This window comes from Natronosalvus sp. KLKA75 (assembly GCF_059736265.1).
This window is the reverse complement of sequence record NZ_CM185522.1, coordinates 2,320,587-2,431,458: the sequence shown is the minus strand read 5'-3', so window position 1 is coordinate 2,431,458 and position 110,872 is coordinate 2,320,587. Positions and strand designations below refer to the sequence as shown.

Here is a 110,872-nt window from a genome sequence, read left to right as displayed (position 1 = left end):
GGAACGGGGAGCGTCGACTTCACGGGATCGATCATTTCGGGGCCAATGTCGATCGCCCAGAACGCGGAGTTGACGTACGATCGGTCGCTTTCGACCGTCGAACCGACGATCGCGATCCCACCGGAGCACCTGCCACCGAAACTCAATCATCTGACGGTCGTCGTCCACGAGGTAGCCGTCGAGAGCGAGTGACGAGTAACCGGTCGTTCGCTCGACCGCTCTCTCGCCGTTTGTTTCAGGAACGTCGCCCAGTCAGCGCTTCGCTCGCGGGTGCGAACGAAATGGTCGACCCAAGTCCCTCCTCCGTCGCCCGTTCGTACAGCATCGCCGCGGCCGCGACGGTTTCGATCCCGGTCCCTCCACTGTCGAACACCGTGATCTCGTCGTCACTCGTTCGCCCAGACGCCTCGCCAACCACGATGTCGCCCAGTTCGGCGTGAACGTGATCTTCGGCTATCGCGCCGGCCTCGAGCGCCGCGAGAAACGAGCCTGCGTCGTAGGTCGCCCGGTCCCGAAGGTCGGGAACGTAGGTGGCCCGTTCGATCGTCTCCACGTCGAGTTCGCGCTTCTTCGGGTGATACTGCCCCATCGCCGTAACGTGGGTTCCGGGCTCGAGCAGCGAGCCGTCGAAGACGGGTTCGCTCGCCGTCGTCGCGGTGATCACGACGTCGGCACCCTCGACGGCGGCGGCGCTCGAGTCGACGGCCGTGACGCTGGCGGCGAGCTTGTCGTCGAACTCGGCAGCGAACGCCTCCCGATTGGACGCCGTCGGCGAGAAGACGCGAACAGTCTCGAAATCGCGAACGGTCGCCGTCGTGTGGACCTGTCCGCGTGCCTGCGGGCCAGTGCCGATCACGGCGAGCGTGGTGGCGTCCTGGCGAGCGAGTTCGTCGACGGCGACCGCGCCGGCGGCGCCGGTCTTGAAGGGGTTCATGTGGGCGCCGTCGAGCAGGGCGATCGGTTCACCGCTGTCGGCGTCGAACAGCGGCGTGACGAACCAGGCGTCGCCCGATCCGAACCCGGCGCTGTACATGTAGCCTCCCATCGCGCCGGTTTCCGGAAGGACGGCGGAGTAGGTCGTCAGGAGCCCACCTGGGTCGGCGCGAAAGAGTTTGGTTCGGGGTTTGGCGGATGCGCCGGCGCCGCGCTGGCGGTAGCCGTCTCGAACGGCAGTAACGTAGTCTGCGGGCGAGGCGAGGCCGACCGTCTCTTCGCTGGTGAGAAACAGGACGTCGGTCATACTCCCACGAGGAGACTGAGAGATAAAAACCGCGTGGCTGGGGTTACTCGGAGTTGACTCTGGGGCGCGTGGCTGGGGCGTCCTCGACGGAATCGACGGGACCGTTGACGAACATCGCGTGACCGATGACGCCGATTGCGACGGTAGCGCTAATCGGGACCGCAGCCGTCAACGAGACGCCGACGACGGTCAGGGCAGCGGTGATACCGAGCAGTGCGACCGGGATAAGTCCGAGAACAATGTCATAATAGCCAGCCATAATCTATTACATTCTATGAGGAATAGGCATATAAGCGTTTCCCATAATTAGCCGATATTGAATTTGTCCCTGATTCAGATAGAGGGGGGATTATCCTCGTAACTTATCGAGTGGTTCCAATCGGCAAAAGTGGCCTGGGTCGAAATCCCCTCTCAAAACCGATATAGCTCAGTGCACACTCGAGCCGTGAACGGCCGGTTTTAAATCGTCGATCGCTTCGACAAACGATTTGATCCGGGTCGACCTGCACTCGAGGCCCTCGTTTCTGACCGGGGGTCACTCGAGCCAGCCCGCATTACGGAGCCCCACCGAGAGCCCGATGCGCCAGATTCCGAGCACGAGCAGCCCAATGGCGGTGATGACGACGTTGAACGCCCACAGCGCATTGCCGTCGAAGAACGGCGACGAGCGAAGAATGAGGCCGACGTTCGCCCCGCCGAGCCACGCGACGGTGGTGACCACGGCGGCGGTCTTCGTCGACGCGATCGCACGTCGAGCGTACGCGCCAGCCAGGAGGGCGACGACCGTCCAGCCGACGAGAAACGGCAAGGCGGTCTCGAGGGCGGCTCCCGGTTCGCTTGCGATCGGCAGGCCGTGCTGGCGTCGGCCGGTCATCATGATCGCCGTGATGAGGGCGAGGTCGACCGCCCCGACTAGCGCGATAGCTCGCTGTCCAGGACGATCGGTATCGAAGACGGTAGGTAGCGCTCCCATGTTCATCGGTCCGAGCGGAGCCCGTATTGGTGTCACGGTTTCTGGACCTGGCGTCGCTATCGCTGGGTTCGCTCGGTAACGCCCGTCGCTCTCGAACCGTCCGTCGTGCGATTCAGGAGATGACTACAATAATATAGTTCGAATACAAACGATGTGACAGATGGCTGTGGTCGACCAACGCCGTGAACGGTGTGATGGGTGTGGACGGGCCGTCGCGCTCGAGAACCTGACCACCGTGACGATGCCGGACGGAGAACGGCTGGCGTGCTGCCCGACGTGTGCGCCCCACGCCCGCGAGGCCGCCCGGAAACTCGAGTCGATCGACCGACCGCGCGGGACGTGCGATGGCTGCCACTCGAGCGTTTCGCGAAACGATCTCGAGGACGTCGTTTTACCCGACGGAACGGTGATCACGTGCTGTCCCGACTGTCTCGAGGAGGTTCCCGGTCACGGGGATGCGGGAAGCTCCAGGTCGGGAAGCTTTACGGCGGAAAGTTCCGAGGCGGAGGACGGCAATGGGGCCGCACCCGCCGACGAAGCGACGGAGACGACCCACCTCGCGACCCGTCGAACGCTCTGTAGCCAGTGTCACGAGTACGTCGACGAAGAGCTCTATCACGTGACGACGATCGACGGCCGGACCGAGGAGATGTGTCCGGACTGCAAGGCGCTGGCCGAGGAGAAAAGGGTCGTCAGCAGCGTCGAGATGCGCGAGTCTGAGGCGCGGGAGATCCTTCGTGTCGACGACGACGCGACGAGTCAGGAGCTTCGCGAGGCATTCTTGACCCAGATCAAACACGCCCACCCGGACAAGAAGAGCGGCAGCGAGTCGGCGTTCAAACTCGTCAAAGAGGCTTACGACCGGCTGAAGTGACTGTCACGCTGTGCGTTCGAGGCCGTCCATACGCCTGACGAACCCGATCGTCGCCGGATCGAAGGCGTAGGCGGCGTCGCAGACCTCGCAGGTGGCCTCGAGTAACTGACCGTGTTCCGAGAGTTTCCAGAGTTTCGTCTGGCCCTGCGTGATGTCAGCGTGACCGGGTGGCCACAGTCCGGAACAGTACACGGGAATCGGACGTACCAGTTGGGGACTGACAGTGCTCCGAGCGGAGAGAGTTCGCTCCGAAGCCGGCAGAGCAGGTTGAAGATCGTGAACGAGAGGTTCTCACGATCGATGGCGACTCCTTCGACGTCGGCGATGAACCCGCCGCGGAACGCCTCCTCGTCGTACAGCGGGAGAACCGGAATGCCCTTCGCGAGCGCGTAGCCGATCTCCTGGTTGACCCAGTTGCTGGTCGCCGACGCCTCAGTGAGTACGGCGACGACGACGTCGCTGTTGGCGAGTCGGCCCTCGAGTCGCTTGCGCGTTCGACCGGATTCGATCTCCTCGAGGGCGATGTGGACGCCGAACGGGAAGTTCTTGACCGTCGAGAACAGTTCCTGCACGAGGTCGAGGTCGACGGGTGCGTGGGAGACGAACACCTGCTCTCCGGTCATCAGTAGCTCTACGGAACCGAAGACAGCAATCCGTAATGAATGTAACTACTTCTTATCCCCGGCGTGAGTAATTGTATCGAGAACGAGGTCCGAAAATTCGAGTTCGAAGAGTTCGTCCCCCAGCTGATCGAACCACTCGCGTTCGACTCGCCACGTCCCGCGCCGGTCCCCGTCGGTGGATCGAGAGATTGCCTCGAGCGTTCCTGGCTCCCACTCGCGCTCCTCCGCGACCGTCAGGACGATTCGAACGACGGTACTGACCTCGTGGGTGGTCACGCCCGGTACGTCGTGCACCATTTCGTACTCGAGTCGCGTTCGGTCGTCGGTTCGCTCGAGCGAATTGACGTAGACGCCCTGGCCCATTAGGCGGTTCTCGAGGGTAACCTCGAGTGGGTGCGCGTCGGACGTGTCGTCGGGATTCGAGTTCGCGTTTGCGTTCGCGGGCGAGTGAGAGTGTGAGTTCCGGTCATCGTCGCTCATCGGTGATGCCTCGAGTTCACGTTCGGTGGGGAAAAGGTATCGGGCTCTGGCGGTGCTGTCACTTTGGCTCTCGTCCGTATTTCCGTTCTCGTTCTCGTCCCTGGTCTCGTTGTCGTCTTCATCCTCGTCCCCATTTCGCTTCCATCCCCGCTCACAGCGGCTCGACCAGATCCGCGAGCGCCGCCGCGGGGTCGTCGGCTTTGGCGACGCCGCTGGCGAGCAAGACGCCATTCGAGCCGAGGTCGGCTGCGGCGACGACGTCCTCGCCGGTACTGATCCCCGCGCCACAGAGCACGGTGACGTCCTCGTCGACCCGAGCGGCGGCGTCGACGGCGTCCTCCACGACGTCCGGATCGGCCTGGCTGACCGGCGTCCCGGTGCCGATCAGTTCCGGCGGTTCGACGGCGACGGCGTCGGGGCCGAGCGCCGCGGCCGCCCCGATCTGGGCCGGGTTGTTCGCACAGACGACCGTCTCGAGGCCGGCACGTTCGGCCGCCCGGATCGCGCCGTCGACGTCGGCGAGTTTCAGGCGGCGCTCGGAGTGGTTGATCAACGTGCCCACTGCGCCCGCATCCGCGACCGCCTCCGCGAGCGTGTGCCCAGTGTTGCTCCCGTAGTCGATCGGATCGACGTGCTGGGCCCAGGTTTCGACGCCCGTCTCGGCGACTCGCTCGAGGTGGGTCGCCTGCGGGGCGACGGCGATGCGAGCGTCGGTCGTCTCGTCGACGTCACGCGCGGCTTCGGCGACGGCGACGGAGTCACACGGATACGTCTTGAGGTTGATCAGAACGAACATGCTCGAGAGGAGGCCCTCGCGACCAAAATAGTTACCGAGTGGTCGTCGTCTCGAGGTCCGTCTCGGGCTCGCCGGGTACCGACGGATCGTACCGGTGGCAGGCGACCGGTCGGCCCTCTGTGCGGGTCTCGAGCGTCGGCGACTCGCGCTCACAGACGGTTTCGGTCGGTGCCGCGAGGTGGTCTCGAGCCATTACGAGGTCGCCGTCGTCGATGGATTCGACGGTCGCCGTGAGCGCCGCCTCGAGGTCCGGATCCGCGAGTTCCGCGGGCAGATCGAACCTCGATCGAACGGCGTCGTCGGTGGCGGGGACAGACTCGATGGTCGCAGGACCGTTTGTACCGTCCGACTCGGGCCCGGCGACGGCGGCCCGCACGTCGTCCGCGGTCGTCCAGTCGTTCTCGAGCCGAAAGCGGAACCGCACGAGTCCTCGCCACTGGTCACGAGGGATCGTTGCGTCGGCAGGCGGGATGATCGCCGGACACCGGGGATGGAACCGACAGCCGGACGGCGGGTCGGACGCGTCGGGGAGGTCGTCGGTCAGGGACTCGACGCTGGAGCGCGACGCGTTCGGGTTGAGGCTGGGAATCGACGACACGAGCAGTTGCGTGTACGGGTGGCGAGGGTCCTCGAAGACGTCGTCGACCGCCCCGGACTCGACGATTTCGCCGAGGTACATTACCGCCGCCCGGTCGCAGAACCGACGCACGAGCTCGACGTCGTGACTGATGAAGACGATCGCGACGTCGAACTCCCGCTGGAGACGTCCCAGCAACTCGAGGACGTCGGCCTTGGTTCGGCCGTCGAGCGCGCTCACCGGCTCGTCGGCGACGAGCAGATCCGGGTTCAACACCAGCGCGCGGGCGATGGCGATGCGCTGTTTTTCCCCGCCGGAGAACTCGTGTGGGTACTGGTCGGCCGCGGCGGCGGAGAGCCCGACGCGCTCGAGCGTGTCCTCGACGACGTGTCGGCGCCGCTGGGAACCGTGCAAGCCGTGGATGCGGAGGGGCTCTTCGACTGACTCGCCGACTGTCCGACGCGGGTTGAGCGCCGAGTCCGGGTCCTGGAGCACGAGCTGTGCGCGTCGGCGAAAGCGACGCAGTTCGTCGTCGTCGTACGCGCGAACGTCGTCGCCGTCGAACCGGACCTCGCCACCGGTCGGCTCCTCGAGACGGAGTACCGACAGCGCGGTCGTGGATTTCCCGCAGCCGGATTCGCCGACGAGCCCGAACGCCTCGCCGGGCTGGACGTCGAAGCTCACGCCGTCGACGGCCCGAACGGTCCCGACCTCGCGCCGAAGGAGCCCTTGGTGATCGGGTAGTGCTTCTCGAGGTTCCTGACCGAAAGCAACGGATCCGCCTCAGTCATCCTCGGTCACCCCTTCCCCGCAGCGCCGAAATCGGGAACAGTGTCGAGGACCGTTCTCGCATCTTGTCGGTTGCCGTGGTAGATGCACGCCGCACGGTGGTCTTCGACGCCGGCGACCGGTTCGAACGGCGGTTCGTCGGCGCGACACGCCTCGACGGCGTGTGGGCACTCCCGACGGAAGCGACAGCCGTCCGGCGGAGCCGGTTCGTCACCTCCGACAGTATCAGTACGGCGGTCCGGCCCGTCCGCCCTACCCTGCCCCACGAAATTCCGGAACAACGACTGCGTGTAGGGGTGTCCCGGTCGCTCGAGGACGGCCTCGACCGGCCCGCGCTCGACGGCGTTCCCGGCGTACATGACGACGACGCGGTCGGCCAGCGAGGCCACGACCCTGAGATCGTGGGTGACGAGCAACATCGTCAGCGCTCGCTCTCGTCGGAGGTCGTCGATCAGGTCGATGATTCGGGACTGAATCGTGACGTCCAGTGCGGACGTCGGTTCGTCGGCGATGAGCAGGTCGGGCTCGGTGGCCAGGGCGATGGCGATCAGGACGCGCTGGCGCATGCCGTCGGAGAATTCGTGGGGATACGCGTCGAGTCGCTCCGCCGGTCGCGAGAGGCCGACGGTCTGCAGCAGGTCGATCGCTCGCTCTCGCGCGATCTCGTCGCTGACGTCTCGGTGGAACGTGATCGCCTCGACGAGCTGATCGCCAACGGTGTACACCGGATCCAGCGCGTTCTGGGCGTTCTGAAAGAGATAGGCGATACGGTTGCCGCGAATCGATCGAAGTCGGCTTTCGTCGGCCGAGAGCAACTCCTCGCCCTCGAACGTCACGGATCCGGAGACGTCGACCTGCGAACTCGAGACCAGACCAGTGATCGAATCACAGGTCAGCGTCTTCCCGCTCCCGCTCTCGCCGACGAGGCAGACGGTTTCGCCGGGCTGGACGTCGAAGCTCACCCCGTCGACGGCCCGAATGGGACCGTCGGCGGTCGCGATGTGAGCGTGCAGGTCGTCGACGGAGAGCAGTGGATCTGTGTCAGTCATGAGTCCCCCGTGGATCGAGCGCGTCTCGCAGTCCGTCGCCGGCCACCTTGAACGCCGCGACCGTCAGTCCCAGGGCGATGGCGGGGAACGTCGAGACCCACCACGCGTCGAGCGGGGACGCCCTGAACAGCCCCTCGCCCATCGTCATGCCCCACGACTGGAACGTGGCGTGGAACCCGAGGAACGCGAGCGCCGCCTCTGTCAGGACGAGCACGGCCATCAGGTGGAACGCCGCCGGGATCACGCTATTGGTAATGTTCGGCAGGACGTGTCGTCGCAGGACGTACGGCCTCGAGGCCCCGAGCACTCGAGCGGCGAGGACGTACCCTTCCTCGCGTCGTTGTAGCGTCTCGCTCCGGACGATACGGGCGATCCCGCCCCAGGATAGCAGGCCGAACGCGGCGAGGAGGACGAAAAACGAGTCCCCGATGAACAGGTACGCGATCATGTAGATGACGATCGCTGGGATGCTGGCTGGACGTCGACGTAGCTCATCAGGAGGTCGTCGACGGAACCGCCGTAGTACCCCGCGAGGAGACCGACGATCGTCGCCAGCGGCACGATAATGCCGGCCGTGACGAGCACGGCGTAGGCCACAGGTCGAGCGCCGACCACGAGGAGGTCGACCATTTCGTACCCCCAGCGGTCGGTTCCGAGCACGTACTCCCAGCTCCCGTGACACTGCTGTTCGTATATCGTGTCCCCGGTAACCATGCCCACGCAGTCTTTTCCCGTTTCCAGGTAGGAACCGCTGAAGCCGACCGGCGGCTGGAGTTTGTCGGTTCCGGCCGTCCCCGAGTATAACGTCAGCCGGGGCTGGAACCCCGTTATCATCGTGTAGAGCGCGGTAAGAGTGACGATCACGAGAACTGTGAGGGTCGCGACGGTTGCCCACCGTCGTCGAAGTCGAGCGAGGAGTCGCCGGCCGCGGGACGGATCGAGGACCATCGGAACGGCGCCGTAGGCGACGATCACGGCCAGGGCGAGCAGTAGCAGCCAATCTTCGGGGCCGACGTACCATCGAGCGACGAGATAGATGCTGTCTCTCCAGCGGTAGTAGAGGTACGCCAGCCCGACGGTAAGGACGCCGATTACAAGCGCGATTCGTTCGGGCGAAAACCGGCGCTTCGACGAGTCGACCCGATTCCAGTCGATTCGCTCGAGCGCCGCGACGTCCGTCTGCCCCGACGGTTCGTCTCTGGCGGATGCGTTCGATCCCGGTTCCGTCATTGCGAGTCGTGCAGGAACCTGTCGCCTCCGCGAATAAGTGTTTCTGTTCCATCACGACCGCAACACTCATATTTCCCTGGCTGGCATGTGTGCAGTACTCGTGATTCGCGACTCCGTCATCACGTCTGGTCCACTCGCAGGTGACCGCCAGTGAGAGTGGTGCGAATTCTGGCTCGGCGTCTGGCACTGGGAGCGATCGCCGCCTGGGCCGTGCTCACGGTGATGTTCGCGCTGTTCGCCGCGACCGAAGACTGGGTGCTCGACAGGCAACTCGCGCTCGCGGCCTACGGCGGTGCCGATCCCGACAAACTCGAGTCCATTCGCCAATCGTACCTCGCGGACCGAGGGCTCGACCGACCGCTCACCGAGCAGTACGTCGACTGGATGAGGAACATGATCACCCTGGAGTGGGGCGATTCCTTCCAGAGCGGCGAGGCAGTGTTTCCGCTGGTCCGCGAGGCCACCCTCGAGACGGCGCTGTACGTCGTCCCGGCGATCGTGCTGGCGACGACGCTCGGGCTGACCGTCGGCGCCTACGCCGCGATGAACGTGCGCTCGATTCGCGGCGACGGAACCATGGGTATCGTGTATCTGCTGTTCGCGATCCCGAACTTCTGGGCCGGCTTCCTCATCCTGAGCGCGTCCGCGACTGCCGCTGCCGCCTTCAGTTGGGGCAGCGAATTCAACTACATCACGGTGACCGAGTTGCCGTTTCTCTACGGGCGGGTCCTCCCGGTCGTCCTGGTTACGACGACCCTGCTCGCTGCCATCGTCAGTTACGCTCGAGCGTACGCTCGCCAGTACTACACCGCGGACCTCACCAAACTCGTTCGCGCGAAAGGCGGTGGGCGGCTCGACGTCGCCAGACACGTGTTGCGAAACGCGGCGATCCCGTTGCTCTCGCTCGTGTTCGCGGAGACGCTCGCATTGCTCGCGATTTCGGTGATCATCATCGAGGCCGTGTTCGGCATCGGCGGGATCGGCTCGCTCTTCTACAACGCCGTCTGGACGCGCGACCTTCCCGTCATGATGGGCGTGACGGTCGTCATCGTCGCCTTCGGCGTCGTCGGCAACGTCGTTCAGGACCTCGCGTACTCGCTGCTCGACCCTCGAGTGGACACCGGGTCGCAGTGAACAACACCGGCGATCGGGAAAATGTTGGTCGGCGCTCGATCAATCCTTTCGCTTGACGACGTCACCAAGCGTGTAACTCCCGCTCGAGGAGCCACCCTCCCAGTCGCTGTCCTCGCTCGACCCGGATCCGCCGGTGAGGCTGATCTCTAGGAATCGCTCGAGTTTGCTCTGGACCCGGTCGCTGGGCAGGGTATCCCCGCGCTCGAGTTTGCGGATCAGACTCGCTTTCTCGTTGAGTTCGTTCGCGAGGTCGGACTGGCTGAGGTCCTTCTTCTCTCTCGCCCGCCGGATGCGGTCGTCGTAGTCGGTGACAATCTCGTCCATCTCGTCGAACATGTCTCGGCGACGCGAGCCACCGGACCCCGAGGAGCGACCGCCGCTCGAGGACGTGTCGCTGGACCCCGACCCGGATCCCGATCCAGAGCCCGTCGAGTACTTCGTCGACGTGCTCGAGGATGAGGCGGTCTTCACCTCGGTGCCGAAGTCGGTACAGTTCGAACACACGTCCAGCTTCGCGCCTTCGACTTTGATGGTCTTCGGGGACGACGTCTCGGCGCCACACATCTCGCACTGAACCATGGTCGGGTCTAACGCACCACGCGTGATAAAGGGTACGGCGCCAGCGATCCGGACGGGTCGTATCGAACTCGATACCCGCCCCGGACGAGGGGTCGGACCTTGTCAGACGCTACTCGAGCGCGCTCCAGGAGTAGAAGAACCGCTGGAAGGCCGTCAGGTGGCCGACGACGGCGAGGAAGACGAGCAGCCAGCCGACGAGCGAGAGGCCACCGGCGTCGAACGACTCGAGAGGATAGGCGAGGAAGCCGACGATTCCGATGATCGCCAGCCGGTCGGCACGGCCGACGAGCCCGCCGTAGACCCGGTCGAGGCCCACCGCCTGGGCCTGGGTGCCGAGGTAGGAGGTCATGACGACGCCCGTAACCGCCAGGAAGCCCAGCCAGTAGTCGCCGACGCCGGCGGCGAGTCCACCGATGATCACGATGTCGGCGTACCGGTCCAGGACGTGATCGAGCAGGTCCCCCGCGGGGGAGGAGACGCCCTGGGCTCGAGCGAGTGCGCCGTCGATGATGTCGAACCAGCCGTTCAGGAAAACGAGGGCCGCGCCGACGGCGTACCAGACGGGGTGGGCGACGCCACCGAGGTAAAACACGAGGCCCGCGGCAATCGCCACGAACCCGGCGATAACGCTCACGCCGTCGGGACTCATTCCGACCCGGTCGAACCCACGGACGAATGGATCCAGGAACCTCGAGATGTACGGTCGGAACTTATCGAGGGTCATGTCAGGTACCCCACGAAGTCGACCTCGCCGACACTCGGCGCTCGTGTGCCCCGGACGACGGCCTCGAGTTCGTCGGCCACCGCGGCGGGCTCGCGGTCCGTGGTGTCGATTTCGTACACGGACTCGAGTCCGTGGCGGTCGACGGCCTCCGAGAGGATGACGTCGAGCGCCTCGCTCTCTGCGTTCTCGCGAGCCTTAGCCGCACTCTCACCGCGCTCTCTCAATCTGTCCTCGAGCACTGTCGGCTCACACCGCAAGACGGCGACGCGATCGGCCGGCAGGTGATGGGCGAGGTGCGACTCGATCAGGACGTCGTCTCGCTCCGCGAGTCGCTCCTCGAGGGCATCCAGGTCGGCGACCTTGCTGTCGCGCTCTTCGTCGACGGCCGTGTACAGCCCCTCGCGTTCGAGCAGGTCGTTGAGGTGGATCACGTCGTAGTCCTCGAGTCGGTCCTCGTGGCGATCGCCGAGTTGGTGCTCGTGGCGATCACCGAATCGATCCTCGAGGATCGTCGTTGCCGTCGTCTTCCCCGTTCCCGGGGTGCCGGTAACTGCGACTCTCACGCGCCGTTCACCTCGGTTGGGATTCCGCCGTCAGCGCCGAGTTCGCGCTGGTGCCCTCGGTCCTCGAGCACCTCGTTGAGCGTCTCGACGGCCCGTTCGGTTTCGGACGGCGTACCGCAGGTGATGCGAACGCACTCCGGCAACCCGAAACTCGTACAGTCGCGGACGATCACGCCCCGCTCCTGCATCGCCTCGGCGACCGGCGTCGCCTGCCCGACGTCGACGAGCACGAAATTCCCGTCGCTCGGCCAGACGTGGGCGTCGATTTCCTCGCGCATGGTCGCTCGAGCCTCGGCGACGGTCTCGACCGTCCGCTCGACGTGTTCGTCATCCTCGATGGCGGCCAGGCCGGCCCGGCAGGCGAGTTCGCTCGCGGCGAACGGGGTGTTGACGCGGGCGTAGGCGTCAGCCCACGCGTACGGAACGATTGCGTATCCGAGTCGCAAGCCCGCCAGGCCGTACGCCTTCGAGAACGTCCGGAGAACGGCGACGTCGTCGCGGGCGTCGAACCCGTCGCGACCCGAGATCAGGGCGACGGCGCTGTCGACGTCGGCGAACTCCCCGTAGGCCTCGTCGACGACGACGAGCGTCTCCTCGTCCGTTCGATCCGCGATATCCGCGACGGCCTCCAGGTCGATCGTCGATCCCGAGGGGTTGTGCGGGCTGGTGAGGTAGACGATCCGTTCGTCCTCGTAGGCCTCGAGGACTGTCTCGGCGTCCTGGGTGAAGCCGTCATCGCGCGCGAGCGCGTACTCGGTGACGTCGCCGTGGTGGAACCGAGCGCTCATGCCGTAGTAGGCGAACCCTGGTGCGGGGACGAGCACGTCGTCTTCCGGCTCGAGGGTCGCCCTCGAGAGGTAGTCGATGGCGCCGTCGCCGCCGTTTGCCAGCCAGATCTGATCGTCCGCGACGGCCCAGCGATCGGCGATGGCGGCGGTGAGGTCGGCGTGAGCCGCCTTCGGATAGGAACTCACGCTGCTAGCGGCGTCCTCGATGGCATCGACGGCTGCGGGCGAGGGGCCGTGGGCGTTCTCGTTGGAAGCGAGTTTGACGAACGTCGAGGGGTCGCGCCCAAGTTCGCGGGCAACCTCCTCGATGCCTCGACCCGCCTGATAGGCGACGTGGTCGGACAGATCGCGCGGATGCATACGTGAAACCTTTTCCTCGCGACGCTTAAGCGTGCTTACCTGTGACGAGCGTTGTCCATCCGACGACCATCTGGTACTACGGTCGAAAGCGACGGAGAGCGATGATTGGCTCGACCGAATCGTGAATCGATTCACGCAATCATTTATCATCATTTTTCGGGCGCGCGAAGGAGTGTCTGGAATGTAAATATCTGGTATATAATGGTCGTTTTAATTCTATATTGGTCATATCTGATCATAGTGTGTTCGTATTGGATACTTCAATTCATGTAAACTCGCGTGCTATTATATGCCAGTGTGCGTATCAGTCGCTCCCAAAGGCAAAACTTATACGACTCGAGAGAATTTTGCCAGTCGATGCCCAACGACAACGGTGTATCCCGACGATCATTCCTGAAGGCCACGAGCGCCGGTGCAGCCACCGCGGCGGTGGCCGGGTGCTTTGGCGGCGACGAAGGAAATGGCGATGGGAACGGCGACGGTAACGGCAACGGCAACGGCAACGGAAACGGCAACGGAAACGGCAACGGCAACGGCGACGGGGATCTGACCAACGTCGAGAAGGCGCAGCAGGCCTGGGAGCGTGCCCAGGACAACCCTGCGCCGGAGGACGAGGAGACCCGGATGGAAGCGTACCTCGAGATGGAAGAGGCCGTTCGCGATGACATGGTCCTGCTGCCGCTGTACCACGGCCTGACGGAGCGGATGTGGTACGACCACGTCGATGTCGAACCCACGGGCTCGCTCGGCGGTCACCGACAGCAGCACAACGAGACCAGCACCGAAGACGGCGAGTTGAACCTGATCAACTCGACGGTTACGTCGCTGGACCCCATCCAGTCGACCGACACCGCCTCCGCGATTATCATCAACCAGGTGTACGAGAACCTCGTTCACTACCGCAACGGCGTTCCGGAAGTCGAGAACCAGCTCGCCGAAGAGGTCAACGTCTCCGACGACCTGCTGACGTACACGTTCACCATCAAGGAGGCCCAGTACCACGACGGCAGCGAGCTGACCGCCAGCGACTTCGTGTATGCCTGGCGTCGTCTCGCGGAGTCCGCCGCCAGCGAGCGTGCGAACTTCCTGCTGGAACCCGGCTTCCTCGCTGTTGAACACGAGACAGAGGGCGAAGGCGAAGAAGCAACGACCGTCCCGGACTCCCTCGGTGTCGAGGCCGTCGACGACCGTACGCTCGAAGTGACGCTCACGGAACCACAGCCGTCCGCGCTCGACATCCTCACCTACGACTCGTTCGCGGCGATGCCAGAAGGACTCGTCGGCGACATCGAGGGCTACGACGGCCAGTACACCCAGGAGGAAATCTCCCAGGAAGTGATGGTCGGCTGCGGCCCCTTCCAGTTCGAATCGTGGGAGCCCGGAACGGAACAGATCATCACGGCCTTCGGCGACTACCACGACGGCGCGCCGAACCTTGACCGCATCCACTGGCAGGTCATCGAGGACGACGAGACCATCTGGACGTACGTCAACGAAGGAAACGCCGACATCTTCGGCATTCCAACGGCGTACTACGACCAGGAGAACATCGACGCCGAGGAGGACGACATGGGTCGCGACGTCGGGACCTACGGTCCCCTCGAAGACGGCGAAACCGTCGTCAACTACCTCGGCGTGAGCGAGATGTCGACGTTCTACTTCGCGTTCAACGCCGCCAAGGTGCCGAAGTCGGTCCGGCAGGCGATGGCGTACGTCACCGACCACGAGGAACTCATCAACCAGGTCTTCGAAGGACGCGGAGTCGAAGCGTTCAGCTTCACGCCGCCGGGAATCTTCCCGGGTGGAAACGAGGCCTATCAGACCTTCGTCGACGAGTGGCAGTACTCGCCAAACGATACCGACCGCCAGTCCGCACAGCAGGTTCTTGAAGAGGGCGGCCACACGGCGGACGATCCGTTCGCGCTGACGCTGACGACCTACGAGAGCGAAACGTTCTCGGAAGCCGCAGGAATCACTCGAGACAAGGTTTCGGACCTGGGAATCGAGTTGGAAACCGAGGAAGCAGAGTTCTCCACGCTGATCAGCCGCGGTGAGGATGGCGACCTCGAAATGTACTCGCTCGGCTGGATCTGGAGCTACCCCTCGGTCGCCTACGGCCTGTTCGGCTTCGAACCGGCCAACACCAACACCGATCTGATCTCCCAGGGAGAAGCGGACGGCTACTACCTCAACTGGGAAGCCGAACTCGAAAACGAAGAATAACACGAAAAGCGACCACCGCCGGCGGATCGGACCCGCCGGTGAAATTATCCGTCCTCGGAGCCGCTTCCGAGGAAATCATGATACCTATTACCCTCGAATGCATACCGATCCAATAGTGCGAAATATGGTAAACGTCTGGGACACGTGTGATGCGCCATGACTCGCTGGCGATACTTTTTCCAGCGGGTCTTGCTCTCAATTCCGGTCCTCTTCCTCGTAATGACAATGCTGTTTGTCATACTCAGAATGGGGCCGCTCGACCCGGTTGCGGCGATGCTCGGGCCAGAGGCGAGCGGCGCAGCAGCAGCACAGATTCGCGAAAACATGGGCTTGAACGAGCCGCTGTGGCAACAGTACATCGACTTCATGGTCGGGTTGATCACCTTCGACCTCGGCCAATCGTGGGTCATCCAGCGGGGTCGGTCCGTAACGTCGATGATCAGGATCTACGCGCCACGAACGATCTGGCTCGGATTCTGGGCGATCCTGCTCCCTCTGTTCATCGGCATCCCGCTCGGATTCTACGCCGGGCTCAACTCGAACAGCTGGGGCGACTACATCGCCTCATTTTCGGGAATCGTCTGGCTGGCGATGCCGAACTTCTGGCTCGCAATTATGTTCCTCGCCGTTCTGCGTCGAACGCAGGGTGGGGGGTTCCTCGGGTTCGACTGGTACACTCTCGGTCCCGATATCAGGAGCATCATCGGCACGCCACCGCTCAACTTCATCGGCTTCGAACAGTTGCTCCCGTTCCCGAGCGGGTTCTTCTTCGACGGGGGGACGCTCGCCGTCGCAATCAAGGTAATCCTTCCGGCGGCGCTCGTTCTCGGCTCGGCGTCGATGGCCACCGAACTCCGAATTGGACGAACGGCGATGCTCGAGACGATCAACTCGAACTACGTCGAGACGGCCAAAGCGAAGGGGCTCTCGAATCGAGTCATCATCTGGAAGCACGTCTTCCGGAACGCATTGATCCCGCTAGTGCCGATCATTACTAACGAAGCGTTCTTGCTTCTGGGTGGGTCGGTCATCGTCGAGGTCCTCTTCGGTATCAACGGACTCGGTCGGCTGTACTTCATCTCGCTGACGCAGGGTGACTTGCCGCTCGCAGGAGCACTGGTGTACATATTCACCATCATAACGATTAGTATGAATATCATACAGGACCTCCTGTACACGATTCTAGATCCGCGTGTGGGGTACGATCAATGAGTTCCGAGCTAGACGAGGGGACGACACTTCGCGAACGGATCGCCGCAAACCCGCGTCCGGCCGCGATCTGGACCGCCGGAATAGCCGTTTTGATCTTGCTTGAGATAGGCCGCGTCGGAGCGGGCGTCGTAAAAATGGGTGGGGCAATCCGCGTTGCTCTGGCCGGTTTCGCCTCGATTCCCGGTTGGGTCTACGGAAACGTACACGACTCGGCGGGACTGATCGCCGCCGAAATTTCGTTCGCGGTCACCGCGGTGCTCATCCTGTCGGTCGTCACGTTGATTCTCAGGGCGACGGTCGTCACTGGCTCACTCGCCGACCGTTTCGGGATTCACCACGATCGGTTCGAGAGCACTTACGTAACCGATGAACGGCTGGAGCGAATCATCTTGCTCGCCGTTTTAACAGCGATAACGTTCCTCGTGACCATGACGCCGGCTGGGATCGCCGTCGACCTCGTCGTCGGTGCACTTACGGCGTTCTTCGAGTGGATCGCGTCGCTGTGGTCGATTACGAGCCCGGAAACGATTCCGAACCAGGGCTACCGAACGCCCGGTGGCGGCTGGGAAGGAACCTTCCTGGGGCTATCCCCGGCATGGGCCTGGGCGACTCGGGTCGTCCTCGTCTACGTGTACGCCTTCACAGCGCTCGTGTGGCTCTGGAAAGGGTATACGATCTTCCGGGAACACTATCGGGAGGCCGACTGGACGCCCCGAGACGATTCGGTCAACCGGTTCCGGAACCACTACTGGGGGGTCTTTGGGCTCATCGTCGTCTTCATGTTCGTGGTAATGGCACTGTGGGCACCGGCGCTCGGTCCGGTCGGTCCGCAGGAGAACATATACAGTCCGTACGGCCACGAGTTCCAGTACCTGGACCAGGAGACTGGTGAACTCGAAACGGTCAACCACGGGACGGCTAACCTCGATGCCCGATCCCAGGGGTCCGATCCTGTTGGTCCGTTGAGTTACGATAACTACGACCGGTGGGCGCCGTTCGGGACGACCAGCGACGGGAAGGATCTGTTCACGTACCTCGTCTTCGGGGCCCGGACATCACTCGTTATCGGTATCGTCTCGATCGGACTGGCGACATTCATCGCGCTGGGACTGTCCCTCCTCACCGCCTACTACAAGGGACTCGTCGACCTCGCGACCGTGATCGTCAGCGATACGCTCATCGCCGTTCCGGTGTTCCTGATGGTCCTGTTACTCTCGGTCGTGTTCCAGCAGGGGAATCACCCGATTGCCGATTATTACAACGGCGGGTTACTCCTGGCGCTCATTTTCGCTGGCCTGTATTGGCCAGGATTATGGCGTTCGATACGCGGCCCCTCGCTCCAGGTTGCCGAACAGGAGTGGGTCGACGCCGCGAAGAGCTACGGGCAAACGCCGATGATGACGATGAGAAAACACATGGCGCCCTACATCTTCAGCTACATCATGATCTACGCGTCGTTGCTGTTGGGCGGCGTCATCATCGTCACCGCCGCTCTCTCGTTCCTCGGTCTGGGTATCAACCCACCGACGCCCGAATGGGGGCGAATCATCGCCGACGGTCGCTCGTACGTCTCGACCGATTCCTGGCACATCGCGACGATTCCGGGGATTCTGATCGTCCTCGTCGTCACGGGGTTCAACGCCCTCGGTGACGGAATCCGAGACGCGATGGATCCAGAGAGCGAAGCCGGCGAAGGTGACGTGGCGACGACCGGAGGTGGTGCGTGATGTCCATGAATACAGAGACGCAAACAACGCAGACAAAAACAGACCAGTCTGAGACGATCCTCTCGGTTCGAAACCTTCAGACCGCATTCTTCACCGACAAGGAGGTGATTCGGGCCGTCGATGGAATCTCCTACGACATCGAAACCGGTGAAACGGTCGGCATCGTGGGCGAGAGCGGATCCGGAAAGAGCGTCACCGCACGCTCGATCATGGGGCTCATCGACAGCCCTGGACGAATCCTGCCCGGCAGCAGCATTCGCTTTCACCACCTCGAGACTGTCCGGGAGTTCGCCCGGCGGTTCTCGGGGAACGCGGTCGATGTGAATGCGCTCGAGCAAGCCCACGACCCGGCGGAGCTGTTCGACCGGCCCGAAGTCGACATGACGCCCGCGGCGTTCGGCTACGAATCGCCTGAGGAGGCATCGATCGTCGACTTCCTCGGCTCCGGATACGGTGAATCGCTCGGCCTCGTCGACGCCGACGATTTCGTCTTCGTGACCGAGGGGTCACCCGACGACCCCTCGAGCATCGAGTCCGGATTCGTGGAGATTACTCGTCTCGAGGGGAAGGCCCAGCGCGCCATGCGCGGTAACAAGATTGCAATGGTCTTCCAGGATCCGCTGACGAGTCTCAACCCCGTGTACACCGTCGGGAACCAGATCAAGGAAGCGCTCAGACTCCACCAGGGAATGACCGGCGGGGAGGCGACCAACGAGGCCGTCGAGTTACTCGAGGCCGTCGGGATTCCGGACGCCCGACGACGCGTCAGAGAGTATCCACACCAGTTCTCCGGCGGTATGCGACAGCGAGCCGTCATCGCGATGGCGCTCGCCTGCGAACCGGAGGTACTAATCTGTGACGAGCCGACGACGGCGCTGGACGTGACAATTCAGGCACAGATCCTCGAACTGCTCGAGGACCTGCAGGAAGAACGCGACCTGGCGATCATGTTCATTACCCACGACATGGGTGTCATCGCCGACGTCTCCGATCGGGTGAACGTCATGTACGCCGGCGAGATCGTCGAGACGGCGGACGCGGAGACGCTGTTCGCTTCACCGAAACACCCCTACACGCAGGGGCTACTCCAATCGATCCCCGGCAGACAGACCGGAGAACGGCTCCAGACCATCGAGGGGAACGTGCCGACGCCGAACGAGCCGGCGACATACTGTCGATTCGCGCCGCGCTGTCCGGAGGCGTTCGACGCCTGTAACGAGATCCATCCCGCTTCGATTCCGGTCCGAGAAGGAGCCGACGACCACACGGCGGCCTGTCTCCTCTATCCCGAGGGGAAGTCCGAACTCGAACGGATCGATCATCACACAGACCAGGCGGCACAGTCGCCGTCGACTGAAAGAGGTGCAAACGAAGATCAATGAGCCAGGAATCGCTACGCACAGATACCGACGAGGCTATGCGCGCCGACGAGGACGTCATGGTCGAGGTATCGAATCTACGGACGTACTACGACGAAGGGGGCCTACTGGGTGGAAACCCGGTCAAAGCGGTCGACGGGGTCTCCTTCGAAATCAAACGCGGCGAAACGCTCGGGCTCGTCGGGGAATCCGGCTGCGGGAAAACGACCCTCGGACGGACGCTCGTCCAGCTCGAAAAGGCGACGGGCGGCGAGATCCGCTTCGACGGAACCGACATCACGGAACTCAGGGGTCCGAAACTCAAGGCCTGGCGTCGAGACGCCCAGATCGTCTTCCAGGATCCCGACTCGAGCCTGAACGATCGGATGACCGTCGGCGAAATCGTTCGCGAACCGCTCGACGTTCACGACTGGAAGACACCCGACGAGCGCCGCCAGCACGTTCGCGAACTCCTCGAGAAGGTGGGACTCCAGCGCGAACACTACTACCGCTATCCTCACCAGTTCTCCGGCGGCCAGCGTCAGCGGATCGGTATCGCCCGAACGCTGACGCTCGAACCGGAGTTCATCGTCCTCGACGAGCCGGTGAGTGCGCTCGACGTTTCCGTGCAAGCCGAAGTTATCAACCTCCTCGAGGACTTACAGGACGAGTTCGGGCTCACCTACCTGTTCATCGCCCACGACCTCTCGGTCGTCAGGCACATCTGTGACCGGGTAGCGGTCATGTACCTCGGGAATATCATGGAAATTGGACCGACCGAGGAACTGTTCACCGATCCGTCGAATCCGTACACGCACGCGCTGCTCTCGGCGATTCCGGAACCGGATCCGACCTCGAAGAAACACCGAATCACGCTACAGGGAACGCCGCCAAACCCCCGATTCCCTCCCGAGGGGTGTCCGTTCAGCACGCGGTGTCCGGCGCGGATCCGGCCAGAAGAGTACAAACATCTGTCGAACGAACTCTGGATGCGGCTGGATACCCTTCAGGAAATCCTTCGAGAACGTGAACGGGCCGAACGGTCGGTTTCGGAGCGAGTCAAGGAATTACTCGGAAGGGAGACTCGATTTGGGACGATCGACGAGATTTACGACGAACTCTTCAGCGACGTTTCGGTTCCCGAGGAGGTACAGTCGGTCCTCGACGAAATCGCCGAACACGTCCGGCGAAACGACGAGGCTACTGCACTCAAGGTGGTGGCTGCAAACTTCGAAAGCGTCTGCGGAAGCGAACACCCCGAGTACTACCCCGTGGGTGAGAGCGAACGGGTCAGTCTCTGCCATCGCCACGACGACGCCTACCGAGACCCCGAGCCAGTTCTCGAGGAACGGCACGGTTACGTCCCGAACGAGTAGGGCACTGTGATGACCCGGCTCGAATCTGTGCAGTGGCGCCTGCTCGCCCTCGTCTGTGCGGACGCGATGTCGTACGTGTTCGCCGTCGTCGTCGTGGCGACGCTCACGGCAGTCCCGGTCAGTCTCGCCGTCGGTGGCGGGTTCGGCGGGGCCAAGGTCGTCCTGTTTTTCGCCGGGTTCCTGTTGCTCGCGTACGCGACCGTTCGCCTCTGGCCGAGCTCGCCCGAGGAGGTGTCCGGTCGATCGACGGACGCAGCGGATACAATTGGGCTATCGGCATCACCGACAGGATCGAACGATACCCGCTTCCAGCGGTTCGCTCGAGCGCTTCCGCCCGCTCGCTGGCTCGAGTCGCCGCCGCCGGATCGAGAACTCTCGTCTGCGGGAAAGCTCTTCTGGAGCAGCCTGGGGGTCCTGCTGATCTCGTATCTGATGGAGACGGTGTTCGGCGTCGTCTAGGTCGTTTCGCCTGGAAAGCAGTTGACTCGAAACCATTAACCGAGTCCCGATTCTGTGTCCCCATATGCCAAAACCGGATGACGATTCAGTCGGGATTCGAGCTCGTACCCCGGCGGCGTCACAGGCCTGGAAGCGAACGCTCGAGGACATGCAGGCGATCGCCGAGGAGCGACGGTCCGAAGGGTGGGAGATGACGACACTTCCAGCGATTCAGACGTCCGTATTGTCGAAAGCTGACGGGAGCGAGGATCGGTTCGGACTCATTCACGTGCTGGCAGATAATCACGCCGATACGTTTCGGGCGGCCTACGAGAAGGGGTCGTTCCCGAGGAGCGAGGCCTACCGGAACACGGTCGACGGCTTCGTCTATCTCGTCACCGAGTTGCTCGATCCGGACTCCGAGACTGGTATTCTCATTGCGAGTCAGTACGACCTCCACCTCGCTCGCGGAATGATCGCCTCGGCGATCGACGAGGGCGAACTACAGACCCGGGTCAAACTCATCGATGGGACCGAACTCGCGATGGCGACGCACGAGGACGTCGGCGCGTTCGTCCCGGATCTCGGGCATATCAAGGCCCAGATCGGTGTTGAGGACGAGCAGGACGAGCAGGACGAGCACGAAGGCTAGCAACACCGAGTAGCACCTCGAGAATCGTCAGTCGGTGTTGGAAATCAGCGTTTGTTGTACGTTACTCGTCTCCGATATTGTCTCCGATTATCGTCGCCACTCACTCGAGGACGACGAGCGTATCGCCCATGTCGACGCTCTGGCCTTCTTCGACGGCCACCTGCGAGACGGTGCCGCCCGTCGAGGCGACGATGTCGTTTTCCATCTTCATCGCTTCCAGGACGACGACGACGTCGCCGGCGGCGACCTCGTCGCCCTCTGCAACCTCGACGGAGAGGATCGTCCCTTGCATCTCGGCGTCGACGCGTTCACCGTCGCCCTGGATCTCGACGTCACCGCTCGAGTCGTCGCCGCTGGCAGATTGTGGCGGTCCGCCGGCTCCGGCGGTGCTCGACCCCCCGTTGCTGGCCGCCTGCGGGATGGCGCCGCCGCGGTCCTCGAGGTTGACCTCAAAGCGTTTCCCGTTGACCTCGACGGTGAACTCGCGTTCGACGACCTCCTCGTCGGTCGCGGTCGACTCCTCGCTTCCCCACTGTTCCTGGGCCTGCTCGATTCTGGACTGCTCGAGTTCGTTGTCCAGGTACTTCGTGGTGTGTCGGCCCTCGACGAACATCTCGTCGGTCAACATCAGGCGGTGGAACGGGACGATAGTCGTGATGCCCTCGATTTCGTACTCCCGCAGGGCGCGAAGCGAGCGTTCGATGCACTCCTCGCGGTCCTCGCCCCAGACGATGAGCTTGGCGATCATCGAGTCGTAGTCGGTGACGAGGTCGTCGCCCTGGCTGAGGGCGTCGTCGAGGCGGACGCCGATCCCACCTGGTGGGTTGTAGGTCGTCAGCGTCCCCCCGGAAGCCGGCTGGAAGTCCTTCGCGGCGTTCTCGGCGTTGATCCGGAACTCCATCGCGTGGCCGTCGATCTCGACCTCGTCCTGCTCGAAGTCGAGTTCCTCACCCGCGGCGACCCGGATCTGACGCTTGACGATGTCGAGGCCGGTGATCTCCTCGGTCACGCAGTGTTCGACCTGGATACGGGTGTTGACCTCGAGGAAGTAGAAGTTTGCGTCGGGGCCGAGGACGCCCTCGCGCCCGGGTTCTTCTTCGACGAGGAACTCGACGGTGCCGGCGTTCGTGTAGTCGGCGGCGGCGACCCCGCGGCGGGCGGCCTCGCCGATCTGCTCGCGCAGTTCGTCCGACAGTGCGGGCGATGGGCCTTCTTCGATGACCTTTTGGTGACGACGCTGGAGCGAACAGTCGCGCTCGCCCAGGTGGCGCACGTTGCCGTGCTCGTCGGCGATAATCTGGACCTCGATGTGGCGGGGCTTCTCGAGGTAGCGCTCGAGGTAGACCGAGTCGTTGCCGAAGTAGGCTTCGCCCTCGCGCTGGGCGCTCTCGAGTTGGTCGTCGACCTCGCTCTCGTCCTCGACGACCTTCATGCCGCGGCCGCCGCCGCCACCCTCGGCTTTGATCGCGATCGGGTAGCCGTGTTCGTCGCCGAAGGCACGGACCTCGTCGGGGTCGGTGACGGGGTCGGTGGTGCCGGGCACGATGGGCACGTCGGCCTCGTGCATGATCGTTCGGGCCTTGGTCTTCTCGCCGAGACTCTCCATGGCCGAACTCGAGGGACCGATCCAGGTGATGCCCTCTACCTCCTCGACTTTGGCGGCGAACTCGGCGTTTTCGGCGAGGAAGCCGTAGCCGGGGTGGATCGCGTCGGCATCGGCCTTTTGTGCGGCCTCGATGACCGCCTCGTGGTCGAGGTAGGAGTCGGCCGCGCGGGCGGGGCCGACGTTGTAGGCTTCGTCGGCGTAGCGGACGTGGCCGCCGTGTTTGTCGGCGTCGGAGTAGACGGCGACGGTTCCAACGTTCAATTCCTCACAGGCCCGCATGACTCGAACCGCGATCTCGCCTCGGTTCGCGACCAGAACCTTCCTGAACATTCCTGTTCGAATCGACGGAAGGGGCCTACCTTACTTTTTCGCAACGGAACGAGTCAGCGGTGAAACGGGTTCTCGCCGATACGCCCCACTTCGAGGCGGCAGACGCAGAGCGTTCACCCCACGAATTTTCGTCACGGGGTGAGTATATCGCTCGAGCTGTCGTTTGTCCGTTCGGGACGAACGACGCGAGTGCAGTCGGAACCGATCGACTCGTGCGTTCGACGGAGAATTCATGCACACCGATTCAGGGTCACGTTCGGACGGTCGGTACAGTAGACGACGACTCCTCGCTCTGGTGGGACTCGCGGGGACCACCGCGCTCGCTGGGTGTACGGGAGGCACAGACGAGAACGACGGAGATCTCGGCGACGAACCTGATGGCGATGGCGACGGTGACGCGAACATTGAGGGCGAGAACGACGAGAGTGACGAGAACGACCAGAACGAGGAGAGCGACGACGGAGACGTGACAGATTCCTGTGCCAGCCTCGAGGGCGCGTGGATTCTCTTCGATCAGGGCGAACGATCGTTCCCGATTCACTTCGACCACCCCGACACGTTCGAGCAGTACAACGAGGGGATCAACGAGTCGGAGAGCGGAATCGCCGCACAACTGGGTCACGTCGCGTCGAAGCGGGGCGCCTCGTACCCGGTTAACGTGTTCGTCCATCAGCACAAACGCCCCATCGACGACGAGGAGGCTACCACCAACTGGGTGACCGGGTTCGGCACGAACGAACTCATCGACTGGACCTTTACCTACGAGGACGAACAGATCGACGTCTACCAGAGTACCCAGAGCAGCGAGGAGAATCGCCAGTGGCGCTTCCTGCTCCCCGCTCACGACGGCGACGGCGCCCGCGGCGTGATCGTCCAGTTCACGGACGACCGCGACGAAGACGCCTGCATCGACGGAATCGAGACGGTCGCAACGACGTTGATCGAATCGCTACGACCCAATCTCGACTACGCGGCGTAGAAGGAGGCGAGGCGCTCGCAACGCCCGCAACGCCCTCAGAACCGATCGGCTCGCCCCGCCGCAGCCCAGGGGTTCGTCGGTGCTCGAGTCGGGACGCGAACGGTTCGACCCTGTTGGGCGTCGATCCGGCCGGCGAACGACCAGCGCTTGCCGTCCCAGGTCTCCTCGTCGGTCTGGGCGGCCGCCGCAGCCTCGAGGTCCCGGAGGTGGGCACCGATCGCCGCGGCGATGGCCGCGGCCTCCTCGCTGGTGGCGTCCGCCGGGAGCGTGATCGAGACGGATTCCTCGAGCGTCACGTCGACGTCGATGGCGGTGTCGGTGGGTTCGTCATTCGCTCGCTCGCCCGAGCCACCCTCGACCTCGAGTGCCTCGGAGTCGTTCGCCGTCATCACAGGGGGATGTTCCCGTGTTTCTTGTCGGGCGTGTCCTCGCGTTTGGTCTCGAGCATCTCGAGGTCCCGGATCAGCCGCGGGCGGGTTTCGGTCGGGCGGATCACGTCGTCGAGGAAGCCCTTGTCCGTGGCGGTGTAGGGGTTGGCGAACTCCTCGCGGTACTCCTCGATGAGTTCCTCGCGCAGTGCGTCCGGATCGTCAGCCTCGGCGAGTTCCTTGCGGTAGAGGATGTTGACTGCGCCCTTCGGGCCCATGACGGCGATTTCGGCCGTCGGCCAGGCGTAGTTGATGTCCGCGCCGAGGTTCTTCGAGGCCATCACGCAGTAGGCGCCGCCGTAGGCCTTGCGGGTGATGACCGTCAAGAGCGGAACCGACGCCTCGGAGTAGGCGTAGAGCAGTTTCGCCCCGTGGCGGATGATCCCGCGGTGTTCCTGGTCGGTCCCGGGCATGTAGCCGGGCACGTCGACGAAGGTCACGATGGGGATGTTGAACGAATCGCAGAAGCGGACGAATCGCGACCCCTTCATCGAAGCGTCGACGGTGAGCGTCCCGGCGTTGACCCGCGGCTGGTTCGCGACGACGCCGACCGATCGGCCATCGAGCCTGGAGAAGCCGACGACGAGGTTCTTCGCGTAGTTCTCGGCCACCTCGAAGAACGAGCCCTCGTCCATCACCGTCCCGATGACGTCGGTCATGTCGTAGGGCTTCTGGGGGTTGTCGGGGACGATGGACTCGAGGGCCTCGTCCCGCCGGTCGGGGTCGTCCCACGGTTCGACGCGGGGCGGGTCCTCGACGTTATTCTGTGGGAGGTACGAGAGGAGTCGCCGGATGTCGTCTAAGGCCTGTTCCTCGGATTCACAGGCGAACTGGGCGACGCCCGTCTTGTTCGCGTGCGTGAGCGCGCCGCCGAGTTCCTCGTGGGTGACGTCCTCGCCGGTGACGGTCTTCGTGACGCCGGGACCGGTGATGTACATGTGACTCGAGTCCTCGACCATGAAGATGAAGTCGGTGATCGCGGGGGAGTAGACGGCGCCTCCGGCACACGGTCCCATGATCGAGGAAATCTGGGGAACGACGCCGCTGGCTTGCTGGTTCCGGCGGAAGATTTCGGTGAACCCCGCGAGGCTCTTGACGCCTTCCTGGATGCGCGCGCCTGCGGAGTCGTTTAGGCCGACGACCGGAGCCCCGACCTCCATCGCCATGTCCATCACCTTCGTCACCTTCTCGGCGAAGACTTCACCTAACGAGCCACCGAAGACGGTGAAGTCGTGGGCGAAGACGAAGACGTTCCGTCCGTCGACTTCGCCGTAGCCCGTGACGACGCCGTCGCCGAGGACCTTGCGTTCTTCCATCCCGAAGTTGCGCTCCTCGTGGGTCCGGAGCTGGTCGAACTCGGTGAAGGTGTCGTCGTCGAGGAAGTACTCGATGCGCTCTCGCGCGGTCATCTTCCCCTTCTCGTGCTGGCGTTCGATCCGCTCCTCGCCGCCGCCGAGCAGCGCTTCCTCGCGCATGGACTCGAGTTCCTCGATACGCTCTTCCATCGTCATCGGTCGTTCCACCCGTGTCTGCTCATTGCCCGAGGGAACGACCAGGGGCACAAAAAGCGTTCTGGGATGGCCATTTGTTACCAGGCAGCCGCCGTTTGACGCCCGCAGCAGCATCTGCCAGTTTCCCGTCCAGTGTAGCGACTACATTGCTCGCCCTTCTCGAAATCAATTCTTGGCAACGATAGTGTCAGCAAAAACAGGACGCGTTGATCCTCTCGGGCTCGGATTTGCCACGACAGGGGAGTAAAATATCGGGACATGATCAATTACACGCATAAAGTCTTTGTATCCCCCGCGATATCAGGGAACATGGTACAGAAGCTACCACGACGGAAGGTGCTAACCGGTATCGGTGCGGCAGGTGCACTCGGTGTTGCTGGCTGCCTCGATGGGCAGGGAGACGGCGGCAACGGGAACGGGAACGGGAACGGGAACGGGAACGGGAACGATACCGACAACGGCGGTGCTGAGATTGACTACGGTGGAACCGTTCGATACGGGGTCTTGATGCCCGAGACGGGCGACCTCGGCAGTCTCGGAGGGACGATGCGTGACGGGGCGCTACTGGTCGAACGCCAGCTCAGCGACTCTCTCGACTTCGACGTCCAGACCGGCGACACCGAAACCGACCCCTCCGCAGGTCAGTCCGCCGCACAGAGTCTCGTCGACAGCGGCATGCCCGCTGTCGTCGGTCCGGCCGCCTCGAACGTCAACCTCCAGGTGACCCGACAGGCCTTCATCCCGAACCAGGTCGTCGGTATGTCGCCCTCCTCGACCGCACCGGCGGTCACGGACCTCGAGGACGACGGCTTCATCTTCCGGACGTGTCCGAGCGACGCGCTCCAGGGCCCCGTCATGGCGCAGGTCGTCGAGGAGGACCTGGAGGGGAGTTCGACCGCGACCCTGTATCTGAACGACGACTACGGGCAGGCGCTCGAGTCTTCGTACGTCGACGCGTTCGAGGAAGCCGGTGGCGAAGTGATGAACCAGGTGTCGTTCGAGGCCGAACAGTCCACCTACAGTTCACAGATTGGTGACGCCCTCGACGGGGAACCGGACGTACTGATGGTCGTCGGCTTCCCGCAGTCGGGCATTACGCTCTTCCGCGATTACTACAGCGACTACGCGGACGACTGGGACGGTTCCATCATCGTTCCCGACGGCCTCATCGACTCGGAACTGCCGGGCGAAGTCGGGAACGAGATGGAAGACGTCTGGGGGACGGCCCCGAGCGCCGCCGGCCCTGGTGCGGACTTCTTCGCCGACCTGTACGAGGAGGAGTTCGGCTCCGCCCCTGAGGTCTTCAACGCTCAGGCCTACGACGCGGCCGCCGTCATCACCCTTGCGACGATTTCGGCCGGTGGCGACGAGGTCGATGGAACGGCAGTCCGTGACAACATTCCCGTAGTCGCAAACCCCGAGGGAGATCAGTATGGACCGAGCGAACTCGCCGACGCCGCCGCCGCAGTGGCCGGTGGCGAGGAAATCGACTACGTGGGTGCTTCCTCGCCCGTCGACTTCGACGACAACGGCGACCAGGTGAGCGTCGCTTACGACGTCATGCGATACCAGGGTGGCAGCATCGAAGTGCAGGACACGATCGACTTCGAAGCCGAATAATCGGTCGTCCGCGGGCTATTTTTTAGCGTTCGGTGCCCCGACTCGAGCCGTGGCTGTCACGGTTTCGATATCCGCCTTCGAGAAACAGTGAGCCCGCAAAACACCGTACGAAAGAGGTTCGCCGATTTCCGGGAACCGATCACCCGCCGAGGAACTGCTGGCGTACCTCGTCGTCTGCCAGCAACCGGTCCCCGGTGTCGGTGTAGCTGTTCTCACCCTGGGCGAGCACGTAGCCTCGATCACAGCGTCCGAGGGCGGTTTTGGCGTTCTGCTCGACCATCAAGATTGCCTTCCCGTCGTCGTTGATCCGGTCGATCCGGTCGAACATGTCCTGGACCAGGTCGGGGGCGAGGCCGGCCGACGGTTCGTCCAGCAGCAACAGGTCGGGGTCGAGCATCAGCGCCCGTCCCATCGCGACCATCTGTCGCTGCCCGCCGGACATCGTTCCGGCTTTCTGGTCCTTGCGCTCTCGAAGCACCGGAAACCGTTCGTACACGGCCTCGAGTCGATCCTCGGGCACCGAGTCGAGGATGTACGCGCCCATCTCGAGATTCTCCTCGACGGTGAGCGTCCCGAAGATATTCTCGTTCTGGGGGACGTAGCTGATGCCCTTGTGGATGATCGCCTCGGGAGCGAGGGGATGAATCTCCTCGCCCTGGAACGTGATCGATCCGCCCATGTGTGCCGTCAATCCGAAGACGGATTTCATAAGCGTCGACTTCCCGGCGCCGTTCGGTCCGACGATAGTCACGTACTCGCCTTCGCCGACGTCGAGGTCGACGTCGGTCAGGATCTGGAGGTCGCCGTAGCCGGCGTCGAGGTCGCGAACGGTGAGGATGGTCTCGTCGGGGACCGTCGCGAGCGGGTCGCGAAGGGCGGAGACGGCGTCATCTCCGGTAGGTTCGGCGGCTCGGTTCGACTCCGTCTCGGCCGATTGCGATTGCGATTTCGTTTGTGACTGATCGGCGCTCATACGTCCATCTCCCCCAGGTACGCCTGGACCACCCGTTCGTTCTCCTGGATCGTTTCCGGTTCGCCTTCTGCCAGAACCGATCCCTGGTGCATCACGATCACGTGTTCGCAGTTTTCCATAATAACGTCCATGTCATGCTCGACGAGCAGGAACGTGTATCCCTGCCCGCGCAGTTCGTGAATTCGATCGAGCAACTTTTCCTCGAGCGTCGGGTTGACGCCCGCGAGCGGTTCGTCGAGCAGTAACATTTCGGGGTCCGTCATTAGTGCTCGCGCCATCTCCAGCAGCTTTCGCTGGCCGCCCGAGAGGGTGCCCGCCTGTGTGTGGGCGATGTGATCGATCTCGAAGAAGTCGAGCATCTCCCAGACGCGGTCGCGTATCTCGATTTCCTGTTCGATAACCTCGCCGCGAGCGAACGGCGTCACCGAGCGCCACAGCGATTCGCCTAGCTGGCCCTTCGGGGCGAGCATCAGGTTCTCGAGGACGGTCATCTCCTCGAGTTCGCGCGCGATCTGGAACGTACGAACGAGTCCTCGGTTGGCGATCTGTTCGGGGCGGAGCCCCGTGATGTCCTCGCCCTGGAACGTGACCGTGCCCGAGTCGGGTGTGTGTGCACCGGCGATGCAGTTGAACGTCGTCGACTTGCCGGCCCCGTTCGGACCGATGAGTCCGGTGAGCGATCCGGCCTCGACCTCGAAGGTCGCGTCGTCGACGGCGACGATGCCGCCGAAAGTCTTCCGCAAGTTTTCGATTCGGAGTGGGACGTCGGTGGACAGATCGGAGCGATCGTCGGTCGTCCCCTCTGTCCCCGCCGCCCGGGCCGCATCCTCCGCGTCGGTGCGGGTCGCGTCACTCATCGCGGTCACCTCCGGTGGTTCCGGCACGAGTGTCACGGCCGAGGTCGACTGCGGCGGCCGATTCAGTTCGATGGCCCAGCATCCCTTCCGGTCGTTTTTGCATAATGATAACGAGAACGATGCCGAGCAGGATAAATCGGAACGCCGAGATGTTGTCGATCAGGAACGCCAGGAGCGGCGCGAAGTTGAAGAACAACAGGGGTTCGACCGCGCCGGCGAACGTTCCCGGTGCAGTCCCGATGTCGACCGTACTCGAGACGATGTTCCCGAGGGTCCGTGGTCCCTCGAACAGGAGGCCGACAAAGAGGATCGACCCGACGACGCTCCCCGTGTTCGATCCCGAACCGCCGATGATGACGGCAATGAACACGTAGAACGTGAGGATGGGACGGAACGAGTCCGGACTGACGTAACTCTGGGAACCTTGCCAGAGGATGCCGCCCAGTCCCATCAGGGCACACCCGAGCATGAACACCTTGATCTTGAACCAGCGGGTGTCCTTACCGAGCGACTGGGCGACGAGTTCGTCCTCGCGAATCGCTTTGAGGACTCGCCCGAACGGGGAGTTACCCACACGTGCCAGGAGCCAGTAGATGACGATGACGAACCCGACCATCACGATGACCCAGGCAGCGCGTTGAGCGAGCGTATTGTTGGCCGCATAGTAGGTCTCGACGAGCGCGTTGGTCGGGCGGGCAGGAAGGTCCGTCCCGCTCCCGCCACCGGTACCGAACCCGAAGGTCGCTACCGTCCATTCCGAGAGATTATTTGAGTTTGCCGTGAGGCGGATGATCTCGGAAAGGCCGAGGGTTACGATGGCGAGGTAGTCGGCGCGAAGGCGCAACGCGGGGACGGCTGCGATGAGTCCAACCAGCGCGGCCACGATCATGCCGGCGACGACGCCGATTGGTAGCGGAAGGCCCAGACCCTGGCCCGAAATCGCGTCCGGAGGCGTCGATAGCAGCGACATGGTGTAGACGCCGACGGCCATGAACCCCGCGACGCCGATGTTGAACAGGCCGGTGTACCCCCACTGGAGATTCAGAGCCAGCGAGAGGACGGCGTAGGCGGCGAACAGGAACGACAACCGGGTGTACTGCGATTTGAGTGCCCCCATACCGTTACCCGAGGCGAACGTGAAGACGGCGAACAGTGCGTACACGCCGAGGAGCGTGACCAGGATGAGCCGGAAATCTGTCGCGGCCAGTTCCTGGGCCAAGACAGCGCGAACGTTGGTCGGTTCGTCGCTCGAAGGGTCGTCGGCGCCCGACGGTTCGCCACTTTCGGTCTCGACGTTCATGCGGTCGTCACCCCGCCGAAGATGCCCTGCGGACGGTAGAGCAGGACGAGGATCATGATGACGAACGCCGCAGCGGCGTTGAAGTCCGGGGGAATCCAGACGAGCGAGACCTCGTGAACGAAGCCGATGACGAACCCGCCCGCGATCGCCCCGTAAATCGAGCCAATCCCGCCGAGGATGACCGCGGCGAAGATAAACAGGAGGAGGAACCAGCCGAGGTTGAACTCGATGGTTCCGCGCTCGAGCACGTACAGGTAGCCGGAGATACCGGCGAGCGCCCCGCCGATGATCCAGGTCGCCGTCACGACGCGTTCGGTCGGGATACCGGTAACGAGCGCGAGGTCCTTGTTGTCGGCCATCGCCCGCATTGCTTTCCCCAGTTTCGTTCGCTGGAGCATGAGGTGCATCCCGAGCATCAACCCGACGGCGACGATGACCAGCGACGCCTCGTGGAGGTCGATGGAGAGGCCGAGGATCTCCGTTTCGACATCTTGAGTCGAGGTGACGCCGCGGTTGGAGCCACCGTAGACGAGCTGGATTACGTACCGGAGCGCGAGCGCCGCACCGATGCTGGCGATCAACAGGGAAATGCCGCCCCTGTCGCGCATCGGTTTGTAGACGAGCCTATCTATGAGCACCGTCACGAGGATGGTGGCTACGGCGGCAACGACGACACCGAGTAAGATACCGAGCGGTGCTTCGACGATGGAGCCGCCGATTTCGTTTACATTCGGGCCGCTCCCCGAGCGAACCAGCAACAGAAATCCCGTATCCGCCGTTCCCCATCCGGCGACCAGCAGCGCCGCACCCCAGCCGGTGAACGCACCAGTGGTCACCAGATCGCCGTGAGAGAAGTTCGCGAAGTTGAGAATGCTGTACGTCATCGAGAGTCCGATGCCAGCGAGGCCGAAGATGAGGCCGACGACGATGCCGTTCCAGACGAGTCCTCTGAATCGACTGAACGTCAGTTGCCCACCGAACGTTCGTCCGCCGATCATCGGTATTTCGACCCCTGCGAGCCTGGCTATCAGGTCGAGCACCAGCAACACGCCCGCAAGAATCGCCACGAACAGAAACGGCTGCTCGCGTATGCGGGCTCCCCAAGTTAATGATTCTGAACCTCCCATGTGTGAAGCTATCACGTAACCAAGCGAGTGCAGGTATAAATAACTCTTCGGTCTCAGTGGCACGAGATCACGAGACAGTGTCGGGGTACAAAACAGTTAGGTCAATTGAGGATTCGTCGATCGGTCCGTACCCCGCGTACGATCAGATCGGTTCCGAGTGGGCTATAAAAGGCCTCTTCACTCGAGTCCCGAGAAGCGCGAACGGTCAGGCCTCGCCGTACACTGGAACGGCCGCGCCGCTGGTCACCGAGGCGCCGTCGCTACAGAGAAACGCCATGACCCCGGCGATGTCGGCCGGGTCGACCCACGAGTCGTGATCCGCGTCGGGCATCATCTCCCTGTTGGCAGGCGTATCGATCACGCTGGGGAGGACGCAGTTCGCCCTGACCGTCCCGCGATTTTCCTCCGCCAGCGTCTCGGTCAGGATTTTCACGCCGGCTTTGGTGATCCGGTAGGGGCCGTCGCCCGACCCACCCTCGAGCCCGGAGCGCGCGCTCACGCTCACGATGGCACCTCCGGTCTCCTGCAGATGTGGAAGGGCGTGTTTCGATGCCAGAAACGCCGACTTGAGGTTGACGTCGACCAGCAGTTCGAACTCCTCGAGCGGCGTTTCCTCGACGTGATTCCCGCCACGCCAGGTCCCGGCGATGTTCAGCAGGTGATCGATCCGGCCGTGATCGTCGAGTACCGTCTCGACGAGGGACTCGACGGCGGATTCGTCCGTAAGGTCGGCCTGGTAGAAGTGGGTATCCGCGTCGGGGTCGAGCTGGGCGTCCTCGTCGTCGGGTTCGACGACGTCGATGGCACAAACGGTCGCGCCTGCGTCCCGAAAGCGGTCGACTGCAGCGCTTCCGAGCGCACCGCTGGCGCCCGTGATAACCGCGACGGTTCCGTCGAACTCGAGTATCGGTGTCGACATGAGCGACCCGTCCACGCCCAGCCGAATCAAACTAGAGGGCGAGTGAAGTAAGATCACACTCGAGGGCGAAAGACCAAACTCGAACGTCGGTGCGGAATGGCCGAGGTCGCTCTCGAGTGCGGAACGACCGAAATCACACTCCGATGCGAAAGACCACGGCGGCAATCGACAGGGCAGACTTCAAGCACGTTCGTCCAGTGTGTCCACGCAGGCAATGCGACTCATCGCTCACCGCGGATTCGCCCGATCGGCCCCCGAAAATACGATCACCGCAATTCGATCGGCAGCGGAGTACGCCGACGCCGTCGAGTTCGACGTTCGACGGTGTGGCTCCGGCGAACTCGTCGTCTTCCACGACGACACACTCGAACGCGTCACCGTCGAGTCCGGCGCCATCGCGGATCGCCCGCTCGAGGAACTGCGAGCGCTCACCGTCCTGGACTCCGAGGACACGATTCCGACGCTCGAGGAGGTCCTCGAGGCGCTGCCGCCGTCGCTCGAGGTCAACCTCGAGATGAAGGAACTCGGCATCGCCGCGGACGTACTCGAGGCGCTCGAGTGGGTCGAAAACCGAGTCGTGACGACCTCGTTTCTCCACCCCGAGCTCCGACGAATACGCGAACTCGATCCCGACCAGCCGACCGGTCTCCTGGCCAGTCGCCACCTCGAGCACCCGGTGACGACCGCCATCGAACTCGACTGCGACGTGATCGGGGCGAACTACTGGCGCTGTCTCGCTACTCGGCTAGTGCCGCGAGCGAAGGCGCTCGGCCTCGAGGTTCACGCCTGGTCGATCGAGCACGAACTCCTCGCCCGTGCATTGGGATATCGCGGCGTCGATTGTATCTCCGCCGATCGGCCGCTAAATCTGTAGCCGCCCCACTGACACTCCGTGGCCATCCAGGTGAACGACTCCGATCTCGAGCTCGGTATTCTCGACGAATACTACCAAGTTATATCGCCCGAGTGCGGAGTCCCCCACGATGGCGTTTAGCGACCAGCTACTCGAGACCGGCACGCCGATCTGGGAGGCCCAGCAGACCCATCCCTTCGTGAGGGAGCTCGCGGCGGGAACGCTCGCGGACGAGGCGTTCCGCGCGTGGGTACGCCAGGACTATCGGTACTTGCTCGATTACGCGCGAACGTTCTCGATCGCGGGATCGAAGTCTCGAGACCCCGACACGCGGGCACACTTGCTCTCGGTCGCGCACTCTATCCTGGGCGACGAACTCGAGTTACACCGCTCGTTCGCCGAGGAGTACGGCCTCTCGCAGGCGGACCTCGAGGCCACCGAGAAGGCGCCGACGTGCGTCGCGTACACGAACTTCCTCCTCCGGACGGCCTACGAGGGGTCGATCGCCGAAATCGCCGCCGCGATCTATCCCTGCGGCCAGGGCTACCTCGACATCGCGGCCCACATGGACGACCTCGCGACTGAGGAGCACCGCTACACGCCGTTCATCGAGAAGTACACGAGCGACGAGTTTCGCGACTCGGTCGCCTGGATGCGCGCGTTCGTCGACCGCTGTGGCGAACGGTATCCGGGCGAACACGAGGCGATGGAACGCGCGTTCCTGACGAGTGCGAAACTCGAGTACCGGTTCTGGGAGATGGCCTACCAGCGAGAAGACTGGGGGCTGTCGGGAGCGACCGGAGAACGAAACCACGTGGACTCGAAGTAACCTATCAGTCGTAGCTGGATTCCTATCAGTCGTGACCGGACACGCGAATCGGCTCGTACGGCTCCTCGAGGTACTCGAGGTCCGAACGCGAGAGCGAGACGTCGAGCGCCTCGACGGCCTGCTCTAAGTGCTCGACGCTCGTCGTGCCGACGATCGGCGCGTCGACCCACTCCTGGTGGAGGAGCCACGCCAGCGACACCTGGGCCATCGTGAGGTCCTTCTCCTCGGCCAGTTCCTCGACGCGTACGTTGATCTCACGGCCGCCGCCCTCGCGGTACGGGTGGGCGTACAGCTGTTCCTCGGCGTCGCCGCGGGTCGTCGCATCCACCCGTTCGTCCGGTCGGGTCAGGTAGCCTCGAGCAAGCGGCGACCAGGGGAGTACGCCGACGCCCTGCTTCTGACACAGCGGTAGCATCTCTCGCTCCTCCTCGCGGTAGACGAGATTGTAGTGGTTTTGCATCGTGACGAACCGCTCGAGGCCCAGTCGCTCGCTCGCGTGCAACGCGTCCGCGAACTGGTGGGCCCACATCGAGGAAGCGCCCAGGTACCGAACCTGATTTCGCCGGACGGCGTCGTCGAGCGTTCGGAGGGTCTCCTCGATCGGCGTGTCCTCGTCCCAGCGGTGGATCTGGTAGAGATCGATCGTGTCCATCCCCAGCCTGTCGAGGCTGGCCGCCAGTTCCTGCTCGATGGCCTTCCGCGAGAGTCCACCCGAGTTCGGGTCGTCCTCGTCCATCTGGAAGTAGCACTTCGTGGCGACGACCGACCGGTCGCGGTGGCCCTCGAGCGCGTTCCCGAGAATCCGCTCGGACTCGCCTCGCGAGTACATGTTCGCCGTATCGAAGAAGGTGATCCCGAGGTCGACCGCCCGCTCGATGATCTCGCGGCTCTCCTCCTCGTCGAGCACCCACGGTCGCCAGTCGCTCGAGCCGAAGCTCATACAGCCCAAACAGAGGCGACTGACTTCCATGCCGGTCGAGCCGAGGGTCGTGTACTCCATGCGGGATGATCGACCGTCGGAGCCAAATAGCCACTCGTTTCAGACGACGCCGCGAGCCAGCGACCCGAGCACGGGGAGTCCAAGTGCCGCACCGACGGTGAGGTAGATGGCGGGTGCCATCTCGAGCGCCGGACCTCGACCACCACCGAGCACGAACGCGAAGACGACGAGCACGACGAGTCCGAAACCGAGGCCGTAGCCGAGCGCCCGCAGGAGGCTCCGTGCGACGAGGCCGACGAGAACGCCCCCGGCGACGAGACCGGTCCAGTGGAGCCACGAGAGGACGAGACCGAGGCCGACGGCGACGAGCAGGGCGAGGAGGTGAATCGGGCGTTCGGTTCGAACTCGAGCCAGCGTCGCTCGTGCCGTCGTCGACGCCCCGTTCCCGGCCTCGCGAGTCGTCATCGGTCCACCCCCTCGAACCGCGTCGCCGTCTCGCCACTCGCCTCGAGGTCCATCGGCTTGTACTCGCCGTCGGCCCACCGCCCGAACTGGTCGTCGTAGTAAGGCGAGAAGTAGTCGCCCGAGTTCCCGCCGGGGAGGATCGCCCAGGCTTCGGCACCGGGTTCGACCACCATCCGCCAGCTGGCGCCGACGGCGCTCTCGACGCGGTAGTTGTCGATCGTCGCCCGAGAGCCGTCGGTGGAACGTTCCTCGTAGCTGAGAAACGGCGCCTCGCTGCCGAAGGGGTGAGCGACGGGGTCGGTCGTGTTCCAGTCGCCGTAGGTGTCCCACCCCTCCTCCTCGAGTTCCTCGAGGGTCGTCTCGAGCGCCTCGACGAGAATCGCCTCCCGCGAGCGGTTCTCGAAGACCGGGCTCTCGGCTGGCAGCGTCGCGACGACCCAGTCGTTCGGGTAGTACTCGGAACCGAGGTCGACGGCCTCGAAGATCGGCTCCAGGACGGCCGTTCGAAGGTGCTCGAACCAGCGGGCGAAGAGGAGGGCCCCGCGTGAGTCGCGCACCATCTCGTACTCCGGGCCCCAGTTCTCGAGCGTCTCGAGAGCGTCCTCGAATTGGTTGGGATCGTCGACCGCCCCATCCTCGAGTGCCGTGATTCCGGCCTCGAGCAAGTCGGGAACCGTGTCGACGGCGCGCTCGTCGCGGCGGTCGGTCTGGAGTTCCCGGTGGAAGGCGAGGTTGGTTGCCGTGCCTTCGTCGGCCTTGGCATCGAGCACGTCGTAGATCCGCCGACCACGATAGGGCATCGCGAAGGCGGTACCGACGTAATGCTCGGGGTCGTCCGCGGTCCGCTGATTCGCCGTCGCCAGCAACTCGGGATCGATCGCCGCGGGCTGTTCCTCGAAGGGGACGAACCCGCCAGCTTCCCAGTCGGAGACGCCGTAGGGCGCGTACCCCGTCCACTCGCCTTCGCCCGCGGAACCGTCGAAGACGCGATTGTCCGCGATTGGGTCGCCGCTCGAGCCGTCGCCATCCCGGCGGATCGGCAACTGACCCACGGCGACGTACAGCGTCCGTCCGTCCGCATCTGCGTACACGAGGTTCTGGGTCGGCACGTCGAACCGGCTGGCGGCCCTGAGCGCGTCGTCGACGCCCTCGCTGACCGTCAGGTCGTAGACGGCCTCGGTCGTCCGGGTCGCGCTGAGTCCCGTCCAGGCGACGCCGACCGTCTCGCCCTCGCGCTCGAGCAACGGGCCGTGAACGGTCTTCCTGGCGGTGATCGTTCGATTCTCGCCGCTCGAGACGGCGATTTCGCGTTCCTCGGTCTCGAACTCGCGCCACTCGCCCCGATACCGGTAGCGCTCGTTCTCGTCGTCGATCTCGTAGGTGTAACAGTCGAGGACGTCCGCGCCGACGTTCGTGAAGCCCCAGCCGGCGACCTCGTTGGCGCCGATGATGACGAAGGGGACGCCCGGGAACGTCACGCCGCGGACCGAGGTCTCGGCTGTCTCGACGTGCTGTTCGTACCACAGCGGCGGCGTCATCAACTGGAGGTGCGGGTCGTTCGCGACGATAGGCGTCCCGCTCTCGGTGTGCTCGCCCGAGACCACCCAGCTGTTCGAGCCGACCCCGGGCGGTGACTCGAATCGCGAGAGCCACGTCGCCAGGGAGGGGGTACTCGAGTTGTGAGCGTCAGTCGTCTCCTCGTTCCCGGCGCCGGATTCCTCGGCGTCGGTTCCGTCCCCGTTCTCCGCGTTCTCCCCGTCTTCGTCGCTCCCGTCGCCGTTCCCTCGGTCCTCCCCGTCTTCGTCGCCGGCGTCGGCCGCACTGTCTTCCGAACTGTCCTCGCCGGTACGGACACCCCGGAGTTCTCCTAGATCGTCGACGTGCTCGGGATCCGTTCGCAGCACCGGCGTGTCGTGGTCCATCCGCTCGGGGAACAGCGCCTCGAGAATTGCCGGCTCGAGCCGATCCTCGAGTACCCGGCGCCGAAGCGCGCTGAAGTTCCCCGTGAGCGTCCAGGCGATCTGTTTCTCCATCAAGAGCGTGTCGGCGGGCACCCACGGGTCCGGCTCGAACTCGAGCAGTTCGAACTCGAGCGGGAGCGTCGTGCCCTCGAGCGCCGCGTTCACGCCGTCGGCGTAGGCCTCGATGAGCGACCCGGCGTGGGTCCCCTCGAGGGCGTTCCAGGTGGCTTCTGCGGCCTCAGCGAAGTCCATCCGGACGTGAAACTCGTCACTCTCGAGGGTCGCCTCGCCGACGACGGTCGACAGTTCGCCCCGCATCTGCCGACGCTGAAGGTCGAGCTGGAAGCCGCGATCGAACCCGTGGAGGTGACCGACGGCGAAGTACGCCGCCCGTTCGTCGTCCGCCTCGACGTGGGGGACCCCCTCGTCGTCGATTCGAACGGTCGCGTCGCCGTAGGGACTCTCGACGCGTTCCGGGCGTTCCCGATCGGCGGCGTTCCACGCATTGCCCGAGAGCGGCGCGAACTGCTCGAGGAGGTCGCTCGCGGACGAGAGCGAGAGACCGGCGACGCCCGCGAGGACGCCCGCGGCGAGTGCACCCCGGCGGGTGATTCCTTCGTTCACGGCCGATGACATTCGGTGGGTAGCGTATAACTACTCGGGTCGCGGCGGTGGAGGGTCGGCGGGCGTGCCGACTCCGAATCCCCTTAGAGGGCCGCCTGGTCCACCCGCTCGAGCCACCACTGGAGCAACAGGTACGCCCCGAAACCGGTCACCACGTAGCCGGCGAACAGGAGCCAGGTCGTCGGCGTCTCGCTTCCGATGGCCAGTTTCGCGACCGTGTTCGCGGGATGTTCTGGCAGCAGGCTCGTGACGACCAGGAGGCCGACGATGCCCGCCGAGTAGAGCAACTGCGCCTGGCGTCGATCCGGGGCGTACAGCGCCACACCCATTCCGAGCGCGACGATGAGCAACGCCAACGCGGCGACGAAGACGATCAGCGCCGCCGGGTTGGCGATCGCCGTTCCGTTGAACGCGAGCAGGAGGAGCCAGGCGAGTCCCTGTAACGGGGCCAGGCTGGCCGTCGCGACGAGTTTCGCGTCGATCACGTCCGGGAACGACAGCGGCGCCACCCGGAGCAACTCTAACGTGCCGCGCTGGCGCTCCTCGATCAGCGAATCGACAGCGATCGAGCCGCTGATGAACACCGGCAGGAACAACAAGAGCGGCACCAGGATGGTGTAGGTGAACCCGAAGTACGGGGTCGCGCTCGTCGTAGGCACGGACAGGGGTGGCGACTCGAGCCGGTCGGCATTCGCCCGCCGTTCCTCGAACTCCACCGTGCGGAACGTCTCCTGGAGTCCCGAGATCAACAGCGTCGTCCCAATCCCCTCGTCGGGTGCCGTGACCACGACCGAGAGCCGGCCGTTTTCGAGGCGGTTGGTCTCGACGACGGCGGCGACGGCTCGCCGATCGAAGTCCGCGTAGGCGGCTCCGCGGTCGTCGTAGAGCCGCGGTTCGATGGCCTCTCGATGGTGGACGGCCTCGAGCAGGGCGTCCCTGTCGTCACCGGTGAGCGCGACGGTCATCTCCTGGCCCTCGACCGCGCCGGGGTCGTACAGCGAGACGAGGCCGACGACCAGGAAGCCCGAGAAGCCGGCGATGACCAGCTGGATCGCCAGCGCGAGCACGATGGTCTTCTCTGAGCGCAGGGAGTGCCACTCGCGGCGGACGATGGCCAGTCGAGCGTGCAGGGTAGAGTCGTCCACGTCCGCTCGAGGCTCACGCGACAAGCGCGATCACCCCGAGGTTGTAGACCGCGTGAACGAGCGTCGCGGCGGTGAGGCCGAGTGCGTACGCGGTCCGGCCTCGACTGGCGCCGAGTGCCCCGATAATCGCCGTCACGGCGTGCAACGCTAGCGGTGCGAGGAAGACGGCAACTACCACGGCAACGGGGGCGCCGGACAGCGAGGGACCGAACGCGGCCTGCCCCTCGAGCAAGTCGGGAAGCCCGACGAACTGGACGGCGTGGGTGAGCTTCTCGCCCAGGAAGAAGCCGAGTCCCGAGAGCGCCCCGAGGGCGACGGCGGTTCGGACGGACGCCTCGAACCGCGAGTGGGCGTAGCCCGCGTAGACGTGTAGGCTCTTGGCGAGTTCCTCGAGGAGCGCGGCGACGACGAAGACGACCGGGAGCGACACCGTCTGCGGGAGCGCGAAGACGAGCGCGACGGTGAGCAACTGGCCGGCGAAGACGAACGGAATGAAGACGATCGGCATCGCGAGCACGCTGGCGTACCCGCTGACGTGGGCGGCGACAGCGTCGACCGCCTTCGACGGGATCGTCTTCTGGGTGAACATGTCCTCCTCGCGGTAGCTCCCGAGCCCCAGTCCGAAGAGGACGAGCGCGCCGAGAGACAGCGGTCCGGTCGAGAAGAGGTACTCCCCGAGGCGAACGCTCTCGCCCTGGAGGTCCAGGACGACGAGTGTCAGCGGCGAGATGAGCGAGATCGGCGTGACGTTCGTGAAGATCGCCGGAACGAACGTGTAGGTCGTCAGCACCACCGAAACCGTCACCGTGACGAACGTGAGTTCCTTGAACGAGCGGGCGAACATCGCCCCGACGAACGTGGCCGCGAGAAAGGCCAGCGCGATGGGGACGACGGCGGCGACCGACAGCCAGCTCCCCTCGATCCCGTACGCGATCGCGACGACGATTCCCAGGAGCCCCAGCAGGTACGGGAGCGTCTTCCCGGCGACGATTTCGTATCGCGAGGCGGGCGAAACCAGCAGCAACTCGCCGCGGCGCTTGATCCGTTCGTCCATGATCGTGCTCCCGTAGGACTGGATCACGATGTTCATCGGGACGACGAAGAGGAACGCGAGCACGAGTGACCGGAAGGGAAACGGCGGCGTGATCGAGCCCGGCGTCTGGGGCTGGCTCGACGCCTCGATCGAACCGCCGCCGAACTCAGGTACGCTGATGCCCGAACCAGGGCTGTCGCTCGAGTCCGCGGGAGCGCCGCCACCGTCGCTCGAGCTGTCGCCACCGTCCGTCGAACCGTCGCCACCGTCCGTCGAACCGGCGCCGGATCCGGTCGATCCGCCGTTGCTCGAGTCGGTCCCTCCGCTCGCCGAATCGAGGCCGGATCGCTGCTGGTAGGTCAGCGTCACGGAGACGGGGAACGCTGCGGTCCGGTCGTCCTCCGCGTACATTCGCTCCTCGTTGTAGGTCTCGACGGCGTCGGCGAACGCGGCGTAGGCGGCCCTCTCTTTCGAGGTCTGTGCCCTGTCGGGATCGATGACGTCGCCGCGGTACACCTGCACGTCGGCGTCGGTGCCCGGTTCGACGGCCGTGAACGTCGGATTCTCGACGGCGACCGCGTGATAGGGGCTGTCCTCGTCGACGGCCACGGTATAGAGGCCATCCTCGAGACCCACGCCTTCGTCGAGGGTCGCGACACCCACCATACCGACGACGAGGGCGAGCGCGAGGACGATCAGGACCGTCTTTCGGTCGACCGTCCCGGCGCTCCGCGAGACTTCCCAGCGCGCGATCCGAGCGGTTCGGCGGACGAATCCGAGAACGGCGTCCGCTCTCGACGGGCTGTCGTTCGTGTCCTGGCGCTGGCTTCGAGGATCGCTCGAGTCGGAACCGACCGTCACGCAGCCGCCTCCCCGGCTACCTCGAGGAAGATTTCCTCGAGACTCGGCGTCTTCGTCTGGATGTCGGTGACGGAGCCGCCGGCCGCCTCCACGGCGTCGCGGACGGCGTCGACGCCCTCGAGGTCTCGAACCACGTATCGCAGGTCGCCGTTCTCGCGAACGATCTCGGTCACGGGGGCGGCGATCGCGTCGCTTCCCACCACTTCGGTCCCGCCAGATGAGACGAAGACGTGGTAACTCGTCCCACCGTAAGTCGAGCGGATGTCCTCGATGGTCCCGCGAGCGACGATTTCCCCCTCGGCCATGATGACGAGACGGTCACAGATGCTCTCGACGTGAAAGAGGTTGTGCGCACTGAAGACGACTGTCTTGCCCTCCTCGCTGAGTTCCAGCGTGAACTCGAGGATGGCGTTCGTCGTCAGCGGGTCGAGCCCCGAGGCGGGTTCGTCGAAGATGAGCACGTCGGGGTCGTTGACCAGCGCGCGGGCGATGGCGACCTTGCGCTTCATGCCCTTCGACATGTTTCCCAGTTCTCGATCGCGGTGCTCGAGGTCGAGGCGATCCAGCAGGGCGGTGATGCGCTCGCTCGCCACGTCGTCCGGAACGTCGTAGAGGTCGGCGAAGAACTCGAGGTAGGAGATGGGCGTCATCTCCTCGTACAGCGGCGACTCCTCGGGGAGGAAGCCCAGACGGCGCTGCATCGCCGACGATCCGGCGGGGTGTCCGGCCACCACCGCGGTACCGTCGGTCGGTTCGATCAACCCCGCGAGCATCTTCAGCGTCGTGGTCTTGCCGGCGCCATTGTGGCCGACGACGCCGAACACCTCACCGCGGTCGATCGAGAACGAACTTCCCTCGACGGCGACGAAGCCGCCGTACTCCTTGCGTAGATCCGCAACGTCAATCATTCAATTGTATCGATAGAAGGAGACCCCGCAGAAAAGGCTAGCGGCCGGTCGTGATTCGAGCGAGTGCAATTCGTGCAGCGCGAGGGCGTGTCACGCGGTGGCTTTCCCTGGCTCTCTCCCTCTCCTCTATTCCCGTCTCTAACCCGAGCCCTGCCTATCCGGCGCACTGAATCGCACCATGACTGCGAACAGGGCCGCCGGCCCACACAGCAACCCGAACAGGAGCACTCGAGGGGCAACCCGTTCGAATCCGACGGTAGCGAGTTCGACGGTGGAAGCGAGTCCGATCGCCCCCACGACCCCGACGACGACCCACTCGAGGACGGTGCCCTCGATTCGAGCGGTCAGACGAGCGAGTAGCGAGAATCCATCGCCCTTGGGGTCGTCGGCGCCGGGTATGCGGAGGCGACGTTTTATCCCGTCCCCGTCTCCGTCTTCGGCTCTGACGGCCTCGATCCCTCGTCGGTACGTCGCGAGGATCGCGCCGACCAGGACGCCGACGAAGACCGCCTGGCCGACCGGCACCGACGGCACCACCAGCGCGAATAGCCCCAGCGCCGGCGGCGGTGTGGCACCGACTGCGACCGTCTCGAGGACGTCGACGAGGGGCAACGACTCCGCTCGAGGGACCGTCTCCCCGGGAGCCGCCGGGTTCTCGCCGGAAGCATCGCCTCGTCGGTCGCTCACGTTGCTCGGGGATTGTCCCCGGTACGTCGAAAAGCTTTCTTCCGGGACCGTTCGCGAAGCTCGAGTCCGTCGAACCCGGCTACGGTGGTCGCTCGAGGGGAGAATCGTTCGTCGGTCTTCGCGTACCAGCTCCCGGCCAATCGTCCGACGGCGTCGACGTTCGCTACGTCGATTTTCCCATCGGTCGTCACCTCCTCGTCGAGGTGGACGTAGCGAACGTCGCCGAGGACGAGCGTGGACCCGCCAACGTCGAGCAGGTCTCTGCGGGTGCACTCGAGGGCAACCTTCGAATCCGCGACTCTCGGCGGTGCGACGACGGCCGACTCGGCGCGCTCGAGACCGGCGTGCTCGAACTCGCTGTCGCCGGCCTCGAGGGTGGCGCTGGTTTCGTTCATCGCTTCCGCGAGGTCCTCGGTCACGAGGTTGACGACGAACTCGCCGGTGTCGCGAACGTTCCGCGGCGTGTCCTTGGGGCCGTCCGCACCGTCGACCGGCGCGAAGACGACGACCGGTGGCTCAACCGAGGCGACGGTGAAAAAGCTGTAGGGGGCGAGGTTGTCGACGCCGGCCTCACTTCGGGTGCTGACCCATGCAATCGGGCGCGGGACGACCGCGCTCGAGAGGACTCGATAGAGCGACCCCTCCCGTTCGTCGACGTCGATTTCGATCGCGTCGGTTGACGTCGTGGGATCGATCACTGCCGATCAGCGCCTCCGCCGCGGCTCTCGTTTCGCGGATCAACGAAACTACTTCCAGGAACGTCCTCGCAAAACGCCTTCGTAGTTTCAACGTCGGTGCAGCTGTTAGTGACATGGTGCAGTTCCGTCGTCGGTAGCTCGGTTGGGCCGGCTATCATCGTTAGTGATTGCCTCGTGTTAGCTGGTACGATACCGAACTGCTATAGGCTTTCGAGACGAAAAGGAATCAGATACCCACGATGTCATCCGAATCCACTCCACTCGAGGTCGAGCGCGCTGAAACGTCCACTGACGGCGACGTCGCCGTCGGATCCGAACCCGAGGACTCTCCATGCCCCGTCATCGATTCGATCGAGCAGATCGGCTCTCAGTGGCGACTCGCCGTCCTCCACGAACTCCAGAAGGGCGAGTACCGCTTCAACGAACTCAAGCGCGCGACCGACGCCAACGCCAGGACGCTCTCGCGGGTGCTCGAGGACCTGGGCGAACTCGGGTTCGTCGACCGGCGGATCGAGGAGGATGCGCCCATCGCGACCTACTACAGTTTGACGCCGAAGGGGCACTCGCTCGAACCGGTCTTCGACGAAATCGAGTGCTGGGCGGGAAGCTGGCTCGAGGAGTCAGCATCCGGAGACGAGTAGACCTCTCGCGATTGCGACGTCCTCTGCGACCGCGACCGTGACTGCGTTCTGCCGGAGACGTACGAGTCACTCCCCGAAATCGGCGTCGTCGAAGTGCTCGTTAGCCAGGTCGTCGATCAGGTCCGTGATCTCGTCCGCCGCCTCGTCGTTCAGGTCTTCGACTGCGCCAACGCCGCGGCCGCCGCTTTTCGCCGTAGCGAAGGCGTTCTTGTTCAGGTTCCCGTCGGGACCGACCACGGGGAGTTTGAGGTCGGTGAAGTTCTCCGGCGGAAAGCCCGACGACGAGAGGATGAAGTGGTCCGCTACCTCGTCCAGGTCGTCGGTGTCGAAGTCTTCTAGCTGGGGGTCGTCCCAGTTCTCGGTTGTCGTTCCCGAGAAGTCTGGTTCGTGCATTTCGTAGTCGGTCATAGAGGCAAATTCACTAGTTCGAAAAATTGGCGTGACCCTTGCGTGTTCAACGGTTCTATGACGTCCGTCGTTCCCGTTCGAGCCGTCCTCTCGCCGGTCATTGACGGACAACGAGTCGACACTCGAGTCGGTCACGGGTGCTGACGAAATGATTGATGGCGCCGCGAGTGGGAGACGTGCGGTACGCTCACACACGAACGATGGCTCATCACTCACTCTTCGACCCATGGTAGCTCCCGGACGCGTCGCCGCGATTCACTTCACCGGCCGCATCGCCGAGGGGGACGCCGCAGGCGAGGTCTTCGACACGACCGACGTCGACGTCGCCCTCGAGGAAGGTATCTACCACGATCACCGCGACTACAAACCACTCGAGGTCAGGGTCGGCGAGGAGAAGATCCTCCCGGGCATCGACCGCGTGCTCCAGGAGATGGCCGTCGGCGAGCGACGAACCGTCGAACTCGAGCCCGGGGAGGCGTTCGGGGCCTACAGCGAGGAGCGCGTGCTCGAGGTGCCCGCTGAAACGCTGACGTCGGATCCGTCGGCGCTCGAACCCGGAACACTCGTTCGCGACGACAACGGCCAAACCGGGTGGATTCAGGCGGTCGAGGACGACGGCCGGGCCGTCGTGGACTTCAACCACGAACTCGCCGGAACGACCATCGAGTGCGACCTCCACGTGCTGGCGGTGAGCGACGATTCGACGGGAGCGACGGACGAACTCCTCGCTGACGAGCGCCTGCTCTCGAGGTCGAAGGAGGTCGATGCGGACGAGGCGGGTGCTGACGAGACGAACGCGAACGAGGCAGCCGAGGAAAAGGCGGATTGACGCTTCGCTCTCGAGAAGCGATCACTCCTCGACGGTCACCGTCACTCCGTGCGGTTCGTAGGCGTTACAGGCGTATCCGTCCTGATTCCAGGGGAACTGGTCGTCGGAGATGGCCTCGAGTCCTGCGCCTGGGTCTGAGATCGGCCCGAACTGCGTGTACCCGTTCTCGTCGGTCGCCCGCGAGTACAGGACGTGCTCGCCCGCCTCGGCCTCCCAGAGGTAGCGGAACTGTCGCCAGCCGCCAGGGCCGAGGTCGGGGCCGAAGAACTCCGCTTCCTCCCAGCTCTCGCCACCATCGGTGGAAACTTCCACGGACTCGACGCGGTCGTCGCCAGCCCAGGCGACCCCGAGCACCTCGACGCTGCCGTCCTGGGCGCGCGGCGACACCGTCGATTCCTCGCCGGGATAGCCGATGATCGACTTGACGACCTGATCGTAGATGTACGGCAGGTGGTCGAGTTCGCCGTTGGCGGCTGCTTCCATCTGCGCCCAGGTGTCGAACTCGTCGATCGTCTCGTTGTGCTCGGCCTCCTCGCCTTCGGGGATGATCCGGTAGGAGTTCTGCTGCCAGTGGAGGTACTGTTCCCACTCCTCGCCGATCATCATCATGTCCATGACCTCGAGTTCGCGGAGCCACTTGACGTTGTTATTCCCCATCCAGCCGGGGACGAGGAGCCGAACGGGGTGGCCGTGTTCGGCGCTCAACGGCTCTCCGTCCATCTCGTAGGCGAGCAGGCAGTCGTCCATCACCTTCTGCATCGGGATGGAGCGCGCGAAGATTCGCTCGCCTTCCGGGTGATCCCCGCCGGCAGCCATCAGCCACTTCCCGTCGCTCGTGTCGGCGTCGTGGGCCTCGAGGATTTCGCTCACCGGCGCACCGGTCCAGATGGTGTTACCGACCGCACCGAAGGTCCAGGGATTGCCCGCCACCTCGGGGTCGAAGTAGGAGCGACCGTTGCCCGAACACTGCATCGTGTGGGCCACCGACTCGGTCGAGTACTCGCGCTCGAGGTCTTCCATCGACAGCGAGACAGTCTCCTCGCCCAACCTGAGTTCGATCTCCCACTCCTCGGCGTCGAGCTGGGGCGACAGGTAGTGATTCCGGATGTAGTGTTCCTCCTTCGGCGTGAGGTAACTCGTGTACGTCTCGCGGGCCGCCGCCTCCGCGTTCTCCGGATCCGGTGAGTAAATTCGTAATCCTGGATAGTGCTCCTCCAGGTACTCCGGCGTCCCCCGTTCTGGTCCGCCGTCGCCCTCGCCCTCGTCGGACTCCGATTCCTCTTGCTCCTGTCTCGCTACCACCGACCCGGTTACACTCAGTCCCGCGAGTGCGCCCGATGCCATCATGAACCTTCGCCGGTCAAGTAATCGCCGTCGTCGTCGTTCGGTCTCGCCCGACTGCTCGTCCCCGCCGCTCGTTGACTGTCCCTGCATGACAAACGCACGCACACTCCTGACGGCGATATAGCTAACATAATCCTGCCGTATCGAATCCCGCTCGATAAACGGTCTACCGATCACTCCAATAGAGAGTCCCGCGAGTCGACCGGCTTCCGGTCCCTCGAGTTCGGAACGAAACGTCGCTCGAGGTCGAGGAAACGGTTAGTCGTCGGCCGCTTCGTTCGACTCGTCGTCCCCGTCACTACACGGTTCGACCTCGATAGTCCCGATCATCTCCTGGTCGTGGATCGCACAGACGTACTCGTACTGCCCGACGGCGACGAACCGATGGTCGTAGGTATCCCCGCTCTCGCGGGTGGCCTGGTGATCGATTTCGTCGGTTTCGCCCTCTCCATCTCCGTCGTCAGTTTCGTGTGTCCCTTCTCCGTTTTCGTCCGCACCGGATGAGAGGTCGTAGGAGGCGAACGGCTCGGCTCCCTCGGGCACCGACGCGTTGGCAGATGCCTCCGGGTGGGCGCTAACGTTGTGTCCCTCCTCCTCGAACGTCCAGCGGACGACATCGCCGACCTCGAGCGAGAGCGAAGCCGGATCGAACGCGAGTTCGCCGTCCGGTGCGACGGTGACGGTCGCGTCCGGTTCGTCCAGAACCTCGATCGTGCCGACCATCTCCTCGTCGTGAATCGCACAGACGTACTCGTACGTCCCGGGGGTCTCGAACGCGTGAGCGAACGTTTCGTCGGCCTCGCGGGTGGCCTCGTTGTCGATCTGAGAACCCTCGTCCTCGCCGTCGCCTTCACCCTCGTCCTCGTCCTCGCTGTTCGAGAGGTCGTAGGAGGCGAACGGCTCGGCCCCCTCCGGCACCGACGTATTGTCGGAGGCGTCCGGGTGCGCAGTCACGTTGTGCCCCTCTTCCTCGAACTGCCACTCCACCGTGTTCCCGAGCCCGATCTCGAGCGCGTTGGGTTCGAATCGACGGTCGCCGTCGGGGGCGACGACAACGGTTTCGTCCGCGCAGGCGTCCACCTCGACGGTACCGACCATCGTGTTCTCGTGGGGGACGCAGACGTACTCGTACTCGCCGGGGGTGGTGAAGACGTGACGGTATGTCTCACCCTCCGGAGCGACCGAGAAGTGGGCGTCGCCCTCGTAGGAGGCGAACGGCTCCGCGTTCGGTGGGTTTCGATTCTTGTCCGACGCCCCGGGAAGGGATGTGACGTTGTGGCCTGCACTGGCGAACGTCCACTCGGCCGCCTCTCCGAGACCGATTTCGACGTCCTCGGGTTCGAACCGCCAGGCACCGTCGGGGCCGGCGACGACCTGTGTCACGGCAGGGTCGTCGCTCGAGTCGTCTTCGCGGTCGGTTCCGTCGCTTTCGTCGCCGTCTCCTTCGTCTTCGCCTTCGCCTTCGTCCTCCGTTCCGTCACCGTCTCCGTCGTCCTGGAATCGATTGCCGACTGTCCCACCAACCTTGCCGGCCAGGGCTGCGGTCAGGGCGCTGCCCACTCCGAGGTGGCGCAGAAAGCGCCGTCGGGTGCTCGCGTCGCTCATGTGAATCCAATCTACCCAAAGGTGGCGCCGACAAAGATGCTATTCCACGAGTACGTGACTGACAGCGTCTCGAGAACGAATTCGGCCGGGGAGCTCTTTTCCAACTAGAGGCCGATCACTCGAGCACGTCGAACGCCACCGTCAGGTCGAGCGGCCAGTAGACGAACCGGTACCGGCCGGCCGGGAGCCCCGGGCAGACCTCGAGCCCCGAGTACAGGTCCTCGACGGCCGCTTCGGATAGCTCGAGCTCCCAGTCGAATCCCTCGCCGGGACGGTGGATGATTCCCTCGTCGGTGTAGCCGATGCCGTGTTCTGAACGGTGGCCGCGAACCTCCTGCCAGCCCGCTTCGGTCCGGACCTCGAGCGAGAACTTCCGGTCGTTGCCGGTGCCCTGTTCGACGCTGGTGAGGTTCCGCATCGTGACCGACACCGACTCGCCGCGAGCGACCTCGAGGGGGTCGACGCGCATGGCGAACGCGTCGGCGTCGCCCCAGTGTACCGACTCGGCGGACGAGAGACGCTTGAAGTCGTCGTCCGAGCACTCGAGTGGTTCCGGAATCGTCGCCGGATCGCCGTCAGGCTCGACGCCACCCTCGAGTCCGACCGGGTCGATGACGCGCTCGTGGGCCGCCTCGACGGTTTCGGTTTCTCCCCAGCCATCGGTGAGCGTGACGACGGCGTTGTGGTGCCACATCCCGTCGCCGTCGAACGAGACCCGCGTGAGCGACGACGGGTAGGCTAGCGCCTCTCCACAGCCGCCGTCGCTCGAGTCGACGACCGTCGCCGTCGCCGTGATCGCGCTCTCCTGGGCGTCGAAGTTCACGTCGCTGACCTCGATGCTGTCGTGGCAGATCGTCGGGCCACCGGATTCGACGAGCACGAGCACCTCCGTCTCGAAGTCAGTCTCCTCGAGGAAGGGGTCCACGGTTTCGGCGGTTCGGTTCGTCGCGATGGCGTCCAGTCGCTCGAGGACGTCGGCGTCGGTGATCAGCGCGACCGTACCAATCCCATCCGAGGCCCACGGCGGTTCGTCGGTTCGGGGCTCGAGGGCAATGGTCTCGATGGCAGTAATTTCGGGACTCGAGCCAGTGCCGTCATCATCGTTGCTGTCCGAGTCGTCGGTGCCGTTAGTGCCGTTCGCCCCGTCACCGTCGTTCGGGTCGTCCTCACCGTCTTCATCGCCGGGGCTCGAGCCGGTCGGACTGGCGTCGAGACAGCCGGCGACGGTGAGCCCGACACCGAGTGCGCCCGAGCGAAGAATCGTTCGTCTGGAGGGGTCCATACGCGATACTCTCGCCGGAGACGATAAGTGCTCTCTGGAAGGTCAAACAACGATTTCACCGTTGGTTTGGGACGAACGCGACAGAATCGGTAAGAACGACGGACTCGAGTTCGACTACTCTGCCGGATCGAGTTCGACCTGCTCGAGGGAGCGATTCAGGTGACAGACCTCGTGTGGTGGGTCGCCGAGCAGTTGCTGGATCCGATACTCGCGGTCGAATTCGACGCCGTCGGGCTCACAGAGGGCGTGGCTCGGACAGTCGATGTACGGACAGGGGCCGCTCAGACTCGCCTTACTCCCGCTGAACGCGCCCTTCGAGGGGACGTTCGCAGTGACGGTCGCCGGTTCGACCTCGACGGCGCGGACGCCATCGTCGTGCATCGCACACTCGAGCGTCTGGGCGTTCTCACGGACGTCGGTGACGCGGTAGCGGCGGCCGGGCTCGAGGTTGAGACACTGGCTCCGGTAGGGACAGCCGGTACAGCCGTCGGCCTCACCCTCGTAGACGAACTCGGTGCCAGGGTCGGCGAGGCGCGTCCCGAGGAGGGTCACGGTGGTCATTGGTAGTCTCCTTCGGACCGCGACCGGTTAAGCCTCACGTCACTCGCTCGAGTCTGCTCCAGTGGCTCGCTGGTCGAGGTTGTCGAGGTGGGGCGACGTGGTCAATGCGGTCGTTCTTACCGATCAGTCGGCTCCGGCGCTCTCGAGGTAGTCCTGGGCCGCGATCCGGATCACGTCCTCGGGGCCCTCGACGCAATCGCGCCTGAGCGCCGGGTACTGGCCCTCGAGTCGGCCTGCGATTAGCCCGTCGATGGCGGCGACCTCCTCGACGGTCATTCCCTCGAGTTCCGTCGAGAGGATGCTCGCGACGGCGCTGCTGACGGCGCAACTCTCGCTCTCGAAGGCGATGGCCTCGATCGTACCGTCGGGAGCGACGTCGACGTGGAACTCCCCGTCGTCGCCACAGGAGGTCTCCTCGGAGGACTTGACGAGGTCGGGGTTCTCGAGGCCGCCCGCGTTCCGGGGGTCGCAGTGGTGGTCGTAGAGGACGTCGTGATACCGATCGGACCGCAGGTAGGCGTCCAGCTTCGCGCAGGCGTCGTCGATCGCCTCGAGCAGGGCGTCTACCTCCTCGCGCGTGTTGTAGACGTAGAACGACGCGCGGACGGAGCCAGGTATGTCGAGAGCGTCGTGCAGTGGCTGGGTGCAGTGGTCGCCCGCCCGGACGGCGATCCCGCGGTCGTTCAGGAGCGAGGAGAGGTCGTGGCCGTGGACGCCGTCGACGTTGAACGCGACCAGGCCGGATCGCTCCTCGCCCGCGGGCGGCCCGTAGGTCGTCACGTCGTCGCGCGCCTCGAGTCGCTCGAGGGCGTACTGGGCGAGCTCGTTCTCGTGGGCCGCAATCGCGTCCATGCCGATCTCCTCGAGGTAGTCCGCCGCGGCCGCGAGCGCGATCCCCTCCGCGATGGGCGGGGTGCCCGCCTCGAACTTCCAGGGGAGTTCGTTCCAGGTCGAGCGTTCGAAGGTGACGTGCCGGATCATCTCGCCGCCGAAGAGGAACGGCTCCATCTCCTCGAGGATCTCTCGCTTGCCGTAGAGGGCGCCGATACCCGTCGGGCCGGCCATCTTGTGGCCCGAGAAGGCGAAGAAGTCCGCGCCCATCGCCTCGACGTCGATGGGTCGGTTCGGTGCGGACTGGGCGCCGTCGACGACGACGTAGGCGTCGTGCTCGTGGGCCATCTCGGCCAGCTCGGCGACCGGGTTGATCGTCCCGAGGACGTTCGAGACGTGGACGACCGAGACGACCGCGGTGTCCGGACCGATGAGTTCGTTGGCGTGCTCGAGGTCGAGGTGGCCGTCGTCGGTCACCCGGACGAAGTCGATGTCGGCGCCCGTCTTCTTCGCGACCTGCTGCCAGGTCACGACCGAGGCGTGGTGTTCCATCTCCGTCGTCACGACCTGGTCGCCGGGGCCCAGTTCGTTGAGCCCCAGGCCGTAAGCGACGAGGTTGATGCTCTCGGTTGCCCCCTTCGTGAAGATGAGTTCCTCGCGCCCGCGGCTGGCACCGACGAACTCGGCCAGTCTGTCGTGGGCCTGTTCGTAAGCGATCGAGGCCTCGTGGCTCAGCGTGTGAATCCCGCGGTGAACGTTCGCGTTGTATGTCGAGAAGTACTCCTCGAACACGTCGTAGACCTGCTGCGGCGTCTGGGTCGTCGCCGCGTTGTCGAGATATACCAACTGTTGGCCGTCGACGTCGCGCTCGAGGATCGGAAAGTCCGATCGAACGGAATCGGTCATATCTCGTGATTATCCCCATTGATTAAAGTAGTTGTGACGGCGTCGAATTACGCATCACTCGAGACAGGCCAGTAGTCGTGAGTGTCGAGACGAAACCCACATTACCCGGACGCACGACTGTACCAACGAACGAACAGTGACGCGCGTCTGCCTCGTCGGCTCGCCCGACGTCTCGCTCCAGTACGAGCTCCTCTCCCGAGAGACGTCCCGGGAGGCCCTGTCCACGTACGACCTGGCTCGCCCCTTCGAGAACTCGCTGGCGGTTCGGACTGTCAGCCTCGGGGCCGCCGTCTCGCTGTGTAACGACCTCCAGTGGTACCTCGTCCGGTTCGTCGACGAGGTCCTGATCCAGGAGCCGAGCGTGAGCGACGACGAGTGGCTCTCGCGGGACCTGGCCGTCGCGCTTCGAAACGGCGACCTCGAGCCTGCGGAAACCGGCGAACACCTGAAGATATTCGGGCTCGAGCGACCCGAAGCGCCGGGGCTCGAGACTTCGACGGGTGACGGCGGGAAGCCCGACGATCGACAGCGTGCGACCGACACACGAAGCGACGAACCCGGCGCCGGAGACGAACAGGCGACCGACGCCGACTCGATTTCCGGGCCTGCACAGGCGACGACGCATCGGGCCGGCAACAGAGTCGAGCCAGGCGGCCCGCCGAAACTCGTCGAACCGCTCTACGTCCGCCGAACGGACGGGGAGACGCCCACGTACGACCTCAGGGACGTCGAGGAGACACTGATCGTGCGACTCACCGAATCCGAATTTTCGCCATAGCTCGGGTTTTGCCGTCGCTCGAGTCCCCGTCGTCCTTCCTCAAAGTTCGTCGTCCCCCGAGCGGACTCTGACAGTTCGTCGATTCAGCGATTCGTCGATTTAGCAATTCAGTAGTTCAACGGTCCGTCGGTCCGTCAGAGAGCCACGCACACAGCGAACATTCACTACTCTACTCGAGAAACACACTCCATGGTCATTTCGACAGAGCCGGCGTGGAAGGAACTCGTCGACGGTCTCGGACGGGAGTATCAGGACGCAGTCGTGTACGCCGATCTCGAGCAGGAAACGATCCTGCACGAGGGGGACGTTCGACTGCTGGCGAACGGATGGGTCGAACTACCCACTGGTCGACTCCTGTCCCCGGACGCGGTCCATCACATCGACACATAGGTCGCCCATCGAGACGGACGCCTCGAGGTCGAGCGAAGAGTACGCGTGCAGTGACGTTCGGGGTGTTAACCCCACAGAAACCGGAACCGTCAGTCGAACAGACCTGTCGAGAGATATCGTTCCCCGCTGTCCCAGAAGACGGTCACGACCAGCGGACAGTCGTCCTCCATCTGGCCACCGTCGGTCCGAGTCTGGGTCTGGGTCGCTGGCGTGAGCGGACCGTCGAACGTGTCGGGGAGTTCCGGACACTCGAGGGCTGGATCGGCTATCTCGCGAGCCACTTTCTGTGAGACGAGGCTCGTCGCACCGCTCGACTGCCCGACGAGGATCCCCTCCTCGCGGGCCAGGCGACGGCACTCCTCCTCGGCGTCCTCGAGCGCAACGGTTTCCACGCGGTCGATCAGATCGGTGTCGAGGTTGTCGCTGACGAATCCGGGACCCATGCCCTGGAACTCGTCGTTTCCGGATACGCCCGTCGAGAGCACGGCGTTGCGCTCGGGTTCGACGGCGACGATCTCCACGTCGGGGAACTCCTCGCGGAGCCGACGGCCGACGCCCGAGAGCGTCCCGCCGGTGCCGACGCCGGCGACGAAGATGTCAACCTCGCGCTCGCCGACCTGGTCGACGATCTCCTCGCCGGTCGTCCGGTAGTGGGCCTCGGGGTTCGCCGCGTTTTCGAATTGTCCCAACTGGACGGCGCCCTCGCCCTCGAGTTCGTCGGCGCGATCGCGCGCGTCGGTCATGTCTCCCTCGACGAGTTCGAGGTCGGCCCCGTAGGCGGCCATGATCCGGCGCCGTTCCTCGGACTTCGAAGCTGGCATCACGATCGTCAGGTCGTAGCCCCGGGCCGCCGCGACGAGCGCGAGGCCGATGCCCGTGTTGCCGCTGGTCGGTTCGACGAGGCGGTTGCCCGGCGCGAGAACGCCGTCGCGCTCGGCGGCGCGAACCATCGCGAGCGCGGGGCGGTCCTTGGCCGACCCGCCGGGGTTGAACGACTCGACCTTGGCGGCGACCGTCGCCCCCTCGGGCGAGTCGACCTGGACCAGCGGAGAGCCGATCGTGTCCAGGATACTGCCTTTCATTGTCCATCGGTAGGGACTCGAACGGTAAACGCGTGGCGGACCCCGGCAGGACGTGCCGGTGACGAAATAGGATGGGATGCCACGAACAAATCCGTTAAGCCGTTCGCGTCGAAACTAGCGGACGTGACGCTCGAGACGATGCGACCGAACCCGACCTGGGACAGCGCCGCCTACGAGGAGACCGTTTCCACGCTCGCGGCCCACCGCGAGGACCTGACGTACCTCGTCTGGGGCGGCGATTGGTGTAAGGACTGTCGAGCGCTCCTGCCGGACTTCGCGGCGGCGCTCGAGGCTGCCGACATTCCGGACGACCGGATCGAGGAACTCGCCGTCGACACGGACAAACAGGGCCCGAAGGTCGACGACTACGACGTCGAGTACATTCCGACGGTCGTCGTGCTCGACGACGACGGGACCGAAGTTACCCGGTTCGTCGAGAGCGAGTCGCTCCCCCCGTCGGTGTACCTCGCAGAACAGATCGAAAGCGCGCTCGAGACGGCCTGAGACGTACCAGACAGACACGAGACGGTCTGAAACGCTACCAGGAGGTCACGAGACAGCCTACCGCAAAGAGATCGCAGCGACTTCACCCGACCCGCACGCCGGGCAGGAATGTTGGGGTTGACTCAGTGACGTCCCGCATCGACGGCACTCGTGGTAGAGAGACGACTGGCGATGACGGTCCCAGGTTCGCCTGATCCAGTTTGCCGCGAGAGTAGTCAGTGTCATGTGGGCGTTCGTCCGGCAGTCGCGAGTCGGACGGTAAATACTTTGTGAACATTCGACCATCTAGAATAGTAAGTCTAGACACACGTTTGAAAATGTTCGTCTTTTATATACAAATCATAAGATATCGTGAGGATATACGGCCGAACGAAGACGAAGGGAGGGGTAATCGAACGACGAGGACGATCGAGCCACCCACCGAACCTGGGCCACAATGCCGATCAGTTCTCGGAATGTCCCAGTAGCCACTCGAGCGCCTCGTCGACGTCGTGGCTGGGCGGCGAGCAGGTCCGCTGGCGACAGGCGTAGAGCGTCGGTTCGTCATCTCTCGCCTCGCGCCCGGCCCAGATCGATGGTGCCTCCGAGAGGTCGAGGGCGTCGAGCCAGGCCTCGAGTCCGTCGTCGGTCGGCGGCCGCCTGGCGAGCAGGCGGTCCGGGAGGAACGTCGAGCCGATTTCGTCTCGCCAGTCCCGCGGAACCTCGTCCGCGGCGACCGTCAACTCGAGCGAGCCGGTCGCGAGCCGATCAGCCGCGAGCACGAGCGAGGTGTACTCGAGTGGGCTCGAGCGCATCCGGCTGGCGTGGGTCTCGAGGACCGCTTCCGCGACGTCACTGAACGACTCGTCGGCGACGTGCTCGAGCGCGAGCAGCGTCTCGACGGCGACCCCCGTCGACGAGGGCGTCGAGGCGTCGGTGAGTTCCTGCGGACGCGCGACCAGCGATTCCCCGCTCGAGGGCGTGAAGTACAGCGTTTCGCGCTCGCCGTCCCAGAACTCGGATTCGATCGTTCGAGCCAACTCGAGCGCGAACGAGAGGTGCTCGAGGTCGCCCGTCGCCTCGTAACACGTGAGCGCCGCGCGAGCGAGGAAGGCGTAGTCCTCGAGGTAGCCGTCGATGCCGACCTCGCCGTCCTCGTACCGCCGAGAGAGGGTACCGTCGTCGTCCCACAGGTGCTCGCGAACAAACGCCAGCGCGTCGGTGGCGGTTTCGGCGTAGGCGTCGTCGCCGAGGACGATCGCCGCCTCCGCGAACGCGGCGATCATCAGGCCGTTCCAGCCGGCGAGCACCTTCTCGTCTCGATTCGGGCGCGGTCGCTCCTCGCGAGCCTCGAACAACTGATCGCGGGCGGCCTCGAGCACCGTCTCGACCGTCGAGGCCTCGAGGTCGTACTGGTCGGCCAGGTCCGATCGCGAGGACGAAATCGTGAGCACGGTTTTCCCCTCGAAGTTACCGCCGGACGTCACGCCGTACCGGTCACAGACCAGATCTGAGACAGTCTCGTCGTCGACGTCGATTTCCTCCGAACGGTCCAGGTCCGAGAGTGCGTCCCGAATCTCGTCGGGCGTCCAGACGTAGAACGCACCCTCCTCGCGCTCGCCGGCCTCGGTCTCGCTCTGGGCGTCGAGCGTGCTGAAGAAGCCCCCGTCCTCGTGGGTCAGTTCGCGCTCGACGAACGCGAGGGTCTGCCGGGCTACGTCGGCGTACCGCTCGTCGCCGACGGCCTGGTAGGCCGCCAGGTAGGCACGCGTCAACTCGGCGTTGTCGTAGAGCATCTTCTCGAAGTGGGGCACCGTCCAGTCCCGGTCGACGCAGTAGCGGTGGAAGCCGTCGCCGACGTGATCGTACAGGCCACCGCCCGCCATCGCGTCGAGGGTCCTGACTGCCGCCTCGAGGTACTGCCTTCGCCCCGTGCGATCGGTCGCCCGGAACAAGAGGTGGAGCCGCGCGGGCTGGGGGAACTTCGGGCCGCTCGAGCCCCAGCCGCCGTACTGTTCGTCGACGCCGCGGAGGGCCGTCCCGGCGGCCGACTCGAGCAACTCGCTGCCCGGCGTTTCGACCCCCTCTGGGGGCGAGGGCGTGGCCTCGAGCTGGTCGCTCGCCGCGGCGGTCCACTGGTCGGCCCGATTCTCCATCTCCTCGCGGTCGACCTCCCAGGAGTGGGCGATGTTCTCGAGGAGGTCCCGGAAGCCCGGCATCCCACGCTGGGGTTCCTTCGGGAAGTAGGTCCCGACGTAGAACGGGCGGCCGTCGGGGGTGAGCCACGCCGACAGCGGCCACCCGCCGCGGCCGGTGACCTGCTGGCAGACGGTCATGTAGATGCTGTCGACGTCCGGGCGTTCCTCGCGGTCGACCTTGATCGGAACGAAGTGTTCGTTGAGCAACTCGGCGACGCCGTCGTCCTCGAAGCTCTCGTCGGCCATAACGTGACACCAGTGACACGCCGAGTAACCGATTGAGAGGAAGATTGGCACGTCGTGCTCTTTGGCCGTCTCGAGGGCCTGGTCGTCCCACGGCTGCCAGTTGACGGGGTTGTCCGCGTGCTGGCGCAGGTAGGGACTGGCCGCGTCCTCAAGGCGGTTGCGCTCGGTGGGTGTGCTCATTGACGTCGTCTACGTGCGGGCGCTGTAAAAGCGCGGCGTACGCCTCGAGTCCGTAGCTTCTGGACCCGCAAAAACGAATACAGGAAAACGGGCTTGTCGAACCCCTCGGTCGGTGATACGTTCTAGGATGGTTGCTGAATATAGAGCGCGAATGTTGCACAAATTGAGAGCCGATTTTCGAAAGGTAGTGACCGGTCAGTTCAGGCGACACATATATCACTCCGAGTTAGGTCACATTCCCGGATCGGTATTCCTCCCAAAATGTATAGCGCCACTACGTGAGATGTAGATATTTACGCCGAACGGAGGCCTAATATCGTCTATATGCCACTCATACGTCGCTGATTCGCCCGTCTTGAGTTCGACAGTGAGATCGTAGATTCCTTCAACTGCCGTCAATCCCGACCGGGTAAGTAACGATTCGGAGACGAGATCGTACGTTCTTTCGAAGATGGTTTCGTTCTCTTTTCGGTGGGTCACGGTTACGGTGACTTCGTGACTCGTCTCGTCAAAGTTCACCAGCCGAAATCCCTGTACTTCACGACCACCTGTCCCGTTTCCATACGTTTCCGGAGCTGGCTCTGACTTCCTATGCTCGGTATCGATGCGCTGGACAGAGTCATCTGAGACGAAATAGAACTTCGGTTTCGGACCGAGATGACCAACGGCTTCACTTCCCTCTCGATCGATTGTTTGGCTGCCACGACAGATAGTGATGAGATAATATCCACCATCAGCCTCTGCGTCTACTGCGGCGGGACACCCAACGGTGATCTTTGTCGTGTTCTCCGAAAGCATGTCATTGTGCATCCAGACTTCCTCATATTCCGCGACGAATCCGGTAGCGCTTCCTTTCGTAACCGGATCTGGCTTCTCTGGAAAGTCCTTCTCTTTGAGACCGTTTTGACCCGTTCCACTGCCCACATCTCCCAAACACCCACCACCAGACACAAGAACCGTTGCTCCAACACACCCGAGCAGTGTTCGACGATCCATACGTAATGATAATTTAGCAGTGGTTATAACATTAATTGGATAATTGATTAGTACGCAGGTGTAGTAAGCAGATGGTTCAACGATTTCAGTGTGAAACAAACGAGGTCGTCGTGCTGCACTAATTCTCTCTATTCAGCAGCCACATCATGTCGGTCATAAACTATTTCAACAGAGTCAGAAAAATCGATTACGTCACTGAACGACGCGTTCTTCAGCCTCGAGCCGCGGATTTACTCCGTCAGCAGACGACGCAGCACGAGGTGGAGCACGCCACCGTTCTCGATGTACTTCACCGCGGCGGGTGTACTGACCTGCGCGGTCACGGTGAATTCGGTCGTCTCCCCGTCCTCTGCTTCGGCGATCACCGTGAGCTCCTGGTTGGGCTCGAGGCCGTCCTCCAGCCCTCGGATCTCGAAGTACTCCGAGCCGTCGAGACCGAGTTCCTTCCAGCCCTCGTCCTCTTCGAACTGGAGCGGCAGGACGCCCATGCCGATGAGGTTGTCGCGGTAAATTCGCTCGTAGCTCTCGCCGATGGTCGCGCGGATGCCCAGGAGGTCAGTGCCTTTGGCGGCCCAGTCCCGGCTCGAGCCGGTGCCGAGTTCGATGCCGGCCATCACGACGAGCGGGGTGTCCTCCTCGCGGTAGCGTTCGGAGGCTTCGAAGACGGTCACCTCTTCGCCGGTGGGGTGGTGGATGGTGTAGCCACCTTCCTTCCCGTCGAGCATCTCGTTCTGAATGCGGACGTTCGCGAAGGTGCCGCGCATCATGACCTCGTGGTTGCCGCGGCGGGAGCCGTAGGTGTTGAACTCGTAGGGCTCGACGCCCTGGGCGGCGAGCCATCGGCCTGCGGGGAGGGCCTCGCTGAACGGCCCCGCGGGGCTGATGTGGTCGGTCGTCACGGTGTCGCCGAGCATCATGAGCCCGCGCGCACCCTCGATGTCCTCGACGCCGGGTTCCTCGAGCGGGAAGTCCTTGAAGAACGGCGGCTCGCGGATGTACGTCGAGTCGTTGTCCCACTCGTAGACGTCGCCCGTGGGGGCCTCGAGGGCTTCCCAGCGCTCGTCACCCTCGAAGATGCTCGCGTACTTCGACTCGAACATCTCGGGGGAGACGCTGTCGTGGATCGTCTGTCGAATCTCTTCCGGGTCCGGCCAGACCTCCTCGAGGTAGATCTCCTCGCCCTCGGCGTTCGTGCCGATTGGTTCCTCCTCGAGGTCGATGTCCATCTTGCCGGCGAGGCCGTAGGCGACCACGAGCGGCGGGCTGGCGAGGTAGTTCGCGCGAATCTTCGGGTGGATGCGCGCCTCGAAGTTGCGGTTCCCGGAGAGAACGCTGGTCGTCCAGAGGTCGTACTCGTCGATGGCGGCCTCGATGGGTTCGGCGAGCGGGCCAGCGTTGCCGATGCAGGTGGTACAGCCGTAGCCGACGACGTGGTAGCCCAGTTCCTCGAGGTCGTCGAGCAGGTCGGCCTGTTCGAGGTACTCGGTGACGACCTTGCTGCCGGGCGCGAGGCTCGTCTTGACGTACTCGGGCACGTCGAGGCCAGCCTCGACGGCGTTGCGCGCGAGCAGGCCCGCGGCGACCATCACGGAGGGGTTCGAGGTGTTCGTACAACTCGTAATGGCGCTCACGAGCACGGAGCCGTGGCCGATCTCGACCTCGGTGCCGTCCTCGAGAGTGACAGGGACCTTCTCCTCGAGGGCGGGTTGTTTTTTGGAGACGAGGCCGCCGTCGCTCTCCGCCGCACCACTATCAATTACACCTTCCTCCTCGAGCAACGTCGGGAAGTGCTCGTCCAGATCGCCCATTGGGATGCGGGCGTGGGGTTTCTTGTGGCCCGCGAGGCTGGGTTCCACTTCACCAAGATCGAACTCGACGACCTCGGTGAACTCGGGGTCCTGATCGCCGAAGAGACCCTGGGCCTCGAGGTACTCCTTCACTAACGCGATGTGATCGTCGTCGCGCCCGGTGAGCTCGAGGTAGTCCAGCGTCTTCTCGTCGACGGGGAACATGGAGATGGTCGAACCCTGTTCGGGCGCCATGTTCGAGATGGTCGCGCGGTCGGCGACCGAGAGCTGGGAGACGCCGGGGCCGAAGAACTCGACGAACTTGTCGACGACGCCGACCTGACGGAGCTTCTCGGTGATGTGGAGCACGAGGTCGGTCGCGGTCGCACCCTCTGGGAGTTCGCCGGAGAGGCGGACGCCGACGACGTCGGGCAGGGTCATCGTGATCGGCTGTCCCAGGAGCGCGGCTTCGGCCTCGATACCGCCGACGCCCCAGCCGACGACGCCGATGCCGCCGATCATGGGCGTGTGGCTGTCCGTGCCGACGAGGGTGTCGGGCAGGAGCCACTGCTCACCGTCGACCTCGCGGTCGTGGACGACCTGACCCAGGTACTCGAGGTTGACCTGGTGGACGATGCCGGTTCCCGGCGGCACGACGTTGAAGTCGTCGAAGGCCTGTTCGGCCCACTTGATCGCGCGGTAGCGCTCCTCGTTGCGCTCGTACTCGAGTTCGACGTTCTGCTCGTAGGCGTCCTCGCTCCCGAAGTAGTCGACCTGGACGCTGTGGTCGATCACGAGGTCGCAGGGGACGTCGGGTTCGACGATCGTGGGGTCCTCGCCCGCGCGATCCGCCGCGGAGCGGAGAGCGGCAAGGTCGACTACAGCGGGGACGCCGGTCAGGTCCTGCAGGACGACTCGCGAGGGACTGAACGGCACCTCGGCGTCGGGCACGTCGGGTTGCCAGGACGCGGCGTTTCGGACGTCGTCTTCGGTAACCATTTCGCCGTCGACGTTGCGGAGCACCGACTCGAGCAGCACGCGAACGCTGACGGGCAGACTCGAGAGGTCACAGAGCCCTTCCTCCTCGAGCACGGTGAGGTCGGCGAATTTGTACGTCTCGCCGTCTCGCTCGAGTTCGCGAATCGCCCCGAACGGATCGGCTGTGGAGTCGTTCGTCATCGATATTGGTTAAACTGAGGAAATGCGCAGGTGTGAACCTATCGGTCTTCCAGTGCAAATCTTGCCGAACAGGTTCGAACGGCCGCGACCAGTGCTATATTTGCCCGTGTGATCAGCTGTCAATTCGGCGGAGTACTCACGTTCGCAGTGCTCGGATTCCGACCGTTCGAAGCCCTCACTCCCGTGAATGGTCTGGCCTGACGTACTCGAGGAACGAGAATCCCTCGTGGTCTTCGCGCTCGACTTCGGTCCATTCCTCGCGGTCCCACTCGGGGAAGGAGGTGTCACCCTCGGGGCGGTCCCGAATCTCGGTGACGATGAGTCGATCGAGCGCGGGCAGAAACTGCTCGTAGACCGTCGCGCCCCCTGCGACGAACGCACGGTCGGTGCCGTCGTGGCGGTCATCGGCCGCGCGCTCGGCTTCCTCGAGCGCAGCCTCGAGTTCGTGGGCGACGACGACGTTTTCGGGTGTCTCGAGGTCGCGACTCGTGAGGACGATGGAGGTTCGACCGGGCAGGGGCTCGCCCAGTCCCTCGAGGATTCCCTCGTAGGTCACCCGACCCATGATGACTGGGTGACCCGTGGTCTGGCGCTTGAAGTGAGCCAGGTCCTCGGGGACGTGCCAGGGCATCTCGCCGTCGCGGCCGATGATCCCGTTCTCGGCCACGGCGACGATTCCCACGAGTTCGAGGTCGGTCTCGAGGGCCGAGTCGGAGTCGGGCGACGAACCCGTCATTCGGCGACCGCGAACCGGAGTCCGTCGTGGGACTCGTAGTCGACCAGCTCGACGTCGTCGGCCGAGAGGTCGTCGATCGTCACGTCCGCGAGTTTCAGTTGTGGGCGCTCGAGCGGCTCGCGCGTGCATTGCCGGAGCAGGTTGGGGACGTGATCGTATCGTTCCTCGCCCTCGGCTTCGTCCGGGGCTTTCTCGAGGAGCCACTCACGCACGTCGGCATAGGCCTCGCGGTCATCTCGAGGGTCGACCTCGGCCAGGCGGTCCTGCAACGCCTCGAGGTTGTCTGCGTACCAACGCCCGCGGTCGCCGGTCCCACAGTAGACGTGGGCGTCGACGATGGTGTGGCCGAAGGTGCCCGCCTCGAAGCCCGTCTGCTGGGCGACGAGTTTCGTCAGGAGGGCGTAGGCCGCGATGTTGAACGGAATCCCGAGGGCCACGTCGCCCGAGCGCTGGGTGAGGTGGCAGTTGAGTCGGTCGCCCTGGACGTTGAAGACGAAGGAGTAGTGACAGGGCGGGAGCGTCGAGACGGCGGCGTTCGCGGGGTGCCAGGCGTTGACGACCAGTCGACGGGAGTTCGGATTATCGGAGAGTTGGTCGATCACGTACTGGAGCTGGTCGAACGTCTGGCGGCCGTCGGCCTCTCGAGTGACCCACTGGCTTCCGGCGGGCTCTCCGCTGGCGTCGTCGTCGGAGACGGTGTCCGCCCAGGACTCGCCCTCGAGCCGGCTCTCGTCGTCGGGAATCGGAAATCGGCGCCAGAAGCGACCGTAGGCCGTGTCGAGTTGCCCCTCGTCGTCGGCCCAGGCGTCCCAGATCTTCGTCTCCTCGCGCAGGTCGCGGATGTGCTCCTCGCCCGAGAGGTACCAGCACATCTCGTGGATCATCGAGTTCCAGCGGTAGCCGTCCATCTTTTTGGTCGTCAGGAGCGGGTAGCCTCGCTGGAGGTCGATCTCGTAGTGCTGGCTGAACGAGGAGATGGTGTCGACGCCGGTTCGGTTGGGTTTGTACGCCCCCTCCGAAAGCACCGAATCGACGAGGTCGAGGTACTGTTGCATTGAGACTGGGTTTCGAGCGAATGCCTATAACCATTGATCCATCCGACTCGATCGTCTCACTGGAATCGAGTAACCCGGCCCACGGTCGACGGACTCCCTTCCCGATTCAGCACGTTCGTGCACATACAGATCTCGAGAAAGGACAACTTTTACATGTTCCTGCGTACCGACTTCGATCATGCGCGAGCACGTACTGCTGATCGGGGGCGGCGGGCGCGAACACGCCATCGCGCGCGCCCTGGCCGACAGCGAGGCCGACCTGTACGCCTGCGCGGGGAACCGAAACCCGGGAATCGCCGACCTGGCGAGCGGGTTCGAGACGCTCGAGACGACCGACCCCGACGCGGTGGTCGAGTACGCCCAGTCCGTCGACGCGACCATCGCCGTCGTCGGCCCGGAAGCGCCGCTCCAGGCCGGCGTGGCCGACGCGCTCGAGAACGCGGGCGTCTACGCCTTCGGGCCGAACCAGGACGAGGCCCGAATCGAGACGGACAAGGCCTTCCAGCGTCGGTTCATGCGGGAGAACGACATCACGGGCTGCCCCGATTTCGAGACATTCGACGACGGCGAGGCCGCCTGCGAGTACATCGATAGCTACGACGGCGACCTCGTGATCAAGCCCGCCGGCCTCACGGGCGGGAAGGGCGTCAAGGTCATCGGGGACCAGGTGACCGCCGAGGAGGGCAAGGAGTACATCCGGGACTCCGAGTACGACCGCCTCGTCCTCGAGGAACGACTCGTCGGCGAGGAGTTCACCGTCCAGGCGTTCGTCGCGAACGGCGACGTCCGCACGGCCCCAGCGGTCCAGGACCACAAACGCGCCTACGAGGGCGACGAGGGGCCGAACACCGGTGGAATGGGGAGCTATTCGGACGCCACGCGCGAATTGCCGTTCATGACGGCGGTCGACTACGACGACGCCGTCGACATCATCGATGAGACTGTCGGGGCCCTCGAGGGCTACAAGGGCATCCTCTACGGTCAGTTCATGCTCACCGCCGAGGGGCCGAAGGTCGTCGAGTTCAACGCCCGCTTCGGCGACCCCGAGGCGATGAACACCCTGCCGGTCCTCGAGACGGACTTCCTCGAGGTGCTCACGGCAGCGCGAAACCGCGATCCGTTGCCCGAACTCGAGTTCGCCGAGCAGGCCACGGTCTGTAAGTACGCGGTTCCTGCGGGATATCCAACCGACCCGGAGGCGGGAGCGAAGGTGCAGGTCGACGAAGAGAGCGTGGCGCGCGCGGCGAGGGCCTCGGACGACTCGAGCGGCGACGAGGCGCGAGAGAGCGCTGGCGACGCCCTGCTCTACTACGCCAGTGTCGACGAACGTGACGACGGCATCTACACCACGACCTCGAGGTCGTTCGCCGTCGTTGGGCTCGCGGACACCATCGTCGAGGCCGAGGAAATCGCCGAGGACGCGCTCGCCGACGCCGGCGAAGAAGGCCTGCACGTGCGTCACGACATCGGGAAAGCCGACCTGGTTCAGCGCCGGATCGACCACATGGACGAACTGCGCGGGAAGTAAAACCGCGATTCTGTACCTTCCCCCGCGCAGTTTCAAGCCCGCGTTATATTCGACTGAACGGCGGAGAGTGTCGTATGTCCGCACGCTTTACGGACGACGACGAAGGAAAGCCAGTCGTGAACGAAAACGGCGACCGAATCGGGATGGTCGAATCCGTCCACGGTGATACCGCACACGTGAACCCCGATCCGGGGATGACCGACACGATCAAGTCCAAACTCGGCTGGGGCGACGCCAGCGAGGACACGTACGAACTCGACGCGAGCAACGTCGACCACATCGGCGACGACGAGATTCGACTCGGGCAGCTTTGAACGGGGCGGCGAGGGTTCGGTAACGGAGCAGAAAACCGATCTGCTCACCCGTTCAGTTGGTTTCTTGTAGGATTGGAACGAACGCCGTGGCAGTGACTAACGACCCCTCGAGGCGCGAGCACAATCAGAAACGCAGACACGACCGCGTGCACCGCCACCCGACGCCCGGCCCGACGAACTCGCTGGGCCACTGGACGAGCGCCCGCCACCCCCTTCGCGTGGCAATCAATTACGTCGTCGTCTGGCTGATCCGGACCTCGCCGAGCCTGAAACTCAAGCGCTGGCTCATGCGACGCCTCGGCGTCACGGTCGGTGAGGGCGTCTCGTGGGGCCTCGAGGCCACGCCCGACGTGTTCTGGCCCGACCTCATCACGCTCGAGGATCATGCCATCATCGGCTACGACGCCACGATTCTCTGTCACGAGTTCCTCCAGGACGAGTATCGAACGGGGGAGGTAGTCGTCGGCGAGCGGGCGATGATCGGCGCCGGGGCGATCATCCTCCCCGGTGTCGAGATTGGCGCCGGCGCCAGCGTTGCGGCGAACTCGCTCGTGACGCGGGACGTTCCGCCGGGCGAAATCGTGGCGGGGGTGCCGGCGACGACGATGATGGACTCAGGTCCGGGTCCGGGTTCGGATTCGGATTCGGATTCGACCTCGAGCGAGCGAAGCGACACCGAGGACACAATCGACGGGGACGAAGGGCTCGCAGTCGACCGCGACAGCGAACTCGACGCGACCACCGACGAAACCGACGGCGAGACGGAGACGACGCGAGAACGGGACGACCCACCCCACTCTGTCGAGTGAAACAAGTCGCGCCTCGAGCCCCGGCCTCGTCGCCGAACTCACAGGGACGCCGAAGGGCCAAGACTCGGGAACAGGAACGGTCGACCGGTCGCCCAGGCAATGCCACCGATGATCGCGAAGTGGACGATGGCGTCGATCCCAGCATTCAGGTCGTCGCGTACCCCATTAGCCGACGTATCCGTCCGGACGGATACCTTACAGGGCCGGACGAAGCACTTACCCGTTGTTCCCTGGTTTCACGGTGCAGCCGCAACTCGAGGCGACTAGTCCAACTCGCCTTTCGCCTCGTCGGCGTAGCTGTCGGCCAGTCGAACCGGCTCCGGGAGCTTGTAGCCCCTCGAGAGCGCGAGGGCCAGATCGGCCGCGGTTTCGGGGCCGACGCGGTGACCGGGACTGACGTACAGCGGGTTGACGTAGCGGTTCGGTGAGTCGTACTGCTTCGTCTGAACGGCGTACCCCAGGAGCGTTCCCGGATCGGTTTCGACGCGCGCGTTCGCTTCGATTGGGACGCGGGTGCCGGCGGCGAGGTTCTCGAGGTCGCCCGTCGCCTCGCCACAGAGCAGGCTCTTGGCGACGCCGACGCTGGGGACGTCCAGGACGACGCCCATGTGAGTCGCGATGCCGGCCTCCCGGAAGTGGATGCGGCCGCTCCCGTCGAACAGGAACACGTCGGGGTCGGTCGTTACGTTCTCGACGGCCTCGAGGATCGGGCCGCCCTCGCGGAACGAGAGCAGGCCCGGGACGTAGGGGATCTTGAGGGGCGTGACGGCGAAGACGCGCTCGAGGACCTCGCCACCTTGCATGACGACGATGGCGCTGAGCGCACGTTCGGGTTCCGAATTGAGCAGGAAGGACTGGTCGACGCCGGCGACGACTGGCTGGGTGGTTGGTCCGGTATCGGGGTTGCCGTCGCTCCCGTTACCGCTACCACCCCCGCTCGAAGTCGAAGTCGCCGCCAGCGGATTCGTCAACGTCTCGAGGTCGAACGCGAAGTCGTCCTCGAAGACGGCCTCGCGAGCGATTTCGTGCTGCATGGCTTCCATGTCGGCTCTCGAGAGCGCGGGATCGGGGACGAGGTCAGGACGGCGGATTCGTATCATAGTCGTAACGTGTGTGAAAGGGGTGACGTGTGTGCGTCGTGAACTGGTCGGAAGTGGGGAGCACGATGACGCTCGGGTACGGACGCGTTAGAATCGTCTGCGGCCTGGTCCGCCGGGACCGCCGGGGCCGCCTGGACCGCCGCCGCCGAGCTGGAATTGATTCGCCGTTCGCACGTTCTGGGTCCGTTTGATGTACTCGCCGTAGGCGAGACCGACCACGAGACCGACGAGGTGGGCTGCGTGTGCAACGCCGCTACCGCCAGCGCTTCCGCCGCCGATGAAGAAGATACTGACGAGAGCGGTTCCGGCCGCAAGGAGCCAGATCGGTACGGGGAGGATGAAGTACAGGTAGACCTTGAGGTTCGGGTTCAGAATCGTCAAAACGCCCATGATCGCGAGGGCGGCGCCGCTCGCTCCGAGCACGTTCGAGGGAACGCCCTGATAAGCGGAGATTGCGATCTGACCGAGGCCAGCGAGAACGCCGCTGACGACGAACAGAATCGCGAATTTTCTCGAACCGACGTACCGCTCGACGAGCGGCCCGAAGAAGAATATCACGATGCTATTGAACACGATGTGGAAGATGTTGACCGGCGAGTGGGCGAAAATCGAGGTCACCCACGTCCACACGTACTCCGGGTTCGCTGTCGAGAGCATGAAGATAGCACGGTGAGCGGTTGTCCCGGCAACTAGAAGAACAATCCACTGCGCGAGAAACGTGATCCACATGAGCGCCAGGAACGTGTACGTCATGTTCCCCCGGAAGTACCCCAGCGGCCCACCAGGCCCTGTGTTGAACGGCAATTTGTCGCTCAGACTCGAGGCCGTCTTCCCGCCGCTGTCGACGCTATCGTCGAACCCGCTGTCGAAGACCCCCTGCGGATCGTTCCAGTTGTGGAGCCCCGTACAGTTGTGGTTCTCCGGCAGGCGGTGTTCGCTGCAGTAGGTCCCCCCGCAGTGCCGACAGTTGTACGGCATGCTTTCGTTTTTCCCACACACGTCACACGTTGCCATTGGCGCCCCGTATGTGACGCGTCGCTATGGGGTTTGGGGTTTCACTCGCCCCTCAGGCCAGATATCGGCGGCCGTGCGAGCGCGTGACGAGGATTTTTGCCCCCTCGAGTCCCACGACGACGTGTGCAAGACTACGAGCGAAAACAGTTGCTCGAGCGCGTCAACCGGGATGGCGCGACCATCGGCGCGGACATTCCCGAGGAGATCACGATCCAGGACGAGTCGATCGATCTCCGGCAGTTCGTCTTCGAGATCAAGCGCCGGGAGACGGTTCCGGCAGGCGAACGCGAGCGCGTCGAGCAGGCCAAACGGAACCTCAGGCGGGAGCGCCTCGAGCGACTCGAGTTGATCGAAGAGGGCGACATCAGTCGAGAGGAGGGCGAGGAACTCGTCCGGTCGATCGTCGGCATCGACCGGGCGCTCAACGCCCTCGAGAACCTCGGCCCGACGGACCTCGAGCGCGAGCAACAGGCGCAGAACACGGCGGACAAGAAGCGCTGGATGTCATTCCTGAAGAAAGCGCTCGGCCGGGAGACCGACGCGGGCACGCGGAGGGGTCGCTGATGGCGACCAACGCCGAACTCGCCGCCCGGTTCGAGGAGTTCGCGGACCTGCTCGAGGCCGACGACGTGGAGTACAAACCACGGGCCTACCGGCGGGCGGCCGAGGCGATCGGCGCCCACCCCGCGCCGATTGCCGACCTGGTGAACGCGGGGAACGAGGAGGCGATCGAGGACATCGACGGCGTCGGGGACGCCATCGGGTCGAAGATCGTCGAGTACGTCGAAACCGGGAAGATCGAGGAACTGGAGGAGCTACGGGCGGACCTCCCCGTGGACATGGCCGATCTCACCCGCGTCGAGGGCGTCGGTCCGAAGACGGTCGGCACACTCTACCGCGAACTCGACGTCCGGACGCTCGACGACCTCGAGGCGGCCGCCGAGGCGAACGAGATCCGCGAAGTGTCGGGGTTCGGCGCCAAGACCGAACAGAACATCCTCGAGAACATCCCGTTCGCCCGTGAGATCGGCGAACGAAAACTGCTCGGCGAGGCCCGCCCGCTCGCAGACGACGTGCTCGCGTTCCTGGAGTCGCTCGAGACGGTCGAGCGCTGTGAGGTCGCCGGCTCGATCCGTCGGTGGCGCGAGACGATCGGCGACGTGGACGTCCTCGCGGCCACCGACGAGGCCGAGGACGTCGTCGACGCGTTCGTCTCCTGGGACTCCGTCGACGACGAAATCGAGTCCGGGTCGGCGAAAGCGAGCGTCCGCGTCGGCGAGGTCCGCGTGGACCTGCGCGTCGTGGTGCCCGAGGAGTTCGGGGCTGCGCTCCAGTACTTCACTGGGAGCAAGGATCACAACGTGACCCTGCGGAACTACGCGATCGATCGTGGGCTGAAGCTCAACGAGTACGGCGCTTTCGACGTTTCCCAGGTTGAGGACCACGAGGCGGGCCAGCGCGTCGGCGAGCGTGTCGCTGGCGAAACCGAGGAAGGGATGTACGAGGCACTCGGCCTCGAGTGGATGCCCCCGGAACTGCGCGAGGATCGCGGCGAGATCGACGCCGCTGCGGACGGTACCTTGCCGGACCTCCTCACACGCGAGGATATCCGCGGCGACCTGCACACCCACACCGAGTGGTCCGACGGCAACAACTCGATCGACGAGATGGTCACCGCGGCCGCGGAGCAGGGGTACGACTACTACGCGATCGCAGACCACGCAGAGGGGCCGGGCGTCGTCGGCGGCATGGGGCTCACGGACACCGAGATCCTGGAGCAGGTAGAGGCGATCCGCGAGGTGGACGCCGCCGCCGACCTCGAGGTGTTCGCGGGGATCGAAGCCAACGTCGACGCCGAGGGGGAAATCGGCCTCTCCGAGGACGTCATCGACGCCCTGGACGTGATCGTCGCCTCTCCCCACAGCGCGCTCGACCAGGATTCGGACGCGGCGAACGAGCGCCTGATTCGCGCGATCGAGAACCCGGCCATCGACGTCCTGGGCCACCCCAGCGGCCGCCTGCTCAACCAGCGCGAGGGCCTCTCAATCGACGCGGCCGCGCTGGGTGAGGCTGCCGCGGCGAACGACACTGCCCTCGAGGTCAACAGCAATCCCCACCGACTCGACCTGTGGGGAAGCGCCGTCCAGGCCGTGATCGACAAGGGCGCGGCGATTGCCGTCAACACCGATGCGCACAGCCCGGCGACCCTCGAGTACGTCCGCTGGGGGGCCCACACGGCCCGGCGCGGGTGGGCCGAACCCGCGGACGTGATCAACGCCTGGGAACTCGAGGAGTTGCGCGAGTTCCTGCATTGATGTACTGGTTCCGTTCCTGCACTGACGCACTGATCCTGTTCCTGCCCTAACACACTAACCACGTGATCCACCGTGACCGAACGACTCCTCGTCGACGGCATGTGCGGCGGCATCGTCGTTTACTGCCGGATGTGCGGCCACGACACGCTGTACGCTGGCGACCGCGACCTCGAGGCGGACGATCGGCTTCTCGACGTCGCGACCGATGAAGATCGAACGATCGTCACGCGAGACGTCAACCTGGCCGGCCGAAGCGAACGTGCCATCCTGCTCGAGTCACGCGATACGGACGAGCAACTGCGAACCCTCCAGGGCCGCGGTATCGACCTGTCGCTCCCCGACGAACCGCGCCGATGTGGACGGTGTAACGGCCCGCTCGAGCGCGTGTCCGAAGCGGGAACGACCGACACGCCGTCGTACGCACCCGACTCGAGCGATGTGCCGGTGTGGGCCTGTCGTAACTGTGGCCAGCACTTCTGGAAAGGGAGCCACTGGGATCGGGTTCGGCGAACGCTCGAGGCGGTGCGAAGCAGGGAACCGGCGGGCGAACGCGGCCTCGAGGGCGACGAAAACGATCGTGCGGGTGACGAAATCGGCCCTATGGGTGACCAGAGCGACCCCGCGGACGACGAACGCGGCAGCGATCAGTAGACTGAGGCGTCGTCGAACCGCCCGTCGTAGAAGACGTGATTCGGGTGGGTCGGCTCCGTACCGGAGAGGTACAGCCGATCGACCTTCTTCCACGTGTTCTCGTACGCGAGGTGGGCCAGTTCGGCCGCCGTCGTCCGCCAGCGCCGGAGGCCGTTGGCGTAGACGACCCGTCGGGGCGCGTCGGCTTTGAGCGCCGAGACGAGGTCGGTCTCGGATTCAATCGTCCGCTCGAACGCGACGTAGGCTGCGCCGACTGAACTCGAGAGGTGGGCGTACGACGAGGTAAACGGGGCGAGGTCGAGACGGTCGGCCAGGTCACTCGCTCGACGGTTGTGCGTGGGCAGATGTTTCGGATTGAAGATTTCGACGGCGTCGATACCGTTCTGAAAGCACCGGATGTCGCCTTCCGTCAGCGACACCGTTAGGTACTCGGGATGTGGCGCCAGCACCGCGGCTCCCTGTCGTTCGAATTCCGCCATCGCCCCCTCGAGGGTGATGAAATCGGGAACGGGCTCTTCGAGGCCGATCGCGAGGACGTGCTTTCGGTCGTTCCAGGAACCAGTGAACACCTCCCGTGCGGGCACGACGGTCACGTCGTCGGTACTGTACGTGCTCGCCCGTTCTCGAATCTCGGGGAGGCGAGTGAAGTGGGGGGCGTAGACGAGTACGCCGATTCCCGCCCGACGGGCGTTCTCGATTACCCGCTCGTTCAACACCTTCACGTGGAGGTCGACCCGGACCTGCTCTCCGTCGCTCACGATTCGTGGTACGCCAACCGAGGAGTTATGAATTCTGATTTATCGGCTCCCCGGAATCACTGCCGGAGACGCGTTTTCCCCTCGTCACCACCGATCGTCTCGCGATGCCCCGCTCGCAGAGCGAACTATTGCCGAAAGAACCTTTATGACCGGCCCAAGTATCACGATTGAATGGATACGGCCTGGGAATGTGGGATCGACGACTGTGGCTCGGTGTTCGAGGACGTCGAGTCGGCCATCGCCCACCAGGTGACCGCCCACGAACGGCTCGAGTGTGGCGTCTGTGGAACCATCGTCCCCGACGGCTACCTGGCGATCCGCCACGTCTTCTCCGAACACAGCCGCGCGGAGTACGTCCGCGCCTACGGCGCCGGCGCTGAGGACGTACGCCAGCGGGAGGGCCTCCTCGAGGAAATCGACGAGGTCGTCGATCAGCAACGGCTAGCCGACCACCTCGAGAGCTAGGTGTCCTTCGAACGGCCCCAAAGCCTCGAGCGCCACCGAATCGGATGAACGCCACCTGCTCACGAGTCGTTGAATTTGACAGGAGAGCCTCGAGTCGGAGGGACCAAACTCGACTGTCCCAGAAAAAACGCCGAACGCTATCGCTCGTCGGAATCGAGGACGCGAATCTGGTCCCCGCGAACCGTCACCGGAATCGGCACCGTCGCGCACCTAAATTTTCCGTCGTCGGGTAGCCTCGCTCTGCATTGGCTACCACTCCTCGCAAAATTTAGTCTAAAACTCCCTCGGCGCTCGCTTCGCTCCCGCCGAGCGAACCGACTCGCTATCGCTCGTCGGAGTCGAGGACGCGAATCTGATCGCCCCGCACCGTCACCGGAATCGGGACCGTCGCCTCGTACAACTCGACAGTCACCTGGTCCTTACCCTCATCGATGCGCTGAACCTGCGCCTTCTCGCCCTTGAACGGCCCGGCGATGAGTTCGACGATGTCGCCTTCGGCGATCCCCTCGACGTCCGGCTTGGGCGAGAGGAAGTGCTCGACCTCCGAGATGTCTGACTCGCCCGGGATGACCGTTCGAGCGTGAGGGATGTCCTCCAGGATCCGCTCGAGAACGGCGTGGCCGTCGGACTCGACCATCACGTAGGAGGTCAACGAGTCAGGGGCGAGCGCGGCGTGTACGTCCGGTTCCTCGCGGTTGATGATCATGTCGGCGACGGTCTGTTCCTGGCTGGCCGTCGTCTTGACAGCGTAGATCGGCATCAGAAGCCCCCACCGGTGAGGAACAGCATGACCACGCCGATGAGGAATCCGAGCAGGCCGACGAGCAGGATTCCCGCCCCGGCGATCTTCGACACTTGCACGAATTCCTCCCGCGTGGGGGTCGTCGCCATCTTCAGTACCCGCACGTACGAGGTGAGATCGTAGGGAACGTCCATATCTGTGTGTTCACAATGCGGGGCCTTTTATCTGTCTTTCTCTTCCGGGGGTCAATCGCTGGTCTGTACCCACTGGAGCACACCCACGTTGCAGATGACGGCCGCGCTTTCCTGACCCTGGACTGCGCACTTCACGTATGGCCGAAGACGATACCGACCGATCCGACGAGTACAAGGCCGAACGAGAGGCAGAGATCGAGGACGAACTCGAGCGAATCGATCGCGATCCGGACGACGTCGACGAGGGAGGCGACCTCGGCAAGCAGAGTGCGCCGCGTCGAGCGGACGACGAGTCCTGACGGCTGAGGCGACGGTCGTGCACTCCTATTGCCCGCTCGAGCCTACAAGCTTTCAAACCTTCGAGCGTGCGAACCTCCAAACCTCGAACAGGTGCGAACCTGACAGGGCCAGCTCCCCCACCATGAGCCGCGGTCTCTCGAGAGACGGTCGCTTCGAACTCAATACTATATAATCTATAGTATAAACGTCGAGCGTCGAGGAGTCGAAGCAGGCTCGAGTCCCGGTGGAACTCGACCGCCGAATCGGACGAACGACGCTGCGTGTGCCTGGTGAGATCGACGACACCTGCGCGCCCGGTCAAACACCGCTGAGCACAGCTCAGCAAGCACGACGAAGCTCATGCTTCGTCGAACACCTCTGAGCACAGCTCACGGGCACGACAAAGCTCACGCTTTGTCGAACAATGAAAATCTCTGATTTTCGAGTTTGACTTCGCTACGCTCAGTCAAACAACTCCGCACCATCGACCAGGTGCTCCTCGACGGCGTCCAGGTCGAGGGTGACGCCAAGTCCCGGCTCTTCGGGGATATCGATGTAGCCCTCCTCGATCACCGTCTCCTCGACGAGGTCGTCCCACCAGCCGAGTTCGTAGCTGTGGTACTCGACGGCCAGCGAGTTCGGGATGGCCGCACCGACGTGCGCCGCGGCCATCGTCGCGACCGGAGAGGCGACGTTGTGCATCGCGACGGGGACGTAGTACATGTCCGCCAGGTCCGCGATCTTGCGCGTCTCGCGCATCCCGCCGACTTTCGGCAGGTCGGGCGCGATGATGTCGACGGCCTGCCCCTCGAGGAGGCGACGCTGACCGTGCTTCCGGTAGACGTTCTCCCCCACTGTGATCGGCGTCGTCGTCGACTGGCTGACCTCGCGCTGAACGTCGTGATTCTCCGGCGGGACGGGGTCCTCGAGCCACCAGACGCTGTACTCCTCGAGGCGCCTGGCCAGTCGCTTCGCGCTACCGGCGGAGAACGTCCAGTGACAGTCGAAGGCGACGTCGGCCTTGTGGCCGACGGCCTCAGTGACGGCCTCGACGATGCTCGCCTTGTGCTCGATTTCGACGTCGCGCAGGTGGCGGTTCGCCCGATCCTTCTCGTGGCCCGAGGGCACGTCCAGGTCGAACTTCAGCGCGTCGTAGCCGAGTTCGTCGACGACGCGTTCGGCCTCGTCGGCACAGGCGATCGGATCGGCTTCCTCCTCGGTGTGGCAGTCGCAGTAGACCCGCATCTCGTCGCGGTACTTCCCGCCCAGCAGCTGGTAGGCCGGCACCTCGAGGATCTTTCCAACGAGGTCGTGGAGAGCGATCTCGATGCCCGAAATCGCCGTGACCGTCACGCCCGCGAGTGATCCCTCGCCGGACATCTTCTGGACCATGTGCTCGGTGAGCCGGTCGATGTCGAGCGGGTTCTCGCCCTGCAGGAAGGGTTTCATCCGCTCGACGAGTTCACTGACGCCAGCGCCCCAGTAGGCCTCGCCGGTGCCGACGATGCCCGCGTCGGTGTATACGCGGACGAGCGTCCACGGGAAGTTCCCGTCGACCATCGTCGTCTGAATGTCGGTGATCTCGACGTCCCGGCCGCCGCCGCGTTTCGCCGCGAGGCCCATCGTCTCCGCCGACAGTTCTCGCATCGTATACTCCGCGTTCGGATCGTGTAGCTGCGAGTAATCGATACCCATGCGCCACCATTGACTCGCATAGTAGTAAAACCTTACACTTATCCTGTCCGCAAGAGCCGAGAGAATGCGCCTATAGTTATGGAATCTGCGGGGCAGAAAAGGAGTACCCCCCTTTCCTTGCAAGCGCACTTTCTCGAGTGCGCCGGTCGAGCGGGTCGGAATTCGGGTTTGATCTTGAACACCCGAATGGTTCGTCGACGTCAGCCCGCGACCGCTCGTCGGTACCGGATCGAATGTAGTGACGTGGAGTTAGACCCCCTCGACGGTCGCTCGATAGGCCCGAATTTCCTCGAGCGCGGTGTTGATTCGGTGAGCCACGTCCTCGTCCGCTTCGCGCTGAATATCACGCAGGGAGTGCTCGAGTCGAGCGAGGCGACCGTGGTCCGGGCCAGTTGCTCGGTCGGCCAGGTCGGCCACCGTCTCGGCCTGCTCGTCGAGTCGAGTCGCCAGATCGGAGGCTGCCACGGTAGCGGCCTCCCGAAGGGTGTCGCTGGCAGCCGCGAGTTCCGTGCGAGTCATACCAGGACATTTTTCGGCCGAGACTATAATCGATTCCCCCACTTCCGGACGAGAATACGAGAGCCACCGTCGGAGCACCCACTCGAGCACGCGACGCTGCCCTAGTGTCCGTCCACGAGCGCCTCGAGGATGGCATCAGCGGAACAATCGAAGCCGCCGGCCTGAGCGAACGACGATGAACCGCCGCCACCGCCGCCGAACTCGACCGTCAGGTCGTCGACCAGCGCTCCCGCATCGACGGCCTCGTCGCTTCGGATCACGACGAAGGGGTAGTCGGTTTCGCCGACGACGGCGAGGACGTCCGCGTGCGAGTCTGGCGCTTCGCGAACGGCGTCCCCGAGCGCTTCAGGCTCGAGTCCGTCGACGCTCGTCACGAGCCACCTCTCGCCGTCCCGTTCGACGTGATCGGCCGCCTCGAGCGCTCGTTCGACGAGTTCGGCCTCGAGTGTTCGCTTGTCGGCCTCGAGGGTATCCTGGCGCTCGACGGTCTCCTCGAGGGCGTCCGATATCGAGGTGACGTCCGCCCCCAGCGTCCGCTTCGCCGCGAACGCCGCTCGCTTTTCGGCTGCTCGACGTTCGATCGCTCGCGGGCCGACGGCGAACTCGACGCGCGTGAGTCCCTCTCCGGGGTTCGACCGGTCGAGGACCGTGACGGGCCCGATTTCCCGGGTGTTTCGAACGTGAGTTCCACCACAGGCCGCGACGTCCCAGGGGTTGCTCGAGCCATTGGTCGTCCGGCCGTTGTCGTCTTTCGAGCCGATCGTGACGACGCGGACCTGCCCCCTGGAGAAGGCGCCTTCCTCCGTGGCTTCGTTGAACGCAATCTCATCGCGTTCGCGCGCGTCCGCGACCTGTACATCCTCCCAGGAGACCGGCCGGGATTCCCAGACTGCCCGGTTGACCAGGTCGTCGAGTTCGATCAGGACGTCGTCGTCGAGTTCGGTCGTCGTCTCGAGGTCGACGCGGATCTTCTCCTCGCCGATGTCGAACCCGCCGTAGCCGAGGTCCTCGAGGAGGCGCCGTCCGGCACCGTAAAGGACGTGGCTGGCGGTGTGTGCGCGCATGCAGTACATTCGGAACGACCAGTCGATCGAGCACATGACGCGGTGGCCGGCCTTGAACGACGGTGGGTCCGCGAGGACGTGGACGTGCTCGCCGTCGACGATCTGGACGTCCTCGACGGGGACGTCGCCGATCCGCCCGCGGTCGGCTGGCTGGCCGCCGCCCTCGGCGTAGAAGTACGTCGTCTCGAGCCAGACGCGCCTCCCGTCGACTGCCGTCACCTCGGTTTCGAATCGCGTTGTGTAGGGCTCGGCCGCTGCCCGTTGACCGCTCATTGGTGGCACTCCGTCGGCCTCCGATAAAAGTCTGCTCGCCGGGGCGTCTCTGGATCTGCGGAACGAATTGGTGCGAGTATGGGCACTATTCGGCGAGTTCGACCTCGAGATACGATTCGAGAGCCGTGATGAGCCCGCCGCCGACGCCGGCCTGGGTCGCTCGTCCCTGTTCGACGGCCAGCAGATCGGATTCGCGACAGCCGAGTTCCTCGGCGAGTTCTTCGCGCTTCAGTCCGGCCTCCTGGCGGGCCGCCTCGACGCGTTCACCGTAGCCGGAGACGAGGTACGGCAGCGGGTCGTCGTCGTAGTTTGTCCCTTCTTTCTCCCAGTGTTCGGAGTCGCCGTCCCAGATCGGGTTCGCGCGGGCGACGTTCTGGGCGGCCTTCTTCTTGCGGTTGGGTTCGTCCTGGGATCGCGAGCCGCTGGAGCCGGAGCCCCCCGATCGACGACTACGCTGCTTTTGCTCGTCGCTGTGGGGGGCACAGTTCGGGCAGACCTCGAGGTCGGCGCCGGCAACGGTCGCTCGACGCAGCGAGTCGCTTTCGGCGCCACAGAGCTCGCAGTTCGTCCCGCCGCCGCCGGACGACGAGCCGGTCGAGTATTTTGCCATGACTACCATTGGCCGGTCCGACATTTCAAGGCACCGTTCACTGCCCGTCGATTACCGGTTTCTGTGTGACGGCCCCCCAGAGTCCGCGGCAAAAGAAAGGGCTTTTATATGCCCGTTGGATATCGGAAAGTGCAGAAAGACGCCGCGAGCGTGGGTAGCCAAGCTAGGCCAACGGCGCAGCGTTGAGGGCGCTGTCCCGTAGGGGTCCGCCGGTTCAAATCCGGTCCCACGCATCGCATGCGCGGTCGTATCACGACCGCGAAACGTGAGGCGGCAACGCCGCCGAACGAGACGATGCAGGTGATTTCCCTTCGCGGACATCACCCACGCATAATCCTTTCCGACGAACCACTTACTCGAGCGACAGCGCTGTCCCGTAGGGGTTGCCGGTGAGCCATTTGTCCGTCGAGCGCGAGCGCCGTCTACGGGCGGCTGGTATCCGTACTCCGTACAATCTGTGAACGTTAACGCAAGTATTGTGTTTCGTAGGCTCGCTAGCCGAAGCCTGATTTCGGTGTCTATTGATTTACCCGCCAGTGAGAAAGCGAGATACGGGGATCGATCTAGATATTTCCCCCTCTTGGCCGATGGAGATATCACTCCTTAAATATTAATGGAATCATGAAGAGGAGGGAATTTGCTGCTATCATTGCCAGTGGACTATCACTGGCAAGTGGCTGTACAGGGTTATCGTCAACAGGTAACAACCAAAACAGTTCAGACGTCTTCCAGAGCTATAGCTACGAGCGAACAGAGCTAGTGGTAAGATTCCAAGACGAGGCTACGGTCGAGAAGGCCGTACTGGTCGACCGAACCGCTGATGAGCAATATCAAACTATCAGTCACCCTTCTGATAGCGTTCGGTTTGATGTCGTGTTCCCTGACAGACTAGCGTCGTATATTTCGAAAGACCTCTACGTGGAAGCCAAAACCTCTGACGGTTGGGTTAGTCAGTGGGTTTGGGAACCAGTCCATGGAGTCGCACAAAATATTGAGGTGCAATCAGACGGAAGGGCTTCCTTCGATATTCACAATACAGGCACCGCTCCTCTTCTGGTCCGGTTTGTCGGAATGTATGGGAACGTTCCAAACCCGACTGTCGATCTCCAGAGTGAGTCGTTTGATCGCGGTTCTTTCGAACTAGGACCAGGTGTCGTTGGCGCTGGTCGTAGCCGGCCGCTCAATCCATCGAGGACAGATCTCGTTGTTGGCCCGGGCGAGACTGTTCCGTTCGAAACAATATATCGCCCCTTTGCGTTTGTGGATGGCGCACCTGACGGTGCTTGTGACGGCACAGAACGGAATGGAGAGATCGGAATCTTCCATTCGTCCGGCAAGATAGCTTCGTATACGTTCACGTATAGTGCGAGTGGTGGTCCTGTCGCTGTCGGTGGCGAGACCGATGAGGCTGCCAGCCAGCAGAAAGTCGAGAAGTGTGACACAGTAACCACTTCCAGGTGACATTGTTGTTGGATCTGGTGAATGGCCAGACACGGGTTTCCTCTGGTAGGTGACAACCAATTCGATGGTTAGATCGAACCCATGAGGATGGTCTCTCGGCACCACGCTCAAGCATACACTGTGTTGACGAGCGCGCGTCTGATCTGAACGATCGTAGTTTTCCGGTCGACCCAGGAAACCGTCACGAGGTGTTGACGGTGTCTCTCGAGAGCAATACAGGCCGCCGAACCGTTTCTCGGGCCGATTGACTTTTGTGTCCGGACCCGGTACGGACACCTGGAAAACTGCGTAGCCCTTTGTACCGATATGCAAACTGAAATCCCTCCCCCAGACAGCACGAACGACTCGAATTACGACCAGGCGAACGGCCGGTACGTCTTTCGCTACGACCCCGACGGCACGGCGACGTTGACGACGACGATCGTACACGCCCTCTCGAGCATCGCGAACGTCGACGTCTCCCAGGGCGAGTTCTCGCTGTACGACAGCATCGACCCCGACGCCCTCGAGCGACTGTTCAGCCCGAAGAACGACGGCGGACGACGACTCGACGGCCACGTGTGCTTCAGCGCGCTCGAGCACGAAGTGTACGTCTTCGCCAACGGCGATATCTTCGTCTACCCGCCGACTGGCAGCGGCCAGTCACCGCTTCGCTGACGACCGACACTGGTAGTGGCGTCCAGCGTCAGCCATACCACCCGTATCGGTACCGCCCCGGGCTACTCGAGCGTTGCATTCTCGATTTTCGTCGACCTCAGTATCGTCGAACTCGTCATCGAGACACTGGTCTCCACATTGGGCTATTCACAACCCCGCCCAACGGACAGGTATTTCTATTCGCTCGGTATCGGATCGACCATGACGGTCATCGGCTTTCTGAGCACGGCACCGGTCGTCGAAGACAGCATGTCCGAAGCGGTCGCGAACGCCATCGACGCGCTCGAGGACTACGACGTCGAGTACGAAACTGGTCCGATGGGAACGACCATCGAGGCCGAAGACGTCGGCGAGCTGTTCGCCGCGGCGCAAGCGGCCCACGAGGCCGTCGACGGCGACCGCGTCAGTACCTTCCTCAAGATCGACGACAAGCGGACAAGCGACGAGTCGGCGGCGGCGAAGGTCGACGCTGTCGAGTCCCACCTCGAGCGTCCGGCGAGAAGTCGTGAGTAGTCGCGAGTAATCGCCCCTGGCCACAACTAACAAACGGTTTGAAGGCGGAGCGAGTAGCCCGAGCCATGGAGAGTCTCAACCGGATGGCCATCGAACTCGTCGACGAGGCCCTCGAGTTCACCGAGGAGCTGAACGTGGGCGCGTACGAACTCGAGAACGAGACGACGGTGCTCGACTTCGGCCTCGAGTTCGACGGCGGTATCGAAGCGGGACTGCTGTGTACGGAGATCCAGACGGCTGGACTCGCGACCCCGAGTCGCGACCTCACGGAGATTGGCGGCGCGCCCATCCCGCACGTCGAACTCTCGACGGACCAGCCCGGACTGGCGTTACTCTGTTCACAGAAAGCGAGCTGGGAACTCGCGACCGAGGACTTCGAGGCACTGGGGAGCGGTCCAGCCCGCGCACTCGTCGCCGAGGAGACGGAGTTCCGCCGCATCGGCTACACCGACGCCTTCGACCTGACGGCGCTCGCCCTCGAGACCGACGAGCAACCGACGGAGGCCGCTTCCGAGCAGGTGGCCGCCCTCACGGGCGTCGAGACCAGCGGCGTCTTCCTGCTGGCCTACCCCACTGCCAGCGTCGTCGGGAGCGTCACGAACGCGGCCCGCGTGGCAGAGCACGCGACGTTCAACCTCGTCGAACTCGGCTACGATCCGCTCGACGTCGTCTCCGCGACCGGGCGCGCGCCGGTGCCGCCGGTCGCCGACGACGAGCAGGCGGCCATCGGCCGGACGAACGACGCCGTCGCCTACGGCGGGACGGCCCACCTCGTGGTCCGCGAGGACTTCGACGCCTTCGACGCGGTCGTCTCGAGCGCGCGCGAGGAGTACGGCACGCCGTTCGCCGACATCTTCGAGGATCGAGACTGGTCGTTCAAGGAGACGTCGGCCGACCTGTTCGGCCCGGCGAAGGTGACCGTGGACGTCCTCGGCGGCCCGACGTACGTCTACGGCGAGACGGACGAGGACGTCCTGGTCGACTCCTTCGGCCTCGACGCCGACCGCTGAGGTCCGTATGCAGTTCAAACTCGTCCCCGAGGCGCCCGAGGACCTCGCGTACGTTGAAACTGTCCAGCAAGCCGTTCCCCTCGTTCCCGGCACCGAGGACGACTGCTGCGCCCGGATCATGCGCGAGACGGGAATCGGCCCGCGAGACGAGGCCCGGACCTGGCTAACCTTCCTCCGGGCGCTCGAACTCGCTCGAGAGGGACAGGCCGGGTTCTACCGCGAACGGGTCGACCCCGACCCCGACCACCTCCGCGAGGCGTTCCGCGAGCGCGTTTACGGCGTGCCCGCCGTCCTCGGGATTCTCGAGACCACCGACGGACTGCTCTCGGTCGACGCCGTCTTCGAGACGTTCCGCGACGAAATCCCGGCCTACGAACAACACAAACACCGAACCCGGCTGCAGGAAATCTGGGGCGAGCGCGTCCGGCGACTGCTCGAGTGGGCGGTCCTGTTCGACCTTGCCGAGCGAACGTCCGAGGGGTACGCTCGAGACGTAGGGAGAGGGAACGAATGACCGCGCCCACGACGCCCGTCGACGCCGTACTGTTCGACCTGGACGACACCCTCTGTCGCTACCGCCGGTCGCCGGCGGCCGTCCTCGAGCGAGCGTTCGAGCGCGCCGGCGTCGACCCACTCTTCGAGCCGTCGGCGTACCACGACCGGTACGACGACTACCTGGAAGATAGCTCGAGCGTCGCTGACCTGCGTGAACGGTGCTTCGGCGACCTGGCGGTCGAAGCGGACTTCGAGCGGGACGTCGGTGTCGCCGTCGCGGAGGCGTTCGCCGCCGAGCGCGACCAGCGAGCGGTCGATCCGCTTTCGGGCGTTCCCGACGTCATCGAGACGCTGAGCGAGGAGTACCGACTCGGCCTCGTGACCGACGGCGACCCCAAAATGCAACGTGAGAAACTCGCCGCCGTCGGCCTCACCGACGCGTTCGAGACGACGGTCTTCGCGGGCTACGACACGGCGCCGAAGCCCGACCCGGAGCCGTTCGGACGGGCGCTCGAGACCCTCGAGACGGATCCGGATCGCGCGGTGTACGTCGGGAACTCCCTCTCGAGCGACGTCGCGGGTGCTCGAGCGGCCGGGATTCGGTCAGTTTGGGTGCCCCCGGAGCCAGACGCTCCCGCGGAGCCGACGCCCTGCCCGGACTACACGCTCGAGTCGCTGGCGAATCTCGAGCAGCCACCCTGGCTCGAGTCGTAACGACGTCTGGCCCAGCAATTACCGATCGTCGCCGGTCTCCAGTAGCGGAAGGAGCATGGCGGCGAGGGCGTCCGTCCCCCTGGCAGCGACCGACGCGTCGGGTCGCTCCTCGTCACCGACGTACACCGTCTCGAACCCCTGCTCTTGGGCCGGGACGATGTCGTGTTCGTACGTATCTCCGATGTAGAGGTACACGTCCGCTGGCAGGCGCGCCTTCGCTTCCTCGAAAATGGCGGGGTCGGGCTTTCGGGCGCCCAAGTCGTTCGAGACGATGACCTCGTCGACGATCTCGTCGAGGCCGTGCTCCTCGATCTTGCGCCACTGCATGGGTCCATCCCCGTTGGTGAGAATGCCCGTCCGATGTCGGTCGGCGACGGTCTCGAGGAGGCGGCGAACCGCGGGGTTAATGGTCATCGACGCTGCTTCGAGGGCGACGTACTCAGCGGCGAGCGACGGCGGATCCCCCGAAATCCCGTAGCGTTCGTAGACCGCTTCGAACGCCTGCTCGTAGGGATCGGGTTCGATCCCGGTAATGCCCTCGAGCACCCGATCGGAGAAGAATTCGGCCAGTTCCGGGGACGGGTCCTCGGGGAGGACGCCGGCGAGCAACTCGTCGAACGGCGTCGTGTACTCGAGGAGCGTGCCGTCGAGGTCGAAGTAGACGGTCGTCGTCATGGCGAGACGAGGAGAGCGATTCGAAAAGGTCGTTTCGGTTCGTGCGTACAATGTCCGGAGAGACGAACCGGGAGAGACACCGGAGAGTTAAGTCGGTAAAGACAACGATCAGGACAGCCGCGCCGCCAAATCCGCCTCGGTGATGATGCCGACGGTCTGGCCCGCCTCGGTGATCATGACGGCCTTGTAGTGCTCGAGGAGGTTGCTAATCTCGTCGAGGGTCGCATCCTTCGAGACCGTCGGGAAGCTCTCGGCCATGTGTTCGGCCACGGGTTCGTTACGGTCCTCCTCGTCCAGGTGTACCAGTTCCGTCTGGCTGATCGACCCCACCGGAATTCCGTCCTGGATGACCGCCAGTTGCGAGTACGCCTCCCGTTCCATCTGGTGGGCGGCCTCGCTGACCGGATCGTCGGGGGCGACGCTGACCACGTCTTCGTGCATGAGGTCGTCCGCACGGATGATGTCGCCCTCGGCGTCCTCGAGAGCGTTGACGATCCGACGCAGGGTCGAGAGTCGCGGGTCGACGTCGCCGCCCTCGATGCGGGCGATCAGTGGCTGGGAGACGTCGGCCCGGTTAGCCAGTTCGCTCTGGGTGAGTTCCAGTTCGTTCCGGCGCTGTCTGAGGTCCGTCGGCGTCGGCAGGTCCATACCGGCACATAACCGCGGGTTATAGAAATGTGTTTGGGTGGGACGGTCTCGAGAATCCGCCGTTGGGATCAGTCGTCGTCTTCGTCGAGTTCGAAGATTTCGACGACCGACAGTGGCACGTCCCGAAGCGCCCCGCCGATCTCGCTCTTCGCGATCCGGGAGGCGTGCTCCTCGCTGTCGGCGTTGAAGACGTCCATCTCGAGGGCGAGCCCGACGAGCGCGGTTTCGGCCGCGATGAACGCCGAGTCGAACGGTTCGCCGCAGGCGGGACAGCCCGTCGCGCCGACCTCGACCTCGACGTACTCCATATTCTCGCTGTTGAGTCGCTTTCCGGCTTCGCTGACGGCGACGCCGATTGCGTCGTCAATCGCCTCGACGTCGCGAACGAGCCACGCGGCTTCCATTGCGACGAGATAGTTGGCCATACCCATTGGTCGGGCCCCGGGGTTTCCTGCTTTGCGGTTTGGCCGCGCTCCATTCGTTGCCGAAACCGACCTTGGAGCCGAGTGCTCGTACGGCCGATCACCGCGCACGGTTGGCCTACGTTGGCCATAAGTTATGGAAATTGCCCCGGTGTATTGGCGTCTGGATACCCATCCCTCGAGCGGAAACGCGGGTCCAGTTTCTCTTTCCACAACTGTACTTGAACCGCAATACGGCGGCGACTTCAATCCTCCCTGATTAATCATCAACTCGCTGTCGGGGCAACAAGGCTTATATATACACCTGATCTGACCATCGACCGAACGCCGATGATATCCCGCGTGTACTACGCGTCCCTGTTCGCACTGTATCAACTGTGCATCGCAGTCGGTATCGTCATGATGCCGCTCGCGGTCGCCGCCCGCCAGGCCGGGATCTCGATCCCGATCCACAAGATGCTCGCCACCGTCGGTGAGGCCTACGAGAACGCCCAGCCGGAGCCCTGAACGTACACCGTTTCTGCCCTTCCATACCTCGAACCTCGAACCTCGAGCCGTCGTGAACGACCCGACCTCGAGCCTCCGCGTTACGCGACGCGGCGAAACCGGAACGAAGCGCGGTGACCGCCGATGTTTTATACCCTGTCGGCCGTAACATGCGGATAATGCGAACGCCATCCCACGACTCCGAGTTCTCTCGCACCGTCGACCAGCTGGCGAACGAGCCCTCGCCGTACGAGCCGGAACTCGGCTCGCTCCCCCAGAACGGCCTCTCGCAGGCCGAACTGGACAACGTGAACAAGACGGGGACCACGACGATCGGCATCACGACGGCCGACGGCGTCGTCATCGCGACCGACATGCGCGCGAGCCTCGGCGGTCGCTTCGTCTCGAACAAGAACGTCCAGAAGGTCGAGCAGATCCACCCGACCGGCGCGCTCACGATGGTCGGCAGCGTCGGCGGCGCCCAGTCGTTCATCAAGAGCCTCCGCGCCGAGGTCAACCTCTACAGCGCCCGACGCGGCGACGAGATGAGCATCGACGCGCTCGCCACTCTCGCGGGCAACTTCGCCCGCGGCGGCCCGTTCTTCGCCATCCACCCCATCCTGGGCGGCGTCGACGCGGAAGGGAGCCACGTCTACAGCATCGACCCCGCCGGCGGCGTCATGGAAGACGACTACACCGTCACCGGCTCCGGCATGCAACTCGCCTACGGCCACCTCGAGCAGGCCTACGAGGAGGGCCTTTCGAACGACGAGGCGATGACCATCGCCGCCCGGAGTATCAAGTCCGCCGCCGAGCGCGACACTGGCTCCGGCAACGGCGTCTTCCTCTGTGAGATTACCGAAGACGGCGTCGAGATCCACGGCCACAACGACTTCGAAGAAGTCATCTGAGTGGGCGAGGTCTGAGCGAGCGAACCCATTTTCCCGTCCTCTGTGAGTATTGAGCGTCGCGTCTTTCCTGAGGTGTGCTGGGCGTCTTTTCGAGTGGTCGTGTCGATCGATCCGTAACCCAAAGCCGATAGCGACTCAGTACCCCTTGACAACTTGCTCGAGCAAGATCGCCTCCATCCTGCCGTTCACACCGACGACGACGATCCGGTCTTCCGCGTCGGTCGAGATCGTGTAGGTTGCGCCGACCGAGGGATCGTCGTCGGTTCGAACCGTCTCCCCGTTTCGACTGATCCGCAGACCGTCGAGGTGTTCGATCGCGGTGACCGTAATCACGGCCTCACCGTCCTTCTCGTTCAGGCTGAGGCCCGCCTGTGGTCGGGTATGGCGCATCACGTCCGCCGGCGGTTCGAAATAGTTGAACGCCGTCGTCTCGATCCACCCCTCGTAGACGGCCACGCGGTCGGTCGTCCACACCGACGTCTCGTTGTAGTACTCGAGTGGAAGCCACGATTCGATATGGGAGCGTGGGCGCTCTTCGTGGAGCGTTTCCAGATCATCGTATATCCAGGCGGTCGATAGCTCCGTGCGTTCGGCCCCAAACGACCAGGAAACGATGAACCCACCCGGTTCGTACGATGGTCGCCCGGTACTGTCAGTAGCGAGACAAAATAAATACGAACTTTCCCCGCTCGGGACGATCGCTTCCTCGAGCACCTCCAGGAGCGTGCCGACGTCGTCGTGCGTCTCGGGAAGTGTGGCGCCTGACGCCCCTCCCGTTTCCAGGAGCGACCCAACCGACAACGTCGACGAATCCACAGCGTTCTCGTCGATCGGCCCCGCTGTGGGCGCGGCAACGAGGGTGGACGGACCGACGGCAACGGCCGAGTCCTCCAGCAGTACCCTGTCGCCGTCCTGGATGGAGACGCCGTCGTACACTTCGTACGCTCCGTGGCTGCTCGCGTCGGCGTACCCTGCTGTTTCGATGGCGTCGGTGACGCCACTCGGATCGAACGAACCGTAAAGAATCTCACCCACGTTTAGATTGAGGTACCGGTCCAACTCTTCACTCGAGATGCCGAGTGCGCTGTACGCTTCGACGGCCTTCTCGAGTTCGGCTCGGTCGACGCTCGAGGCCGTGGCAGACATGTCGTAGGCGGCCTGGACGTCGATCTCGAGGAATCCTGGAGTCCCATCGTAATCGTAGGCATCCACCGCCGGCGTCCACTGGCGAAAGAGCGGTTCGTCACGTGCTTCATAGGTCTCCTCGGCCTCGTCGTCGGTGTTGGACTGGTCGTCGGTTTCGGACTCGTCATCGACGCCGTCGGTGTCAACGGTCGAATTCGAGCGTTCGTTGTTCGCGTCGTCGTCACTGTCTCGAGAATCGGACGTCAGACACCCCGCGACCGCGGTGACTCCACCGAGGGCCAGTGATTGCAACAACCGTCTTCGGCCAGCATCATTCATTACGATACGCTCCACTCCTGAATACAGGGCGAAAAGTATTTCTAAATGATACGAGCGTCGGGCCAACCTGAGTTAGTCCATCCGACGGGTCGCCCTGGGCGTGTCCTCGAGGCGAATTGCGCGCCCCGTCTCGCTCGAGCGATAGATCGCGTCGATGACCCGCTGAACGGCCAGGGCCTCGTCGACCGTGTTGACCGTCGCTTCCTCTCCCGCGGCGACCGTCTCGAGGAAGACGCGATCCTGTTCGTAGTGGCCGGTTACCGACGCGTCGCCGGTGAGCTGGGTGTCCGCGTAGTGGTCACAGCCCGCGGTGCCCGCCTCGAGCAACTCGAGATCCGAATCGCCGATTTCGAACCGTGCGCCGGCGTTGCTCCCCCGGACGTGGAACTCCTGGCTGGGGTCGCGGTTCGTCGCCCAGCCAGCCTCGAGGGTGATCGTTCGCCCGTCGGCACAGCGGATAAACGCGCTGACGGAATCGTCGACCTCGTAGGCCTCTGACTGCGCGTCCCAGTTGTTGCCAAAGCCGTCGGGATCGGCGTACTCCTTCTGGGTTCCGAACGTGCTCCGGGCCGTGCCGGAGACCTCGAGTACGTCCGGGAAGTCGAGCATGTAGAGCGCGAGGTCGATAGCGTGGACGCCGATGTCCAGTAACGCACCGCCCCCAGCGAGGTCGGGGTTCGTGAACCAGGAACCGGGGCCGGGAACGCCGCGCCGACGGATGTAGTTGGCTTCAACGTGGGTTAGACGGCCGAATCGGCCTTGAGCCTTGTACGCGTCGAACATCGCGGCCGACGCGGCGTGGCGGTTGTGAAAGCCCACCATACAGATTCCGTCCGCCCGTTCGGCCGCCTCGGCGAGACGCTCGGCGCTCTCGAGAGTGTGCCCGAGTGGCTTCTCGACCAGCACGTGGCGACCGGCCTCGAGCGCGGCCACCGCGATCGGCTCGTGGAACTTGTTTGGCGTCGTGACGACGACCACCTCGACGCGCTCGTCCTCGAGCATGGCGTCGTGAGAGTCGTACGTTTCGGCGCCGAATTCGGCACCGAACCGTTCGCGCTGTTCTGCAATCAGATCGACACCGGCGACGATATTGGCGCCCTCCTGGCGCATGTTCGAGGCGTGGAGTTGCCCCATCCCACCGAGGCCAACGATCCCGACGCCGATTCCGGTGCCGACGCCGGTCATCGAGTAACCCCCGATTTACCGGCTCGTGTTCGGGTAATGCCCGATTTCATCTGAAAACGAATGCGAAAGAACGCTCCCATAGAGAAACCCGGGGTGGCAATCAAAATAAGGGTTGTGACCCAGGTCACCTATATATTCGTACCAGTTGAGTTCGAATTCTTGTCGGTGGGCCGACAAATGTCAGCGTCCCTACTGCTAGTGCCAGCTTACGGCCCCGTCAGCCACCGCCGGGACCGCCCACGCTTTCACTCTCGATGTCGAACCGCTTCACGATGGCCACTGTCACGATCTGGAACGAGTATCGACACGAACGGGAGAACGACGAGGTCGCCGCCGTCTACCCCGACGGAATCCACGCGACCATCGCCGACTTCCTCGAGGGCGACCACGAGGTGACCACGGCGACGCTCGACGAACCCGAACACGGACTCACCTCGGACGTGCTCGAGGAAACCGACGTCCTGCTCTGGTGGGGACACACGGCCCACGACGAGGTCGAAGACGAAATCGTCGACCGAGTCCAGGAGCGCGTCCTCGAGGGGATGGGCCTGCTCGTGTTGCACTCGGGCCACTACTCGAAGATCTTCAAGCGGCTCATGGGGACCAGCTGTAGCCTCCAGTGGCGCGAGGACGACGGCCTAGAACGCCTGTGGGTCGTCGACCCTGGTCACCCGATTGCAGACGGCCTCGACGAGAATATCGAACTCCCCGAGACGGAGATGTACGGCGAACCCTTCGATGTCCCCGAACCCGACCGCCTGGTCTTCACGAGCTGGTTCGAGGGTGGTGAAGTGTTCCGAAGTGGCTGTTGCTATCGTCGCGGGAGCGGCCGCATCTTCTACTTCCGGCCCGGCCACGAGACGATCCCGATCTACGAGAAGGAAGACGTGCAGCGGGTGATCCGAAACGCCGTCGAGTGGGCCACGCCGAACGAGGGCGCCTCGTGGACGTTCGGTGAGCGAGACTGAGTCTGCGTTCGTCCTGGCCTGGAGCCTTCTCTGACGCGGCCACAGTCTCGAGTTCGCCTGAATCGTGTTCTCGAGTTCGTACCTGATCTCCACCTCGAGCTCGAGCGGCGCGTTTTTGCCGCCGGCGCGAGACGCTCGCGTATGGACGTACACGTAGTCGGTGACGACCCCGTTCGCGCGGCCGTCGTCGCCGCGTTCGACGACGTGGACTCGGTATCGGCCGTCGACGCGACCCCCGACGATCTGAGCGACGCTCGATTCGCCGTCGTGAGCGACGTCGTCGGCGCCGAGACCTTCGAGCGCGCGAACGCGGCCGCTCGCGAGGGAAACACGCCCTGGATCGCCGTCGAAGTCGGCGGCGTCGGGGGTCACCCGCTCAAGGCAGTCGACGCCGCAATCTCGGGGTTCTCTGCCGACACGGCCTGCTTCTCGTGTCTCGAGGCGCGCGTCGAGTCGACGTTCGAGGACGAGGACGTCGGCGACGGCCGCCCCCGCGCGAACCGGAGCGCGGCCAGGCTCGCGGGGGCCATCGCCGGCCGGGAGTGCATTCGGCTGTTCAGCGGGGAGGAACCGACGATCATCGGGCAGGTTCGCGAGGTTCCCCACGCCAGGCGACAGGTGCTTCCCGTTCCCGGTTGTGCGTGCGAGCCGTCGGATCGGGATCGGTCCCTGGATCTCGAGGACGACGAGTCCCTGGACCTCGAGGCGGCCGTCGACCGGGCCGAACTCGCCATCGACGAGCGAGTCGGGATCGTCGAATCGATCGGCGAACTCGAGTCGTTCCCGGCTCCTTACTACCTCGCGACGGTGGCCGACACGACGGCCTACAGCGACGCGAGCGCGCCGACCCAGGCCGCCGGCGTCGCCGTCGACTGGAACGCGGCGCTGATGAAGGCCGTCGGAGAAGGCCTCGAACGATACTGCGCGGGAACTTATCGCGATGCGGACTTCGTTCACGCTAGCGAAGCCGGCCTCGAGGACGCCGTCTCACCGACCGACCTCGTTCGACCGGAGTCGGCCCCCGAGTACGACCCCGGCGAGGACTGCCGATGGGTCGAGGGCATCGACCTCGAGAGCGGCGAGTCCGTCCACCTCCCGGCGGCGGCGGTCCAGTTTCCCCAGCCCGGTGACTCGCTGGTGCCGTCGATCACGACCGGACTCGGCCTCGGATCGTCGACGGTCGACGCGCTCCGCTCCGGGCTGACGGAGGTCGTCGAGCGCGACGCCACGATGCTCGCGTGGTACTCCACGTTCGAACCGCTGGCCCTCGAGGTCGATGCCGAGACCGAGGCCTACGAGACGCTCGCCAGGCGGGCGAGGAGCGAGGGACTCGAGACGACCGCGCTGCTTTGCTCGCAAGACGTGGACGTCCCCGTGGTCGCGGTCGCCGTTCACCGAGACTCGGAGACTCCCACCGAGGAGTACGCGGACCCGTGGCCCCACTTCGCCGTCGGCTCCGCCGCCGGACTCGACGCCGGCGCTGCCGCGACGAGCGCGCTCGAGGAGGCCCTCCAGAACTGGATGGAACTTCGAGGGATGGGACCGGAGGAGGCCGAAAACGCGAGCGGCGCCATCGGCAAGTACGGATCGTTTCCCGACCGGGCCAGGGAGTTCGTCGACGTGAGCGACGCCCAGCGAGTCTCAACATCGTCCGTCGGTCCGGAACCCGTACCGACTGGTGCGGCGAGACTCGAGGCGCTCCTCGAGCGCGTGACCGACGCCGGACTGACGCCGTACGCCGCCCGATTCACGACGAGAGACGTCGAGCGAATCGGGTTCGAGGCCGTGCGCGTCGTCGTCCCCGAAGCCCAGCCGCTGTTTACGAGCGAGCCGTACTTCGCGCCTCGAGCCAAGACGGTCCCCAACGACCTGGGGTTCGAGCCGCGGCTCGATCGGGCGTTTCACCCCTATCCGTAGGTCGGTCTCGGCGTTTCGGCGGCGCCGGTCGAACGATCAGTCGTCCGTCGAGTTACCGTCCGATTCGGTCGTACTCTCGCCCGAGCCCGACGTATTCTCGCTCGAGTCGTTCGCCTCCTCCTCGAGTTCCTCCTGCTCGGCCTCGGCTTCGTCTTCGTCCTCGATGATCTCGAGTTCGAGGGCATCGTCGTAAATTCGGATGCTCACGAGCTGGGTTTCCTCCGTAATTTGGCCGGTCTCGACGAGGTCCTCGCCTGGACCCCCTTCCGCGCCGTCGCGTCCGTACCGGGTGACGCGAAACTGCTGTGGGCTTCGTTCGATACGGCCGGTGACGGCCCGCTCGCCCGGAATCATGTTGATTCCATCGTCGTGCGTCTTGCGTCCGGTCTCGACTTCCTGGGCTTCGATCGCGACGTTGTACGAACGTTCGGCCTCGCTGAAGAGCTGTATCGGCACGTTCGGCTGGATTCCACCGCCCGTGAAGAACTCACCGAGACCCTGAAAACAGCCGGCGAGTCCGACGCTCGCGCCGACACCGATCGCCTGGAGGACGTTCCGACGGTTCACACCGCTAGCTAGGGAGTGGACTCTCCTAAGCGTGCTGATTCGTCGCCTCGAGTGTCACCCGGTCTTGTACACGCCTCGAGCGTCACCCGGTCTTGTACACGCCTCGAGCGTCCGCGATCAGCGTGTCATCTTCGCTGTAGACCTCGACGTCGACGACGCCGACGTCCCCGCCACAGCGGACGACGTCGGCCTCGGCGTAGAGGTCGCCGGTGCCTGCCGAGAGGTAGTCGATGCGCATGTCGATCGTCGGCACCGGCTGGTCGACCTCCGAGACGAGCGCCGCCCCGCCGACGGTGTCCGCCAGGGTGAACGTCACCCCGCCATGGGCCATCAGCCGATCGGCGTTCCAGGACAGTTCCTCGCGCATCTCGAGGCGGCCTTCGGCGTGGCCGTCTGCGGCTTCGGTGACCTCGACGCCCAGCAGGTCGGCGAACGGCATCTCCTCGAAGAAAGACTCGATGTCCATACTCGAGGATGGTTCGGGACGGCGCATAAACGATGGGGGTCTCGCGTGACGGTCGAGACTGTCACGAACCGCTTTCGAGACGATCGCGAAACGATCACGAAATCGAGACGGTCTCGAGGAGGAAAACTTACGGTATCACAGTATTTTGGATTGGGTATGTCTACGCGCGCACACTCCCGTGGCGATGGCGGATTCGTCGCCGCGGTGAAAGTCGACCTGGCACGGCTCCACGGAGCGTGGATGGAGCTCGTCTTCCCCCGCCAACGCGGCCGGGGTCACTCCGTCATGGGTAAGTGGAAACCGGAATCGCTCCCACAGAAAGTGGGCTACTATCTCTGGAGTTTCGTCGGCGCCCTCGGTTTGCTTCTGGTGTATCCGTTCACCGTAATCGGCCTCGCGACCCGCTACTACGCGGCGAAACTCGACTCGACGCGAACGCGATTCGGCATCGTCGGCGTCACCGCCGTCGCCCTCCTCGGCTGGGGCCTACTGACCATCGCCTGGGGTGCGATGTCGTACATGGAGCAAGTCGACGTCCCGCTCGACGCCGTCTACGCCGTCGCCGCAGCGAGCGGCGTCGCGACGATCTCGACCGCGCTCGCCGCCGCCTGCTCGAAGTTCGGCGGACGGGCACTCTCGGTGATCCTCGCCTACCCCTTCGCGATGACTGCCCTGTTCTTGCCTCCAGTCGTCGCCGCGCTCGTCACCCCCTCGCTCGAGCCGTACGTCCTCGAACCCAGCTACGACCTCGCCGTGTGGCTCCTCGACACCGTCTTCGTCGTCGGGGACCTCAACCAGTACCTGCGCGAGAACTACCAGCTCGAGGGCGCGGCCTACGCGGCCATGTGGCTCGGGTTCTCGTTCCCGATGGGCTGGTTCCTCGGGACGATGGTCTCGCTGGCGAACGTCGTCCGGCCGTCGGGCGAGTAATCGACTGCTCGCCGTCCAGCAACTCCGGCAACCGACGGAAACGGGCGCGTCGTTTCGGTATTCTTAGGAATCTTCGGAACCGACGTCCGCACATGGCACTCGAGTTCGACCTCGTCAAGACCGTCGGTGCGTTTGTCGCGATCATCGCCGTCGGGACCGTAGCCCTCACGATGATGCCGGGTATGACGACCGGAACGATCCTGACGATGGTCCTGCCGTCGATGGCCTTCTTCGGCGCGATCATGCTCGCGATCGGCGTCAAACACGGGGAATACCGGGCGACGCGCTGATCGAGGCACTCGTTTTCGAGCGTATAGTGCGGGTCTCGAGGATGAGTCTCGAGTCGTAACGACGCCTTTCGTGAGCCGTCGCTTCCTACCAATGGACCGCTCGAAACGGAGCGTGCGCTCGCTAGGAGCGTATCGTAAACGAAGTAATCGTCCGGGCGGTCGGTGACGACGGCCCGGCGTCAGAACTTAGTTGCGGACGACGTTCGTCGCGCGGGGGCCTTTGGGGGCCTGTTCGATGTCGAATTCGATGTCTGTGCCTTCTTCGAGGTCCGGGCCGCCGACGTCTTCCATGTGGAAGAATACGTCATCGTCCGCGTCGTCCGTCGAAATGAAACCGTAGCCGCCTGTGTCGTTGAAGAAATCAACCTTTCCGTTTGCCATTGCAAACAAACGTTCACCCGGGACACGGATAACCCTTGCGAGGGTCGCGGTACCACGACGGTCGCTCCCGCCCTGTCCTACATGTAGCCGAGGTCTCGCAACCGCTCCATCAGGTCCTCCTTGTCCTGGGCGCGGCCAGCGCGTTCGGTCGTTCCCTCGAGGTCCTGGAGCCAGGCGGGGTCGTCCTCAGTCTTCTCGGTGCTGATCTCGCTCCCGAGCGAGCGGAAGCCTTCCCAGTACTTCGGCGAGACGGGGGTATCGCTAGGCTCGAGGTCGTTTGGCAGGTCGTCGGCACTTTGCGGGACGTAGCCCTCGTCCGGGAACGCCTCGACGGTGTCCGGGACGACGAAGTTCCAGAAGGCCTCCCAGACGGCCGCCTCGTCGAACTGGAGAATGGGCTGAACGCGGTCGTGGGGTGGATAGATGTCCGGATCGTGGCGCGGCGAGAAGAACGTCTCGTCGGCGCGGGCCTCCTGTTCGTCCCAGCGGACGCCCGAGAGGATGCCGTCGATGTCGTACTCCTCGAGCGCGTCGTTGAGCGCGACCGTCTTCAGCAGGTGGTTCCCGGCGTAGGTGTCGAGCAGGAACGGGAACGTGTCCTCCTCGTACTCTAAGATGTTCTCGACGTGATGGCGATTGTGCTCGGACAGTTCGTCGACGGGAATGTCGTCGCCCGGCTCGAGGTCGTTCTCCTCGACGTAATTGCCAATGTCCTGGTTTCGCGCGTAGATGACCTCGAGGTCCCACTCGTCGGCCCAGTGGTCGACGAAGTCGTGGATCGCCTCGAAGTGCTGGTAGTGGTCGATGAAAATCGCGGGAGGTACCTCGAGGTCGTAGCGGTCCGCGACCTCCTTGACGAAGTACAGGACGAGCGTCGAGTCCTTGCCGCCGGTCCACATCACGGCCGGGTTCTCGTACTGCTCGAGGCCCTGTCGAGTGACCTCGATGGCCTTCTCGATTTTGTCCTGGATCTGCGGGTAGTCTTCGGGGTCCTCGTCGGTGCCGTCCTCGTAATCGACGTCGACGTACGTGGGGAAATCGTCGGGCATACGGTGTAATTACATATAATTACGAGGGTTAAAGTCCTTACGCCGGCGGAACGTGCTGTCGCCGCCGTTCGGTCTTCACGTGGGAAATGCTAGCAAAAACTGCTGATCGCACTCGGTCGTACGATTGACGCTGACGATTCCCTCGTACACGGACCCAGGACGTATTCGTTTCGACGGTTCGCACTTGATGATCACGTCTGTTCACGCCGGTTCTTATGCCGTCTCGACCACAACCGGACATCGACAATGACCCAGCGGCCGCAGTCACCGCAGACGCCGGCATCGAAGCCGTCCGTCGTCCCGACTGGCAACTCGTCTCCCCAGGATAGAGCCGTGCTGACGACCCCACAACTCGCCGATCGACTGGAAGAACAGATCGGCTACCGGCTCGACGAGATGGCCCTCGAGCGGGTGCTCATCGAACTCGACCGCCACGGTTACGTCGAGTGGGAGGGGGTTACCCGCGTCGGCGATTACGTGTGGAACCTCTCGGAATCGTCCGAGCGGATCGCCGACGCGGTTGCAGAAATCGTGATTTGCCGCCTGGAGGGGTGGCTCGAGAATAGCGGCCGATGACGAATGCGCCGCTCCGCTCGTCGTTTCGTACTCTTACCGTCGAGTCTTCGAGACCTACTCGAATTGCGATACAATCGTCACACTGACGAATCGTGTCGAAACCGTCCCCTCAGTCGCTGATGAACTTGTTGTCCCGCCAGTTGACCCCACTCGAGGCCGACTTGCGCTCGCGCGGTCCCTCAACGACCTCGACGTCGGCGGGTCTGGCCTCGCCGTCGACGATCCGGGTCGCCTCGAGGTCGCCGTCGCGCTCGGAAATCGCCGTCAGCGTCCCCTTCTCGGTCTGGAGGGCGATGTCACAGAGCACCTTGAACATCTCGTACTGGAGAAGCGAGTTCTGGAGTACAGTCTCGCGATCGCCCTTGAACGCCGCGAACTCGACGAGTTCCGACTCGATCTCCTCTTCCTCGTCTTCGTCCCAGCGGAACGAGTTCTGCCGGCGTTCCTCCGGATCCTCCTCGTAGACGCGGTTCTCCGTAACGCTAGCCTTCAACTGGGCCGTCGGCGTGTACTTGCTGACCGTGTCGTCGTTGGAGACGGCTTTGAGAATGAGAGTGTTGTTTCGGCGGGTGAGCTCGACGTCGGTGACGCCGTCGGGGTAGGTCGCCGTCTCGAGGTGCTCTTCGAGGTCCTCGAGCGGGAGTTCGAGCGTGGAGTGCAGCCGATACACGTGTCTGGATTCCTCTGTTGACATATCTGGAAGGGGGTGGGCGATAGTCGTCTGGTTCCTAGTACGGTCGCTCCCCATATATGACCTGCTATTATCTCCCCGGGTGACGTATTGGAATTCATATGGGTGTTCGCGAACAGGTCGCCGCAGACCTCGCCGACGGCGGCCCCATCGGGTGGTCAAGATTCGGGGTACTCGTTCAGGGACTCGCCTGGAGCGTCGTCTCGAGTTCGCCGCGTTCGTCGAGTTCGGCCAGGACGTCCGACCCGCCGACGAACTCGCCGTCGACGTAGGTCTGTGGGATCGTCTCCCAGCCGCTGTGTTCCGAGAGCGCCTCCCGGAACTCGGGCAGGGACTCGAGCACGTCCACCGTCTCGATATCGCTTCGGTGCTTGCCAATCAACTCGAGGGCGCGCTGGGAGTACCCACATTGGGGCATGAGTTCGTTGCCCTTCATGAAGAGAACGACGTCGTTCTCGTCGAGGGCGGTTTCGACGATCTCGTCGACCTCGTCTTGCTCGAGGCTGCTTTCTGGCTGAAACGTCATGGGCGTTCGTAGGGGCGTGGGATGGAAAGTGTTTGCGCCGTACGGACGGCGTCGCACCCCCCCCCCCCCCCAACACTATAGAAAATATAGTATCGGAACCCGCGTTCGGACGAAAACAGGCTACTCGACGACGAATCGAAGCGCCGGGCGAGGGGTCACTCGTCCGCGTCTTTCCCGACGCTGATGACCTGCAACAGGGAGTAGACGGGGACGCCGTCGAGTTCGTCGACGCCCTGCTTGTCCGCGAGGACGACGCACGCGAGCGGTTCGCCGCCTTCCTTCCGAATCGCGTCGATGGTCTCACGCATGGTCGTCCCGCTGGTGACCGTGTCGTCGACGACGTAACACTCCCGGCCGCGAATCGTCGCAAAGTTTCGCGAGAAGGTTCCGCCGAGTTCGTCGATGTCGCCCTCCTCCCACTGGTGTTTCGCCGGCGTGTACGTTCCCAGGTCGGTCTCGAGTTCGTGGGCGACCAGCGCTGCGATGGGGCCGCCGGCCTTCTCGATTCCGATCGTCAGGTCGACGTCTTCGCCGTGTTTGGCGAGCAGGTCGGCCATCGCGCTGGCGACGTAGCCCATCCGCTTCGAGTCCCGGCCGATGGCCGACCAGTCGACGTGGATGTCCGCCGATCCGGCGGTATCGGCCGTCTCGGGGGCCGACGGTTGCGGTGCGGTGCCGCTGCGTTCGACTAGCCAGCTCGCCGTCTCGCGGGAGACGTTCAACTCGTCTGCGATCTCGCCCTTCGAGAGGCCGCGTTCGGCGAGGTCGGCCGCACTCTCGATCAGGTCGTCGACGTTCTTCATATACGGTCGAATTCGACCGCCGTTTTTATAGTCGTGTCGTCGTCGACGAATGCCGCCTCGAAGACTTCGACGTCGTAAATCCCGGTCACGAGGTCGTCCAGGAACGACGACGGCAGCTGCGTGAGCGTGTCGATGGCGGCCTCGAAGTGGCCGCGGTTGGCGTTGACGCTCCCGACCAGCGCCTTGTTGTGGAGCACGAACTCCTCGTGGAGCGCGCCGCCGTCGATTTCGAACGTCCAGCTTGAGGGAACGCCGAGCAGAGCGCCGACGCCGTTGGGCGCGAGCGCCTCGATCGTCTCGAACGCGTGGGGGGCGTACCCCGTCGCCTCGTAGATGAAGTCCATCCCCTCGTAGGCCTCGGGCACCTCGGACACCGGCGTCTCGCGCGAGTCCACGTACGTCGCCCCGAGAGACTCGACGATGTCGATCGTCGGGTCCGGCCTATCTCGCCGGCCGAGGCAGTACGTCCGATCGAACTCGAGGGTTTCCGCGAGCATCGCGACCGTCAGAAGGCCGAGCGAGCCGTTGCCGAGGACCATCGCGGATTCGGGCTGCCAGTCGAACGCCGAGCGGCTGGCGACGGCGTGTTCGATGGCCTTCTCGGAGATGGTGATCGGTTCGACGAGGAATCCGAGCGGCGCCAGTTCTTCCGGAATCGGAACCAGGTACTGGGCGGGGCTGGTGAAGTACTCCGCCATGAACCCGTGGGCGCCGACGATACCGCGTTCGTGGTACTCGCCTTCAGGTGCCATGTCAGGATATCCCGACTCGAAGTAGCGATTCGAGCCGTTCGGCGGCCGTCGAACCGTCGGGACGACGAGCTGTCCCTCCTCGAGTTCGGTCCCGTTCGCGTCCTCGACGACGCCGACGGCCTCGTGGCCCAGTACGAGGTGGTCCTCGCCCTCGGGGACGCCGCCGTGTTCGCCCGCGATGACCTCGTGGTCGGTCCCGTCCACGCCGACGCGGAGCGTGCGAACGAGGGCTTCGCCGTCAGCCGGGTCGGGAACCGGCTTCTCGAGCATCACTGGCTCGCCCGAGCCCGGCTCGACTGCGATCGTTTTCATACCGATACCACGTGCCCCGACGACTAAAAGTTTATTCTATCTCGAGTAAAGATCGCGTTCACTGCCGAGAGGTGGTTACTATCGCACCAGCGGAAACGATTAACCCGCCACCACGTCAATTCCCACCATGGAACGCTACGACCTCGTCTACCGACTCTACGACGAGTTCGACACGAAGACGCTCCGGGAGTACCAGGAGTTCGTCGACGTCTTCCCGCCGATCGACTCCCGGGTGGCCCTCGAGCACTGGCAGGACGCGAGCGAGGAACTCGAGTCCCGAAAAGACGAGATTCGCTCGGCGTTCGCCGCCGGTGAGACACTCGCCGAAGTCGCCGCGCGAACCACGCGCGACCAGGCGTTCACGGCGCTCGACCTCGAGGCCAGGTACGGCCGGGCGGTGAACGTCCTCGTTCTCGACGTCGATGAGACGCTTCGGTCCGCGGGCGGCACGGACAACGAGATTCCCCGCGACACCCTCCACGTGCTCACGGAGTTTCACGAGGCGGGACTCCCCATCGTCATCTGCACCGGCCAGACCCTCGAGAACGTCAAGGGGTTCGCCATCCAGGGGCTGGGCAGTGAAATCGTCCACTCGGGAAACCTCTCGATCGTCTACGAGACGGGCAACGGCGTCTTCACGCCGGGCCACGGCGCCGACACCAAGCAACTGCTCTACGAGGACCTCGACGCGGAGATTCGCGACGTCTTCGACGACGTTCGCGCGCGCGTCCTCACCGACGCCCCCGAGGACCTCCGCCGGGGCTGTCACCTGCAGGGCAACGAGTTCAACGTCACGATGAAACCGAACTACGAGACCGGCTCGAGTCGGGCTCGCGAGATTATCGACGACGCGCTCGTGTACATGATCGACCTGCTGGGTGGTGCCGTCGCGGAGGCAGTGGACTGGGACGACACGACCGAACCGGGCGAGGACGTCGATGTCCCGGAACCGAACGACTATGCTCGCGCGTTCTACGCCATCGAGGACCCCGAAATCAGGAGCGTCCTCGAGCAGTGCGGCGCCTACCCCGACGTCGATCGTTCGAGCGTGCCCGACGCACTCGTGGACGTCTTCGAGCGCATCGACGTCGCCTACTACGAAGCCGATGCGGCCGAAATCGGCAGTCTCGAACTCGACAAGGTCGCCGGCGTCGAGCGCGCGCTGTCGGTCCTGGACGTCGAGGATCCGTTCGCACTCGTCATGGGCGACTCGAAGAGCGACCTGCGCGTGATGGAGTGGGTCGCGAGGAACGACGCTGGCATCGCCGCCGCGCCGGAGCACGCCTCGGAGGACGTCCTCGAGCACGTCCTCGGCTCGGACGAACTCGTCTTCGACCGCGGCAAGAGCGTCGACGTCCTGCGGACGGTGTACGCGCTCAACCGGTTCGCTCGCCTCGAGCGCTGACCGGTCGGTGGGACGGACCGTCTCGAGACCGTGAAAAAGTGGTTTTCACCCGCGTCGTGACGTGATCGTATGCGACGTCGAACACTGCTGGCTGGACTCGGGGGTGTGGGTACGGCCACCGGCGTAGTGGGTGCCAGCGACGGTGAGTGCGAGACTCGAGACCAGGACGGGGGCGATTCCGTGGGTCAGAACGAAGATCTGTCGGGCTCAATCGACATCGAGATCGACATCGAGACCCTCGAGGGCGACTGTCTAAGCGGCGGGACGGGTGCCTATCCAGCGGTGCGGTTGCTCGAGGACGGATTGCAGGTCCAGACCGCGCTCCAGACGCCGTCACCCTGTCACGAGGTCGTCCTCGAGTCGGCAGTCGTTCGCGAGCGCGGTGGCGACGACCGTCCGGACGACGAGGATGATCAGGCCGACGGCAACGATGGCGATGGCAATGGCGATAAGCACCCGGACCGGAGCACGACCGAACTGGTCGTCCGTCTCCGTCCCGACCAACCGGCCGACGAGGCCTGTATCCAGTGCGTCGGTACCGTGACCTACTGCCTCTCAGTTACGTTTTCGGACCTCGAGGCCCGACCCGAGGCGTTCAGGCTGGTCCACGAATCGTTCGCGGATCCGCGGACGGTTCTGAGCCTGGAGTGGCCGGCCGTGAGCGACCAGGAGGATGGTGGCGGTGTGAAGAACGATACGGGTTCGGACGACGAATAGGTGGAGACGACGGCAACAGTGGAGATGACGAAGGCCAGGAGTACAGCGAAGACAATGCCGATCGCTAAATCAGTGCTCGACGAACTCGAGCAAGATGCCGCCCGTATCCCGGGGATGCAGGAACGCCACGTCGTGGCCCCAGGCGCCGGGCCGCGGTTCGTCGTCGATACACTCGATGCCGAGGTCCCGAGCGCGCTCGAGGGCCGTCGTCGCGTCGTCGGTCTCGACCGCGAGGTGGTGGATGCCGGCCCCGTTTCGCCCGAGGTAGGACGCGATGGTGCCCTTCTCCTGGGGCTCGAGCAGCTCGAAGTAGCCGTTCTCGAACGCCAGGAAGACGACGGTCATCCCGTCGAACGTCTCCTCGTGGACGAGATCGACGTCGAAGAGGTCGACGTACAGGTCGGCTAGCGCCTGGGCGTCCTCGGTCGCGATTCCCGCGTGGTCGAAGCGCATCATGTCTCGAGATGAATCGACCAGCGTCGTCAGTGTTGCGCTCGAGTCTCACTTCGGAAATTGCCGTGCAGACGCCGTGACGACCGATCCATCACGAACGCGAGAGTCGATCGAATCCAAAGGTGTTAGTAGGGAAACAACAGATACTCGAGCGAATGCAGATTACTACCACCGAAACCGTTCCGGACGGCGAGATCGACGAAGTCCTCGGCGTAGCCCGCGGAAACACTGTGGAAGCCAGAAACGTCGGCCGCGACATCACCCAGGGGATTCGCAACATCTTCGGCGGCGAACTCAAGGCCTACTCCGAGTTGCTCTCGAAAGCGCGGGACGAGGCCGTCGACCGCATGGAGGCCGACGCCGAACGCATGGGCGCCGACGCAGTCGTCAACGTCCGTCTCGAGACCTCCCAGATCATCGACGGCGGCTCCGAGGTCATGGCTTACGGGACGGCTGTTCGGCTTCGGTGACGGTACCGGTCTCTCCCATCTTCACTCGGCCGAACACTGTCCTGTCGAACATTCGCCGAATCACGACTTATCGTCGCCCTCCAGCGCGAATGACGGCGACTCTCCCGAGATCTCGAACACCTCGCGCATCTCCTCCTCCGAGAGTTCGAAGTCGAAGCAGTCGGCGTTCGCTTCCACGTGCTCCCGACTCGCCGCCTTCGGAATCGCGACCACCGACGGCTGCTGAAGCAGCCACCGCAACGCGACCTGGGCCGCCGACTTGCCGTGTCGCTCGCCGATGGACTCGAGGCGCTCGTCGTCGGCGACGTCTCCCCTCGCCAGTGGCGAGTAGGCCGTGAGCGAGACGCCCGCCTCGAGGCAGTACTCGAGCAACGCGTCCTGGCGGTTGAACGGGTTGTACTTCACCTGGTTCGTGACGATGGGCGTCGCCGACCGGTCGACGGCCTCCTCGAGTTCCGGGACCGAGAAGTTGCTGACACCGATGTGGTCGACGACGCCCTCGTCCTGGAGGTGGTTCATCGCGTCGAGGGTGATCTCGAGGGGCACCTCGTCGCTCGGCGCGTGCAACAACAGGAGGTCGATCGTCTCGATTCCCAGTCGGTCGCAACTCCCCTGCGCCGACTCGAGCGCGTCGTCGAAGGCCGCGTCCTCGGGATCGATTTTCGTGACGACGAACACCTCGTCGCGGGAGACGTCCGCGCGCTCGAGGCCGTCGCCGACGGCCGATTCGTTGTCGTACATCGTCGCCGTGTCGAGGTGGCGGTAGCCGGCCTCGAGGGCCCACTCGACGGCTCGCGTGCAGTCTTCGCCGGTGATTCGGGCGGTGCCGAAGCCGAGGGCGGGGATCGACGCACCGCCAGCCGATACGGTCGAGTCGATGGTCAGTTGCGACATGGTAGCAGGACACCCTTCCGGGTTATGAAACGACGGCTTCGACTCGCCGGTCGGGGTAGTTGCGTGTTCGATTCAGGTAGCCGGTGTTCGACTCACACCGCGCTTCCCGGCGTGTACTCCCCGAACTCCTCGCGGAAGATGTTACAGATCTCTCCGACCGTCGCGTACGCCTTGACCGCGTCGACGATGACCGGCATGAGGTTGTCGTCGCCCTGCGCGGCCTCCCGAAGGATCTCGAGCGCCGCCTCGACGGCCTCCTCGTCGCGATCCCCGCGGACGGACTCGAGGCTCCGGATCTGTCGTCGCTCATCCTCTTCGGTGACTTCCTGGACGTCCATCTCGGGGTCTTCGTCGACCTCGAACTCGTTGACGCCGACGATGATGCGCTCGCCGTCTTCGATCTCGCGCTGGCGGTCGAACGCGGTGTCCTGGATCTGGCGCTGGACCCACTGCTGTTCGATCGCTCGCCGCATCCCGCCGCGCTCGTCGACTTCCTCAAGGAGGTCGTAGGCCTCGGATTCGACCTCGTCGGTGAGGTGCTCAACGTAGTAACTGCCCGCGAGCGGGTCGACGGTGTCGGCCGCGCCGGACTCGTGGGCGAGGATCTGCTGGGTGCGGAGGGCGGTCCGGACCGATTTCTCGGTAGGTAGAGCCAGCGCCTCGTCTTTGCCGTTGGTGTGGAGGCTTTGCGTACCCCCGAGAACCGCCGCCAGCGCCTGGTACGCTACCCGGACGACGTTGTTCTCGATCTGCTGGGCGGTGAGCATCGAGCCCGCCGTCTGGGTGTGGAACTTCAGTTGCCGGGACTTGGGATTTTGCGCGTCGAAGCGCTCGTCCATCAGGTCGTGCCACATTCGTCGGGCCGCGCGGAACTTCGCGACCTCCTCGAAAATGTTGTTGTGCCCGTTGAAGAAGAAGGAGAGTTGCGGGGCGAAGTCGTCGACGTCCAGGCCGGCGTCGATGGCGGTCTCGACGTACTCGAGGCCGTTTCCGAGGGTGAAGGCGAGTTCCTGGGCGGCCGTCGAGCCGGCCTCCCGGATGTGATAGCCCGAGATGGAGATGGTATTGAACTTGGGCACTTCCTCGGCGCAGAATTCGAAGATGTCCGTGATGATCCGCATCGACGGCTCGGGCGGGTAGATGTAGGTGTTCCGGGCGACGTACTCCTTGAGGAGGTCGTTCTGGATGGTCCCCCTGAGTTCAGCGCGGTCGACGCCCTGGCGGTCGCCCACGGCGATGTACATCGCCAGCAGGACCGACGCGGGCGCGTTGATCGTCATGCTCGTCGACACTTCGTCAAGGGGGATGCCGTCGAACACCGTCTCCATGTCCTCGAGCGAGTCGATGGCGACGCCCGCCTTGCCGACCTCGCCGGCGGACATCTCGGCGTCCGAATCGTAGCCCATCTGGGTCGGCAGGTCGAACGCCATCGAGAGCCCGGTCTGGCCCTGATCGAGCAGGTAGTGAAATCGTTCGTTGGTGTCCTCGGGTGTCGAGAACCCGGCGTACTGGCGCATCGTCCACAGCCGACCCCGGTAGCCCGTGGAGTAGACGCCGCGAGTATAGGGCGCCTCCCCGGGATAGCCCAGATCTTCCTGGTAGTCGAGGTCGGAGATGTCTGCCGGCGTGTACAGTCGATCGACCTCCTGGCCCCCGGTGTCGGTCGTGAACGTCTCCTCGCGTTCGCCGAAGCGGTCGATCACCGGTTCGACCTGCTCGTCGTGCCAGGTTTCTTTCCCCTCGCGGATCGCCTCGAGATCCTCGGCATCGAACATTATCGATGACGACGGTTTCCTGTGGCTTGAAGGTTGACAAACGAGTCGGTCGACGGAAACGCAATGGGCCGCGTTCGTCGGGCGCTACGCTACGTTCTGGGCTCGGCCGCCTCGGCGTTTTCCTCCCGGTTGCGATACTCCTCGAGGCGACGCTCGTCCCTCGAACCCGCCCCGAACAGCCGCTCGGTAAACGTTCGCTCGGACGGCCGCTCCGAGAGTAGCACCGACCCCTCGACGACGCGCGCGACGTCGATGTGGAGCGAGTCCCGAACGAGCCGAGAGAGCAGGCCACGCTCGGTCGCGCCCATCATGACGATCGTGGCGTCCAGGTCCCTGGCCGTGCGACAGATCGCCTGCTCGACGTCGCCCGAATCGTCGACGACGATTTCTGCATCGTCGAGTCCGTGATCGTTCGCCCAGTCGGAGAGGAACGCCTCGCCTGCTGCTCGATCGGCCGGGTCGTCGACGACGTGTAAGAGGGTGATCTCGGCGTCGGCACCGTTCTCGAGGGCCTGCGCGATTTCGGCGCTGAGATCTGAATCGGGGCCGCCGGCGGTCGGGAGGAGCACCCGCGACGGATCGAGCCCGCGGTCTTTGATCACGAGGAAGTCCGTCGGAAGCCGATTCGTGAGTTCGTCGAGGTGGCTCTCGGCGCGGGCGGAGGTCCACAGCTGGTCCTGTCCCCACCCCATGAGCACGAGGTCGGGGCGGGTCCGCCTGGCCCGGTCGAAGATCTCCTCGAACGACCGGGGAGAGACGATGGTCGACGTTCCGAACTCGACGTCGTAGCCGTCGCCGATTCGTCGAATGTCCTCGAGCAGGCGGTCTGACTCGCGGAGGATTCGGTCGTGATGGCCGCTACTGTCCGCGACGTGCTGGGGGGCCTGGACGATGTGGACGACGTGGACCTGCCCCTTCTCTTTCGTTTCCGACAGCGCGCAGGCGAATTCGACGAGCTGGGATTCGGTTCGCGGGTTGGCGATGGGGACGAGGATCCGGTAGGAGTCCTCGTCGCGAACGATCGTCTCGACGGTGTCGACGACGGGGACGTAGGTTCGCCCCGAGAGCGAGCCGAGGAGCCACTCCCGGATGGTGAGTCGCCTGGTGTTCTCGTACCGGTCGATGTCGAGTCGTCGCTCGCTGGTCTGGTAGTAGTTGACGACGGTGACGAGCAGGACGCCGCCGAGGGTGTTCCCGAGCAACACCGGGATCACGAACTGGGTCATTGCCGGAAATATCACCCCAATGTCACCGAGGGCAAGGGTGAGGTACACCACCTCGGTGAAGGAGACGACGACGTGGAAGAGGTTGCCCAGTGGAACCGTCAGAAAAGCCAGGTAGACCACGAGCAATCGCGAGGCGGTGTCGCGAACGGCAAAGTTGATCCAGACGACGCCCGCGACGACCAGACCGGCGAACGTCCCTTTGAAGAAGAGACTCGTCGCCGGGGTTTCGATGCCCTTCTCGGCGAGGTAGATCGCCATCTCCGCCGATGGCGCGTCGAAGACGCCGCCGTAGGCGAGAGTCACCGCCCCGAGCGCGCCGCCGGCGAAGTTTCCGGCGAGGACGATCACCCAGTGGCGAAGCAACGTCGGGATTGACGAGAGGCGCTCGAGGACCAGCGCGACGGGCGGCAGGGTGTTCTCGGTGTAGAGCTGGTAGCCGCCGATGATGATGTAGATGAACCCCAGCGGGTAGAGCAGGGCGGCGACGATCTCGCTGTCGGTCTTCGTCGACATCGAGGCGTAGATCAGGAACGTGAGCGTGATCGCGAAACCGCCGGCGAGCGCGCTGAAGAAGAGTTCGCGCGTCCCGGAAGTGATCTCGTGATCGGCGTCCGCGACGACGCGCTGGAAGACTTCATCGGACGAAAACCGGTCCGGCATGACCGTCCCGTACGCCGGCGCGCCACTCTCGGCTCGCTGTGGAATTTCCACTGCGGAATCGTCGTCGTCACTCATTGTCGACCCTCACTCATGGAAGGGCTAAGTGACTTTCTTCATCGGACCGTCCGTGCCGGGGTTCGAGCGTCATCGACGGCCCGTATCGTACTTGTAGGTCGCCGTGTCGGGGTCGATACCGAAGTCCTCGGGGGTTTCCTCCTCGCCGTCGCCGCGCTCCGGTTCGTTCGCCTCCTTGAACGCGTCCCGCAGCCGTTCGGGCATCTCGAATCCGTCGACGTCGATCGCGAACGGGACCGCGTCCGGATCGACGCCCTCCCGTTTGTCCGCCAGTCGCTCCTGTAACACGGCAGGGAGGGCCGATTCCTCGATGCGATTGAAGCCGAACTGCGCGAGGTAGGCCCCTTCCCCGGTGAGGGTGTAGACCGTCTCGAAGCCCTCGTCGCCGGCGTACTCGACCAGCCGTTCGACCACGTGGGCGCCGACGCCCTGGCCGCGCCACTCCTCGAGGACGCCGATGCTCGTCAATTCGCAGACGTCGTCGGCGTCGTCGGGTTTGTGGATGCGGATACGGCCGAACCCCGCCTTCTCCCCCGACTCTTCGTCGATGGCGACCACGTAGTCGCGCGAGCGGAACGCCGTGTCGTCGAGCCCCATCGCCTCGATGTGGTCGAGAAGCCAGACCTCTTCCCGGTTTTTCGCGTCCCGTACGTACATGATTCGAGCTAGGGCCGCCGCGGCCAAAAGCGTTTGTGAGGTACTCGCAGGTTTCGGCCCGTCTCGAGACGGTAACGTTCATGACACGGGACGGTAAACCTTGCCAGTGACATGGAAGGGGACCTGATCGACGAGGTGGTCCACGAACCCGACGAGGCGTTCGCCGAGTCCACCAACGTCCGGGCGTTCATGCGCGAGTACGGCATCGAGGACTACGACGACTTGATCGAGCGCACCACGACCGACCGGGGCGACGGCGAGAGCGGGGTCGAGTGGTTCTGGGACGAACTGGTCGACTACCTGGGCATCGACTTCTACGCGGACTACGACCAGGTCCGGGACGACAGCGACGGCCCGCAGTTCACCGACTGGTATTCCGGCGGAGAGCTCAACATCGCCCACAACACCGTCGACCGTCACGCCGACCTCGAGGCCGCGAACCGAAACCGGGTCGCCACCATCTGGGAGGGCGAAGACGGCGAGGTCCGGGAGATCACCTACCACGAACTCCACCGACAGGCTAACAGGGTAGCGAACTACCTCGAGTCGGCGGGGGTCGAAACCGGCGACACCGTCGGGCTGTACATGCCGATGGTGCCGGAAGTGGTGTCGATTCTGTACGGCTGTTTCAAAGTCGGCGCCATCGCCGTCCCCATCTTTTCGGGCTTCGGCGTCGACGCTGTCGCCACCCGCATCGAAGACGCCGAGTGCTCGGTGCTCTTTACGGGCGACGGCTTCTACCGCCGAGGAAGCCAGATCACGCTCAAGGAGAGCGCCGACGACGCCATCGTCCAGGCGGGCCACGTCGAGCACACGGTCGTCTTCGATCGGTTGGGATCGAGCGACGCTGGCGGCGACGCCAGCGACGATAACTCGGCCGTCAACGTCGAAATCCCCTGGAACGACGCCCGCGACGCGTGGTGGCACGACGCCGTCGAGAACCAGGACGACGCGTACGAGAGCAAGTCACTGCCCTCGAGCCAGGAATCGATGCTGCTGTACTCCTCGGGCACCACGGGAACGCCGAAGGGAATCGTCCACACGCACGCGGGCGTGCAAACGCAATGTGCGAAGGAACTCCACTTCGGGTTCGACCTCAAGCCCGCCGACCGCTTCTTCTGGGTGAGCGACATCGGCTGGATGATGGGCCCCTGGACCTTGATCGGCGTCCACACCTTCGGCGGCACCGTCTTCATGTACGAGGGTGCCCCCGACTACCCGAACCCCGACCGCTTCTGGGAAATGATCGACCGCCACAAACTCACCCAGTTCGGCATCTCGCCGACCGCTATCCGCGCACTTCGGAAACACGGCGACGAGTGGCTCGAGGGCCACGACCTCTCCTCCCTTCGAATACTGGGCTCGACGGGCGAACCGTGGGACCCCGAGAGCTGGCAGTGGTTCTACGAGAACGTTGGCGGGAGCGAGGCACCGATCGTCAACATCTCCGGGGGCACCGAGATCTGCGGTTGTTTCCTGATGCCGATGCCCGACCAGCCGCTCAAGCCGTGTACCCTGGGCGGCCCCGGCCTCGGCATGGATATCGATATCGTCGACCGGGACGGTAATTCGGTGAAAGACGATCACGAGCGCGGCTTCCTCGTCGCCCGCGATTCGTGTCCCTCGATGACCAAATCGCTGTGGAGCGGCGACGAGCGCTACCTCGAGGAGTACTGGTCCACGTTCGAGGATCTCTGGGACCACGGCGACTGGGCCCAAAAGGACGAGGACGGCTTCTGGTTCCTCCACGGTCGGGCCGACGACGCCTTGAACGTGGCGGGTCGGAAGGTCGGCCCCGCCGAAATCGAGGGCGTCCTGATCGATCACGAGGCCGTCAACCAGGCCGCAGCGGTGGGCGTTCCCGACGACACGACCGGCACCGCAGTCGTCGCCTACGCCATCCTCGAGGACGGCGTCGACGAATCGGAGGAACTCCGCGAGGAACTCCGGGAACAGATCGGCGAGGAGCACGGCAAACCGTTCCGACCCCGCGAGATCCTCTTCGTCGACGCCTTCCCGAAGACGCAGTCGGGCAAGATCATCCGCCGGGCCATCGAGGCCGCCTACACCGGCGAGGACCTCGGTGACCTTTCGAGTCTCGAGAACCCGGACGCGCTCGAGGCGCTCGAGGACGCCCGGTAGGGCGGTCAGGCTGCTCGCGATCGCGTGCCGGTTCTCCACGTCGCCAGACCGGTGAGCGCCGCACCCGCGAGACCGGCAACCCCGGCGGCGACGAACGCCGGCGTGTACGTCCCGAAGAGATCGTAGCTCGCGCCGGCCAGCGGCGGGGCGAACAGTCCCGAAACGGCGAACGAGAGCGAGACGACGCCGAAGAGGGCGTTGGCGTCGTCGGGGCCGAACAGGTCGACGGTGAGCGGGGACAGCAACGCCCCGTTCCCGCCGTAGGCCGCGCCGAAGACGGCCGCGAAGGCGACGAACCCGGCCGGCGACGACAGGACGGGTAAGGCGAACGTCGAGACGGCCATCAGAATCGAACACCCGATGAACGTTCGGTTCCGGCCGAGGCGGTCCGACGCGAATCCGATTGCCATTCGCGAGGCGGCGGTCGTGGCGCCGATGATCGTGAGCGCGAGCGCGCCGATTCGTGCGTCGAGCCCGAGGTCCGTGACGTGAGCCACCAGGTGGACCAGCGTCACGTACAGGGTCCCGTAGATGAGTATCCAGCCGAAGAACACCAGCAGGAACCGACGGCCGGTGGCTATCGACACGATGTCTCGAGCCTGCTCGAGCCACCCTCTCGACCGCGAGCGCGTCTCCGGGTAACCGGCGGGAAATTCGCTCGCCGGAACCCCTCTCTCTCGAGGGTCGTCCTCGATCAGCACGGTGGCGACGACGAGCAGGGCGACCAGCCCCGCGACGAGGGCGAGATAGGCGCGTCGCCAGCCGTAGCGGGCGATGAGGAGTGTCGCGACGGGCGTGACGGCGACCATGCCGACACCCAGGCCGGCGGTGGCGATCCCACTCGCGAAGCCGCGACGGCGCTCGAACCACCGAGGAACGGTCGCGTACGAGACGACGTAGATTAGCCCCATGCCGAGGGCCGTGATGACGCCGTAGGCGAGGCCAAGCGTCGTGATCGAGTTCGCCTCGCTCGTCCAGAGCAATCCGAGCGCCAGCAACACTACACCGGTGCCCATGACTCGCCTGACGCCGTAGCGGTCGGCGACGCCGCCGAAGAGCGCTGCGCCAACGTAGATCATCAGGGTCTGTACGGAGAACACGAGCGATGTCGCGCCTCGAGAGAGGTCGAAATCGCTCGCCAGCGGTTCGAAAAACACGCCGAAGGAGTAAGACACGCCGAAGATGACGAAGGTGCCGATGAAGCAGGCTGTCGTCACGACCCAGCCGTAGTAGTAGCCGTCATTCGTCGAATCTGGCCCCGTC

Annotated in this window: 110 protein-coding genes, 1 tRNA gene and 4 pseudogenes (2 of these 115 only partly in view); 45 read left to right on the top strand and 70 right to left on the bottom strand. The window is 64.2% G+C overall.

From position 1 onward, the window contains the following. Positions 1-192, top strand: partial view of a DUF7289 family protein gene (locus AC6I65_RS11780; RefSeq protein ID WP_497902062.1) — the 3' portion only. 1,335 nt of this gene lie to the left of the window's left edge; only the last 192 of its 1,527 coding nucleotides appear in the window; its start codon lies beyond the left edge, outside the window; it ends in the stop codon at positions 190-192. A gap of 43 nt (positions 193-235) precedes the next feature. On the opposite strand, the gene AC6I65_RS11775 is transcribed toward AC6I65_RS11780, so the two are convergent. From AC6I65_RS11775 to AC6I65_RS11765, 3 genes are all read right to left on the bottom strand, one after another. Continuing rightward, positions 236-1,240: an ornithine cyclodeaminase family protein gene (locus AC6I65_RS11775; protein ID WP_497902061.1), complete on the bottom strand. Its 1,005-nt coding sequence runs from the start codon at positions 1,238-1,240 to the stop codon at positions 236-238. A 43-nt stretch (positions 1,241-1,283) separates the two neighbouring features. Beyond that, positions 1,284-1,499 carry a DUF8015 family protein gene (locus tag AC6I65_RS11770; protein WP_254157053.1) on the bottom strand — a complete coding sequence of 72 codons (216 nt, stop codon included), beginning with the start codon at positions 1,497-1,499 and terminating at the stop codon, positions 1,284-1,286. 276 nt (positions 1,500-1,775) lie between these two features. Further along, on the bottom strand, positions 1,776-2,213 hold the full coding sequence (locus AC6I65_RS11765) for a DUF3054 domain-containing protein (RefSeq protein ID WP_497902060.1): 438 nt from the start codon (positions 2,211-2,213) through the stop codon (positions 1,776-1,778). A 160-nt stretch (positions 2,214-2,373) separates the two neighbouring features. Here AC6I65_RS11765 and AC6I65_RS11760 point away from each other — a divergent pair, with 160 nt between their 5' ends. Next, positions 2,374-3,087, top strand: a complete 714-nt coding sequence (locus AC6I65_RS11760) for a J domain-containing protein (RefSeq protein WP_497902059.1) — start codon at positions 2,374-2,376, stop codon at positions 3,085-3,087. A gap of 3 nt (positions 3,088-3,090) precedes the next feature. Here AC6I65_RS11760 and AC6I65_RS11755 read toward each other — a convergent pair. The 7 genes and pseudogenes from AC6I65_RS11755 to AC6I65_RS11725 all read right to left on the bottom strand — a co-directional run bounded on the left by AC6I65_RS11755 (position 3,091) and on the right by AC6I65_RS11725 (position 8,631). Further along, positions 3,091-3,710: pseudogene (locus AC6I65_RS11755) on the bottom strand (toll/interleukin-1 receptor domain-containing protein). Positions 3,711-3,755: 45 nt separating this feature from the next. Continuing rightward, complete coding sequence (locus AC6I65_RS11750) at positions 3,756-4,190, bottom strand: DUF8159 domain-containing protein (RefSeq protein WP_497902058.1); 435 nt, start codon at positions 4,188-4,190, stop codon at positions 3,756-3,758. A 151-nt stretch (positions 4,191-4,341) separates the two neighbouring features. Further along, positions 4,342-4,986, bottom strand: coding sequence for a triose-phosphate isomerase (gene tpiA, locus AC6I65_RS11745; protein WP_497902057.1), 645 nt, complete (start codon positions 4,984-4,986; stop codon positions 4,342-4,344). A gap of 31 nt (positions 4,987-5,017) precedes the next feature. Continuing rightward, a pseudogene (locus AC6I65_RS11740) lies at positions 5,018-6,354 on the bottom strand (ABC transporter ATP-binding protein). Between the two features lie 6 nt (positions 6,355-6,360). Beyond that, entirely contained in the window at positions 6,361-7,401 is a 1,041-nt protein-coding gene (locus AC6I65_RS11735; RefSeq protein ID WP_497902056.1) for an ABC transporter ATP-binding protein, read from the bottom strand. After that, positions 7,394-7,849 carry an ABC transporter permease gene (locus AC6I65_RS11730; protein WP_497902055.1) on the bottom strand — a complete coding sequence of 152 codons (456 nt, stop codon included), beginning with the start codon at positions 7,847-7,849 and terminating at the stop codon, positions 7,394-7,396. The genes AC6I65_RS11735 and AC6I65_RS11730 overlap by 8 nt, the downstream gene beginning before the upstream one ends. Beyond that, complete coding sequence (locus AC6I65_RS11725; RefSeq protein WP_497902054.1) at positions 7,846-8,631, bottom strand: hypothetical protein; 786 nt, start codon at positions 8,629-8,631, stop codon at positions 7,846-7,848. The genes AC6I65_RS11730 and AC6I65_RS11725 overlap by 4 nt, the downstream gene beginning before the upstream one ends. A gap of 150 nt (positions 8,632-8,781) precedes the next feature. Between AC6I65_RS11725 and AC6I65_RS11720 the strand changes: the two genes are divergently transcribed. Continuing rightward, on the top strand, positions 8,782-9,765 hold the full coding sequence (locus tag AC6I65_RS11720; protein ID WP_497902053.1) for an ABC transporter permease: 984 nt from the start codon (positions 8,782-8,784) through the stop codon (positions 9,763-9,765). A gap of 39 nt (positions 9,766-9,804) precedes the next feature. Here the strand turns inward: AC6I65_RS11720 and AC6I65_RS11715 are convergent, their stop codons facing one another. From AC6I65_RS11715 to hisC, 4 genes are all read right to left on the bottom strand, one after another. Then, positions 9,805-10,344 carry a multiprotein bridging factor aMBF1 gene (locus AC6I65_RS11715; RefSeq protein WP_497902052.1) on the bottom strand — a complete coding sequence of 180 codons (540 nt, stop codon included), beginning with the start codon at positions 10,342-10,344 and terminating at the stop codon, positions 9,805-9,807. A 109-nt stretch (positions 10,345-10,453) separates the two neighbouring features. After that, on the bottom strand, positions 10,454-11,068 hold the full coding sequence (locus tag AC6I65_RS11710; protein ID WP_497902051.1) for a CDP-alcohol phosphatidyltransferase family protein: 615 nt from the start codon (positions 11,066-11,068) through the stop codon (positions 10,454-10,456). Continuing rightward, positions 11,065-11,631, bottom strand: a complete 567-nt coding sequence (locus tag AC6I65_RS11705; RefSeq protein ID WP_497902050.1) for an adenylate kinase family protein — start codon at positions 11,629-11,631, stop codon at positions 11,065-11,067. The genes AC6I65_RS11710 and AC6I65_RS11705 overlap by 4 nt, the downstream gene beginning before the upstream one ends. Next, on the bottom strand, positions 11,628-12,779 hold the full coding sequence (hisC, locus tag AC6I65_RS11700) for a histidinol-phosphate transaminase (RefSeq protein WP_497902049.1): 1,152 nt from the start codon (positions 12,777-12,779) through the stop codon (positions 11,628-11,630). Before hisC ends, AC6I65_RS11705 begins: the two co-directional genes overlap by 4 nt. A gap of 357 nt (positions 12,780-13,136) precedes the next feature. Here hisC and AC6I65_RS11695 point away from each other — a divergent pair, with 357 nt between their 5' ends. The 7 genes from AC6I65_RS11695 to AC6I65_RS11665 all read left to right on the top strand — a co-directional run bounded on the left by AC6I65_RS11695 (position 13,137) and on the right by AC6I65_RS11665 (position 21,765). Beyond that, a complete protein-coding gene (locus AC6I65_RS11695) occupies positions 13,137-15,002 on the top strand; it encodes an ABC transporter substrate-binding protein (RefSeq protein WP_497902048.1) in 1,866 nt (621 codons plus the stop codon). Positions 15,003-15,158: 156 nt separating this feature from the next. Continuing rightward, positions 15,159-16,214, top strand: coding sequence for an ABC transporter permease (locus tag AC6I65_RS11690; protein ID WP_497902047.1), 1,056 nt, complete (start codon positions 15,159-15,161; stop codon positions 16,212-16,214). After that, positions 16,211-17,941 (top strand): ABC transporter permease, encoded by a 1,731-nt coding sequence (locus AC6I65_RS11685; protein ID WP_497902046.1) that lies wholly within the window; start codon positions 16,211-16,213, stop codon positions 17,939-17,941. The genes AC6I65_RS11690 and AC6I65_RS11685 overlap by 4 nt, the downstream gene beginning before the upstream one ends. Positions 17,942-17,946: 5 nt before the next feature. Next, a complete protein-coding gene (locus tag AC6I65_RS11680) occupies positions 17,947-19,323 on the top strand; it encodes an ABC transporter ATP-binding protein (protein ID WP_497903205.1) in 1,377 nt (458 codons plus the stop codon). Further along, positions 19,320-20,675: an ABC transporter ATP-binding protein gene (locus AC6I65_RS11675; protein ID WP_497902045.1), complete on the top strand. Its 1,356-nt coding sequence runs from the start codon at positions 19,320-19,322 to the stop codon at positions 20,673-20,675. The genes AC6I65_RS11680 and AC6I65_RS11675 overlap by 4 nt, the downstream gene beginning before the upstream one ends. Positions 20,676-20,684: 9 nt before the next feature. Continuing rightward, complete coding sequence (locus tag AC6I65_RS11670) at positions 20,685-21,134, top strand: DUF7555 family protein (protein ID WP_497902044.1); 450 nt, start codon at positions 20,685-20,687, stop codon at positions 21,132-21,134. Between the two features lie 64 nt (positions 21,135-21,198). Further along, a complete protein-coding gene (locus AC6I65_RS11665) occupies positions 21,199-21,765 on the top strand; it encodes a DUF7529 family protein (protein WP_497902043.1) in 567 nt (188 codons plus the stop codon). Positions 21,766-21,865: 100 nt separating this feature from the next. On the opposite strand, the gene AC6I65_RS11660 is transcribed toward AC6I65_RS11665, so the two are convergent. Next, the gene (locus tag AC6I65_RS11660; protein ID WP_497902042.1) at positions 21,866-23,701 is read right to left on the bottom strand and encodes an acetyl-CoA carboxylase biotin carboxylase subunit; all 1,836 of its coding nucleotides are present in this window, start codon (positions 23,699-23,701) and stop codon (positions 21,866-21,868) included. Between the two features lie 232 nt (positions 23,702-23,933). On the opposite strand from AC6I65_RS11660, the gene AC6I65_RS11655 reads away from it, so the two are divergent. After that, entirely contained in the window at positions 23,934-24,680 is a 747-nt protein-coding gene (locus AC6I65_RS11655) for a hypothetical protein (RefSeq protein ID WP_497902041.1), read from the top strand. 35 nt (positions 24,681-24,715) lie between these two features. Here AC6I65_RS11655 and AC6I65_RS11650 read toward each other — a convergent pair whose 3' ends face one another. Together AC6I65_RS11650 and AC6I65_RS11645 are read right to left on the bottom strand one after the other, a co-directional pair. Then, positions 24,716-25,069: a DUF8022 family protein gene (locus tag AC6I65_RS11650; protein WP_497902040.1), complete on the bottom strand. Its 354-nt coding sequence runs from the start codon at positions 25,067-25,069 to the stop codon at positions 24,716-24,718. After that, positions 25,069-26,613: an acyl-CoA carboxylase subunit beta gene (locus tag AC6I65_RS11645; RefSeq protein ID WP_497903204.1), complete on the bottom strand. Its 1,545-nt coding sequence runs from the start codon at positions 26,611-26,613 to the stop codon at positions 25,069-25,071. Before AC6I65_RS11645 ends, AC6I65_RS11650 begins: the two co-directional genes overlap by 1 nt. A gap of 315 nt (positions 26,614-26,928) precedes the next feature. Here AC6I65_RS11645 and AC6I65_RS11640 point away from each other — a divergent pair, with 315 nt between their 5' ends. After that, on the top strand, positions 26,929-28,239 hold the full coding sequence (locus AC6I65_RS11640; protein WP_497902039.1) for an ABC transporter substrate-binding protein: 1,311 nt from the start codon (positions 26,929-26,931) through the stop codon (positions 28,237-28,239). A 139-nt stretch (positions 28,240-28,378) separates the two neighbouring features. On the opposite strand, the gene AC6I65_RS11635 is transcribed toward AC6I65_RS11640, so the two are convergent. The 5 genes from AC6I65_RS11635 to AC6I65_RS11615 all read right to left on the bottom strand — a co-directional run bounded on the left by AC6I65_RS11635 (position 28,379) and on the right by AC6I65_RS11615 (position 33,415). Beyond that, the gene (locus tag AC6I65_RS11635) at positions 28,379-29,212 is read right to left on the bottom strand and encodes an ABC transporter ATP-binding protein (RefSeq protein ID WP_497902038.1); all 834 of its coding nucleotides are present in this window, start codon (positions 29,210-29,212) and stop codon (positions 28,379-28,381) included. Next, positions 29,209-30,069 (bottom strand): ABC transporter ATP-binding protein, encoded by an 861-nt coding sequence (locus AC6I65_RS11630; RefSeq protein ID WP_497902037.1) that lies wholly within the window; start codon positions 30,067-30,069, stop codon positions 29,209-29,211. The genes AC6I65_RS11635 and AC6I65_RS11630 overlap by 4 nt, the downstream gene beginning before the upstream one ends. Beyond that, positions 30,062-31,369 carry a branched-chain amino acid ABC transporter permease gene (locus tag AC6I65_RS11625; RefSeq protein ID WP_497902036.1) on the bottom strand — a complete coding sequence of 436 codons (1,308 nt, stop codon included), beginning with the start codon at positions 31,367-31,369 and terminating at the stop codon, positions 30,062-30,064. Before AC6I65_RS11625 ends, AC6I65_RS11630 begins: the two co-directional genes overlap by 8 nt. After that, the gene (locus AC6I65_RS11620) at positions 31,366-32,496 is read right to left on the bottom strand and encodes a branched-chain amino acid ABC transporter permease (protein WP_497902035.1); all 1,131 of its coding nucleotides are present in this window, start codon (positions 32,494-32,496) and stop codon (positions 31,366-31,368) included. The genes AC6I65_RS11625 and AC6I65_RS11620 overlap by 4 nt, the downstream gene beginning before the upstream one ends. A gap of 205 nt (positions 32,497-32,701) precedes the next feature. Further along, positions 32,702-33,415 carry an SDR family oxidoreductase gene (locus AC6I65_RS11615; RefSeq protein WP_497902034.1) on the bottom strand — a complete coding sequence of 238 codons (714 nt, stop codon included), beginning with the start codon at positions 33,413-33,415 and terminating at the stop codon, positions 32,702-32,704. Between the two features lie 214 nt (positions 33,416-33,629). Between AC6I65_RS11615 and AC6I65_RS11610 the strand changes: the two genes are divergently transcribed. Beyond that, positions 33,630-34,289: a glycerophosphodiester phosphodiesterase gene (locus AC6I65_RS11610; RefSeq protein WP_497903203.1), complete on the top strand. Its 660-nt coding sequence runs from the start codon at positions 33,630-33,632 to the stop codon at positions 34,287-34,289. A 109-nt stretch (positions 34,290-34,398) separates the two neighbouring features. Next, complete coding sequence (gene tenA / locus AC6I65_RS11605; protein ID WP_497902033.1) at positions 34,399-35,097, top strand: thiaminase II; 699 nt, start codon at positions 34,399-34,401, stop codon at positions 35,095-35,097. Between the two features lie 25 nt (positions 35,098-35,122). Here the strand turns inward: tenA and AC6I65_RS11600 are convergent, their stop codons facing one another. From AC6I65_RS11600 to AC6I65_RS11565, 8 genes and pseudogenes are all read right to left on the bottom strand, one after another. After that, positions 35,123-36,097 (bottom strand): aldo/keto reductase, encoded by a 975-nt coding sequence (locus tag AC6I65_RS11600; RefSeq protein WP_497902032.1) that lies wholly within the window; start codon positions 36,095-36,097, stop codon positions 35,123-35,125. Between the two features lie 39 nt (positions 36,098-36,136). Next, positions 36,137-36,502 (bottom strand): hypothetical protein, encoded by a 366-nt coding sequence (locus AC6I65_RS11595; protein ID WP_497902031.1) that lies wholly within the window; start codon positions 36,500-36,502, stop codon positions 36,137-36,139. Further along, entirely contained in the window at positions 36,499-39,087 is a 2,589-nt protein-coding gene (locus AC6I65_RS11590; RefSeq protein WP_497902030.1) for a penicillin acylase family protein, read from the bottom strand. Before AC6I65_RS11590 ends, AC6I65_RS11595 begins: the two co-directional genes overlap by 4 nt. A gap of 83 nt (positions 39,088-39,170) precedes the next feature. After that, complete coding sequence (locus AC6I65_RS11585; protein WP_497902029.1) at positions 39,171-40,232, bottom strand: ABC transporter permease; 1,062 nt, start codon at positions 40,230-40,232, stop codon at positions 39,171-39,173. Between the two features lie 13 nt (positions 40,233-40,245). After that, complete coding sequence (locus AC6I65_RS11580) at positions 40,246-42,126, bottom strand: PrsW family intramembrane metalloprotease (protein ID WP_497902028.1); 1,881 nt, start codon at positions 42,124-42,126, stop codon at positions 40,246-40,248. Beyond that, positions 42,123-43,034, bottom strand: a complete 912-nt coding sequence (locus tag AC6I65_RS11575; protein ID WP_497902027.1) for an ABC transporter ATP-binding protein — start codon at positions 43,032-43,034, stop codon at positions 42,123-42,125. Before AC6I65_RS11575 ends, AC6I65_RS11580 begins: the two co-directional genes overlap by 4 nt. A 138-nt stretch (positions 43,035-43,172) precedes the next feature. Continuing rightward, positions 43,173-43,721: a hypothetical protein gene (locus tag AC6I65_RS11570; RefSeq protein ID WP_497902026.1), complete on the bottom strand. Its 549-nt coding sequence runs from the start codon at positions 43,719-43,721 to the stop codon at positions 43,173-43,175. Between the two features lie 79 nt (positions 43,722-43,800). Beyond that, positions 43,801-44,416: pseudogene (locus AC6I65_RS11565) on the bottom strand (flavin reductase family protein). 242 nt (positions 44,417-44,658) lie between these two features. Here AC6I65_RS11565 and AC6I65_RS11560 point away from each other — a divergent pair. Beyond that, complete coding sequence (locus AC6I65_RS11560) at positions 44,659-45,060, top strand: winged helix-turn-helix transcriptional regulator (RefSeq protein ID WP_497902025.1); 402 nt, start codon at positions 44,659-44,661, stop codon at positions 45,058-45,060. A 66-nt stretch (positions 45,061-45,126) separates the two neighbouring features. On the opposite strand, the gene AC6I65_RS11555 is transcribed toward AC6I65_RS11560, so the two are convergent. Then, positions 45,127-45,468, bottom strand: a complete 342-nt coding sequence (locus AC6I65_RS11555) for a hypothetical protein (RefSeq protein WP_497902024.1) — start codon at positions 45,466-45,468, stop codon at positions 45,127-45,129. Between the two features lie 226 nt (positions 45,469-45,694). On the opposite strand from AC6I65_RS11555, the gene AC6I65_RS11550 reads away from it, so the two are divergent. Then, the gene (locus tag AC6I65_RS11550; RefSeq protein WP_497902023.1) at positions 45,695-46,297 is read left to right on the top strand and encodes an FKBP-type peptidyl-prolyl cis-trans isomerase; all 603 of its coding nucleotides are present in this window, start codon (positions 45,695-45,697) and stop codon (positions 46,295-46,297) included. Positions 46,298-46,318: 21 nt separating this feature from the next. On the opposite strand, the gene AC6I65_RS11545 is transcribed toward AC6I65_RS11550, so the two are convergent. The 5 genes from AC6I65_RS11545 to AC6I65_RS11525 form a co-directional block, all read right to left on the bottom strand. Then, positions 46,319-47,731 carry a sulfite oxidase gene (locus tag AC6I65_RS11545; protein ID WP_497902022.1) on the bottom strand — a complete coding sequence of 471 codons (1,413 nt, stop codon included), beginning with the start codon at positions 47,729-47,731 and terminating at the stop codon, positions 46,319-46,321. Positions 47,732-47,899: 168 nt separating this feature from the next. Then, positions 47,900-49,246 carry a plastocyanin/azurin family copper-binding protein gene (locus AC6I65_RS11540; protein ID WP_497902021.1) on the bottom strand — a complete coding sequence of 449 codons (1,347 nt, stop codon included), beginning with the start codon at positions 49,244-49,246 and terminating at the stop codon, positions 47,900-47,902. Between the two features lie 115 nt (positions 49,247-49,361). After that, positions 49,362-50,528, bottom strand: coding sequence for a hypothetical protein (locus tag AC6I65_RS11535; protein ID WP_497902020.1), 1,167 nt, complete (start codon positions 50,526-50,528; stop codon positions 49,362-49,364). 114 nt (positions 50,529-50,642) lie between these two features. Continuing rightward, positions 50,643-51,089, bottom strand: a complete 447-nt coding sequence (locus AC6I65_RS11530) for a UPF0179 family protein (RefSeq protein ID WP_497902019.1) — start codon at positions 51,087-51,089, stop codon at positions 50,643-50,645. A 123-nt stretch (positions 51,090-51,212) separates the two neighbouring features. Beyond that, positions 51,213-52,826 (bottom strand): SufS family cysteine desulfurase, encoded by a 1,614-nt coding sequence (locus AC6I65_RS11525; RefSeq protein WP_497902018.1) that lies wholly within the window; start codon positions 52,824-52,826, stop codon positions 51,213-51,215. A 136-nt stretch (positions 52,827-52,962) separates the two neighbouring features. Between AC6I65_RS11525 and AC6I65_RS11520 the strand changes: the two genes are divergently transcribed. Beyond that, on the top strand, positions 52,963-53,604 hold the full coding sequence (locus AC6I65_RS11520; protein WP_497902017.1) for a DUF5804 family protein: 642 nt from the start codon (positions 52,963-52,965) through the stop codon (positions 53,602-53,604). Between the two features lie 189 nt (positions 53,605-53,793). After that, positions 53,794-53,994 (top strand): hypothetical protein, encoded by a 201-nt coding sequence (locus tag AC6I65_RS11515; protein WP_254156979.1) that lies wholly within the window; start codon positions 53,794-53,796, stop codon positions 53,992-53,994. Positions 53,995-54,083: 89 nt separating this feature from the next. Here the strand turns inward: AC6I65_RS11515 and AC6I65_RS11510 are convergent, their stop codons facing one another. After that, positions 54,084-55,076, bottom strand: coding sequence for a PLP-dependent cysteine synthase family protein (locus AC6I65_RS11510; RefSeq protein ID WP_497902016.1), 993 nt, complete (start codon positions 55,074-55,076; stop codon positions 54,084-54,086). A gap of 123 nt (positions 55,077-55,199) precedes the next feature. Between AC6I65_RS11510 and AC6I65_RS11505 the strand changes: the two genes are divergently transcribed. Further along, entirely contained in the window at positions 55,200-55,580 is a 381-nt protein-coding gene (locus AC6I65_RS11505) for a TlpA family protein disulfide reductase (protein WP_497902015.1), read from the top strand. Positions 55,581-56,023: 443 nt separating this feature from the next. Here the strand turns inward: AC6I65_RS11505 and AC6I65_RS11500 are convergent, their stop codons facing one another. The 5 genes from AC6I65_RS11500 to thyA all read right to left on the bottom strand — a co-directional run bounded on the left by AC6I65_RS11500 (position 56,024) and on the right by thyA (position 63,936). Further along, entirely contained in the window at positions 56,024-58,183 is a 2,160-nt protein-coding gene (locus tag AC6I65_RS11500) for a thioredoxin domain-containing protein (RefSeq protein WP_497902014.1), read from the bottom strand. Between the two features lie 231 nt (positions 58,184-58,414). Next, on the bottom strand, positions 58,415-59,179 hold the full coding sequence (locus AC6I65_RS11495) for an Ig-like domain-containing protein (protein ID WP_497902013.1): 765 nt from the start codon (positions 59,177-59,179) through the stop codon (positions 58,415-58,417). A gap of 230 nt (positions 59,180-59,409) precedes the next feature. Then, positions 59,410-62,145, bottom strand: a complete 2,736-nt coding sequence (acnA, locus tag AC6I65_RS11490; RefSeq protein ID WP_497902012.1) for an aconitate hydratase AcnA — start codon at positions 62,143-62,145, stop codon at positions 59,410-59,412. A gap of 175 nt (positions 62,146-62,320) precedes the next feature. Beyond that, the gene (locus tag AC6I65_RS11485) at positions 62,321-62,881 is read right to left on the bottom strand and encodes a dihydrofolate reductase (protein WP_497902011.1); all 561 of its coding nucleotides are present in this window, start codon (positions 62,879-62,881) and stop codon (positions 62,321-62,323) included. After that, a complete protein-coding gene (gene thyA, locus AC6I65_RS11480; RefSeq protein ID WP_497902010.1) occupies positions 62,878-63,936 on the bottom strand; it encodes a thymidylate synthase in 1,059 nt (352 codons plus the stop codon). The genes AC6I65_RS11485 and thyA overlap by 4 nt, the downstream gene beginning before the upstream one ends. A gap of 178 nt (positions 63,937-64,114) precedes the next feature. Here thyA and purD point away from each other — a divergent pair, with 178 nt between their 5' ends. The 3 genes from purD (at position 64,115) to AC6I65_RS11465 (ending at position 66,587) form a co-directional block, all read left to right on the top strand. Further along, positions 64,115-65,464, top strand: coding sequence for a phosphoribosylamine--glycine ligase (purD, locus tag AC6I65_RS11475; RefSeq protein ID WP_497902009.1), 1,350 nt, complete (start codon positions 64,115-64,117; stop codon positions 65,462-65,464). A 74-nt stretch (positions 65,465-65,538) separates the two neighbouring features. Next, positions 65,539-65,778, top strand: a complete 240-nt coding sequence (locus tag AC6I65_RS11470; protein WP_497902008.1) for a DUF8593 domain-containing protein — start codon at positions 65,539-65,541, stop codon at positions 65,776-65,778. A 92-nt stretch (positions 65,779-65,870) separates the two neighbouring features. Then, on the top strand, positions 65,871-66,587 hold the full coding sequence (locus AC6I65_RS11465; protein ID WP_497902007.1) for an acyltransferase: 717 nt from the start codon (positions 65,871-65,873) through the stop codon (positions 66,585-66,587). A gap of 263 nt (positions 66,588-66,850) precedes the next feature. Here the strand turns inward: AC6I65_RS11465 and AC6I65_RS11460 are convergent, their stop codons facing one another. Together AC6I65_RS11460 and AC6I65_RS11455 are read right to left on the bottom strand one after the other, a co-directional pair. Next, positions 66,851-67,684 (bottom strand): endonuclease V, encoded by an 834-nt coding sequence (locus tag AC6I65_RS11460; RefSeq protein ID WP_497903202.1) that lies wholly within the window; start codon positions 67,682-67,684, stop codon positions 66,851-66,853. A 90-nt stretch (positions 67,685-67,774) separates the two neighbouring features. Next, entirely contained in the window at positions 67,775-68,701 is a 927-nt protein-coding gene (locus AC6I65_RS11455; RefSeq protein WP_497902006.1) for a rhomboid family intramembrane serine protease, read from the bottom strand. Between the two features lie 123 nt (positions 68,702-68,824). On the opposite strand from AC6I65_RS11455, the gene AC6I65_RS11450 reads away from it, so the two are divergent. The 3 genes and pseudogenes from AC6I65_RS11450 to AC6I65_RS11440 all read left to right on the top strand — a co-directional run. Next, positions 68,825-69,265 carry a DUF5788 family protein gene (locus AC6I65_RS11450; RefSeq protein ID WP_497902005.1) on the top strand — a complete coding sequence of 147 codons (441 nt, stop codon included), beginning with the start codon at positions 68,825-68,827 and terminating at the stop codon, positions 69,263-69,265. Next, a complete protein-coding gene (polX, locus tag AC6I65_RS11445; protein ID WP_497902004.1) occupies positions 69,265-71,016 on the top strand; it encodes a DNA polymerase/3'-5' exonuclease PolX in 1,752 nt (583 codons plus the stop codon). The genes AC6I65_RS11450 and polX overlap by 1 nt, the downstream gene beginning before the upstream one ends. Before the next feature lie 99 nt (positions 71,017-71,115). Beyond that, positions 71,116-71,547 (top strand): annotated as a pseudogene (locus AC6I65_RS11440) (Mut7-C RNAse domain-containing protein); the annotation flags it as partial. A 113-nt stretch (positions 71,548-71,660) separates the two neighbouring features. Here the strand turns inward: AC6I65_RS11440 and AC6I65_RS11435 are convergent. Continuing rightward, a complete protein-coding gene (locus AC6I65_RS11435; protein WP_497902003.1) occupies positions 71,661-72,425 on the bottom strand; it encodes a PHP-associated domain-containing protein in 765 nt (254 codons plus the stop codon). Between the two features lie 171 nt (positions 72,426-72,596). Between AC6I65_RS11435 and AC6I65_RS11430 the strand changes: the two genes are divergently transcribed. Next, positions 72,597-72,890, top strand: a complete 294-nt coding sequence (locus tag AC6I65_RS11430) for a DUF7565 family protein (protein WP_254156956.1) — start codon at positions 72,597-72,599, stop codon at positions 72,888-72,890. Between the two features lie 322 nt (positions 72,891-73,212). Here the strand turns inward: AC6I65_RS11430 and AC6I65_RS11425 are convergent, their stop codons facing one another. Then, a complete protein-coding gene (locus AC6I65_RS11425; protein WP_253436230.1) occupies positions 73,213-73,650 on the bottom strand; it encodes a transcription elongation factor Spt5 in 438 nt (145 codons plus the stop codon). After that, entirely contained in the window at positions 73,650-73,826 is a 177-nt protein-coding gene (locus tag AC6I65_RS11420) for a protein translocase SEC61 complex subunit gamma (RefSeq protein ID WP_253436227.1), read from the bottom strand. Before AC6I65_RS11420 ends, AC6I65_RS11425 begins: the two co-directional genes overlap by 1 nt. A gap of 137 nt (positions 73,827-73,963) precedes the next feature. On the opposite strand from AC6I65_RS11420, the gene AC6I65_RS11415 reads away from it, so the two are divergent. Beyond that, on the top strand, positions 73,964-74,125 hold the full coding sequence (locus AC6I65_RS11415) for a hypothetical protein (RefSeq protein ID WP_497902002.1): 162 nt from the start codon (positions 73,964-73,966) through the stop codon (positions 74,123-74,125). 442 nt (positions 74,126-74,567) lie between these two features. Here AC6I65_RS11415 and AC6I65_RS11410 read toward each other — a convergent pair whose 3' ends face one another. The 4 genes from AC6I65_RS11410 to AC6I65_RS11395 all read right to left on the bottom strand — a co-directional run bounded on the left by AC6I65_RS11410 (position 74,568) and on the right by AC6I65_RS11395 (position 78,266). Further along, positions 74,568-75,800 carry a mandelate racemase/muconate lactonizing enzyme family protein gene (locus AC6I65_RS11410; protein WP_497902001.1) on the bottom strand — a complete coding sequence of 411 codons (1,233 nt, stop codon included), beginning with the start codon at positions 75,798-75,800 and terminating at the stop codon, positions 74,568-74,570. Positions 75,801-76,049: 249 nt separating this feature from the next. Next, complete coding sequence (locus AC6I65_RS11405) at positions 76,050-76,319, bottom strand: DUF7553 family protein (protein WP_497902000.1); 270 nt, start codon at positions 76,317-76,319, stop codon at positions 76,050-76,052. A 101-nt stretch (positions 76,320-76,420) separates the two neighbouring features. Continuing rightward, positions 76,421-77,656, bottom strand: coding sequence for an alanyl-tRNA editing protein (locus tag AC6I65_RS11400; RefSeq protein WP_497901999.1), 1,236 nt, complete (start codon positions 77,654-77,656; stop codon positions 76,421-76,423). 85 nt (positions 77,657-77,741) lie between these two features. Then, entirely contained in the window at positions 77,742-78,266 is a 525-nt protein-coding gene (locus AC6I65_RS11395) for a helix-turn-helix domain-containing protein (RefSeq protein WP_497901998.1), read from the bottom strand. A 148-nt stretch (positions 78,267-78,414) separates the two neighbouring features. On the opposite strand from AC6I65_RS11395, the gene AC6I65_RS11390 reads away from it, so the two are divergent. The 7 genes from AC6I65_RS11390 to AC6I65_RS11360 all read left to right on the top strand — a co-directional run bounded on the left by AC6I65_RS11390 (position 78,415) and on the right by AC6I65_RS11360 (position 83,116). Beyond that, positions 78,415-78,499: transfer RNA gene (locus AC6I65_RS11390), tRNA-Leu, on the top strand. Positions 78,500-78,887: 388 nt separating this feature from the next. After that, positions 78,888-79,727, top strand: a complete 840-nt coding sequence (locus tag AC6I65_RS11385) for a hypothetical protein (protein ID WP_497901997.1) — start codon at positions 78,888-78,890, stop codon at positions 79,725-79,727. A gap of 306 nt (positions 79,728-80,033) precedes the next feature. Further along, positions 80,034-80,384, top strand: a complete 351-nt coding sequence (locus tag AC6I65_RS11380) for a HalOD1 output domain-containing protein (protein ID WP_497901996.1) — start codon at positions 80,034-80,036, stop codon at positions 80,382-80,384. Between the two features lie 201 nt (positions 80,385-80,585). Beyond that, on the top strand, positions 80,586-80,897 hold the full coding sequence (locus tag AC6I65_RS11375) for an MTH1187 family thiamine-binding protein (protein WP_497901995.1): 312 nt from the start codon (positions 80,586-80,588) through the stop codon (positions 80,895-80,897). 65 nt (positions 80,898-80,962) lie between these two features. Then, positions 80,963-81,907 (top strand): methenyltetrahydromethanopterin cyclohydrolase, encoded by a 945-nt coding sequence (gene mch, locus AC6I65_RS11370; protein WP_497901994.1) that lies wholly within the window; start codon positions 80,963-80,965, stop codon positions 81,905-81,907. Between the two features lie 7 nt (positions 81,908-81,914). Further along, complete coding sequence (locus AC6I65_RS11365) at positions 81,915-82,421, top strand: double winged helix-containing putative transcriptional regulator (RefSeq protein ID WP_497901993.1); 507 nt, start codon at positions 81,915-81,917, stop codon at positions 82,419-82,421. Further along, complete coding sequence (locus AC6I65_RS11360) at positions 82,418-83,116, top strand: HAD family hydrolase (protein ID WP_497901992.1); 699 nt, start codon at positions 82,418-82,420, stop codon at positions 83,114-83,116. Before AC6I65_RS11365 ends, AC6I65_RS11360 begins: the two co-directional genes overlap by 4 nt. Positions 83,117-83,134: 18 nt before the next feature. Here AC6I65_RS11360 and AC6I65_RS11355 read toward each other — a convergent pair whose 3' ends face one another. The 3 genes from AC6I65_RS11355 to AC6I65_RS11345 form a co-directional block, all read right to left on the bottom strand. Beyond that, complete coding sequence (locus AC6I65_RS11355) at positions 83,135-83,791, bottom strand: HAD family hydrolase (RefSeq protein ID WP_497901991.1); 657 nt, start codon at positions 83,789-83,791, stop codon at positions 83,135-83,137. Positions 83,792-83,899: 108 nt separating this feature from the next. After that, the gene (locus AC6I65_RS11350; RefSeq protein ID WP_253436198.1) at positions 83,900-84,439 is read right to left on the bottom strand and encodes a CBS domain-containing protein; all 540 of its coding nucleotides are present in this window, start codon (positions 84,437-84,439) and stop codon (positions 83,900-83,902) included. A 68-nt stretch (positions 84,440-84,507) separates the two neighbouring features. Then, positions 84,508-84,864, bottom strand: a complete 357-nt coding sequence (locus tag AC6I65_RS11345; RefSeq protein ID WP_497901990.1) for a DUF555 domain-containing protein — start codon at positions 84,862-84,864, stop codon at positions 84,508-84,510. Positions 84,865-85,191: 327 nt separating this feature from the next. On the opposite strand from AC6I65_RS11345, the gene AC6I65_RS11340 reads away from it, so the two are divergent. Both AC6I65_RS11340 and psmB read left to right on the top strand, forming a co-directional pair. Then, entirely contained in the window at positions 85,192-85,368 is a 177-nt protein-coding gene (locus AC6I65_RS11340) for a hypothetical protein (protein ID WP_253436193.1), read from the top strand. A gap of 158 nt (positions 85,369-85,526) precedes the next feature. Beyond that, positions 85,527-86,258, top strand: coding sequence for an archaeal proteasome endopeptidase complex subunit beta (gene psmB / locus AC6I65_RS11335; protein WP_497901989.1), 732 nt, complete (start codon positions 85,527-85,529; stop codon positions 86,256-86,258). 135 nt (positions 86,259-86,393) lie between these two features. On the opposite strand, the gene AC6I65_RS11330 is transcribed toward psmB, so the two are convergent. Further along, positions 86,394-87,722 carry a hypothetical protein gene (locus AC6I65_RS11330; protein WP_497901988.1) on the bottom strand — a complete coding sequence of 443 codons (1,329 nt, stop codon included), beginning with the start codon at positions 87,720-87,722 and terminating at the stop codon, positions 86,394-86,396. Positions 87,723-87,794: 72 nt separating this feature from the next. Then, on the bottom strand, positions 87,795-88,907 hold the full coding sequence (locus tag AC6I65_RS11325) for a Gfo/Idh/MocA family protein (RefSeq protein ID WP_497901987.1): 1,113 nt from the start codon (positions 88,905-88,907) through the stop codon (positions 87,795-87,797). Between the two features lie 272 nt (positions 88,908-89,179). Between AC6I65_RS11325 and AC6I65_RS11320 the strand changes: the two genes are divergently transcribed. Together AC6I65_RS11320 and AC6I65_RS11315 are read left to right on the top strand one after the other, a co-directional pair. Further along, positions 89,180-89,875: a ThuA domain-containing protein gene (locus AC6I65_RS11320; RefSeq protein WP_497901986.1), complete on the top strand. Its 696-nt coding sequence runs from the start codon at positions 89,180-89,182 to the stop codon at positions 89,873-89,875. Between the two features lie 141 nt (positions 89,876-90,016). After that, complete coding sequence (locus AC6I65_RS11315; protein ID WP_497901985.1) at positions 90,017-91,792, top strand: YcaO-like family protein; 1,776 nt, start codon at positions 90,017-90,019, stop codon at positions 91,790-91,792. Positions 91,793-91,828: 36 nt separating this feature from the next. Here AC6I65_RS11315 and AC6I65_RS11310 read toward each other — a convergent pair whose 3' ends face one another. Together AC6I65_RS11310 and AC6I65_RS11305 are read right to left on the bottom strand one after the other, a co-directional pair. After that, positions 91,829-92,359, bottom strand: a complete 531-nt coding sequence (locus AC6I65_RS11310; protein ID WP_497901984.1) for a hypothetical protein — start codon at positions 92,357-92,359, stop codon at positions 91,829-91,831. A gap of 82 nt (positions 92,360-92,441) precedes the next feature. Continuing rightward, positions 92,442-92,825 (bottom strand): PaaI family thioesterase, encoded by a 384-nt coding sequence (locus AC6I65_RS11305; RefSeq protein WP_254156935.1) that lies wholly within the window; start codon positions 92,823-92,825, stop codon positions 92,442-92,444. Between the two features lie 156 nt (positions 92,826-92,981). Between AC6I65_RS11305 and AC6I65_RS11300 the strand changes: the two genes are divergently transcribed. Then, complete coding sequence (locus AC6I65_RS11300) at positions 92,982-93,755, top strand: hypothetical protein (protein WP_497901983.1); 774 nt, start codon at positions 92,982-92,984, stop codon at positions 93,753-93,755. A gap of 92 nt (positions 93,756-93,847) precedes the next feature. Then, positions 93,848-94,045, top strand: a complete 198-nt coding sequence (locus AC6I65_RS11295) for a DUF7333 family protein (protein ID WP_497901982.1) — start codon at positions 93,848-93,850, stop codon at positions 94,043-94,045. 186 nt (positions 94,046-94,231) lie between these two features. Here AC6I65_RS11295 and AC6I65_RS11290 read toward each other — a convergent pair whose 3' ends face one another. Further along, on the bottom strand, positions 94,232-94,426 hold the full coding sequence (locus AC6I65_RS11290; protein ID WP_179259303.1) for a cold-shock protein: 195 nt from the start codon (positions 94,424-94,426) through the stop codon (positions 94,232-94,234). Positions 94,427-94,503: 77 nt separating this feature from the next. Further along, complete coding sequence (locus AC6I65_RS11285; protein ID WP_497901981.1) at positions 94,504-95,475, bottom strand: phosphoadenosine phosphosulfate reductase family protein; 972 nt, start codon at positions 95,473-95,475, stop codon at positions 94,504-94,506. A 246-nt stretch (positions 95,476-95,721) separates the two neighbouring features. On the opposite strand from AC6I65_RS11285, the gene AC6I65_RS11280 reads away from it, so the two are divergent. Continuing rightward, a complete protein-coding gene (locus tag AC6I65_RS11280; protein ID WP_497901980.1) occupies positions 95,722-96,051 on the top strand; it encodes a hypothetical protein in 330 nt (109 codons plus the stop codon). A 109-nt stretch (positions 96,052-96,160) separates the two neighbouring features. Here AC6I65_RS11280 and AC6I65_RS11275 read toward each other — a convergent pair whose 3' ends face one another. The 4 genes from AC6I65_RS11275 to AC6I65_RS11260 form a co-directional block, all read right to left on the bottom strand. Further along, entirely contained in the window at positions 96,161-96,745 is a 585-nt protein-coding gene (locus AC6I65_RS11275) for a DUF7110 family protein (protein WP_497901979.1), read from the bottom strand. 175 nt (positions 96,746-96,920) lie between these two features. Next, complete coding sequence (locus AC6I65_RS11270; protein WP_497901978.1) at positions 96,921-97,268, bottom strand: glutaredoxin family protein; 348 nt, start codon at positions 97,266-97,268, stop codon at positions 96,921-96,923. A 155-nt stretch (positions 97,269-97,423) separates the two neighbouring features. Beyond that, the gene (gene gfcR / locus AC6I65_RS11265; protein ID WP_497901977.1) at positions 97,424-98,071 is read right to left on the bottom strand and encodes a transcriptional regulator GfcR; all 648 of its coding nucleotides are present in this window, start codon (positions 98,069-98,071) and stop codon (positions 97,424-97,426) included. After that, on the bottom strand, positions 98,068-99,135 hold the full coding sequence (locus AC6I65_RS11260) for a glucose 1-dehydrogenase (RefSeq protein ID WP_497901976.1): 1,068 nt from the start codon (positions 99,133-99,135) through the stop codon (positions 98,068-98,070). The genes gfcR and AC6I65_RS11260 overlap by 4 nt, the downstream gene beginning before the upstream one ends. 127 nt (positions 99,136-99,262) lie before the next feature. On the opposite strand from AC6I65_RS11260, the gene AC6I65_RS11255 reads away from it, so the two are divergent. Both AC6I65_RS11255 and AC6I65_RS11250 read left to right on the top strand, forming a co-directional pair. Further along, positions 99,263-100,540 carry an HAD family hydrolase gene (locus tag AC6I65_RS11255; RefSeq protein ID WP_497901975.1) on the top strand — a complete coding sequence of 426 codons (1,278 nt, stop codon included), beginning with the start codon at positions 99,263-99,265 and terminating at the stop codon, positions 100,538-100,540. 69 nt (positions 100,541-100,609) lie between these two features. Next, complete coding sequence (locus tag AC6I65_RS11250; protein WP_497901974.1) at positions 100,610-101,257, top strand: hypothetical protein; 648 nt, start codon at positions 100,610-100,612, stop codon at positions 101,255-101,257. Between the two features lie 69 nt (positions 101,258-101,326). On the opposite strand, the gene mce is transcribed toward AC6I65_RS11250, so the two are convergent. After that, on the bottom strand, positions 101,327-101,710 hold the full coding sequence (gene mce / locus AC6I65_RS11245; protein WP_497903201.1) for a methylmalonyl-CoA epimerase: 384 nt from the start codon (positions 101,708-101,710) through the stop codon (positions 101,327-101,329). Positions 101,711-101,865: 155 nt separating this feature from the next. On the opposite strand from mce, the gene AC6I65_RS11240 reads away from it, so the two are divergent. After that, positions 101,866-102,180, top strand: coding sequence for a YbjQ family protein (locus AC6I65_RS11240; protein ID WP_497901973.1), 315 nt, complete (start codon positions 101,866-101,868; stop codon positions 102,178-102,180). Positions 102,181-102,240: 60 nt separating this feature from the next. Here AC6I65_RS11240 and AC6I65_RS11235 read toward each other — a convergent pair whose 3' ends face one another. From AC6I65_RS11235 to AC6I65_RS11220, 4 genes are all read right to left on the bottom strand, one after another. Continuing rightward, positions 102,241-103,074 (bottom strand): aldo/keto reductase, encoded by an 834-nt coding sequence (locus AC6I65_RS11235; protein ID WP_497901972.1) that lies wholly within the window; start codon positions 103,072-103,074, stop codon positions 102,241-102,243. Between the two features lie 92 nt (positions 103,075-103,166). Then, on the bottom strand, positions 103,167-104,849 hold the full coding sequence (locus AC6I65_RS11230; protein ID WP_497901971.1) for an acyl-CoA mutase large subunit family protein: 1,683 nt from the start codon (positions 104,847-104,849) through the stop codon (positions 103,167-103,169). Positions 104,850-104,938: 89 nt separating this feature from the next. Further along, entirely contained in the window at positions 104,939-106,810 is a 1,872-nt protein-coding gene (locus AC6I65_RS11225) for a formate/nitrite transporter family protein (protein WP_497901970.1), read from the bottom strand. Positions 106,811-106,879: 69 nt separating this feature from the next. Continuing rightward, entirely contained in the window at positions 106,880-107,467 is a 588-nt protein-coding gene (locus AC6I65_RS11220; RefSeq protein ID WP_497901969.1) for a GNAT family N-acetyltransferase, read from the bottom strand. 111 nt (positions 107,468-107,578) lie between these two features. On the opposite strand from AC6I65_RS11220, the gene AC6I65_RS11215 reads away from it, so the two are divergent. Next, positions 107,579-109,609, top strand: a complete 2,031-nt coding sequence (locus AC6I65_RS11215; RefSeq protein WP_497901968.1) for an AMP-binding protein — start codon at positions 107,579-107,581, stop codon at positions 109,607-109,609. A 5-nt stretch (positions 109,610-109,614) separates the two neighbouring features. Here the strand turns inward: AC6I65_RS11215 and AC6I65_RS11210 are convergent, their stop codons facing one another. Then, positions 109,615-110,872, bottom strand: the 3' portion of a protein-coding gene (locus tag AC6I65_RS11210) for an MFS transporter (protein WP_497901967.1). The gene runs 2 nt beyond the window's last position; the window shows 1,258 of its 1,260 coding nt (coding positions 3-1,260); only part of the start codon is in view: it crosses the right edge, with 1 base visible at position 110,872; it ends in the stop codon at positions 109,615-109,617.

Excerpts from the sequence above, each read along its gene's own strand:
- gfcR (WP_497901977.1), bottom strand. The coding sequence starts at position 98,071 with ATGAAGAACGTCGACGACCTGATCGAGAGTGCGGCCGACCTCGCCGAA.
- AC6I65_RS11625 (WP_497902036.1), bottom strand. The coding sequence starts at position 31,369 with ATGAACGTCGAGACCGAAAGTGGCGAACCGTCGGGCGCCGACGACCCT.
- AC6I65_RS11375 (WP_497901995.1), top strand. The coding sequence starts at position 80,586 with ATGACGGTCATCGGCTTTCTGAGCACGGCACCGGTCGTCGAAGACAGC.
- AC6I65_RS11495 (WP_497902013.1), bottom strand. The coding sequence starts at position 59,179 with ATGGATCGTCGAACACTGCTCGGGTGTGTTGGAGCAACGGTTCTTGTG.
- AC6I65_RS11340 (WP_253436193.1), top strand. The coding sequence starts at position 85,192 with ATGATATCCCGCGTGTACTACGCGTCCCTGTTCGCACTGTATCAACTG.
- AC6I65_RS11775 (WP_497902061.1), bottom strand. The coding sequence starts at position 1,240 with ATGACCGACGTCCTGTTTCTCACCAGCGAAGAGACGGTCGGCCTCGCC.
- AC6I65_RS11645 (WP_497903204.1), bottom strand. The coding sequence starts at position 26,613 with ATGGAAGAGCGTATCGAGGAACTCGAGTCCATGCGCGAGGAAGCGCTG.
- AC6I65_RS11485 (WP_497902011.1), bottom strand. The coding sequence starts at position 62,881 with ATGACGGGTTCGTCGCCCGACTCCGACTCGGCCCTCGAGACCGACCTC.
- AC6I65_RS11680 (WP_497903205.1), top strand. The coding sequence starts at position 17,947 with ATGAATACAGAGACGCAAACAACGCAGACAAAAACAGACCAGTCTGAG.
- AC6I65_RS11420 (WP_253436227.1), bottom strand. The coding sequence starts at position 73,826 with ATGGACGTTCCCTACGATCTCACCTCGTACGTGCGGGTACTGAAGATG.
- AC6I65_RS11695 (WP_497902048.1), top strand. The coding sequence starts at position 13,137 with ATGCCCAACGACAACGGTGTATCCCGACGATCATTCCTGAAGGCCACG.
- AC6I65_RS11765 (WP_497902060.1), bottom strand. The coding sequence starts at position 2,213 with ATGGGAGCGCTACCTACCGTCTTCGATACCGATCGTCCTGGACAGCGA.
- AC6I65_RS11530 (WP_497902019.1), bottom strand. The coding sequence starts at position 51,089 with ATGACCACCGTGACCCTCCTCGGGACGCGCCTCGCCGACCCTGGCACC.
- AC6I65_RS11555 (WP_497902024.1), bottom strand. The coding sequence starts at position 45,468 with ATGACCGACTACGAAATGCACGAACCAGACTTCTCGGGAACGACAACC.
- AC6I65_RS11235 (WP_497901972.1), bottom strand. The coding sequence starts at position 103,074 with ATGTCGCAACTGACCATCGACTCGACCGTATCGGCTGGCGGTGCGTCG.
- AC6I65_RS11525 (WP_497902018.1), bottom strand. The coding sequence starts at position 52,826 with ATGACCGATTCCGTTCGATCGGACTTTCCGATCCTCGAGCGCGACGTC.
- AC6I65_RS11250 (WP_497901974.1), top strand. The coding sequence starts at position 100,610 with ATGCGACGTCGAACACTGCTGGCTGGACTCGGGGGTGTGGGTACGGCC.
- AC6I65_RS11660 (WP_497902042.1), bottom strand. The coding sequence starts at position 23,701 with ATGTTCAGGAAGGTTCTGGTCGCGAACCGAGGCGAGATCGCGGTTCGA.
- AC6I65_RS11575 (WP_497902027.1), bottom strand. The coding sequence starts at position 43,034 with ATGATTGACGTTGCGGATCTACGCAAGGAGTACGGCGGCTTCGTCGCC.
- AC6I65_RS11540 (WP_497902021.1), bottom strand. The coding sequence starts at position 49,246 with ATGAGCGACGCGAGCACCCGACGGCGCTTTCTGCGCCACCTCGGAGTG.
- AC6I65_RS11470 (WP_497902008.1), top strand. The coding sequence starts at position 65,539 with ATGTCCGCACGCTTTACGGACGACGACGAAGGAAAGCCAGTCGTGAAC.
- AC6I65_RS11515 (WP_254156979.1), top strand. The coding sequence starts at position 53,794 with ATGGTCATTTCGACAGAGCCGGCGTGGAAGGAACTCGTCGACGGTCTC.
- AC6I65_RS11425 (WP_253436230.1), bottom strand. The coding sequence starts at position 73,650 with ATGCCGATCTACGCTGTCAAGACGACGGCCAGCCAGGAACAGACCGTC.
- AC6I65_RS11325 (WP_497901987.1), bottom strand. The coding sequence starts at position 88,907 with ATGACCGGCGTCGGCACCGGAATCGGCGTCGGGATCGTTGGCCTCGGT.
- AC6I65_RS11215 (WP_497901968.1), top strand. The coding sequence starts at position 107,579 with ATGGAAGGGGACCTGATCGACGAGGTGGTCCACGAACCCGACGAGGCG.
- AC6I65_RS11685 (WP_497902046.1), top strand. The coding sequence starts at position 16,211 with ATGAGTTCCGAGCTAGACGAGGGGACGACACTTCGCGAACGGATCGCC.
- AC6I65_RS11735 (WP_497902056.1), bottom strand. The coding sequence starts at position 7,401 with ATGACTGACACAGATCCACTGCTCTCCGTCGACGACCTGCACGCTCAC.
- AC6I65_RS11690 (WP_497902047.1), top strand. The coding sequence starts at position 15,159 with ATGACTCGCTGGCGATACTTTTTCCAGCGGGTCTTGCTCTCAATTCCG.
- AC6I65_RS11415 (WP_497902002.1), top strand. The coding sequence starts at position 73,964 with ATGGCCGAAGACGATACCGACCGATCCGACGAGTACAAGGCCGAACGA.
- AC6I65_RS11650 (WP_497902040.1), bottom strand. The coding sequence starts at position 25,069 with ATGACGGCGAACGACTCCGAGGCACTCGAGGTCGAGGGTGGCTCGGGC.
- AC6I65_RS11675 (WP_497902045.1), top strand. The coding sequence starts at position 19,320 with ATGAGCCAGGAATCGCTACGCACAGATACCGACGAGGCTATGCGCGCC.
- AC6I65_RS11290 (WP_179259303.1), bottom strand. The coding sequence starts at position 94,426 with ATGGCAAACGGAAAGGTTGATTTCTTCAACGACACAGGCGGCTACGGT.
- AC6I65_RS11395 (WP_497901998.1), bottom strand. The coding sequence starts at position 78,266 with ATGGCAAAATACTCGACCGGCTCGTCGTCCGGCGGCGGCGGGACGAAC.
- AC6I65_RS11260 (WP_497901976.1), bottom strand. The coding sequence starts at position 99,135 with ATGAAAACGATCGCAGTCGAGCCGGGCTCGGGCGAGCCAGTGATGCTC.
- AC6I65_RS11365 (WP_497901993.1), top strand. The coding sequence starts at position 81,915 with ATGCAGTTCAAACTCGTCCCCGAGGCGCCCGAGGACCTCGCGTACGTT.
- AC6I65_RS11725 (WP_497902054.1), bottom strand. The coding sequence starts at position 8,631 with ATGACGGAACCGGGATCGAACGCATCCGCCAGAGACGAACCGTCGGGG.
- AC6I65_RS11320 (WP_497901986.1), top strand. The coding sequence starts at position 89,180 with ATGGCCACTGTCACGATCTGGAACGAGTATCGACACGAACGGGAGAAC.
- AC6I65_RS11280 (WP_497901980.1), top strand. The coding sequence starts at position 95,722 with ATGACCCAGCGGCCGCAGTCACCGCAGACGCCGGCATCGAAGCCGTCC.
- AC6I65_RS11750 (WP_497902058.1), bottom strand. The coding sequence starts at position 4,190 with ATGAGCGACGATGACCGGAACTCACACTCTCACTCGCCCGCGAACGCA.
- AC6I65_RS11380 (WP_497901996.1), top strand. The coding sequence starts at position 80,034 with ATGCAAACTGAAATCCCTCCCCCAGACAGCACGAACGACTCGAATTAC.
- AC6I65_RS11295 (WP_497901982.1), top strand. The coding sequence starts at position 93,848 with ATGGCACTCGAGTTCGACCTCGTCAAGACCGTCGGTGCGTTTGTCGCG.
- mce (WP_497903201.1), bottom strand. The coding sequence starts at position 101,710 with ATGCGCTTCGACCACGCGGGAATCGCGACCGAGGACGCCCAGGCGCTA.
- AC6I65_RS11285 (WP_497901981.1), bottom strand. The coding sequence starts at position 95,475 with ATGCCCGACGATTTCCCCACGTACGTCGACGTCGATTACGAGGACGGC.
- AC6I65_RS11330 (WP_497901988.1), bottom strand. The coding sequence starts at position 87,722 with ATGAATGATGCTGGCCGAAGACGGTTGTTGCAATCACTGGCCCTCGGT.
- AC6I65_RS11305 (WP_254156935.1), bottom strand. The coding sequence starts at position 92,825 with ATGGACATCGAGTCTTTCTTCGAGGAGATGCCGTTCGCCGACCTGCTG.
- AC6I65_RS11545 (WP_497902022.1), bottom strand. The coding sequence starts at position 47,731 with ATGCAGGGACAGTCAACGAGCGGCGGGGACGAGCAGTCGGGCGAGACC.
- AC6I65_RS11300 (WP_497901983.1), top strand. The coding sequence starts at position 92,982 with ATGTCTACGCGCGCACACTCCCGTGGCGATGGCGGATTCGTCGCCGCG.
- AC6I65_RS11635 (WP_497902038.1), bottom strand. The coding sequence starts at position 29,212 with ATGAGCGCCGATCAGTCACAAACGAAATCGCAATCGCAATCGGCCGAG.
- AC6I65_RS11560 (WP_497902025.1), top strand. The coding sequence starts at position 44,659 with ATGTCATCCGAATCCACTCCACTCGAGGTCGAGCGCGCTGAAACGTCC.
- AC6I65_RS11225 (WP_497901970.1), bottom strand. The coding sequence starts at position 106,810 with ATGAGTGACGACGACGATTCCGCAGTGGAAATTCCACAGCGAGCCGAG.
- purD (WP_497902009.1), top strand. The coding sequence starts at position 64,115 with ATGCGCGAGCACGTACTGCTGATCGGGGGCGGCGGGCGCGAACACGCC.
- AC6I65_RS11510 (WP_497902016.1), bottom strand. The coding sequence starts at position 55,076 with ATGAAAGGCAGTATCCTGGACACGATCGGCTCTCCGCTGGTCCAGGTC.
- AC6I65_RS11270 (WP_497901978.1), bottom strand. The coding sequence starts at position 97,268 with ATGACGTTTCAGCCAGAAAGCAGCCTCGAGCAAGACGAGGTCGACGAG.
- AC6I65_RS11715 (WP_497902052.1), bottom strand. The coding sequence starts at position 10,344 with ATGGTTCAGTGCGAGATGTGTGGCGCCGAGACGTCGTCCCCGAAGACC.
- AC6I65_RS11405 (WP_497902000.1), bottom strand. The coding sequence starts at position 76,319 with ATGACTCGCACGGAACTCGCGGCTGCCAGCGACACCCTTCGGGAGGCC.
- AC6I65_RS11345 (WP_497901990.1), bottom strand. The coding sequence starts at position 84,864 with ATGGCCAACTATCTCGTCGCAATGGAAGCCGCGTGGCTCGTTCGCGAC.
- psmB (WP_497901989.1), top strand. The coding sequence starts at position 85,527 with ATGCGAACGCCATCCCACGACTCCGAGTTCTCTCGCACCGTCGACCAG.
- AC6I65_RS11670 (WP_497902044.1), top strand. The coding sequence starts at position 20,685 with ATGACCCGGCTCGAATCTGTGCAGTGGCGCCTGCTCGCCCTCGTCTGT.
- AC6I65_RS11255 (WP_497901975.1), top strand. The coding sequence starts at position 99,263 with ATGGAACGCTACGACCTCGTCTACCGACTCTACGACGAGTTCGACACG.
- AC6I65_RS11630 (WP_497902037.1), bottom strand. The coding sequence starts at position 30,069 with ATGAGTGACGCGACCCGCACCGACGCGGAGGATGCGGCCCGGGCGGCG.
- AC6I65_RS11550 (WP_497902023.1), top strand. The coding sequence starts at position 45,695 with ATGGTAGCTCCCGGACGCGTCGCCGCGATTCACTTCACCGGCCGCATC.
- AC6I65_RS11455 (WP_497902006.1), bottom strand. The coding sequence starts at position 68,701 with ATGGCAACGTGTGACGTGTGTGGGAAAAACGAAAGCATGCCGTACAAC.
- AC6I65_RS11770 (WP_254157053.1), bottom strand. The coding sequence starts at position 1,499 with ATGGCTGGCTATTATGACATTGTTCTCGGACTTATCCCGGTCGCACTG.
- mch (WP_497901994.1), top strand. The coding sequence starts at position 80,963 with ATGGAGAGTCTCAACCGGATGGCCATCGAACTCGTCGACGAGGCCCTC.
- AC6I65_RS11220 (WP_497901969.1), bottom strand. The coding sequence starts at position 107,467 with ATGTACGTACGGGACGCGAAAAACCGGGAAGAGGTCTGGCTTCTCGAC.
- tenA (WP_497902033.1), top strand. The coding sequence starts at position 34,399 with ATGGCGTTTAGCGACCAGCTACTCGAGACCGGCACGCCGATCTGGGAG.
- AC6I65_RS11600 (WP_497902032.1), bottom strand. The coding sequence starts at position 36,097 with ATGGAGTACACGACCCTCGGCTCGACCGGCATGGAAGTCAGTCGCCTC.
- AC6I65_RS11350 (WP_253436198.1), bottom strand. The coding sequence starts at position 84,439 with ATGGACCTGCCGACGCCGACGGACCTCAGACAGCGCCGGAACGAACTG.
- AC6I65_RS11500 (WP_497902014.1), bottom strand. The coding sequence starts at position 58,183 with ATGAGCACACCCACCGAGCGCAACCGCCTTGAGGACGCGGCCAGTCCC.
- AC6I65_RS11610 (WP_497903203.1), top strand. The coding sequence starts at position 33,630 with ATGCGACTCATCGCTCACCGCGGATTCGCCCGATCGGCCCCCGAAAAT.
- AC6I65_RS11240 (WP_497901973.1), top strand. The coding sequence starts at position 101,866 with ATGCAGATTACTACCACCGAAACCGTTCCGGACGGCGAGATCGACGAA.
- AC6I65_RS11275 (WP_497901979.1), bottom strand. The coding sequence starts at position 96,745 with ATGTCAACAGAGGAATCCAGACACGTGTATCGGCTGCACTCCACGCTC.
- AC6I65_RS11230 (WP_497901971.1), bottom strand. The coding sequence starts at position 104,849 with ATGTTCGATGCCGAGGATCTCGAGGCGATCCGCGAGGGGAAAGAAACC.
- AC6I65_RS11430 (WP_254156956.1), top strand. The coding sequence starts at position 72,597 with ATGGATACGGCCTGGGAATGTGGGATCGACGACTGTGGCTCGGTGTTC.
- AC6I65_RS11360 (WP_497901992.1), top strand. The coding sequence starts at position 82,418 with ATGACCGCGCCCACGACGCCCGTCGACGCCGTACTGTTCGACCTGGAC.
- AC6I65_RS11620 (WP_497902035.1), bottom strand. The coding sequence starts at position 32,496 with ATGGGAGGTTCAGAATCATTAACTTGGGGAGCCCGCATACGCGAGCAG.
- AC6I65_RS11385 (WP_497901997.1), top strand. The coding sequence starts at position 78,888 with ATGAAGAGGAGGGAATTTGCTGCTATCATTGCCAGTGGACTATCACTG.
- hisC (WP_497902049.1), bottom strand. The coding sequence starts at position 12,779 with ATGCATCCGCGCGATCTGTCCGACCACGTCGCCTATCAGGCGGGTCGA.
- AC6I65_RS11655 (WP_497902041.1), top strand. The coding sequence starts at position 23,934 with ATGCACACCGATTCAGGGTCACGTTCGGACGGTCGGTACAGTAGACGA.
- AC6I65_RS11400 (WP_497901999.1), bottom strand. The coding sequence starts at position 77,656 with ATGAGCGGTCAACGGGCAGCGGCCGAGCCCTACACAACGCGATTCGAA.
- polX (WP_497902004.1), top strand. The coding sequence starts at position 69,265 with ATGGCGACCAACGCCGAACTCGCCGCCCGGTTCGAGGAGTTCGCGGAC.
- acnA (WP_497902012.1), bottom strand. The coding sequence starts at position 62,145 with ATGACGAACGACTCCACAGCCGATCCGTTCGGGGCGATTCGCGAACTC.
- AC6I65_RS11595 (WP_497902031.1), bottom strand. The coding sequence starts at position 36,502 with ATGACGACTCGCGAGGCCGGGAACGGGGCGTCGACGACGGCACGAGCG.
- AC6I65_RS11640 (WP_497902039.1), top strand. The coding sequence starts at position 26,929 with ATGGTACAGAAGCTACCACGACGGAAGGTGCTAACCGGTATCGGTGCG.
- tpiA (WP_497902057.1), bottom strand. The coding sequence starts at position 4,986 with ATGTTCGTTCTGATCAACCTCAAGACGTATCCGTGTGACTCCGTCGCC.
- AC6I65_RS11615 (WP_497902034.1), bottom strand. The coding sequence starts at position 33,415 with ATGTCGACACCGATACTCGAGTTCGACGGAACCGTCGCGGTTATCACG.
- AC6I65_RS11710 (WP_497902051.1), bottom strand. The coding sequence starts at position 11,068 with ATGACCCTCGATAAGTTCCGACCGTACATCTCGAGGTTCCTGGATCCA.
- AC6I65_RS11665 (WP_497902043.1), top strand. The coding sequence starts at position 21,199 with ATGCCAAAACCGGATGACGATTCAGTCGGGATTCGAGCTCGTACCCCG.
- AC6I65_RS11410 (WP_497902001.1), bottom strand. The coding sequence starts at position 75,800 with ATGGGTATCGATTACTCGCAGCTACACGATCCGAACGCGGAGTATACG.
- AC6I65_RS11535 (WP_497902020.1), bottom strand. The coding sequence starts at position 50,528 with ATGGACCCCTCCAGACGAACGATTCTTCGCTCGGGCGCACTCGGTGTC.
- AC6I65_RS11355 (WP_497901991.1), bottom strand. The coding sequence starts at position 83,791 with ATGACGACGACCGTCTACTTCGACCTCGACGGCACGCTCCTCGAGTAC.
- thyA (WP_497902010.1), bottom strand. The coding sequence starts at position 63,936 with ATGCAACAGTACCTCGACCTCGTCGATTCGGTGCTTTCGGAGGGGGCG.
- AC6I65_RS11760 (WP_497902059.1), top strand. The coding sequence starts at position 2,374 with ATGGCTGTGGTCGACCAACGCCGTGAACGGTGTGATGGGTGTGGACGG.
- AC6I65_RS11730 (WP_497902055.1), bottom strand. The coding sequence starts at position 7,849 with ATGATCGCGTACCTGTTCATCGGGGACTCGTTTTTCGTCCTCCTCGCC.
- AC6I65_RS11315 (WP_497901985.1), top strand. The coding sequence starts at position 90,017 with ATGGACGTACACGTAGTCGGTGACGACCCCGTTCGCGCGGCCGTCGTC.